The organism is Streptomyces sp. NPDC094034 (assembly GCF_040303865.1).
Lineage (GTDB): Bacteria > Actinomycetota > Actinomycetes > Streptomycetales > Streptomycetaceae > Streptomyces.
Genome location: NZ_JBEOUD010000008.1, coordinates 112,805 through 209,513, shown reverse-complemented (window position 1 = coordinate 209,513; position 96,709 = coordinate 112,805). Strand labels below are relative to the sequence as shown.

At 69.7% G+C, this 96,709-nt stretch carries 81 protein-coding genes (1 of these 81 only partly in view); 33 read left to right on the top strand and 48 right to left on the bottom strand.

Annotated elements, in window-relative coordinates:
• Positions 1 to 420: 420 nt before the first annotated feature.
• The 3 genes from ABTZ59_RS10880 to thyX form a co-directional block, all read right to left on the bottom strand.
• Positions 421 to 2,106, bottom strand: a complete 1,686-nt coding sequence (locus ABTZ59_RS10880; RefSeq protein WP_351393996.1) for a ribonuclease J — start codon at positions 2,104 to 2,106, stop codon at positions 421 to 423.
• A 161-nt stretch (positions 2,107 to 2,267) separates the two neighbouring features.
• Positions 2,268 to 3,167 (bottom strand): 4-hydroxy-tetrahydrodipicolinate synthase, encoded by a 900-nt coding sequence (gene dapA, locus ABTZ59_RS10875; RefSeq protein WP_351393993.1) that lies wholly within the window; start codon positions 3,165 to 3,167, stop codon positions 2,268 to 2,270.
• A gap of 199 nt (positions 3,168 to 3,366) precedes the next feature.
• Positions 3,367 to 4,104, bottom strand: a complete 738-nt coding sequence (gene thyX, locus ABTZ59_RS10870; RefSeq protein WP_249954193.1) for an FAD-dependent thymidylate synthase — start codon at positions 4,102 to 4,104, stop codon at positions 3,367 to 3,369.
• 212 nt (positions 4,105 to 4,316) lie between these two features.
• On the opposite strand from thyX, the gene ABTZ59_RS10865 reads away from it, so the two are divergent.
• Positions 4,317 to 4,556: a hypothetical protein gene (locus ABTZ59_RS10865; protein WP_351393988.1), complete on the top strand. Its 240-nt coding sequence runs from the start codon at positions 4,317 to 4,319 to the stop codon at positions 4,554 to 4,556.
• 96 nt (positions 4,557 to 4,652) lie between these two features.
• Complete coding sequence (locus tag ABTZ59_RS10860) at positions 4,653 to 5,198, top strand: SCO5741 family PH domain-containing membrane protein (protein WP_351393985.1); 546 nt, start codon at positions 4,653 to 4,655, stop codon at positions 5,196 to 5,198.
• A 122-nt stretch (positions 5,199 to 5,320) separates the two neighbouring features.
• Here the strand turns inward: ABTZ59_RS10860 and ABTZ59_RS10855 are convergent, their stop codons facing one another.
• The 6 genes from ABTZ59_RS10855 to eccD all read right to left on the bottom strand — a co-directional run bounded on the left by ABTZ59_RS10855 (position 5,321) and on the right by eccD (position 12,466).
• Positions 5,321 to 5,773 carry a tetratricopeptide repeat protein gene (locus ABTZ59_RS10855; RefSeq protein ID WP_351393982.1) on the bottom strand — a complete coding sequence of 151 codons (453 nt, stop codon included), beginning with the start codon at positions 5,771 to 5,773 and terminating at the stop codon, positions 5,321 to 5,323.
• Between the two features lie 4 nt (positions 5,774 to 5,777).
• On the bottom strand, positions 5,778 to 6,530 hold the full coding sequence (gene dapB, locus ABTZ59_RS10850; RefSeq protein WP_351393979.1) for a 4-hydroxy-tetrahydrodipicolinate reductase: 753 nt from the start codon (positions 6,528 to 6,530) through the stop codon (positions 5,778 to 5,780).
• A 39-nt stretch (positions 6,531 to 6,569) separates the two neighbouring features.
• On the bottom strand, positions 6,570 to 7,946 hold the full coding sequence (locus ABTZ59_RS10845; protein ID WP_351393977.1) for a M16 family metallopeptidase: 1,377 nt from the start codon (positions 7,944 to 7,946) through the stop codon (positions 6,570 to 6,572).
• Positions 7,943 to 10,168: a polyribonucleotide nucleotidyltransferase gene (locus tag ABTZ59_RS10840; RefSeq protein WP_351393974.1), complete on the bottom strand. Its 2,226-nt coding sequence runs from the start codon at positions 10,166 to 10,168 to the stop codon at positions 7,943 to 7,945. Before ABTZ59_RS10840 ends, ABTZ59_RS10845 begins: the two co-directional genes overlap by 4 nt.
• Positions 10,169 to 10,512: 344 nt before the next feature.
• Positions 10,513 to 10,803: a 30S ribosomal protein S15 gene (rpsO, locus tag ABTZ59_RS10835; protein WP_030351649.1), complete on the bottom strand. Its 291-nt coding sequence runs from the start codon at positions 10,801 to 10,803 to the stop codon at positions 10,513 to 10,515.
• Positions 10,804 to 10,957: 154 nt separating this feature from the next.
• On the bottom strand, positions 10,958 to 12,466 hold the full coding sequence (eccD, locus tag ABTZ59_RS10830; RefSeq protein WP_351394026.1) for a type VII secretion integral membrane protein EccD: 1,509 nt from the start codon (positions 12,464 to 12,466) through the stop codon (positions 10,958 to 10,960).
• A gap of 424 nt (positions 12,467 to 12,890) precedes the next feature.
• On the opposite strand from eccD, the gene eccCa reads away from it, so the two are divergent.
• From eccCa to ABTZ59_RS10800, 6 genes are all read left to right on the top strand, one after another.
• Positions 12,891 to 16,871, top strand: coding sequence for a type VII secretion protein EccCa (eccCa, locus tag ABTZ59_RS10825; protein ID WP_351393970.1), 3,981 nt, complete (start codon positions 12,891 to 12,893; stop codon positions 16,869 to 16,871).
• A complete protein-coding gene (locus ABTZ59_RS10820) occupies positions 16,868 to 17,101 on the top strand; it encodes a hypothetical protein (RefSeq protein ID WP_351393967.1) in 234 nt (77 codons plus the stop codon). The genes eccCa and ABTZ59_RS10820 overlap by 4 nt, the downstream gene beginning before the upstream one ends.
• Positions 17,102 to 17,388: 287 nt before the next feature.
• Positions 17,389 to 17,883, top strand: coding sequence for a hypothetical protein (locus tag ABTZ59_RS10815; RefSeq protein WP_351393964.1), 495 nt, complete (start codon positions 17,389 to 17,391; stop codon positions 17,881 to 17,883).
• A gap of 56 nt (positions 17,884 to 17,939) precedes the next feature.
• A complete protein-coding gene (locus ABTZ59_RS10810) occupies positions 17,940 to 20,219 on the top strand; it encodes a hypothetical protein (protein ID WP_503002567.1) in 2,280 nt (759 codons plus the stop codon).
• A 108-nt stretch (positions 20,220 to 20,327) separates the two neighbouring features.
• A complete protein-coding gene (locus tag ABTZ59_RS10805) occupies positions 20,328 to 20,888 on the top strand; it encodes a hypothetical protein (protein WP_351393959.1) in 561 nt (186 codons plus the stop codon).
• Positions 20,889 to 21,115: 227 nt separating this feature from the next.
• Complete coding sequence (locus tag ABTZ59_RS10800; protein ID WP_351393956.1) at positions 21,116 to 21,754, top strand: hypothetical protein; 639 nt, start codon at positions 21,116 to 21,118, stop codon at positions 21,752 to 21,754.
• Positions 21,755 to 21,956: 202 nt separating this feature from the next.
• On the opposite strand, the gene ABTZ59_RS10795 is transcribed toward ABTZ59_RS10800, so the two are convergent.
• The 7 genes from ABTZ59_RS10795 to eccB form a co-directional block, all read right to left on the bottom strand.
• On the bottom strand, positions 21,957 to 22,256 hold the full coding sequence (locus tag ABTZ59_RS10795) for a WXG100 family type VII secretion target (protein ID WP_249954207.1): 300 nt from the start codon (positions 22,254 to 22,256) through the stop codon (positions 21,957 to 21,959).
• 64 nt (positions 22,257 to 22,320) lie between these two features.
• On the bottom strand, positions 22,321 to 22,680 hold the full coding sequence (locus ABTZ59_RS10790; protein ID WP_249954208.1) for a WXG100 family type VII secretion target: 360 nt from the start codon (positions 22,678 to 22,680) through the stop codon (positions 22,321 to 22,323).
• Between the two features lie 114 nt (positions 22,681 to 22,794).
• The gene (locus tag ABTZ59_RS10785) at positions 22,795 to 24,099 is read right to left on the bottom strand and encodes a S8 family serine peptidase (protein WP_351393952.1); all 1,305 of its coding nucleotides are present in this window, start codon (positions 24,097 to 24,099) and stop codon (positions 22,795 to 22,797) included.
• A gap of 25 nt (positions 24,100 to 24,124) precedes the next feature.
• Positions 24,125 to 25,840 (bottom strand): mediator complex subunit 15 domain-containing protein, encoded by a 1,716-nt coding sequence (locus ABTZ59_RS10780; RefSeq protein WP_351393949.1) that lies wholly within the window; start codon positions 25,838 to 25,840, stop codon positions 24,125 to 24,127.
• 7 nt (positions 25,841 to 25,847) lie between these two features.
• Positions 25,848 to 26,327 (bottom strand): DUF2563 family protein, encoded by a 480-nt coding sequence (locus ABTZ59_RS10775; RefSeq protein WP_351393946.1) that lies wholly within the window; start codon positions 26,325 to 26,327, stop codon positions 25,848 to 25,850.
• A gap of 217 nt (positions 26,328 to 26,544) precedes the next feature.
• Complete coding sequence (gene mycP, locus ABTZ59_RS10770) at positions 26,545 to 27,825, bottom strand: type VII secretion-associated serine protease mycosin (protein ID WP_351393943.1); 1,281 nt, start codon at positions 27,823 to 27,825, stop codon at positions 26,545 to 26,547.
• A gap of 8 nt (positions 27,826 to 27,833) precedes the next feature.
• The gene (gene eccB / locus ABTZ59_RS10765) at positions 27,834 to 29,363 is read right to left on the bottom strand and encodes a type VII secretion protein EccB (protein WP_351393940.1); all 1,530 of its coding nucleotides are present in this window, start codon (positions 29,361 to 29,363) and stop codon (positions 27,834 to 27,836) included.
• A 183-nt stretch (positions 29,364 to 29,546) separates the two neighbouring features.
• Here eccB and eccE point away from each other — a divergent pair, with 183 nt between their 5' ends.
• The 9 genes from eccE to ABTZ59_RS10720 all read left to right on the top strand — a co-directional run bounded on the left by eccE (position 29,547) and on the right by ABTZ59_RS10720 (position 41,840).
• The gene (gene eccE / locus ABTZ59_RS10760) at positions 29,547 to 30,893 is read left to right on the top strand and encodes a type VII secretion protein EccE (protein ID WP_351393938.1); all 1,347 of its coding nucleotides are present in this window, start codon (positions 29,547 to 29,549) and stop codon (positions 30,891 to 30,893) included.
• Positions 30,890 to 31,609 carry a hypothetical protein gene (locus ABTZ59_RS10755; RefSeq protein WP_351393935.1) on the top strand — a complete coding sequence of 240 codons (720 nt, stop codon included), beginning with the start codon at positions 30,890 to 30,892 and terminating at the stop codon, positions 31,607 to 31,609. The genes eccE and ABTZ59_RS10755 overlap by 4 nt, the downstream gene beginning before the upstream one ends.
• A gap of 149 nt (positions 31,610 to 31,758) precedes the next feature.
• Entirely contained in the window at positions 31,759 to 31,992 is a 234-nt protein-coding gene (locus tag ABTZ59_RS10750; protein WP_030351665.1) for a DUF397 domain-containing protein, read from the top strand.
• Positions 31,993 to 32,625: 633 nt separating this feature from the next.
• A complete protein-coding gene (locus ABTZ59_RS10745; RefSeq protein WP_351393931.1) occupies positions 32,626 to 35,727 on the top strand; it encodes an SCO5717 family growth-regulating ATPase in 3,102 nt (1,033 codons plus the stop codon).
• Positions 35,728 to 35,924: 197 nt separating this feature from the next.
• Positions 35,925 to 37,832, top strand: coding sequence for an ABC transporter substrate-binding protein (locus tag ABTZ59_RS10740; RefSeq protein WP_351393929.1), 1,908 nt, complete (start codon positions 35,925 to 35,927; stop codon positions 37,830 to 37,832).
• A 3-nt stretch (positions 37,833 to 37,835) separates the two neighbouring features.
• On the top strand, positions 37,836 to 38,909 hold the full coding sequence (locus tag ABTZ59_RS10735; protein ID WP_351393926.1) for an ABC transporter permease: 1,074 nt from the start codon (positions 37,836 to 37,838) through the stop codon (positions 38,907 to 38,909).
• Positions 38,906 to 39,841 (top strand): ABC transporter permease, encoded by a 936-nt coding sequence (locus ABTZ59_RS10730; RefSeq protein WP_351393923.1) that lies wholly within the window; start codon positions 38,906 to 38,908, stop codon positions 39,839 to 39,841. Before ABTZ59_RS10735 ends, ABTZ59_RS10730 begins: the two co-directional genes overlap by 4 nt.
• Positions 39,838 to 40,830, top strand: coding sequence for an ABC transporter ATP-binding protein (locus ABTZ59_RS10725; RefSeq protein ID WP_351393920.1), 993 nt, complete (start codon positions 39,838 to 39,840; stop codon positions 40,828 to 40,830). The genes ABTZ59_RS10730 and ABTZ59_RS10725 overlap by 4 nt, the downstream gene beginning before the upstream one ends.
• Entirely contained in the window at positions 40,827 to 41,840 is a 1,014-nt protein-coding gene (locus tag ABTZ59_RS10720) for an ABC transporter ATP-binding protein (RefSeq protein WP_351393918.1), read from the top strand. Before ABTZ59_RS10725 ends, ABTZ59_RS10720 begins: the two co-directional genes overlap by 4 nt.
• A gap of 113 nt (positions 41,841 to 41,953) precedes the next feature.
• Here the strand turns inward: ABTZ59_RS10720 and ABTZ59_RS10715 are convergent, their stop codons facing one another.
• From ABTZ59_RS10715 to rimP, 8 genes are all read right to left on the bottom strand, one after another.
• Positions 41,954 to 42,895 carry a bifunctional riboflavin kinase/FAD synthetase gene (locus ABTZ59_RS10715; RefSeq protein ID WP_351393915.1) on the bottom strand — a complete coding sequence of 314 codons (942 nt, stop codon included), beginning with the start codon at positions 42,893 to 42,895 and terminating at the stop codon, positions 41,954 to 41,956.
• A gap of 202 nt (positions 42,896 to 43,097) precedes the next feature.
• A complete protein-coding gene (truB, locus tag ABTZ59_RS10710; RefSeq protein ID WP_351393912.1) occupies positions 43,098 to 43,997 on the bottom strand; it encodes a tRNA pseudouridine(55) synthase TruB in 900 nt (299 codons plus the stop codon).
• Positions 43,994 to 44,443 carry a 30S ribosome-binding factor RbfA gene (gene rbfA, locus ABTZ59_RS10705; RefSeq protein ID WP_351393910.1) on the bottom strand — a complete coding sequence of 150 codons (450 nt, stop codon included), beginning with the start codon at positions 44,441 to 44,443 and terminating at the stop codon, positions 43,994 to 43,996. The genes truB and rbfA overlap by 4 nt, the downstream gene beginning before the upstream one ends.
• Before the next feature lie 40 nt (positions 44,444 to 44,483).
• The gene (locus ABTZ59_RS10700; RefSeq protein ID WP_249954225.1) at positions 44,484 to 44,777 is read right to left on the bottom strand and encodes a DUF503 domain-containing protein; all 294 of its coding nucleotides are present in this window, start codon (positions 44,775 to 44,777) and stop codon (positions 44,484 to 44,486) included.
• 139 nt (positions 44,778 to 44,916) lie between these two features.
• Positions 44,917 to 48,042 carry a translation initiation factor IF-2 gene (infB, locus tag ABTZ59_RS10695; RefSeq protein ID WP_351393905.1) on the bottom strand — a complete coding sequence of 1,042 codons (3,126 nt, stop codon included), beginning with the start codon at positions 48,040 to 48,042 and terminating at the stop codon, positions 44,917 to 44,919.
• Between the two features lie 149 nt (positions 48,043 to 48,191).
• Complete coding sequence (locus ABTZ59_RS10690) at positions 48,192 to 48,482, bottom strand: YlxR family protein (RefSeq protein ID WP_351394023.1); 291 nt, start codon at positions 48,480 to 48,482, stop codon at positions 48,192 to 48,194.
• 185 nt (positions 48,483 to 48,667) lie between these two features.
• Positions 48,668 to 49,711 (bottom strand): transcription termination factor NusA, encoded by a 1,044-nt coding sequence (nusA, locus tag ABTZ59_RS10685; RefSeq protein WP_351393902.1) that lies wholly within the window; start codon positions 49,709 to 49,711, stop codon positions 48,668 to 48,670.
• Between the two features lie 2 nt (positions 49,712 to 49,713).
• Entirely contained in the window at positions 49,714 to 50,211 is a 498-nt protein-coding gene (gene rimP, locus ABTZ59_RS10680) for a ribosome maturation factor RimP (RefSeq protein WP_249953666.1), read from the bottom strand.
• 121 nt (positions 50,212 to 50,332) lie between these two features.
• On the opposite strand from rimP, the gene ABTZ59_RS10675 reads away from it, so the two are divergent.
• From ABTZ59_RS10675 to ABTZ59_RS10665, 3 genes are read left to right on the top strand one after another with little or no spacing between them, the layout of a single operon-like run.
• A complete protein-coding gene (locus ABTZ59_RS10675) occupies positions 50,333 to 50,914 on the top strand; it encodes a hypothetical protein (RefSeq protein ID WP_351393899.1) in 582 nt (193 codons plus the stop codon).
• The gene (locus ABTZ59_RS10670; protein ID WP_351393897.1) at positions 50,911 to 51,387 is read left to right on the top strand and encodes a ferritin-like domain-containing protein; all 477 of its coding nucleotides are present in this window, start codon (positions 50,911 to 50,913) and stop codon (positions 51,385 to 51,387) included. The genes ABTZ59_RS10675 and ABTZ59_RS10670 overlap by 4 nt, the downstream gene beginning before the upstream one ends.
• Before the next feature lie 32 nt (positions 51,388 to 51,419).
• Positions 51,420 to 52,346: an aminoglycoside phosphotransferase family protein gene (locus ABTZ59_RS10665; protein ID WP_351393894.1), complete on the top strand. Its 927-nt coding sequence runs from the start codon at positions 51,420 to 51,422 to the stop codon at positions 52,344 to 52,346.
• Between the two features lie 90 nt (positions 52,347 to 52,436).
• Here the strand turns inward: ABTZ59_RS10665 and ABTZ59_RS10660 are convergent, their stop codons facing one another.
• The 8 genes from ABTZ59_RS10660 to ABTZ59_RS10625 all read right to left on the bottom strand — a co-directional run bounded on the left by ABTZ59_RS10660 (position 52,437) and on the right by ABTZ59_RS10625 (position 61,273).
• Entirely contained in the window at positions 52,437 to 54,128 is a 1,692-nt protein-coding gene (locus ABTZ59_RS10660; protein ID WP_351393891.1) for a proline--tRNA ligase, read from the bottom strand.
• 67 nt (positions 54,129 to 54,195) lie between these two features.
• Complete coding sequence (locus ABTZ59_RS10655; RefSeq protein WP_351393887.1) at positions 54,196 to 54,777, bottom strand: GNAT family N-acetyltransferase; 582 nt, start codon at positions 54,775 to 54,777, stop codon at positions 54,196 to 54,198.
• A gap of 16 nt (positions 54,778 to 54,793) precedes the next feature.
• A complete protein-coding gene (locus ABTZ59_RS10650; protein ID WP_351393884.1) occupies positions 54,794 to 55,639 on the bottom strand; it encodes a GNAT family N-acetyltransferase in 846 nt (281 codons plus the stop codon).
• Between the two features lie 196 nt (positions 55,640 to 55,835).
• Positions 55,836 to 56,990, bottom strand: a complete 1,155-nt coding sequence (ispG, locus tag ABTZ59_RS10645) for a flavodoxin-dependent (E)-4-hydroxy-3-methylbut-2-enyl-diphosphate synthase (protein WP_249953673.1) — start codon at positions 56,988 to 56,990, stop codon at positions 55,836 to 55,838.
• Positions 56,991 to 57,153: 163 nt separating this feature from the next.
• Entirely contained in the window at positions 57,154 to 58,455 is a 1,302-nt protein-coding gene (locus tag ABTZ59_RS10640; protein WP_351393880.1) for a M50 family metallopeptidase, read from the bottom strand.
• Entirely contained in the window at positions 58,452 to 59,717 is a 1,266-nt protein-coding gene (gene dxr, locus ABTZ59_RS10635) for a 1-deoxy-D-xylulose-5-phosphate reductoisomerase (protein ID WP_351393877.1), read from the bottom strand. The genes ABTZ59_RS10640 and dxr overlap by 4 nt, the downstream gene beginning before the upstream one ends.
• A gap of 82 nt (positions 59,718 to 59,799) precedes the next feature.
• A complete protein-coding gene (locus ABTZ59_RS10630) occupies positions 59,800 to 60,555 on the bottom strand; it encodes a hypothetical protein (RefSeq protein ID WP_351393874.1) in 756 nt (251 codons plus the stop codon).
• Positions 60,556 to 60,781: 226 nt separating this feature from the next.
• On the bottom strand, positions 60,782 to 61,273 hold the full coding sequence (locus ABTZ59_RS10625; RefSeq protein ID WP_351393871.1) for a nucleotidyltransferase domain-containing protein: 492 nt from the start codon (positions 61,271 to 61,273) through the stop codon (positions 60,782 to 60,784).
• Positions 61,274 to 61,461: 188 nt separating this feature from the next.
• Between ABTZ59_RS10625 and ABTZ59_RS10620 the strand changes: the two genes are divergently transcribed.
• Positions 61,462 to 62,667 carry a glycoside hydrolase family 64 protein gene (locus ABTZ59_RS10620; RefSeq protein ID WP_503002547.1) on the top strand — a complete coding sequence of 402 codons (1,206 nt, stop codon included), beginning with the start codon at positions 61,462 to 61,464 and terminating at the stop codon, positions 62,665 to 62,667.
• A gap of 85 nt (positions 62,668 to 62,752) precedes the next feature.
• Here ABTZ59_RS10620 and ABTZ59_RS10615 read toward each other — a convergent pair whose 3' ends face one another.
• From ABTZ59_RS10615 to ABTZ59_RS10595, 5 genes are all read right to left on the bottom strand, one after another.
• Positions 62,753 to 62,935, bottom strand: a complete 183-nt coding sequence (locus tag ABTZ59_RS10615; protein ID WP_351393868.1) for a hypothetical protein — start codon at positions 62,933 to 62,935, stop codon at positions 62,753 to 62,755.
• 137 nt (positions 62,936 to 63,072) lie between these two features.
• Positions 63,073 to 65,046: an acyl-CoA dehydrogenase family protein gene (locus tag ABTZ59_RS10610; protein WP_351393865.1), complete on the bottom strand. Its 1,974-nt coding sequence runs from the start codon at positions 65,044 to 65,046 to the stop codon at positions 63,073 to 63,075.
• Between the two features lie 153 nt (positions 65,047 to 65,199).
• A complete protein-coding gene (locus ABTZ59_RS10605) occupies positions 65,200 to 66,645 on the bottom strand; it encodes an aldehyde dehydrogenase family protein (protein ID WP_351393862.1) in 1,446 nt (481 codons plus the stop codon).
• 222 nt (positions 66,646 to 66,867) lie between these two features.
• Positions 66,868 to 68,496: a PucR family transcriptional regulator gene (locus ABTZ59_RS10600; RefSeq protein ID WP_351393859.1), complete on the bottom strand. Its 1,629-nt coding sequence runs from the start codon at positions 68,494 to 68,496 to the stop codon at positions 66,868 to 66,870.
• A gap of 168 nt (positions 68,497 to 68,664) precedes the next feature.
• Positions 68,665 to 70,866 carry a type IV secretory system conjugative DNA transfer family protein gene (locus tag ABTZ59_RS10595; protein ID WP_351393856.1) on the bottom strand — a complete coding sequence of 734 codons (2,202 nt, stop codon included), beginning with the start codon at positions 70,864 to 70,866 and terminating at the stop codon, positions 68,665 to 68,667.
• Positions 70,867 to 71,160: 294 nt separating this feature from the next.
• Here ABTZ59_RS10595 and gabT point away from each other — a divergent pair, with 294 nt between their 5' ends.
• Complete coding sequence (gene gabT, locus ABTZ59_RS10590) at positions 71,161 to 72,495, top strand: 4-aminobutyrate--2-oxoglutarate transaminase (protein ID WP_351393853.1); 1,335 nt, start codon at positions 71,161 to 71,163, stop codon at positions 72,493 to 72,495.
• 143 nt (positions 72,496 to 72,638) lie between these two features.
• Positions 72,639 to 73,505: a phosphatase PAP2 family protein gene (locus ABTZ59_RS10585; RefSeq protein ID WP_351393850.1), complete on the top strand. Its 867-nt coding sequence runs from the start codon at positions 72,639 to 72,641 to the stop codon at positions 73,503 to 73,505.
• Here the strand turns inward: ABTZ59_RS10585 and ABTZ59_RS10580 are convergent.
• The 8 genes from ABTZ59_RS10580 to ABTZ59_RS10545 all read right to left on the bottom strand — a co-directional run bounded on the left by ABTZ59_RS10580 (position 73,459) and on the right by ABTZ59_RS10545 (position 83,330).
• A complete protein-coding gene (locus ABTZ59_RS10580) occupies positions 73,459 to 75,279 on the bottom strand; it encodes a chitinase (RefSeq protein WP_351393847.1) in 1,821 nt (606 codons plus the stop codon). The two genes, ABTZ59_RS10585 and ABTZ59_RS10580, sit on opposite strands and share 47 nt — an antisense overlap.
• A gap of 123 nt (positions 75,280 to 75,402) precedes the next feature.
• Complete coding sequence (locus ABTZ59_RS10575) at positions 75,403 to 75,891, bottom strand: hypothetical protein (protein ID WP_351393844.1); 489 nt, start codon at positions 75,889 to 75,891, stop codon at positions 75,403 to 75,405.
• A gap of 142 nt (positions 75,892 to 76,033) precedes the next feature.
• Positions 76,034 to 77,500, bottom strand: a complete 1,467-nt coding sequence (locus tag ABTZ59_RS10570) for an NAD(P)/FAD-dependent oxidoreductase (protein WP_351393841.1) — start codon at positions 77,498 to 77,500, stop codon at positions 76,034 to 76,036.
• Positions 77,501 to 77,536: 36 nt separating this feature from the next.
• On the bottom strand, positions 77,537 to 78,331 hold the full coding sequence (locus ABTZ59_RS10565; RefSeq protein ID WP_351393837.1) for an ABC transporter permease: 795 nt from the start codon (positions 78,329 to 78,331) through the stop codon (positions 77,537 to 77,539).
• Positions 78,331 to 79,263 (bottom strand): ABC transporter permease, encoded by a 933-nt coding sequence (locus ABTZ59_RS10560; protein ID WP_351393834.1) that lies wholly within the window; start codon positions 79,261 to 79,263, stop codon positions 78,331 to 78,333. The genes ABTZ59_RS10565 and ABTZ59_RS10560 overlap by 1 nt, the downstream gene beginning before the upstream one ends.
• Positions 79,260 to 80,444 carry an ABC transporter ATP-binding protein gene (locus ABTZ59_RS10555; protein ID WP_351393831.1) on the bottom strand — a complete coding sequence of 395 codons (1,185 nt, stop codon included), beginning with the start codon at positions 80,442 to 80,444 and terminating at the stop codon, positions 79,260 to 79,262. The genes ABTZ59_RS10560 and ABTZ59_RS10555 overlap by 4 nt, the downstream gene beginning before the upstream one ends.
• A 75-nt stretch (positions 80,445 to 80,519) precedes the next feature.
• Positions 80,520 to 81,767: an ABC transporter substrate-binding protein gene (locus ABTZ59_RS10550; RefSeq protein WP_351393828.1), complete on the bottom strand. Its 1,248-nt coding sequence runs from the start codon at positions 81,765 to 81,767 to the stop codon at positions 80,520 to 80,522.
• Positions 81,768 to 81,812: 45 nt separating this feature from the next.
• Positions 81,813 to 83,330: a gamma-aminobutyraldehyde dehydrogenase gene (locus ABTZ59_RS10545; RefSeq protein ID WP_351393825.1), complete on the bottom strand. Its 1,518-nt coding sequence runs from the start codon at positions 83,328 to 83,330 to the stop codon at positions 81,813 to 81,815.
• Positions 83,331 to 83,511: 181 nt separating this feature from the next.
• On the opposite strand from ABTZ59_RS10545, the gene ybiA reads away from it, so the two are divergent.
• On the top strand, positions 83,512 to 84,126 hold the full coding sequence (gene ybiA / locus ABTZ59_RS10540) for a riboflavin biosynthesis intermediates N-glycosidase (protein WP_503002541.1): 615 nt from the start codon (positions 83,512 to 83,514) through the stop codon (positions 84,124 to 84,126).
• Between the two features lie 55 nt (positions 84,127 to 84,181).
• Here the strand turns inward: ybiA and ABTZ59_RS10535 are convergent, their stop codons facing one another.
• Entirely contained in the window at positions 84,182 to 84,973 is a 792-nt protein-coding gene (locus tag ABTZ59_RS10535) for a DUF4190 domain-containing protein (protein WP_351393817.1), read from the bottom strand.
• Positions 84,974 to 85,140: 167 nt separating this feature from the next.
• Between ABTZ59_RS10535 and ABTZ59_RS10530 the strand changes: the two genes are divergently transcribed.
• The 6 genes from ABTZ59_RS10530 to ABTZ59_RS10505 all read left to right on the top strand — a co-directional run bounded on the left by ABTZ59_RS10530 (position 85,141) and on the right by ABTZ59_RS10505 (position 91,260).
• A complete protein-coding gene (locus tag ABTZ59_RS10530; RefSeq protein ID WP_351393814.1) occupies positions 85,141 to 86,166 on the top strand; it encodes an adenosine deaminase in 1,026 nt (341 codons plus the stop codon).
• A gap of 2 nt (positions 86,167 to 86,168) precedes the next feature.
• Positions 86,169 to 86,927, top strand: a complete 759-nt coding sequence (locus tag ABTZ59_RS10525) for a glycerophosphodiester phosphodiesterase (RefSeq protein ID WP_351393811.1) — start codon at positions 86,169 to 86,171, stop codon at positions 86,925 to 86,927.
• Positions 86,928 to 87,020: 93 nt separating this feature from the next.
• Complete coding sequence (locus tag ABTZ59_RS10520; protein ID WP_351393808.1) at positions 87,021 to 87,836, top strand: SAM-dependent methyltransferase; 816 nt, start codon at positions 87,021 to 87,023, stop codon at positions 87,834 to 87,836.
• A gap of 1 nt (position 87,837) precedes the next feature.
• Positions 87,838 to 89,205, top strand: coding sequence for a sensor histidine kinase (locus ABTZ59_RS10515; protein ID WP_503002538.1), 1,368 nt, complete (start codon positions 87,838 to 87,840; stop codon positions 89,203 to 89,205).
• A complete protein-coding gene (locus ABTZ59_RS10510; RefSeq protein ID WP_351393805.1) occupies positions 89,202 to 89,912 on the top strand; it encodes a response regulator in 711 nt (236 codons plus the stop codon). The genes ABTZ59_RS10515 and ABTZ59_RS10510 overlap by 4 nt, the downstream gene beginning before the upstream one ends.
• Positions 89,913 to 90,012: 100 nt before the next feature.
• On the top strand, positions 90,013 to 91,260 hold the full coding sequence (locus ABTZ59_RS10505; RefSeq protein WP_351393803.1) for a serine hydrolase domain-containing protein: 1,248 nt from the start codon (positions 90,013 to 90,015) through the stop codon (positions 91,258 to 91,260).
• Between the two features lie 31 nt (positions 91,261 to 91,291).
• Here ABTZ59_RS10505 and ABTZ59_RS10500 read toward each other — a convergent pair whose 3' ends face one another.
• Complete coding sequence (locus tag ABTZ59_RS10500) at positions 91,292 to 92,164, bottom strand: MIP/aquaporin family protein (RefSeq protein WP_351394012.1); 873 nt, start codon at positions 92,162 to 92,164, stop codon at positions 91,292 to 91,294.
• A gap of 367 nt (positions 92,165 to 92,531) precedes the next feature.
• The gene (locus tag ABTZ59_RS10495) at positions 92,532 to 93,971 is read right to left on the bottom strand and encodes a gamma-aminobutyraldehyde dehydrogenase (RefSeq protein ID WP_351393800.1); all 1,440 of its coding nucleotides are present in this window, start codon (positions 93,969 to 93,971) and stop codon (positions 92,532 to 92,534) included.
• A 193-nt stretch (positions 93,972 to 94,164) separates the two neighbouring features.
• Between ABTZ59_RS10495 and ABTZ59_RS10490 the strand changes: the two genes are divergently transcribed.
• From ABTZ59_RS10490 to ABTZ59_RS10480, 3 genes are all read left to right on the top strand, one after another.
• On the top strand, positions 94,165 to 94,680 hold the full coding sequence (locus ABTZ59_RS10490; RefSeq protein ID WP_351393797.1) for an Lrp/AsnC family transcriptional regulator: 516 nt from the start codon (positions 94,165 to 94,167) through the stop codon (positions 94,678 to 94,680).
• Positions 94,665 to 96,044, top strand: a complete 1,380-nt coding sequence (locus tag ABTZ59_RS10485; RefSeq protein ID WP_351393794.1) for an aspartate aminotransferase family protein — start codon at positions 94,665 to 94,667, stop codon at positions 96,042 to 96,044. Before ABTZ59_RS10490 ends, ABTZ59_RS10485 begins: the two co-directional genes overlap by 16 nt.
• 229 nt (positions 96,045 to 96,273) lie before the next feature.
• Positions 96,274 to 96,709 carry the 5' portion of an ABC transporter ATP-binding protein gene (locus ABTZ59_RS10480; RefSeq protein WP_351393791.1) on the top strand. It continues 293 nt past the right edge of the window, so 436 of the gene's 729 nt are visible here — the first part of the coding sequence; its start codon is at positions 96,274 to 96,276; the stop codon falls past the right edge of the window.

Here is a 96,709-nt window from a genome sequence, read left to right as displayed (position 1 = left end):
CAACCCACCGGTCATCCGGCAGGTCGGGGTATCAACATATCTGGCGTTGACTTTTGGCACGCTGTTGAGTTCTCAAGGAACGGACGCTTCCTTTGTACTCACCCTCTCGGGCTTTCCTCCGGGCTTTTCCCTTCGGTCTTGCGTTTCCGACTCTATCAGACTCTTTCGTGTCCGATTCCCCGTCGGAGCGGGGCCGCTTTCCAGGTTCCCGCTTTCGCGTTTCCCTTTCCAGCGATTCCGACTTTATCAGAGTGATTCGAGTCGGATTCCCACCCCGCTTCGGAAGGCTCCAGGCATATGATTAACCCGGGTTCCCGTCGAGGTGGAGCCGTAAACGTACTGGAGCGGGGGGCCTCGAAGCAAATCGGGCCCCCCGCTCCAGGTGACGCATCGGACGATGCGTCAGATACGCCTGATACGTCAGACCTCGACCACCACGGGCAGGATCATCGGGCGCCTGCGGTACGTGTCCGAGACCCACTTGCCCACCGTGCGGCGCACGAGCTGCTGGAGTTGGTGCGGTTCCGCGACACCGTCCGAGGCCGCCTTGCCGATGGCCTCTTCGACCTTGGGCAGTACGGCGGAGAACGCGGCGTCCTCGATACCCGAGCCCCGGGCCTGGAAGTGCGGGCCGCCGACGACCTTGCCCGTGGTGGAGTCGACCACCACGAAGACCGAGATGATGCCCTCGTCGCCGAGGATGCGGCGGTCCTTGAGGGAGGTCTCGGTGACATCGCCGACCGACAGACCGTCCACGTACACGTAACCGGCCTGGACCTTGCCCACGATCCTGGCCCTGCCGTCGACCAGGTCGACCACCACGCCGTCCTCCGCGATGACGATGTGGTCCTTGGGGACCCCGGTCAGCGCGCCCAGTTCGGCGTTGGCACGCAGATGGCGCCATTCGCCGTGGACCGGCATCAGGTTCTTGGGCTTGCAGATGTTGTAGAAGTACAGGAGCTCGCCGGCCGAGGCATGGCCCGAGACATGGACCTTGGCGTTGCCCTTGTGGACGACGTTCGCGCCCCATCGGGTCAGGCCGTTGATCACGCGATAGACCGCGTTCTCGTTGCCCGGGATGAGGGACGACGCCAGGATGACCGTGTCGCCCTGGACGATCCGGATCTGGTGATCGCGGTTGGCCATGCGCGAGAGCGCGGCCATCGGCTCGCCCTGAGAGCCCGTGCAGACCAGGACGACCTCGTGGTCGGGAAGGTCATCGAGTGTCTTGACGTCGACGACCAGACCGGCCGGGACCCTGAGATAGCCCAGGTCTCGGGCGATGCCCATGTTGCGGACCATCGACCGGCCGACGAAGGCGACCCTGCGCCCGTACTCGTCGGCGGCGTCGAGGATCTGCTGGATACGGTGCACATGGCTGGCGAAGCTCGCCACGATGATCCGCTTCTGCGCGCTCCCGAAGACCTGTCGCAGGACGTTCGAGATGTCGCGCTCGGGCGGGACGAAGCCCGGGACCTCCGCGTTGGTGGAGTCCGAGAGCAACAGGTCGATGCCCTCCTCGCCGAGCTTGGCGAAGGTGGGCAGGTCGGTGAGTCGGCGGTCCAGCGGGAGCTGGTCCATCTTGAAGTCGCCGGTGTGCACCGCCATGCCCGCGGGTGTGCGGATGGCGACGGCCAGGGCGTCCGGGATGGAGTGGTTCACCGCGACGAACTCGCAGTCGAACGGGCCGATGCGCTCGCGGTGACCCTCGGTGACCTCAAGGGTGTACGGGCGGATGCGATGCTCCTGGAGCTTCGCCTCGATCAGCGCGAGGGTCAGCTTGGAGCCGATCAGCGGGATGTCCGGCTTCAGCCGGAGCAGGAACGGGACACCACCGATGTGGTCTTCGTGGCCGTGCGTGAGCACGACCCCGTCGATGTCGTCGAGGCGGTCCCGGATGGTGGTGAAGTCCGGCAGGATCAGGTCGATACCGGGCTGCTCCTCCTCGGGGAAGAGGACGCCGCAGTCGACGATGAGCAGACGGCCGTTGTACTCGAAGACCGTCATGTTGCGGCCGATCTCGCCCAGACCTCCGAGCGGGGTGACACGCAGGCCGTTCTTGGGCAGCTTCGGCGGCGCGCCGAGTTCAGGATGCGGATGACTCAAAAGACTCTCCTCACCACACGCGCCACGTGCCGCGGGGGCACGTGGCGCGCATGACATTCGTGCACTTGCTGTTGTCTGTGTGGACCGCTGTCGGTGTGGACCGACATGTCGGTTTGTGTCGATGGATCATGTCTTCGCGTATTCAGTTGTGAAGTCTGTGATTAGAGCTGTACCCCGCCGGCCGCCAGATCGATCTTGAGCTGAGCGGTTTCATGGTCCGACAGCTCGACGAGCGGGAGGCGCAGCGGGCCGGCCGGCAGCTTTTGCAGGGTGAGCGCGGCCTTGGTGGTGATGACGCCCTGGGTTCGGAACATGCCGGTGAAGACCGGGAGCAGCTTCTGGTGGATCTCGGTGGCCTTCTGGACGTCACCGGTGAGGTAGGCGTCGAGGAGTTCACGCAGCTCGGGCGTGACCACATGGCCGACCACGGAGACGAAACCGACCGCGCCGACCGAGAGGAGCGGGAGGTTGAGCATGTCGTCGCCGGAGTACCAGGCGAGGCCGGACTGGGCGATGGCCCAGCTGGCGCGGCCGAGGTCGCCCTTGGCGTCCTTGTTGGCGACGATGCGCGGGTGCTGGGCGAGCCGGACGATCGTCTCGGTGTCGATGGGGACGCCGCTGCGGCCCGGGATGTCGTAGAGCATGACCGGCAGCTCTGTCGCGTCCGCGATGGCGGAGAAGTGCCGGAAAAGGCCTTCCTGCGGCGGCTTGTTGTAGTACGGGGTCACCGCGAGCAGTCCGTGCGCTCCGGCGCGTTCGGCCGTGCGGGCCAGCTCCAGGCTGTGCCGGGTGTCGTTGGTGCCGACGCCGGCGACGATATGGGCCCGGTCTCCGACGGCCTCCAGGACGGCCCGTACCAGCTGCTCTTTCTCCGCGTCACTGGTGGTCGGCGACTCACCGGTGGTGCCGTTCAGGACCAGCCCGTCGTTGCCCGCGTCCACGAGGTGGAGGGCGAGTCGCTGGGCACCGTCGAGGTCGAGTGCGCCGTCCGTCGTGAAGGGCGTGACCATCGCGGTGAGGACCCGCCCGAAGGGGGTCTGCGGAGTGGAGATCGGAGCCATGGGTAACACGCTACTCGCTGCTCAGCTCACCGTGTCCCTTTGGGGGACGGGACAGGAGGAGCCCGGCACTGCCTGCTCGGGGGTTCAAGCAGTGCCGGGTCCGTTTGATCAGCCTAGATGAAGTTCTCGAAACGCCGCAATCCGGACACTTCACTCGGCCGACCGCGCATCTGTGCTCCGGACACGCCCGGAGGGCGCCCTAGGGCGCGACCCGGCCGTTCGCGTTGAAGGCCGCATGGGTCAGCGGCATGAGCTTCGCCCAGTGCTGCTCCATCCGCTCTCCGACCATCTCGATCTCCCGCTGGGGGAAAGACGGGGTCTTCGCCTGTTCGTGCTGGGTGCGCAGGCCGAGGAAGTGCATCAGCGAGCGTGCGTTGCAGGTGGCGTACATCGACGAGAAGAGCCCGACGGGCAGCACGGCGCGGGCCACCTCGCGGGCCACCCCCGCCGCCAGCATCTCCTGGTATGCCTCGTACGCCCGTACGTAGGAGTCCTCCATGACGCCGCTGGTCAGCTCCCGCTGCTCGCGGGTGCCGTCGACGAACACGTACTTCCCCGGACGGCCCTCCTGGACGAGCTTCCGCGACGCGTCGGGCACGTAGAAGACCGGCTGGAGCTCGCGGTAGCGGCCGGACTCCTCGTTGTACGACCAGCCCACGCGGTGCCGCATGAACTCGCGGAAGACGAAGATCGGGGCGCTGATGAAGAAGGTCATCGAGTTGTGCTCGAAGGGGCTGCCATGGCGGTCCCGCATCAGGAAATTGATGAGCCCCTTCGACCGCTCGGGGTCCTTCGAGAGCTCTTCCAGGGACTGCTCGCCCGCGGTGGAGACGCGCGCGGCCCACAGCACATCGGAGTCTCCGGCGGCGTGCTTGACCAGCTCGACGGTGACATCGCTGCGGAAGCTCGGTTTGGTCTCGGTGGGGGTGTCGCTCACCGGCGGGTCCTTCCATTCGCGTCGCACGGGCGGCGCCCACTCTACGGCTCGCCACTGACAGCGATGGACGGGCCGCCTTCCACCACGTTCATTGGTCAATTCGGGGAATTCGGGCACCGAATGGCGCGATTGTTCGTCTCACTCAGTAGCGGCTGAGCATCAGCCGGCACACCAGCGTCGTTCCATCACAAGATCGCAAGGAGAGTCCCTCCATGTTCCGCCGGCGAGAGGCCGTCCCGTTCGCATTCGTCGCCGAGGCCGACAGCTTCCGCAGTAACGTCACGCCCCCGCCCAAACAGCGGGCCAGCACATCCGAGCTCGTCAGCCGTACGCTGATCGGGCTGACCGTCGTCGCCGGATTCACCGGCGCGCTGCTCTTCGGGCTCCCGTCCCTGGAGACGAATCAGTCGTCCGGGCATGCGCAGCAGTCCGAGGCCTCACAGGGCCGCTGAGACCCGACCGGACCCCCTGGGGTGGTCCGGTCGGGTCGGTGATCGGTAGCCTCACCGGGCATAGCAATCGAGCGTGCTTGTGAGTGAGGATCAGTCGTGCCCCTGCCCTTCTTGACGGCCGACCGGGCTTTTGACGCGACCGATGACGTCGCCCTGCCCTTCGACGATCATGATCATTGGCGGCGTCCGTACCGCCCAGGCCCCTGGCGCGTGGTGGCGGCGGCGCTGCTTCTGCTGCTCGCCTCCTTCGTTCTGCTCGCGGCGATGATCATCGCGTTCGCGGGCGCTCTCTCGGGTGCGACCGTCTGTTTGGTGGTCGCCGCGGTGGGAATCGCCGTCGCCCTGCGTCTGCTGCGCATGGGCGCGTGGGTGAGCCGCCACGGCGTACGCCGGGTGGGGCTGCCGCTGACGAAGACCGTGCCCTGGAACCAGATCACGGCCGTACGCACCGTCCAGCAGCCGGTGCGCTGGCTCGGGCTGCCACGCACTGTCCAGGGGCAGGCGCTCGTCGTCACACGCCGACAGGGTGAGCCGATTCAGCTGCTCACCGACCACAACGCGGACTTTCTGTCGCGTGGTGAGGCGTTCGACCGGGCCGCCGACACCGTGGAGGCCTGGGGCGACGAGTACCGCGGCGTCTGACGCCGCCGTACGGGCGGGAGAGCGGTTCGAGCGGGGTCCGGCCATGGCAGGCCGGGCCCCGCTCCGCTGTGCCCGCTCGTCCTGGACTCCTGGACGGGACTTCGGACCTGCTCGTCCAGGGGTCAGGCCCGTACGGGTTTGCCGTCACGGAGTGCGATGGCCCGCTGCATGGCTTTGCGGGCGCGGGGGGTGTCCCGGGCGTCGTGGTAGGCGATCGCGAGCCGGAACCAGCAGCGCCAGTCGTCGGGCGAGTCCTCGGTCTCGGCGCGGCGCTCGGCGAAGACCGCGTCCGCGGAGTCCCGGTCGATCCGGCCGCCGGCCGTACGGACCAGTGTGTCGACCGGCAGGCCGCCCTCGGCGTCGAGCTCCGCCGCGAGCCGGTTGGCCCGGGCGACGAACTGGGTGTTCTTCCAGAGGAACCAGATACCGATGAGCGGCAGGACCAGCACGGCGATACCGAAGGTGATGGTGAGCGCCGTGCCCTGCTCGATCAGCAGCAGGCCCCGGCTGCCGACGAGGACGAAGTAGACGACCAGAACGGCGGCCGTGACGCAGTAGGTGATCTTCGCACGCATGGGGTCAGCTCAGGTCGAGGAAGTGTTCGAGGCCGAAGGTGAGGCCGGGGGCGGAGACCACGCGCCGTACTCCGAGCAGGATGCCCGGCATGAAGCTGCTGTGGTGCAGGGAGTCGTGCCGCACGGTGAGGGTCTCGCCCTCGCCACCGAGGATGACCTCCTGGTGGGCGAGGAGGCCGCGCAGCCGTACGGAGTGCACCGGCACCCCGTCGACATCGGCGCCACGCGCGCCGTCCAGCGCCGTGACCGTGGCATCGGGCTGGGGGGCGCTGCCCGCCGCCGCACGGGCCGCGGCGATCAGCTGGGCCGTACGCACGGCGGTGCCGGAGGGCGCGTCGACCTTGTTCGGGTGGTGCAGCTCGACGATCTCGACCGACTCGAAGTAGCGGGCCGCCGTCTCGGCGAACTTCATGGTGAGGACGGCGCCGATGGAGAAGTTCGGCGCGATCAGCACGCCCGTCTCCGGGGAGGCGGCCAGCGAGGTGTTCAGCTGCGCGAGCCGCTCCTCGGTCCAGCCCGTGGTGCCGACGACCGCGTGGATTCCATGCCGTACACAGAAGTCGAGGTTGCCCATCACCGACGCCGGGGTGGTGAGTTCCACGGCGACCTGGGCGCCGCTCTCCACCAGGCTCTCCAGCTTGTCGCCCCGGCCGAGGGCCCCGACCAGTTCCAGGTCGTCGGCGGCCTCGACGGCCCGTACCGCCTCGGCGCCGATCCGGCCCCTGGCTCCGAGAACGGCCACGCGCAGCTTGCTCATTGCTCTGCTTCCTTCAGCGTCGGGGTGCGGCCCGGTCGGTCAGGAGACCACGTCGTCGAGGCGGTCCGCCTGCTTGTCCTTGAGGGGTCCGATGACGGACAGCGAGGGACGGTGTCCCAGTACGTCGCGGGCGACCGCGCGTACGTCGTCGGGGGTGACGGCGGATATCCGCCCCAGCATGTCGTCCACGGACATCTGGGCGCCCCAGCACAGCTCGCTCTTGCCGATCCGGTTCATCAGCGCGCCGGTGTCCTCCAGACCGAGGACGGTGGAGCCGGAGAGCTGGCCGATGGCACGGCCGATCTCCTCGTCGCTGAGCCCTTCCTCGGCGGCCCGGTCGAGCTCGTCGCGGCAGATCTTCAGGACGTCGTGGACCTGGCTGGGCCGGCAGCCCGCGTAGACCCCGAAGAGACCGCAGTCGGCGAAGCCCGAGGTGTACGAGTAGACGCTGTAGGCGAGCCCGCGCTTCTCCCGTACCTCCTGGAAGAGCCGTGAGCTCATCCCGCCGCCGAGGGCGGTGTTCAGGACGCCGAGGGCCCAGCGGCGCTCGTCGGTGCGCGCCAGGCCCGGCATGCCGAGCACGACATGGGCCTGCTCGGTCTTGCGCTTCAGCAGGTCGACCCGGCCCGCGGTGCGCACGGAGCGGCTGCCGTCGCGGGGCGCCAGGGGCACGGCGTCCGTACGGGACAGGGCGCCGGCCTTCTCGAACGCCTTGCGGACCTGCCGTACCACCGTGGCGTGGTCGATGTTGCCCGCGGCGGCGACGATGAGACGCGTCGGGTCGTAGTGCTTCTTGTAGAAGCGCGCGATCCGGTCGCGGTCGAGGTCATTGATGGTGTCGACGGTACCGAGCACCGGCCGGCCGAGGGGGGAGTCACCGAACATGGTCTTCGCGAACAGGTCGTGTACGCAGTCGCCCGGGTCGTCCTCGGTCATGGCGATCTCTTCGAGGATCACCCCGCGCTCGGCGTCGACGTCGGTGGCCTCGATGAGCGAGCCGGTGAGCATGTCGCAGACGACATCGATGGCCAGCGGCAGATCCGTGTCGAGGACCCGCGCGTAGTAGCAGGTGTACTCCTTCGCCGTGAAGGCGTTCATCTCGCCGCCGACCGCGTCGATGGCGGAGGAGATGTCGAGGGCGCTGCGCCGGCTCGTGCCCTTGAAGAGGAGGTGCTCCAGATAGTGCGTGGCGCCGTTGAGCGCCGGGGTCTCGTCGCGGGAACCGACCTGGGCCCAGATCCCGAAGGTCGCGGACCGTACCGACGGGAGGGTTTCGGTGACGACGCGCAGGCCGCCGGGGAGGGTCGTACGCCGGACCGTACCGATGCCGTTCTCGCCCTTGAGCAGGGTTTGGGTACGGGCGACGGCCCGCGCCTCCGAGGAGGTGCGGGCCGTCGCCCTGGTGCTGGCTGTCACTTCGCGGCTTCGTCCTTCGCCTCTTCGGACTCTCCGGCCTCTTCACCCTCGATGACGGGGATCAGGGAGAGCTTGCCGCGCTGGTCGATCTCGGCGATCTCGACCTGGACCTTCTGGCCCACGCCGAGGACGTCCTCGACGTTCTCCACGCGCTTGCCGCCGGCGAGCTTGCGGATCTGCGAGATGTGCAGCAGACCGTCCTTGCCCGGGAGCAGCGACACGAACGCACCGAAGGTGGTGGTCTTGACGACCGTGCCCAGGTAGCGCTCGCCGACCTCCGGCATGGTCGGGTTGGCGATGCCGTTGATCGTGGCGCGGGCGGCCTCGGCGGCCGGTCCGTCGGCGGCACCGATGTAGATCGTGCCGTCGTCCTCGATCGTGATGTCGGCGCCGGTGTCCTCCTGGATCTGGTTGATCATCTTGCCCTTGGGGCCGATGACCTCACCGATCTTGTCCACCGGGATCTTGACGGTGATGATCCGCGGGGCGTTCGGGGACATCTCGTCCGGGACGTCGATGGCCTCGTTCATCACATCGAGGATGTGGAGGCGGGCGTCGCGGGCCTGCTTCAGCGCGGCGGCCAGGACCGAGGCGGGGATGCCGTCGAGCTTGGTGTCGAGCTGGAGCGCGGTGACGAAGGTCTTCGTACCGGCGACCTTGAAGTCCATGTCGCCGTAGGCGTCCTCCGCACCGAGGATGTCGGTGAGGGCGACGTAGTGCGTCTTGCCGTCGATCTCCTGCGAGATCAGACCCATGGCGATACCGGCGACGGGGGCCTTGAGCGGCACACCGGCGTTCAGCAGCGACATGGTGGAGGCGCAGACCGAGCCCATGGACGTCGAGCCGTTGGAGCCCAGCGCCTCGGAGACCTGGCGGATCGCGTACGGGAACTCCTCGCGCGTCGGCAGCACCGGCATGATCGCGCGCTCGGCGAGCGCGCCATGGCCGATCTCGCGGCGCTTCGGGGAGCCGACGCGGCCGGTCTCACCGACGGAGTAGGGCGGGAAGTTGTAGTTGTGCATGTAGCGCTTGCGGGTCACCGGGGAGAGGGTGTCCAGCTGCTGCTCCATGCGGAGCATGTTGAGGGTGGTGACGCCCAGGATCTGGGTCTCGCCGCGCTCGAAGAGCGCCGAGCCGTGCACCCGCGGGATGGCCTCGACCTCGGCGGCGAGCGTACGGATGTCCGTGACGCCGCGGCCGTCGATACGGACCTTGTCCTTGATGACGCGCTCGCGCACCAGGGACTTGGTCAGCGCGCGGTAGGCGCCGGAGATCTCCTTCTCGCGGCCTTCGAACTGCGGGAGCAGCTTCTCGGCGGCGAGCTCCTTGACGCGGTCGAGCTCGGCCTCGCGGTCCTGCTTGCCGGCGATGGTGAGCGCCTGGGACAGCTCGCTCTTGACGGCGGCGGTCAGGGCCTCCAGGACGTCGTCCTGGTAGTCGAGGAAGACCTGGAACTCGCCGGTGGGCTTGGCGGCCTTGGCGGCGAGGTCGGACTGGGCCTTGCACAGCGCCTTGATGAAGGGCTTCGCGGCTTCCAGACCAGCGGCGACGATCTCCTCGGTGGGAGCCTCGGCGCCGTCCTTGACGAGCTGGATCGTCTTCTCGGTGGCTTCCGCCTCGACCATCATGATCGCGACATCGCCGTCGTCCAGGACACGGCCGGCGACGACCATGTCGAAGACGGCGTCCTCCAGCTCGGTGTGGGTCGGGAAGGCGACCCACTGGCCCTTGATCAGGGCGACACGCGTGCCGCCGACCGGGCCGGAGAAGGGCAGGCCGGCCAGCTGCGTGGAGCAGGAGGCGGCGTTGATGGCGACCACGTCGTACAGGTGGTCGGGGTTGAGCGCCATGATCGTCTCGACGATCTGGATCTCGTTGCGCAGGCCCTTCTTGAAGGACGGGCGCAGCGGGCGGTCGATCAGGCGGCAGGTGAGGATCGCGTCCTCGGACGGCCGGCCCTCCCGGCGGAAGAAGGAGCCGGGGATCTTGCCGGCCGCGTACATCCGCTCCTCGACATCCACCGTCAGGGGGAAGAAGTCGAGCTGGTCCTTGGGCTTCTTGGAAGCGGTGGTGGCCGACAGCACCATGGTGTCGTCGTCCAGGTAGGCCACGGCGGAACCGGCGGCCTGCTTGGCGAGCCGTCCCGTCTCGAAGCGGATGGTGCGGGTGCCGAAGGTTCCGTTGTCGATAACGGCCTCGGCGTAGTGGGTCTCGTTCTCCACTAGTGCTTTCTCCTCGTGTTCGTCCGGTGCCCGTGTGGCAGGGGACGTGGCGGAGAAGCGCTCCTCGGTGCGGGCCGGTCTTCGATCGAAGCACCCGGGGCCGCGGCATGGGCCGCGCTCCGTCCGGGAGCCACTACCGAGGACCGGCGGCGGCGGAGTTCGCTCCTCCTCTTCAGTTGTGCTCGTGCGACCAGATTACTGAGCTTCGCCGCGGGATGACATTCCGGTTGTCCCGGGCGGGGCGCTCGTGGGCCCGGTACGGGGGCGGTCAGCCCTCCCGTACGTACGCACATACGCGAAAGGAGCGGCCCCCTGGAAGTGGGAACCGCTCCCTTCACGGTGTCTTACTTGGCACCGCCGGCCGCACCGCGGCGGATGCCCAGGCGGTCGACCAGCGTACGGAAGCGCTGGATGTCCTTCTTGGCCAGGTACTGCAGCAGCCGGCGGCGCTGACCGACCAGGATGAGCAGACCACGACGGGAGTGGTGGTCGTGCTTGTGGGTCTTGAGGTGCTCGGTGAGGTCCGAGATCCGGCGCGACAGCATGGCGACCTGGACCTCGGGGGAGCCGGTGTCACCTTCCTTGGTGCCGAACTCGGTCATGATCTGCTTCTTCGTAGCGGCGTCGAGCGACACGCGTACTCCTCGTGGGTCTTCATGGCCACCGAGTGCCCCAGGTCGAATTCTCTGGGGAGCTTCCGTTACTCGGGAGGCGGGGATCCGTTGGGCGCTGTTCCGGACGGTCCCGGAACGCGTACACAAACGGCCGCTACGTAGCGTACCAGCCCGTTCAGGAGGTCAGCGCCCGGATGGAGTGGTAGACGTCGAAGACCGCCAGACAGAGCGGTACGAGCGTCAGCAGGACGAAGGCCTCCGCGATCTCCAGGAAGCGGCCCCAGAAGGGGGTCACCCCCTTGCTCGGCACGATCAGGCCGATGGCGGTGATCAGGGCGGCGACGGCCGCGACCGCGGTGGTGAGCCAGACCGTACGGATGTCGAGCGCCGTGCCGTCACCGCGCAGGGCCTCGTACATCAGATTCGACGGCGGGTTGAGGCAGAGCCCGAGCACCAGCAGCGCCAGGGCGCCGAGGCCCGCGGCCAGGGCGCAGCCGACCTGGGCGGTGTAACGGAAGAGATGGGCGCGCATCAGCATGGCGATGCCGGTGGCGAGCGCGAGCAGCTGTCCCCAGACATTGTCGGAGAAGCCGAGCACCGCGGTGGCGCCCACGGCCACCAGCGCGCAGCCGCCGACCAGTCCGACCAGCAGTTCATGACCCCGGCGGGCCTGGGCCGCGATGCGTTCCGCGTCGACCGGGCCCTGGGGTACGGGGTCGGCGCCGTAGTCGCCGACGGACGAACGGGGCGGCTCGAAGCCGATGGGGAGCCGGGCGAAGCGGGTGGAGAGGCCGGGCAGGAACGCCAGGGCCCCGACAGCGAGCGGGGCACAGACCGAGGCGCTCTCGACCGGGGTCATCTCGGTCATGATCGCGGCGAAGGTCACCAGCAGGCCGACGGCGGCGGCGAACACGAACGCGACGAAGGCACCGTCCCCGCTCGGTGTGACGATCATCAGGATCACCGCGGCGACGAGCACGGCCGCGCAGGCGAGCAGGAACTGTAGCCTGCCGGTGCCCTGGCCCTGTGCGAGGGACAGCAGCCCGGAACCGGCGACACCCGCGTTCGCCAGTGATCCGATGCCCAGTGCGATGGACGAGCCCCGGTCGTCGTAGACCCGGGCCCGTACGCCGGCGAGCGCGAGCAGCAGGACGGCCGTGATGGCGGCGAGGATGCCGGGCAGGCCGTGCATGTCGTGGCGGGGGTCGGCGGTCCACAGCACGAAGGAGAGCAGGACCAGCAGGACCGAGCCGCCGAAGAGCCCGGCGCCACGCATCAGACCGTCGGTCCAGAGCGTGCTGTCCCGGGCCACGGCGGTGGCGACGGCGTCGGAGACATCGTCGAAGACCGCCGGCGGCAGGGACTCGGCGAAGGGCCTCATCGAGAGCAGTTCGCCGTCGAGGATGCGCTGGGCCGCCAGGGAGCGCGCGCTGTCGAGTACGGTGCCGTCCCGGCGTACCAGGTGGTACCCGACCGGGGCGCCCTCCGCGGGGCTCTGTCCCGACAGCCTGAGGATCTCCGGGTAGAGATCGGCGACGGGGATGTCCTCGGGCAGTGCCACATCGACGCGTCCGTCCGGCGCGACGACCGTGATCCGGCAGAAGCCGGTCCCGCCGCCGGCCGGGGCCGCGGGACCGGGGTGACCGGTTCCGGCGGCCGCCGCTTGGGCCGTCTGGGCCGTCATACTCACCTGCTGCTCCCCCTTGTGGTTCTGATGGATCGTGTACCCACTGGGTACCTGTGACGGATCATGTACATGGATCGTGTACATGGTCCGCACGCGTGGATCCGACGCGTGAATCCAATGCGCGGATCCGGTGCGTGAATCCAATGCGCGGATCCTGTGCGTGAATCCGATGCGCGGATCCTGTGAGTGGATCCTGTGAGTGGATCGTGTGGAACGTGGGCCGCGTGCTGATACCGGGCCTCGCACTACGACCCGAATCACCCTGTTTTTTGCAGTAGTTCACGGATGCGCGAACGCGTCGCGCCACCCTACCGCCAAGCCTCCGTCCGCCACGCAAGTAGGATCCCTGACCGCGGATGGAACCCGTCGCCACGGGGGCGCCGATAGGAAACATTCCGTCCGGCAAGGGAATTGGTGAGCTGTGAGCCAGATCGTCGTCAAGCGCCCACCACGGGTCCTGCCTGCCGAAGTACCGGGCGAGCAGGTGCAAGTGCAACCTCCGCCCGAGCTGCCGCGAGGACAGCAGGAGGGCGCGCTGATGCAGCTGCTGCCGATGCTGGGCATGGGCGGTTCGGTCGTCTTCTTCTTCATGACCCCCAACCCGATCATGCGGATCATGGGCATGGTGATGATCGCGTCGACGGTCGCCATGGCCATCGCGATGCTGGTCCGTTACCGGCGCGGCACCCAGGGCCAGCTCGCCGACATGCGGCGCGATTACCTCAAATACCTGACACAGACCAGGCGCGCGGTACTGCGCACCGCGCGCCTCCAGCGTGACGCGCAGTACTACCTCCATCCGTCGCCCGAGCAGCTGTGGGCGCTGGTCGCCGAGGGCAGCCGGGTGTGGGAACGGCGCGTGGGCGACGTCGACTTCGGGCAGGTGCGCATCGGGCTGGGCAACCAGCAGCTCGCGACCCCGCTCATCGCGCCCGAGACGGCGCCGGTGGACGATCTGGAACCGCTCACCGCGGGAGCGATGCAGCAGTTCCTGAACGCTCACAGCACGCTGGGCGGGCTGCCGATGGCCGTCTCGCTGCGTGCCTTCTACCATCTGACGGTCAGCGGTGAGCCGGAGTGCGTACGCTCAACGGCCCGCGCCATGGTCTGCTCGCTCGCCTCGCTGCACTCCCCCGACGACCTGGTCATCGCCGTCGCCGCCGGGCGTGAAGCGGCCCCTCGGTGGGAGTGGGCGAAGTGGCTTCCGCATGTGCAGATCACGGGCAGCACGGACGGCGCGGGCAGCAGGCGTCTGATCACCACCGACGCGCGGGAGCTGGAAGAGCTGCTCGCGAGCCGTCTGGAGGGTCGTCCGCGCTTCCAGCCCGGCGGTCAGCCGCTGCTCGACCAGCCGCACATCGTCGTCGTACTCGACGGCCAGTCGGTACCCGCCATGTCGGCGCTCGCCGCGGCGGAGGGCCTCCAGGGTGTGACGGTCATCGAGGTCGTCCCTGGTGAGGTCACCGGCGCGCGCGGCGGGCTCTCCGTGGCCGTACACCCCGACTCGCTGCAACTGGAGTCGGGACACGGACTGGTGTACGACGGCGCGCCCGACCAGCTGAGCGCCGAGGCGGCCGAGGCGCTCGCCCGCCAGCTGGCGCCGCTCACGGTGGCCTCGGGCGGGGACGACGACGAACCGCTGCTCGCCAACCTCGACTTCACCGATCTGCTGAATCTGGGCGACGCGGCGTCCGTCGACGTCACCCGCACCTGGCGGCCACGCTCGCAGGCCGAGCGGCTGCGGGTCCCGATCGGTGTCGGCGAGGACGGCACACCCGTGATGCTGGACCTGAAGGAGGCCGCGCAGGAGGGCATGGGTCCGCACGGCCTGTGTGTGGGCGCGACCGGCTCCGGCAAGTCCGAGCTGCTGCGTACGCTCGTACTGGGCCTGGCCGTCACCCACTCCTCCGAGACCCTCAACTTCGTCCTCGCGGACTTCAAGGGCGGCGCGACCTTCGCCGGGATGTCGCAGATGCCGCATGTCGCCGCGGTGATCACCAACCTCGCGGACGATCTGACGCTGGTCGACCGGATGGGCGACTCCATCCGCGGTGAGCTCAACCGTCGCCAGGAGATGCTGCGCGACGCGGGCAACTACGCGAACATCCACGACTACGAGAAGGCACGGGCCGCGGGCGCGCCGCTCCAGCCCATCCCCTCCCTCGTGCTGGTCATCGACGAGTTCAGCGAACTCCTCACCGCCATGCCGGACTTCATCGAGATGTTCGTGCAGATCGGACGCATCGGGCGGTCGCTGGGCGTCCATCTGCTGCTGGCCTCGCAGCGGCTGGAGGAAGGTCGGCTGCGCGGTCTGGAGACCTATCTGTCCTACCGGATCGGTCTGCGGACGTTCTCCGCGGCCGAGTCCCGCGCGGCGATCGGTGTGCCCGATGCCTACCAGCTGCCCAATGTGCCCGGCTCCGGGTATCTGAAGTTCGGTACGGACGAGATGGTGCGGTTCAAGGCCGCCTATGTCTCCGGGGTGTACCGCACGAACCAGCAGCGCGCGACGGCCCCCGGTGGGCCGCTCCCGGTGGACCGCAGGCCCGTGGCGTTCACGGCGGCTCCGGTGCCCGTACGGTACGTCGAGCCGAGCACCACCCGGCCCGACGTGCCCGAGCCGCGTTCGGGTGAGGACGACGCGCTGGCCGACTCCGTACTCGATGTGATCGTGCGGCGGCTGGAGGGCCGGGGCGCGGAGGCCCACCAGGTGTGGCTGCCCCCGCTGGACAACCCGCCGGCGCTGGACGAGCTGCTTCCGGGACTCGCGGGGGTGGAGGGACGCGGGCTGACGCAGCCCGGGTTCGAGGGCGCGGGCCGTCTCGTCGTACCGCTCGGTGTGGTCGACAAGCCGTACGAGCAGCGCCGCGACACGCTCTACCGGGACTTCTCGGGGGCCGCGGGACATATGCAGATCGTCGGTGGACCCCAGTCGGGCAAGTCGACGCTGCTGCGGACGATCATCTCGGCGTTCGCGCTGACCCATACGCCGCAGGAGGTCCAGTTCTACGGACTCGACTTCGGTGGTGGCGGTATGTCGTCGATCGCGGGCCTGCCGCATGTCGGCGGGGTCGCGTCGCGTCTCGACCCGGAGCGGGTGCGGCGTGCGGTCGCCGAGGTGTACGGGATCCTGTCGCGGCGCGAGGAGTACTTCCGCGGCGCGGGCATCGACTCCATCGCCACCTACCGCAGGCTGCGGGCGCGCGGCGACATCTCGCCGACGGACCAGCCGTGGGGTGATGTGTTCCTGGTCATCGACGGCTGGGGCAACTTCCGTTCGGACTACGAGGGTCTGGAGCAGGCCGTCCTGGACATCGCGGCGCGCGGGCTCGGCTATGGCATCCATGTGATCCTCACGGCCTCGCGCTCGATGGAGGTCCGGGCGAATCTCAAGGACCATCTGATGAACCGCCTGGAGCTGCGGCTCGGTGACACCATGGACTCCGAGCTGGACCGCAAGTCCGCGGTCAATGTCCCCACGGGCGTGCCGGGACGCGGTCTGACACCGGAGAAGCTGCACTTCATGGCGGCGGTCCCGAGGATCGACGGGATCAACTCCGACAGCGATCTGTCCGAGGCCACGGCCGCGATGACCCAGGAGGTCTCCCGGCACTGGACCGCACCGGGCGCCCCGGCCGTACGGCTGCTGCCGCGCGAACTGCCGATGGCGGACCTCCCGGCGGGCTTCGCCCACCCGGAGCGCGGGGTCGCCTTCGCCATCGACGAGAACAACCTGGAACCGGTCTTCGTCAACTTCGAACAGGACCCGTTCTTCCTGGTGTTCGGCGAGAGCGAGGCCGGCAAGTCCAACATCCTGCGACTGCTCATCAAGCAGCTGACCGAGCGGTACGACGGCGACTCGTGCAAGCTCTTCGTGATCGACAACCGGCGCGCCCTGCTGGACGCCACCCCGGCCACTCACCTGGCCGAGTACGTCCCCATGTCCAACAACATGGAGCACCATGTGGACGCGCTGGTCGATCTGATGCGGCGCCGCACACCGTCCGCGGATGTCACGGCGCAGCAACTGCGGGACCGCAGCTGGTGGCGCGGCCCGGACGTGTACGTGGTCGTCGACGACTACGACCTGGTCTCCACGTCGAGCGGCAACCCCCTGGCGAAGCTGACGGAACTCCTCCCCTTCGCGCGCGACGTGGGCGTCCGCTTCATCATCGCCCGCAACGCGGCGGGCGCGAGCAGGGCCTCGTACGAGCCGTTCATGCAGCGGATGACGGAGCTGGGCGCACAGGGTGTGCTGCTCTCCGGCGACCCGCAGGAAGGTGACGTGCTCGGCAACGTCAGGATGCGCCCGATGCCGGTCGGACGGGGAATCTTCGTCTCGCGGCGCCGCGGGAACCCGCTGGTGCAGACCGGACTGATGCCCTCGCAGGAGGAGCGGTGATCGGCGCGGGGGTCTTCGCGGCCTTCTTCGCGGTCCTTTTCCTGGGCCTGGCGTTCGTGGACCAGCGCAAGGCGTGGTGGCGCTTCCAGGCGAGACGCTTCGAGAACCCGGAGGCGCACGAGCCGTCGGACGGGCTGATCCGGGGGCGGAAGCTGGCGCTGATCGGGGTGGCGCTGCTCCTCGGGTGGCAGGCGGTGGAGATGTTCCGGCTGGCGGGGATGGCGTCGTGAGCTGTCGTGGGGTGTTTGCGCAGGGCGCGCGTGGGGCGGGCGTGGGGTGTGCGTGGAGCTTTCGTGCGGACATCCGTGCGGCCGGTCCTCATGGGTGAACGGGGGCGCGTTGACGGGTTGAGTGGCTTGATGACTTGATGGCTTGACCGGTCGTCGGGTCGGTCCGGGCATGAAGGGATCCCAGCGTGGCGCGACCCGAGCACGGCGCGACCCGAGCACGGCGCGACCCGAGCACGGCGCGATCCGATCAAGCGGCGATTCAGCAGTGAACACGGGGAGATGTACAGATGGCATGGGACGAGTGGGAACAGCTCAAGGCCTCGGCGGCGGCCAACCAGCCGACGCAGATGCGGCTCAACGGGATCCCGGAGGAGGACCGGCCCAACGCGGGCAGTCCGACCGGCGATCTCAAGGTGACGCAGAAGGACTTGGCGGCGATCGGTGACGAGGCGTTCAAGCTGTACAACCGGCTGTGGGAGGAAGCGCGGGTCACCAGCACCGACACCGCCGCGACCGACCTGAAAGGCCAGGGGTTCGCGCTCGGCGGTGCGCTGAGTCATGTATCGGTGCGCTGGGACCGGCAGCTCGGCACTCTCATGGACGCTTGCGCGCTCATCTCGAACCACATGGACTTCACGGACAAGGCACATCAGGGCGACGAGATCTTTATCGAGCGCCATGTGAGCAGCATCGCCACCCTCGACGCCGGCTTCGACGAGTCGTGGGCGCCGCCGGGCAAGAAGAACGAGGTCTACGGCGAGAACAAGAAGAAGGACGAGTAGGGCTGGGCGGACTGAGAGGGACTGGAAGAACCAGAGGGACTAACGGGGAGAGACGCATGGATTTCGAGGCCCTTCATTCTGCCAACTTCAAGTCGCTCGACGACGTCGTCGACGACTGGACGAAGATGCTCGGCAAGCTCGCCGACCTGAAGAAAGACGCGAAGGACGGATTGCACGGCAAGGCCAACAAGGCGAACTGGGCCGGCTACAACGCCACGGTCTCCCGAGAATTCATCGGCAAGACCGCCGGGGAGTTCGGCGACGCCCACACCCAGGCCGAGTCCATCCGCAACATCCTTCGTGACACCCAGGGCGAGTTGAAGACCCAGCAGCGGCTGCTCAAGGAAGCCATCGAGCGCGGTCGGGGCAACCACATGTCCGTCAAGCCGACGGGCAGCGGCTTCACCGTCACCCCGAATCCCGACCCCGCACCCGCGAACGGGCAGAAGGACGTCGACGCCCTGCGGGACGAGCTTGAGGGAATCCTCAAAACCGCGACGGAGATAGACAGCACGGCGTCCACATCGCTCAAGGCGCTCGTCGATCTCACCGACTACGGATTCTCGGGTCAGAAGTACGCCGACCGCGATGCGGCCGCCAAGGCGATCAAGGAAGCGGAGAACCTGGCCCGTATCGCGAAGAAGAATCCGGAAGACCTGACGGTCAAGGAGTTCGACGCGCTCAACGCGGGCCTGAAGAAGTACTCCGGCGACGAACTCTTCGCGGAGCGTTTCGCCGAACAGCTGGGCCCCAAGGGGACACTGGAGTTCTGGGCGGGCGTCACTGATCCCAACAAGAACAGGGACGTGTACCCCGCCCGGCACGAAGAGCTCGGCGATCTGCAGAAGAACCTCAGTCTCACACTCGCCACCGCGACCCAGGCGGACACGCCTGAAATGCAGCGGTGGAAGTGGGAGATGACGGATCTCGGAAGCCAGCCCCTACACAAGAACAGCGCCACTCAGGGTTTCCAGGTCATGAGCAACCTGATGCGCTGGGGCAACTTCGACGACCAGTTCCTCAAGAGCTACGGCACCGAACTCATGGAGACCGAGAAAGCGGCCACCAGCAACGGCCGCCACGGGGCCACGATCTGGACCCACATGGGAATGGATCCCAACCTCAACCGCACCGGCGAGGACTCCGGCTCGGACCCCATGATCGGCTATCTGAAGGCGCTGTCGAACAGTCCCGATGCCGCGACGGACTTCTTCAACGACCCGTTCCTGTCGAAGGACGAGGACCACGACTTCGAGCAGGACAAAGACGGCGACGGCAACATGGCCAAGCGCAGTCTCAGCAACTTCGACTACCTCTTCGAAGAGCGGGACTGGCCGCCGGAGCGTGACAAGGACGGCGAGGACAGCATCTCGGGCCGGAACAACCTGGCCCTGGCCCTGGAAGCGGCCACGACGGGGCACCCGGCGGGCGAGCTGCCGACGGCCGACACTCCGCCGCACAACGCGGAGCAGGCGGAACTCATGGAGAATCTGGTCGCCTCGATCTCAGAGGATCCGAACCGTCTGAAGGACCATGGCTACATGTCGGACAGCGTGGGCCAGATAGCCTCCGAGTATTTGCCGGACATCAACCGTGCCACCGCGGACGGTGGCGCGAACAACGACAGCGTGCCGAAGCTCTTCCCGATCGTCGGCTCGGCGGCGGACATGCAGCACACGGATGTGACGCGCTTCCTGGCGACAGTGGGCCAGAACCCGGAGGGCTACGCCGCCATCGAGGTCGGCCAGAAGGCGTACATGGCCGGCCTGATGGACTACCACCTCAATCCCGATCTACCCGCCGACAGCCGCTATCCGCACACCACGGAAGAAACGATCAAAGAGATCGCCCGCAGGTCGGGAGAGATCGAGGGAACCCTCGCCATCGGCCGTCAAGAAGCGGTTCTCGGCGAGGCAAAGGCAGCCGACGGCGACTTCGAGCACGCGACGAATCAGAAGAAGAACACCATCTCCGGCCTTGTCGGCCTCGGTGTCGGTGTCGGTACATCGTTCATCGCCAGCCCCGTCGTGGGCGCGGCTGTGGGTGGCGCCGCGGGCACGGTGACCGGGGTCGTTCTCGAACAGTTCTTCAAGGACACCGATCCCCATAATCTTTCGGACGTCGGCCACGACGTGGGGCTGCGCTGGGAGGCCAGCAAAGACGCCCAGACCGACATGAGCCGGGTCGCCGGGGAAGCGGCCGCGAAGGCCCACAACTCCCCCGACGCCGAGCGCATTCAGGAATGGACTCGCATCGGCACCACGGACGGCTTCAACGACGCTTCCACGGCCGCGCGCAGGATGGCGGACGATCTGGAGACCGAGATTCCCACCTAAGGTCCTGTCCGGTCGATCTTCGCAGGCCCGCGAAGATCGACCGGACAGTGCCCCGTGGGCACCACTACGGCTGACCGCCACTCAGACCAAGGGAAGACAAGGGAACGTATGAAAAGCCGTGAGAACCGCCCGCGCGCCGCATGCCGTCGGCTCACCGTGGGCATGGGGGCCCTCTCGTTCGTCCTGCTCGTCTCCGCGTGCTCGGAGCCGGCACAGCCGTACGAGACCCCCAAGGCGCTGTGCGGCGTCGACGTGTCGGCGGACGTGCTGGATCCTCTGCTTCCTGACGGGGAGAAAGTCTCTGAGCGCGCGCAGACGGCCAGTGGCGTCAAGCGCTGCTACGTGTCGGTGGACGACAAGGTCGCACTGTCGACGTCCGTCGAGTGGTACGAGGCCGGGACCCCGGTAGCGGAGATCGCCTCGAAGACGATCGGCGCGGATCCCAGTGACAAGGTCACCGCCGACAAGCGGTACAGCTATTCGGGCAAGGGCGGGGCCGGGCTGATGCGGTGCGAGGACTCGTCCACGATCGACAAGGACGTCGACGGTGACCTCTACACGACCGTACGGGTCGGCGGCGACCCCGCGGACGCTTCCGCGGTGCTCAAGATGATCGAGGCGTACACGTCCGCCGCTCCCGCGGCGGGTGAATGTGAAGTCGATCTCTGAAGTGCCCTGTGCGGCGTCCTGGTGAACTGCCCTTCCAGCACGTGACATTGAGCGCTGGGGGAAGAACCTGAACTTCCACCGCGCCCCAACCGTGCGTATGGGCTTCGCAATCGCCGCACGTGTGGCGTCCGTCCGCATGCGCGCGGCTCGACTGACTGCCGACCGGGTGTCCCCCGCGTCTCGAACCCCTCGATCCAATCCAGTCACATCGACCAGAAGGCACCCCTATGTCAAAACTGACCGACAGTCGAGGCAGGCGTGTCGCCACCGCTTGTGTTGCCCTGGTCCTCCTCGCCGGCTGCGGCGGGAACTCGGAATCGAAGGCGGGAGAGAGCGACGGCAAACCCCTCAACGCGCAGGAGACACAGGCGATACTGCCGGACGCGAAGGCTATGCCCGGATGGCGGGTTTCGATTGCTCCCACGGCGTATCCCCTCAAGGAGGCCCTGGCAAAGGGTGTGACGCGATGCTACGGAGAGGACGGGAACTCCTGCGACAGCGTTCAATTCACCGGCGCTTCAGCCTTCCTGGCCGACAGGAAACCCCTTGTGTCGTTCCTCGCCTACGCGTACAAGGACACCGCGTCCGCTGAATCGGCGTACGAATCGGTTTGGGAGGCGTGGAAGGAGAGGGCCCCCGAGGCGAGGAAGCTGGACCTCGGTGCGATCGGCGAGCGCCGAGACGCCGTGCAGGGACTGAACGCGGCCATGGACGAAGGGTCAAAGGGGATGATCGCTCAGGTACGCGTCGGCACCGTCATCCTGCTGGTCACGGGAGAAGCCGCTCCCACAATGGACATGGCCGACACCTTGATCACGGAGTTCGCCACCACCTTCTCCGAACGCGCGCAGGAGGCACAGAAGTAGGCGGGCGATGCCGGATCCCGTCCGTGTTCGCTGCACGCGCGCAGGAAACGCAGGACGGCAGGACACCGAAGGGCAAGTTCGGCGCCTGGAGCTCAGCGTGAGACGGCCGCACATGAACAGGCCAGGGTGGGCACCTCCCGTGCGTGCCCACCCTGGCCTGTGATGACTGCTGGTTACCGGCTACCGGCTACCGGCTGTCTGACTACTGGAAGTTCGCGGCGGACCTCTTGTCACCGCTCTGGTAGGCGGGGGCCGCCTCGCGGACCGCCGCCGAGATCTTCAGCAGGCTGGTGTGGATCTCGGTGGCCCTACGGTCCCAGTCGGCCTGGGCGACGTTGTACGCCTCCCGGGCCTCGCCTTCCCACAGCTCGGACACCGACTTGATCTTCGCCTGAATGGCCTTGAGGCTCTGGTCGAGCTTGTCCGCCTGCTTCTTGATGTCGCCGGCGGCGGCCTCAAGAGAAGCGTAAGTGACGATCATCGTGCCGTCGTCATATGCCATGGTGTCCTCCAACTACTGCCTGGGTGTGGTGCGATGGCCGAATTCGCGGAACGGCCATCAGGAATCAGAACTTGCTGAGGTTCGAGGTCCGGGCCTCGGCGCCGGCGTCGCCCGAGTAGCCCTCGACCACGTCGATGCCCTTCAGGGCCGCCTCGACCTCGTCTTCGGTGTTGCCGGAGATCGTGCGAGCCGCCTCGATCGCTTCCTGGAACTTGAGCAGCAGCTTGCCGATGCCCACCATGTTGTTGTTGATCTGCGTCTGCTTGGCGTTGAACGCGCCGGCGCCGATGCCGCGCCAGGCGCCTTCGAGGCTGTCGATCGTCGCCTGCAGCGCGTGCAGCTGCCCCTTGACGTCGTCAAAGCTGTTGGTGAGCTCGCCTTGCAGCGACTTGAGGGCAACGCCATTGACCTTCTGGACTGCCATTGGTCTTCCTTTCTCGAAGATCCCGGTGGGTGTGTGTCTCCCCGGGCCGTGCGTGGGCCTTGACGGCGGATGGATGCCCGGGCGGTGTGAAGTACGTGCGGGTGAGTCGTACGGTCAGGCGGTGCGGCGCTTGCGGAGGAAGAAGAAGGCTCCGCCCGCGAGAACCACGACGACCGCGGCCCCACCGAGGATCAGGCCCAACTGGCTGTCGTCCTCGGCGCTCTTGCTCGCGCCTGCGGCGACGGCCTTGTCACCCTCGGCGCCGGCCTCTGAAGCCCCCGAGGGCGACTCCGAAGCCGCCCCGGAAGGCGCGGACGAGGCGGAGGACTCGGACGAGCCGGGTGCGTCGGCAGAGCCGGGCGTGCGCTCGTTGGTCAGGGGGTTGAGGTTCGGGTCGCCGGGCTTGCCCACACCGCGGTTGATGTGCGCGCCGGGACGCACTATGCCGTGACCGATGTAGTTGCTGACCGTGCCCGGCTTGGAGTCCTCGCTCCGGCCAGCGGACTCGAACATGACGCGGAGGACCTGATTCGCCGTCCAGTCAGGGTTGGCGGACCAGATAAGGGCGGCGGAGGCGGAGGCGATCGCGGTGGCCGCGCTGGTTCCGCCGTCGCCGTCGCAGTAGCTCGCAAAGGTCTTGTCGCACCAGCGTGGGATTCCGTTACCAGGGGCGGCGATGTCGACAAAGTCCCCATGCTGGGAGTAGTCGGCTACACGGCCCTCTGAGTCTGTGGCTGCGACACCAACGACTTGCGGATAACTGGCGGGATATTCCTTTTTATTGCCTTTCGCTCCGCTATTCCCAACGGACGCAAAGAGCAGCTTTCCCTTACTTTCAGCGTATTTTACTGCTTCCCGCTCTTCCGGAGCGGAGAATTCGCTACCGAACGACATGCTGATGATCTGTGCATCGCTGTCGGCTGCTGCCCGGATGGCGTCCTCTGCGTCAGAGGCATTCACCGAGGCATTGTCCTGCATCTCCGTATTAGTGATGCGCATCGGAATGATCTTTGCGTCGGGGGCCAAGCCTCGCAGCCCACCCCCCTTTCCTGTGCCTGCGATCAGTTCGGCCATGGTTGTCCCATGACCGTTGTAGTCATCCGTGGCGTCACCAGCGAGCCCCGTGGCGTCAAGCCCCTTGAGGACCTGTCCTTTCAGCGATGGTGTGGCCGGGTTGACGCCGGTGTCGATAACCGCGACCTTAATACCTTCCCCCGTGGCGGATTCCCAGATTTCCTCAGCGTTCATCGCGTCCAGATACCACTGCTTCGACTGGACACCATCTGCGGCAACGGCTGCCGGAGCCGTGCCGGTTACGCCCAACGTCAACGCACCGACCACAGCCAGAGTGCAGAGCAGCCCGCGCCGCGATGCATGAGGCCCTCCGCGCTTCCGGGTCCGGCTCATTCCTGCCGTCATCCTGACTTCCGCACCTTCCCTGTGCTTATTCGATGACCGGCGGCACGGCACCACGCCGTCGAGCCGCCCACGTCTCTTCGTCTTCTGTCAGATAGTCAGGACGCTCCGATCCCGTGCGCTCCTGCTCCTCGTCCTTGGGCTGATTCCGGCCGGGACCACGCACGAGACCGCTGCCGCCTTGGGTGAAGCCGCCTGCGCCAGGCCGTGAGCCGGGAGCGCCTCCGCGCGGGGTGCCCACCACGCCGTTGGAACTGGCTGTGCCTCGGCCTCCCGGCCGGGGCGCTCCGTTCGAATTCGCGCCGATGACCCCCGGCTGACCGATTCGCCCGGCGGGAGGGCGTCCCGTCGACGTCCCACCGCCACCGATGACGGTCCCACGCGGAACACGTGAGCCCGAGGAACCCGAGGTGGGGCGCTGCTGAGGCGTACCGCCGACGATGCCGCTCGTACGGCCTGCTCGTGGGCCGGTCCCTCCACTCGTACCCGCTCGTCCTGCGGCAGGCTGGCCCGACATGCCCGGTCTACCGGCAGTGGTCTGGCCAGGGCCGCCGGCGCGCCCGGCCGGGGGACCACCGCCCGTCACTCCGGGACGCCCGGTCGTCGGTGCGGGGCGTCCGGCAGACGAAGAGCGATCTCCAGTGGCGCCTGGCTGTCCCACCCTCCCCGCAGGCGGTCCGCCTGCTCTGGACGCTCCGGTCGGGCCCGACGGTCGCGACGTACCGCTTCGCGGGGTGTTGACCAGTCCGGGAGCCACCGGGGGGACAGGACCACCACTGGGGCTTGGCGTCCCGGTGGGAGGGGCTACAGGCGTGGGGCTGGGGCTTGTCGTGGGCGGCGGAGGTGCCATGACGCTGTCGATCTGCATCGACGTGTCCGGAGCCGGAATGGGCGTGACGGCACCAATGGTCTCCGCCCGAGGCACGTTGCTTCCAGTCTCGGGATCCGCATGGCTCAACGACGACCGCTGAACGGTGGTGCCCTCCGGCCCGGCTTCCGTCCCGGTCCCGCCTTCGTCCGATCCTACGCCGCGCACGTTCCTTGGCCGCGGCACAGCCGCATCCAGCATTCCTGGGAACTTCGGCGGTTGCTGCGAGGCCAGCGACTCCTCGGAGACCGCATAGAACGAGGCCAGGCGATTCATCTGGTTGATGGCCTCCTGGCGGTCCTTCTCCACCTGCAGGGCCTTGGCGTACTCCGGGTTGTCATCCGTTCGCTCCGGCAGAGAAAAGTCCTCGGCCTTCTTCGGGAACGGCCGTTCGTCACGCGGGGGCGTGGAGTTGCGCACCGAGGCCAGGCCAGTGCTCGCGACCTTCATCTGCGTACCGGCCGCGTTGGCGAACGTAGCGAGGGCCGAGGCGTGAGTGGCGAGCTCTCCCCCGAACCTGCGGAACTCGTTGCCGGACTCGCCCTTCCACTCGACCGAATCGACATAGTCGCGCAATTCTGTCGCGGCATCGTTGAGGGCGTCCTTGGCGGCCACCAGGGCCTCGCCGGCAAGCTCAAGATCCGACGGCTTCGAGTTCTCGACGAGGTCGATCATCGCGTTGAGCTGGGCGCCCTCGAAGCTCGTCTTCCCGAAGAACCCTCCGGGGCCGCTTCCCCCGAACCCGATCCCGAAGCCGTCCACCATCGCCGCCACGCGCTCGAAGGCGTCGGTCGCGGTGAACTGGCCCTGGATCAGGGCGGAGTCCTGCGCCTGCTGCTGCTCGGGGGTCAGCTCTGGCTGCTTCTCGCCACTCATCAGTTCATCACCCCAGGTCCTTCGTACCGGTCTTGGCGTTGTCGCGCGGCTGCCCAGGCACACCGCTCTCCTCACGGCGAGCCACGTCCTGCTTCTCCTGCTCCTCGTCGATACGAGTGCGGATCGTGTGGAAGCGCTGCCGCAGCTCGTCCTCCACGTTGTTGAAGCCGACCTCCGCCGCGTGCACCCCGATGCTCAGCATCTCGATCTGATCGCCGAGAGACTTGGAGAGCTTGACGATCTCCGCATGGACACGGTTGTACTGGGTGAAGAACCCGTCCGCCTCCGCGAACGGCAGATTGCCGCCGCTGAAGGAACTCCTCGAAATCCGGTGCTCGGCCACTTTCTTGTTGCCGGCCGCTCCGTTCTCCAGCTCCGTCAGCAGTGCGTTCACACGCGTCTGGAAGCGCTTGAGCGCTCCGACGCCCTTCTCCAGGTCGCTCCTCGCGCCGGTTCCGCCCCCGCCACCACTATCTGCATCGAGCACGATGCCGTACCTCCCCGTTTGCTCACTCCCCCGCACATCGCGATCGCGGTGACGTGAACATCACTGATCACATGAAAGCCACTCTATCGACTGCGTCTGACAGCCCCAAGTGTCTTATCCATGACGTGACTTCCTCCTACGACGATCCTCACAACCCACACGGTTGCGTTCCGCGTCGCAGCCTTTCGGCGATATTTCGCACCGAGTTGACGATCCGCTAGCCGCCCGCCCCGCCCAACCGGCGCGTTCGCCGTCGCGCGTCGCGGAGTGCCACCGCGCCGCCCGCGATCGCCGCGACCAGGACGCCGCCGCCCACGACCACATAGGTCGCCAGACGGGCGTTGCGCTCCTCCGCCGTTTCTCCCAGGTGCAGTTGGGCCGGAGTGGGCGCTTCCGCCTTGTCGACGCCCTCCTGCGCGACCGGCTTCTCGATGGGCTTGTCGTCCTCGGTCAGGGCTCGTACCGGGTCGACGACTCCCCAGCCCACCAGTCTGTCCGGGCCGGCGATCGACCGTTCGGCCGTCTGCTGGATCTGCGCGACGATCTGCTCCCGCGTCCAGTCCTCGTGCTTGCTCTTGATGAGAGCGGCGACGCCCGCGACGTATGGCGCCGAGAAGCTGGTGCCGTTGTCGGCGCAGTGGCCGCCGCCCGGGACCGTGGAGATCATGTCGACGCCGGGGGCCGCTATGCCGACGAACTCGCCGGACTGGGAGAAGGCGGCACGTTCGTTGTTGCGGTCGGAGGAGGCCACGGCCAGCACCCCGCGGTACGACGCAGGAAAGGTCGGCTTGACATTGCCGCCCAGGCCGTCGTTGCCCGCCGAGGCGACGACCACCACCTCCTGGTCGAGCGCGTTGTTCACCGCCTGCTCCAGCAGGGGGGTGGGCTTCACCGCGTCCGCCGTGTCCTGGGAGATGTTGATGACGTCGGCGTCCGCCTCGTTGACCGCGTAGTCGATGGCCTCGGCGAGGGTCTTGGCGGTGCCGTTCCCGTCGGCGTCGTTCTGCTGGATCGGGATGATCGTCGCTTCGGGCGCGAGGCCGACGAAACCTGTGCCCGCCGCGGGACGGGCTGCGATGATGCCCGCGATCTTGGTGCCGTGTCCCACCGTGTCCGTGGTGCCGTCCTCTTTGCCGCGTTCGAGCTTGTCGCCGTTGTCGTCCGTGAGGCCCGGGTCCATCATGTTCCTGCCGCTCTTGGTGTCCACCGCGTCCTTCAGCTGCGGGTTCTTGACGTCGACACCGGTGTCGATGACCGCGACGCGTACCCCCTTGCCGGTGGACTGCGACCACAGCTCGTCCAGCAGGAGGCGCTGTAGCGACCAGGGGCGGCCCGCGTACTTCTTCGACGGGAACGTGCACTGAGTGGTCGAGTCCGCGGCGGCGGGCGACACGGGCAGGCCGATCAGCGCGACCGCCGTGGCGGCCGATATGGCCAAGAGGCGCCGAGAGGCATACGGGTGCGTGGGAGCGTGTGTGCGAGTGTGCGTGTGCGGCATGGTCACCCTCACGAGCCCTGCGGCTGACGGGCGGCCCCCGTCGACAGACGCGGTCCGGTCGGCAGGAACGCCGACCACGCGGCGGGAATCGGCGCCGGATCGACGTCCTTGTACCCGAGCCGGTTCTGCGCCTGCTGGGCTTCCTGCTGCGCCGCCTGCTTCTGCTCCGCCGAACCGGACGAGCCGATACCGGAGTCGTCCGTGGCGCTGTCACCGTTCGACTGCATGGCATAGCGCAGTCCGGTGTCGGTGACCAGGAAGACGAAACCCGATTCCGTCGTTGAGCCCTTGAACTGGCGGAAGAGCTGGCCGGATCCGGGGGTGACATAGCCGCTGCTCGACCCGGTCGGCAGCGTCGCGGGGAAGTCGGTGCCCGCCCACGTGCTGAGCGTGGTGGTGCCGTTGTCCTCGTCCACCTCGTGCAGCACGTTGCACACCGTGTTACGGCTGTCCTCGCCGGTGCCCGCCGAGTTGACGGACTCGGGAGCGTTCTCGGGCCAGTCCCGGTCCTGCCCGAACGCCTCACCCGGCTGAATCGCGGCCCGGCTGACCGGCCTCGCCTTTCCCGCCTGGCCGACGTCGATCAGGTCCTTGCTGTTGAGCAGCAGCTTCGCGGTGAAGTCCGAGACGGGGGCGACCCGGCCCTCCAGAACCAGATAGTGCTGGTTCCTGGTGCCGTCGGTGGCGGTGAGGACCGTGCCCACCGTGTTGGCCTCGGCATCCAGTTCACCGGGGGCGTCGGCGTCATCGCCAGGGGTTCCCTCGATCTCCGGGAAGGTGATCCGGTCGCCCTTGTGCAGGGTGTCCAGCCAGCCGGTGGACACCCGCTGCGGCTTGGTGCCCGTGCCCACCAGTTGGCTCACCAGCAGGTTGTCCTTCTCCACCTCGTACGCCTTGCCCTCGGCGTCCACGACGTAACGGGTCTTCGTCGCCGAATCCTCCACGTACAGCAGCTGACCGCCGCGCAGCTGGTTCGCGCCCTCAGTCTTCTTCTGCTCCCGTTCGGCGAAGACGAAGGACGCCTTCTGGATGGCCCTGCCGCCCTCGCCGGGCCGCTCGCAGACCGCCCAGCGCTTCGTGGCCCCGGCCTCCTTGGCGTCGGGCAGCCGGTCGGGGGCATAGGGGATGCCGAGCGTGGCGCCGTGCGGGATCTTGCCGTTGTCGAGCACCGACTCGTCGACGTTGATGACCTTGCCCTTGTCGGGGGCGAGGAGGAGCTTGGCGGAGGACATGTTCAGGACGGGGTGGAGCTGGGTCCTGTCGCCGGTCTTCAGCACCACGTAACGAGTGGTGGACTTGCTGGCGATGATGACGTTCTCCTCGGGTTTCGCCCAGTCCTTGGGCGCCACCGGCTTGAACATCCCCCAGGCGCCGAACACCGCGAGCACCACCACACCGACGATGGCACCGGGCACCACCGCGCGCAGCGGCCGGGGCGCGCCCTCCTCGGAGCCGGTCGGGCTCGGCTGTACGAACTGCGCGATCAGCCTTCGCTTCGCGAAGGTGTAGGCGTTGAGTTCGTCCCGTCGTGATGCCATCTGTCCGCTGTCCCTCTCCCCCACCGGGCGACCAGGCTCCCACACTCGCCGAGCGGGCCTGCTGTCGTACCAGCCCCCTACTATGCATGCTGGCGCTTCCGTCGCACTGCTCAGGTAGGGTGATCGGCCGGTCAACGCCCGTAGGAAATTTGGTAATTACGGACACGAGGGGGCAACGCGGCGATGGGTACGGCGACGCGCGAGCGCAATGGGCGGACCACCGGACAACCCCCTGACCAGTCCCGGGCCAATTCCCGACGGCAACGCAGCAACGCGCGACCGGTGACGCCTCCGCCGGCCGCCCCCGCGGCCACCACACCGAGGGCCCTGTCGCGCACCAGCCGCGTCGGCCCCCTCCAGCTGCGTCAACTGGTGCTGATCGAGGCGGCGGTGGCGCTGGCCCTGATCGGTGGGGCGCTCGGCGGGCTCTGGATGGTGCCCACCCTCGTCGTCGCCGCCGCGCTGGTGCTGTTCGCGGTGATCCGGCGCCGCGGTCACGCCGTGCAGGACTGGGTGTCCACGGCCCTCGCCCTCCGCTCCCGCCGACGGGCCGCGGAGCCCTGCGGCTGGGAGGTCGACCCGTCGCTCGTCCCGGTCGCGGAGAGCGTGCCGGGGTTCCGTCCGTTCACCTATGTCGACCGGGATCGCCGTACGGTCGGCATGCTCGGTGACGGTACGTTCCTGACGGCGGTGGTACGGGTCGAGGCGAGCAGCGACGCGCTGCGCCCGGTCTTCGGCGCGCGCTCGCTCCCGCTCTCGCTCCTGGGCGATGCCCTTGAGGTCGACGACATCGTGCTGGAGTCGGTGCAGTTGGTGCAGCAGGTGCGGGCCGCTCCGGCGCCGCATCTTCCCGAGCAGTCGGTGGCCCGGCTCTCGTACGCCCCGCTCCAGGACCGGACGGGAGCGCCCGCGCTGCGGCTGAGCTGGGTGGCGGTGAAGCTGGATCCGGAGCTGTGCCGGGAGGCCGTCGAGGCCCGTGGCGGCGGCATCGAGGGCGCCCAGCGCTGCCTGGTGCGGGTGGCGGATCATGTGGCGAGCCGGATCACCGGAGCGGGTTTCCGCGCGGTGGTGCTCGACCAGGACGAGCTGAACTCCACCATGGCGACCTCGGCGTGCGCGAGTCCCGCGCTGTCCGCCCGCACGGGCCGGCCGGAGGCCGCGCCCCGGCGGCGTACGGCCGAGACACCGCGCGTGTGGCGGTGCGACAACCGCTGGCACACCACGTACGCGGTGGCCCGCTGGCCGGAGTTGGGCCGGGCCGCGACTCCGCTCCCCAAGCTGGCGGCGCTGCTGACCGCGGCGCCTGCGTACGCGACGACCTTCAGCCTCACCCTGCGGTCCGGTTCGCACCGCGGCTCGATGACCATGTCGGGGCATGTGCGGATCACCGGCGGCACGGACACCGGACTAGTGCGGGTACGGCGGTCGTTGGAGCAGGCGGCGCGGGCGGCGAAGGTAGGTCTCGTACGGCTGGACCGCGAACAGCTGCCCGGCGTGCTCGCGACGCTGCCCCTGGGAGGTGCGCGATGAGCGCCGGAAGCGCGACGGCGCGTGGACTGCGGGGGCTGCGCGGCCCCCGCCACGCGGGACACACACTGCCCATCGAGGATCTGGGCGCGCTCTCGCTGCCCGTCGGGGACGACGGTGTGGTGATCGGTGACGACGCGGAGGGGCGCCCCCAGTTGGTGGGGTTCCACCGTTCGACACCGTACGACGTGCTGCTGATCGGCGGGCTGTGGACGGCGCAGGTGCTGGCGCTGCGCGCGGCGGGCACGGGCGCGCGGGTGGCGGTCGAGACCGGGCGCGCCCAGGCGTGGACCCTGCTGGCACAGGCCGCGGGCGCGGGACTGGACTGCATCACGCTCCATGAGGTCGGCCGTGTTCCGCCGATGGGAGCGACGGTGGGCAGCCCGGTCGTGGTGATCCGGGACTGCGGAATGCGGCCGCCGCGAGGGCGTGTGGTGTCGTCGCCGTGGCAGTCGGTGCTGACGCTCCTGCCGTATCTGAGCCCGGTCGCGCCCCGGTTGATGCGGGCCGCCACGCTGGTGGGTATCCAGCGGGTGTCGCCGCAGGAGGCGCAGCAGATCGGCAGGATCCTGGGGCTGTCCCGTGTCGAGTGCGACGCCCTGCCCACACTGGCGGACGGTGTGACGCTCTGGTGCGCCGGGCGTGAGCGCCACTGGGTGATGACGGGTGCCACGGACGCCGAGACCGGACTGCTCGGTGTCGCACGCCGGATGGACTGATCCGGTGAGCGGATTCGACACCGGATCTTCACGTGGTGTGCGCACCGCGCGAACAGGCGTCGAACTTACCCGAGCGCCCTGCCGGCTTGAGGGGGCTGTCCTAAGATGTCCGAAGTGACGTCGGCCGTTACCGAAGGGAAGCTTGACTGATGGGGAGCGCACAGGAGAAGGAAGAGCTGTACGCCCTCGACATCTCGGGTGTCGAGTGGATCGGCGCCCCCGGCACGAGCGCGGACGAGGAGCGGGTCGAGATCGCCTATCTGCCCGAGGGAGCCGTCGCGATGCGGTCGTCCATCGATCCGGACACCGTGCTGCGCTACACGGAGGCGGAGTGGCGGGCGTTCGTACTCGGCGCGCGTGACGGCGAGTTCGATCTGCGCTGAGGCCGCCGAGGCCGGTGAGGCCGGTGAGGCGACTGCGGCGGGTGAGACGACCGCTGCCGCGGCGGCCGCGGAGGCTGCCGCGGCACGAGACGTATATGTAGGGGGCGCGCTTCGGACGGAGCGCGCCCCCTCACCTGTTCCGGACGCGGCCTGTGCCAGACGCGGCCTGTGCCGGACGCGCGTTCCGAGTGCCTCGTTCCGGATTCGTGTCCCGTACTCGTGTGTCACCGGGGCGCGGGGCATCGACAACGAGACCGGATTGTTGGGCAGCGCACAGCGGACGGCCGGGACCGGGCCATGGGCGGCCCCCGCATCCGCCTGGTGCGGATTTCGCCACGATCTCGTACGGAGATGTACGGATTTGACCGTGCGCCCCGTTCACTCTCCGCCCTGGGCTGTTCACTTGTGGGCAACGGGAGGGCGGTACCTGTTGTACGGGAAGGCCGTTGACGTACCGGTCCGGCCTGACGTGTCGGCGCCGTTGACGATTAGGGTGGGTGTGGGCGCGGCAGCGTTGAAATTGTGGAGGGGCCGACCGCGTCGTCAGGGGAAGAGCCGGGTGGACCGGACGTACAGATTCGGTCGCCCCAACCCACCACGGCACAAGGGTGCTCGACCACACCAGGAGGCAAAGTGAAGGGCGATCGGGACGAGATCCGCGGAGGCTGGAACCGGCCTGCCGCAGACGATCAGTCCGAAGCGGAGCCCGAGATGACGGGTGAGTTCACCATCGACTACACCCCGCCGGCCTGGTACACGCAGAACGCGCCGGGGGACACGTCCGGTGGTGGCGCGGCGAGCACACCGCCACCCGCGTCGTTCACGACCCCTCCCCCGCCGCCCGACGGCGCGCCCGTCGCCGTACCCGGGCTGCCCTCGGGCAGCGGCTTCGAACCCAACTGGGCCCCGGCGCAGCCGCCGGTGTCCCCGGCGCAGCCACCCGTGCACATGCCGCCGCCCGAGCCCATGCAGGGGTCGGCTCAGGCCCCGTCCGCGGCTGCCTTTCCGACACCGGCCCCGGCCCCGACACCGGCACCGACTCCTGCACCGGCATCGGCCGCTGCCCCGCTTTCGGCCTCGGCTTCGGAGCCCGCTTCCGCCGCACCGGAGCCGATCGGCGGCGGTGACATCGAAAGCGGATCGACCATGCGGTTCTCCGCGGCGTCGCTCAAGCGGGAGATCGCCGAGCGGGACGCGGCGAGGAACAGGGCGGAGCAGAGCCCCGGATCCGGTGCCCCCGAGGCACCCGACAGCGCCGTCGCCGAGGGGGTGAGCGACCCCGAGACCAAACCCGACGCCGATTCCGCGCCCGAGCCCGCGCTCGCGCCCGCGCTGGTTGCCGACGCTACGGAGGGAGCCGAAGCGCCGGACGTACCGACGTCCTCGGCCGCCCCGGTCGCGGCACCTCCGACTTCGGTGGAGCCCGAGGCTCCGGAAGAGGCCGAGGGCTCCCGCGAGCGCCTGGACGACGAGCGCGTCGGCGGCGAGATCGCCGACGCCAACGCGCCGGCCGCTTCCGAGCCCGTGGACACGATCGCGGACGCCGCTCCCCAGGCAGCCGCACCCGCCGACGAGCCCCAGGACGCTCCCCCGGCCCCCGCACCGGCCCAGCACTGGGCCCCTCAGTCGGGCGTCGCCCCGAGCCAGGGACTGCCTCCGCTGCCGCCCGCGTACCAGCCCGCCGCGCCGACGGCCGCGCCGCAGTGGCCCGTACAGGCCCCGGAACAGGCACAGCCGCAAGCGCAGCCCGTGCCCGAGCCCCAGCCGGGGCCCCAGGGCCCCGCGCAGGCTCCGAACGCCTGGCACGGACAGCCGCCGCAGAGCGGATACGGCTTCCCCCACCAGGCATACCCCGGCCAGGCCGGACACCCCGCCCCCGCCCCCGCCGCGTCGCCGCCTGCCGCGTCGCCGCCCGCCGTACCCGGTCCCGACGCCCCCGTCCCACCGGCCGGTTACGGCTTCCCGCACCAGCAGGGGCAGCCGGGCCCGTATCAGTCGGCCCCGCAGGGCGGTTACGGATTCCCGCAGCAGGGCCAGCAGGGGGCGCCGGGCGGTTACGGATTCCCCCAACAGGGCCAGCCGGGTCAGCCAGGGCAGCCGGGCCCCGGTGCTCCCACGCCGGGGCCTCCGCAGGCGCCCCATCTGCCCGTGCCGGCCAACCCGAACCTCCCTGCCCAGCAGGCACAGCAGGCCCCACACACACCTCAGCCCCATCAGGACCAGCCACAGCCACACCAGCAGCCACAACCGCAGCCACACCAGCAATCACATCAGCAGCCCGCGCCCGGGGCCCCTCCGGTGGATCCCCGCACCGGCGCCGCCTGGCCCTCCGCCGTCTCGCACGACCACCGCGAGCGGTCCGTGCCCGGCGCCCCGCTCGGCTACACGGCCGCCGTGGAACTCTCCTCCGACCGGCTGCTGCGCAACACCAAGCCGAAGGCAAAGAGCAGCCGCAACCCGTCCGGTGGTTCGCGGTTCAAGATCGGCGGGAAGGCCGCGGAGGCGGAGCGACTGCGCAAGCTCGAACTGATCCGTACGCCGGTCCTCTCCTGCTACCGGATCGCGGTCATCAGCCTCAAGGGCGGCGTCGGCAAGACCACGACGACCACCGCGCTGGGCTCCACCCTGGCCACCGAGCGGCAGGACAAGATCCTGGCGATCGACGCCAACCCGGACGCCGGCACGCTCGGCCGCCGCGTCCGGCGTGAGACGGGCGCGACCATCCGTGACCTGGTGCAGGCGATCCCGCATCTGCACAGCTATATGGACATCCGGAGGTTCACCTCGCAGGCGCCCTCCGGTCTGGAGATCATCGCCAACGACGTCGACCCGGCGGTCTCCACGGCGTTCAACGACGAGGACTACCGGCGCGCGATCGAGGTCCTGGGCAAGCAGTACCCGATCATCCTCACCGACTCGGGCACCGGTCTGCTCTACAGCGCGATGCGCGGGGTGCTGGACCTGGCCGACCAGTTGATCATCATCTCGACGCCGTCCGTCGACGGCGCGAGCAGCGCGTCGACCACGCTCGACTGGCTGTCCGCGCACGGCTACGCCGAGCTGGTGCAGCGCTCCCTCACGGTGATCTCCGGGGTCCGCGAGACCGGCAAGATGATCAAGGTCGATGACATCGTGCAGCACTTCGAGACCCGCTGCCGCGGGGTGATCGTGGTGCCCTTCGACGAGCATCTGGCGGCCGGTGCCGAGGTGGACCTCGACATGATGCGCCCCAAGACACGTGAGGCGTACTTCAATCTCTCCGCGATGGTCGCGGAGGACTTCGTACGGGCCCAGCAGGCGCAGGGGCTGTGGACCGCGGACGGGCAGCCGCCGACGCATCTCGCCCCGCCGATGCCGGGCCCCGGCCAGCCGCCGACGCAGGGTCAGCCCCCGTACGGTCAGCCGGTGCAGGGCCAGCCGTACGCGCCCCAGCAGCATCCGCAGCATCCGCAGCACTACCCGTATCAGCAGCCGCAGCATCAGCAGCAGACGCCGTACCCGTACCCGCCCCAGCAGCAGGCGGGGCCGCACCCGGGACCCGGCGGTCAGCAGGGCTGGCAACAGCCGCAGCCCTCCCCCGCCGCACAGCAGCCGGTCCACCCCGACCAGCCGGCCCTGCCCGGTCAGCCCGGTCATCCCAACCTGCCGGGCCGGCCGGACTTGCAGGGGCCCGTCCCGCCCGGTGGCTGGCCGCAGCAGCAGCCCCCACCAGCACCGCCAGCGCCTCAGCAGTAGGGCGACAGAGGTAGAGACCAATGAGGGGCCGCACCGGCTGCACGGTGCGGCCCCTCGCCGTATTCCCGCAGACCACACGGGGTGTGGGCGGCCGTTGACTCAGCCGGACAGCCGCTGATAAACCTTCGCTTCACCAGATGGCGAATCAGCAGCAACCCGGCTTCTCCGTGCGAGTGATAACACGAGGTCACCGTCCCATGGTCGAAAGAGTCTTCCCGCGCACGCCACGGCGGCCCGCCCGGCCGACTGCCCGGCGGCGCGCCCAGCAGCCCGTCAGGCAACGCCCCCGTCTCCGTCTGCTCCTGGCCTCCGGTGCCGCCTCCGCCGCGCTCGTGGCCGGGACCGTGCTCCCCCTCAACCCGCTGCTCCCCGCGCCCCAGCAGGCCGAGGCCGCCGACGACGGCAAGAAGGTCCTCACCGTCGCGGTCAGCCAGAGTGTCGACTCCCTCAGCCCGTTCCTGGCGCAGTCACTGGTGAGCACCAGCATCCACCGGCTGGCCTATGAGTATCTGACCAACTACGACCCCAAGGACGCGCACACGGTCCCCGGCTTCGCCACCGCCTGGGAGCCCTCCGCGGACAAGCTGACGTGGACGTTCACCATCCGCGAGGACTCGAAGTGGTCCGACGGTGTCCGGGCGACCGCCGAGGACGCCGCCTGGACGTTCAACAAGATGATGACGGACGAGAACGCGGCCACCGCCAATGGCAGCTTCACGTCCAACTTCAAGAAGGTCACCGCCCCCGACCCGCGGACGCTCGTCGTCGAACTGAACAAGCCTCAGGCCACCATGACGGCGCTCGATGTGCCGATCGTGCCGAAGCACATCTGGGAGAAGGTCGGCGACTTCTCCACGTTCAACAACGACAAGCGGTTCCCGATCGTCGGCAACGGGCCTTTCATCATCACGGACTTCAAGGTCGACCAGTACATCAAGCTCAAGCCGAACAAGGACTTCTGGCGCGGTGCGCCCAAGTTCGACGAGCTGGTCCTCAAGTACTACAAGGACGGGGACGCTGCCGTCGCGGCGCTCCAGAAGGGGGAGGTGTCCTTCGCCTCGGGCCTCACCCCCGCGCAGGCAGCGGCGCTGAAGAGCGCCGACAACATCAAGGTCAATGACGCACCTGGGCGCCGTTTCTACGCGCTCGCCACCAACCCGGGTGCCCGCTCGAAGGACGGCAAGACGTTCGGCAACGGGCACGCCGCGCTGCTCGACCAGGCGGTCCGCAAGGCGCTGTTCCAGGCGGTCGACCGCAAGACCGTCATCGACAAGGTCTTCCAGGGGCACGCCATCGAGGGCAAGGGCTATGTCCCGCCGCGCTTCAGCGCGTACTTCTGGGAGCCCTCGGCCGATCAGACGATCGCGTACGACCCCGCCGCCGCGGCCCGGACCCTCGACGCGGCCGGCTACCGGAAGAACGGCGCGGGCAAGCGCGTGGGCAAGGACGGCAAACCGCTCGACTTCCGGATCCTGTGTCATGCGACGGACCCGAACGACAAGGCCATCGGCAAGTATCTCCAGGAGTGGTGGGGGCAGCTCGGTATCGGGCTGAAGGTCGAGTGTCTCGACAATGTCTCCGACCCATGGCTCGCGGGCGACTACGACCTGGCGTTCGACGGCTGGTCGGTCAACCCCGATCCCGACTTCGTCCTCTCCATTCACACGTGCGGCGCGCTTCCCGCCACGCCCAAGGACAGCGGCGCGACGGACAACTTCATCTGCGACAAGCGGTACGACGACCTGTACGCGCGGCAGTCGGCGGAGTACGACCCCGCCAAGCGGGCGGAACTCGTCAAGCAGATGGAATCGTGGCTGTACGACTCCGGGTATATGAATGTCATGGCCTACCCCAACGCGGTCGAGGCGTACCGTACCGACCAGATCAAGTCGATCACGACGATGCCGGAGGCCGCCGGCAATATCTGGGGCCAGGACGGCTACTGGAGCTGGTGGTCCGCGGTGCCGGCCGAGGACGGCGGCGGTTCCGGCGGCTCTTCCTCGACCGGTGTGGTGATCGGGATCGGGGCGGCCGTCGTGGTCGTCGTCGCCCTCGGTCTCTTCGTCGCGATGCGACGCCGTTCCACCGCGGAAGACCGTGAATGACCGATGAGCACCGCAAGCACCCCCGGTGTGGTGCGGGACACCGTCGACGGCCCGGTGAAGACCGGGCCGTCCGGCCCCGCCCCCACCACCTCGGGCACCAGGACCGCGTATCCGCTCTATGTGGCGGGCAAGCTGGGCGGCGCCGTCGTCTCGCTGCTCGCCGTCCTCGTCACCAGCTTCTTCCTCTTCCGGATCATCCCCGGCGACCCGGTCAAGGCCATGACCCATGGCGTGCCGACCTCCGCCGAGCAACTGGCCACGCTGCGCAAGCAGTTCGGACTCGATCTGCCGCTGTGGCAGCAGTTCACCGACTACTGCGGCCGGGCGCTGACCGGCGATCTCGGCACCTCGTACCAGTTCCACGCGCCGGTCGGTGAGCTGATCGCCGCGAAGCTGCCCGCGACGCTGCTGCTCACGGGTGTCGCCGTGGTGATCTACTCGGCGCTCGGCCTCTGGCTCGGCACCCGCTCCGCCTGGCGCAACGGCAGCCTGAGCGACCGCCTCAACACCGGTGTGGCGCTGACGCTCTGGTCCGTCCCGTCCTTCTGGCTCGGGCTGCTGCTGATCATCGTCTTCTCGGTGGGCATCGGTCCGATCCCCGGCATGTTCCCGACCGGTGGCATGGAGTCGGGCGATACGTCCGGCTTCGGTTACGTCCTCGATGTGGCCCACCACATGGTGCTGCCGGTGGCCACGCTGGTCGCGGTCGGATACGCGCAGACGCTGCTCGTCATGCGGTCCTCCCTGCTGGACGAGATGGGCGGCGACTATCTGACGACGGCGCGGGCGAAGGGGCTGCGGGACGATCTCGTACGCCGTCGGCACGCGGTGCCGAACGCCCTGCTGCCCACCGTCACCATGGTCTTCATCAATCTGGGCCATGTGGCGGCGGGTTCGATCCTCGTCGAGACGGTCTTCTCCTGGCCCGGTCTCGGCGGACTCTTCTACCAGGCGCTGAGCGTGCCCGATCTGCCCCTCGTCCAGGGGCTGTTCGTCGTCTTCGCCGGGGCGATGATCCTGATGAACCTCCTCGCCGATCTGCTCTATCCGCTTCTCGATCCCCGGGTGGGCCGATGACCCTGGAGAAGACCCCGCCGGCCTCCGAGGGAGACGCGCCGCCGTCGGCCTCCTCGCTCGCCCGTGCCCGTCGGCGCGGCTCGGTGACCCGCTTCTGGAAGGAGTACCGGACACACCGCGCCGGACTTCTGGGCCTCGCCGGGCTCGCGTTCATCGCGCTGATCGCCGTCCTCGCACCGCTGCTCGTCGGCGACGACGTGCGGAGTGTGACCAACGCTCCCGGTACGGCCCTGGAGAAGCCGAGCGGTGAATTCCCGCTCGGTACGGACCAGTTCGGGCGTTCACTGCTCGGTCTGCTCGTCTGGGGTGCCCGGATCTCGCTGACCGTGGGACTGCTGGCCGCCGCGCTGTCGGTGGCCATCGGCACACTCGTCGGGGTCATCGCCGGGCACTACGGCGGCTGGTTCGCGACGGTGGTCATGCGGATCACCGACTGGTTCCTGGTGATGCCGGCGCTCGTGCTGGCGATCGTCCTCGCGACGGTCATGTCACGGTCCATCTGGACGGTGATCCTCGCGATCGGTGTCACCAGCTGGCCGACGACGGCACGGCTGGTACGGGCCCAGACCATCGCCGTCGAGTCCCGTCCGTACATCGAGCGCGCCCGTGCGCTCGGCGGCGGCCACGGCCACATCATGACGCGCCATGTGCTGCCCAATGTCATGCCCTTGGTGCTCGCCCAGACCACGCTCGGCATCTCCAGCGCCATCCTGACGGAGGCGACTCTCGCCTTCCTGGGCCTCGGCGATCCCCTCGTCATCTCCTGGGGCGGCATGCTCCAGGACGCGCGCGAGGCGGGCGCGGTCTCCTCGGGGCACTGGTGGTATCTGGCGCCGCCCGGTATCGCCATCGCGTTCGTCGCGCTCGCCTTCACACTCTGCGGGCGGGCGGTCGAGACCGTGCTCAACCCGAAGCTGGGGGTGTCCCGTTGACCGACACGACGCTGCTGGAGATCAAGGACCTCCAGGTGACATACGGCTCAGGTCCCGGCGCCGTGCCCGCCGTACGGGGTGTCGATCTCACCGTCGAATCCGGCCGCAAGCTGGGCATCGCCGGTGAGTCGGGGTGCGGCAAGTCCACCCTCGCACTCGCGCTGCTGCGGCTGCTGCCCGCCTCCGCGCGGCTGTCCGGGGAGATCCTGCTCGACGGCGAGGACATCCTCACCATGAGGTGGGGGCGGCTGCGCGCGGTTCGGTGGGCGGGGGCGTCGATCGTCTTCCAGGGCGCGATGCACTCGCTCAACGCGGTGCACCGGATCGGCGACCAGATCGCCGAACCGGTACTGCTGCACCGGCGCACGACCCCCGCCGCGGCCCGCTCGCGCACCGGCGAACTGCTGGAACAGGTCGGACTGCCGGCCGTCCGCGCGGACGCCTATCCACACGAACTCTCCGGCGGGCAGCGCCAGCGCGTGATGATCGCGATGGCGCTCGCCTGCGATCCACGGCTCATCGTCGCGGACGAGCCGACCACCGCGCTCGATGTGATGATCCAGGCGCAGATCCTGCGGCTGATCGAACAGCTCGTCGCGGACCAGGGCATCAGCCTGCTGATGATCAGCCATGACCTGGCGGTCCTCTCGGACACCTGCGACCGGCTCGCCGTGATGTACGCGGGCCGGATCGTCGAGGAGGGACCGGCGCGTACGGTCTACGACGCCGCCGAGCACCCGTACGGCCGAGCGCTCTCCGCCGCCTTCCCGCGCATCGGCGACCTCGCGTCCCGGCGCGCCCCGCGCGGGCTGCCCGGCGACCCGCCGGACCCGTCGTCGCTGCCGCCCGGCTGTACGTTCCACCCGCGCTGCCCGGCCGCGCTGGCCTCCTGCGCCACCGACGACCAGAAGCTACGGGACGCGGGTCCCGGCCGGCGCGCGGCCTGCGTACGGGTGGGCTCGACGGCACCCACGGAGGTACGGCCATGACGGCGCCCGCGACCACCCCTCAGGAGCCCCCCTTGACCAGCGCGCCCCTGCTCTCGGCCGCCGGGCTGAACGTCACCTTCCCGGGCCGACGCGGCGCCGCGCCCGCCCGCGCCGTCGACGGCGTCGACCTCGACATCGGCCCCGGGGAGATCGTCGCGCTGGTCGGCGAGTCCGGCTGCGGCAAGACCACGCTGGCCCGCGCCCTCCTCGGTCTGGTACCGCCCACCGGCGGCGGGGTCAGCTTCGCCGGGGAACCGCTGGGGTACGGCTCCCGCACCCTCAAGGCGTATCGCAAGCGGGTCCAACTGGTACTCCAGGACCCGAGCGGCTCCCTCAACCCGCGCCATACGGTGTACGACGCGGTGGCGGAGGGCCTCCGGATCCACGGCTACCGCGGCGACGAACGCGAAGCCGTCGCCGAGGCGCTGTCCCGCGCCGGTCTGCGCCCGCCCGAGCGCTTCTTCCTGCGCTACCCGCACGAGCTGTCCGGGGGCCAGCGCCAGCGCGTCGTCATCGCCGGCGCGCTGGTACTGAAGCCCGAACTGATCGTCGCGGACGAGCCGGTGGCGTCCCTGGACGCGTCGGTACGGGGCGAGATCCTGGCGCTCCTGCTGTCCCTGCGCGATGAACTCGGCCTCTCCGCGCTGGTCGTGACGCACGACCTGGGCCTCGCGTGGAACATCGCGGACCGGGTGGCGGTGATGTACCTGGGCCGGATCGTGGAGACGGGACCGGTCGAGGAGGTACTGACGAGCCCTCAGCATCCTTACACGCGGGCGCTGTTGTCCGTCCTCCCCGAGTCGGACGGCCCCCCGGTGATCCTCACGGGCGAGCCCCCGGACCCGTCCCGCATTCCGACGGGCTGCCGCTTCCACGCGCGGTGCCAGGTGCTGGCGTCGGGCGAGGCGGAGCGGGCGGGGGTGGCGGAGAGGTGCCGGACGGCGGAGCTGCCGGTGCTGGGGGGCGGGGCGGCTACGCAGGTGGCGTGCCACTGGGCGGGAGCGGTTTAGCCCCGGAGCGCGCCCCGGCGACAACCCGCACCGCACCCCGGCCCCAGCCGAATCGCACCCTGGCGACAACCGGCACCCGGCCGCCGCGGCCCCCGCCGGAGACGAACCCCCGGCTACATTCCGAGCAGCGCGCGCGATGTCTTCACGTCGTCCCCCATCGCTTCCAGCAGCGCCTCGATCGACTCGAACTTCCGCTGCCCCCGCACATACGACAAGAAGTCCACAGTCACATGCAGCCCGTACAGATCCAGGCCCACCCGATCGATCGCATACGCCTCGACCGTCCGCTCCGTGCCGTCGAACTGCGGGTTCGTGCCCACCGAGATCGCCGCCGGCATCCGTTCCCCGTCCGCCGTCAGCCAGCCCGCGTACACCCCGTCCGCCGGGATCGCGGTGTGCGGCAGGGTCTCCACGTTGGCCGTCGGGAAGCCGAGCTCGCGGCCGCGCTGCGCGCCGCGTACGACCACGCCCTCCACCCGGTGCGGGCGGCCCAGGATCTCCGCCGCGCCCGCGACGTCCCCGTCGGCGACCAGCTTGCGGGTGAGGGTCGACGAGAAGGGCTCACCGCCGCCCGCCTCGCCGGTGACGTAGAGATCGACGACCTCGACCTCGTAGTCGTACGTCACACCCAGATCGGCGAGGACGGCGACATCGCCGGCTGCCTTGTGGCCGAAGCGGAAGTTCGGGCCCTCGATGACCGCCCGGGCGTGCAACTTGTCGACCAGGACCTTCACGATGAAGTCGGCGGGCGACAGCTTCGAGAACTCGACGGTGAAGGGGAGGATCAGCAGCGCGTCCACCCCCAGGTCGCCCATCAGCTCGGCGCGCCGGTGATGGGGCGCGAGCAGGGGCGGGTGGCTCCCGGGGCGTACGACCTCGCTGGGGTGCGGGTCGAAGGTCACGACGACCGACGGCACCCCCAGCTCGCGCGCCCGTTCCACGGCCCGTCCGATGATCAGCTGGTGACCGCGGTGCACCCCGTCGTAGGAGCCGATGGTGACGACGCTGCGCCCCCAGTCCTGGGGGATGTCCTCCAAGCCACGCCAGCGCTGCACTGTGACCGCTCCTCGCCCGAAACTGTGTACGTCATTACCGATTACGCAGCTCTAAGACTGCCATGCCGAACACGCCCCTCGTACACCGGTGGTGCACTCCGAGCGCCCGGCCGGTGGGGTGAGCGGCGGGCGTGGGGTGGACAGACACCAGTGGGAGGGGGACCGTGGGGCGGGCGTGCCCGTCCGCCCCACGGTGGAGGGTTCAGCCGAAGACCGCGAGGCTCTTGGCCTTGCCGTGCTGCTCCTCGACCAGCGCCACGAAACGCCCCTGGGGGTCGAACGCGGCCACGGGACCCGTCGGGTACGAGGGCATGTCCAGCCGTACGCCATTGATCAGCAGCTTGGCCCGTTTGTCGTCCACGTCCCAGCGCGCGAACGCCGCGGCGGCGGCCTCGGCGACCGGCATGACGGTCAGCTCCTCCTGGAGCTGGTCGAGCGTCTTCGCCGCGTCCAGCGCGTAGGGGCCCACCCGGGTCCTGCGCAGCGCGGTGAGATGGCCGCCGACCCCGAGGCCGGCGCCGAGGTCGCGGGCGAGGGCGCGGATGTACGTGCCGGAGGAACAGACGACGGAGACGACCAGGTCGAGGACGGGAGTGCCGTCCTCCGCGACCGCCTCGCGGACGTCGTAGAGCCGGAACGAGGAGACGGTCACCGGGCGGGCCGGGATCTCGAACTCCTCGCCGCCCCGTACCCGCGCGTAGGACCGCTTGCCGTCGATCTTGATGGCGCTGACCTTGGACGGCACCTGCATGAGGGCGCCGGTCAGCGCCGCGATCCCGGCGTCGATGGCGTCGCGCTTCACCCCGGAGGCGTCGGCGCAGGAGGTGATCTCCCCTTCCGCGTCGTCCGTGACGGTGTTCTGCCCCAGCCGGATCGTGCCGAGGTATTCCTTCTCGGTCAGCGCGAGATGTCCGAGGAGCTTCGTGGCCCGCTCCACGCCGAGGACGAGGACGCCCGTCGCCATGGGGTCGAGGGTGCCGGCGTGGCCGACGCGGCGGGTTCTGGCGATCCCGCGCATCTTGGCGACGACGTCGTGCGAAGTGAAGCCCGACGGCTTGTCCACGATGACAAGCCCGTCGGGCGTCGTGTTCTGCTGAGTCATTCCGCGGCGGCGCCGTCCGTGTCGTCCTCGTCGTCCTTGCGGTACGGGTCGGCCCCGGCCGCGTAGGTCTTGCCGGTCGACACCTCCCGTACCTCCGCGTCCTTGGCGCGCGCCTTGTCGAGGAGGTCCTCGATGGTGCGGGCGTTGTCCGGCAGGGCGTCGGGCACGAACGCCAGCGTCGGCGTGAAGCGGACACCCGTCTGACGGCCCACCTCGGAGCGGAGGACGCCCTTGGCGCTCTCCAGGGCCGCCGCGGAGGCCGCGCGCTCCTCGTCGTCGCCGTAGACCGTGTAGAAGACCGTGGCCTCCCGCAGGTCGCCGGTGACACGGGCGTCCGTGATGGTCACGAAGCCCAGTCGCGGGTCCTTGATACGGCGGTCCAGGGTCTCCGCGACCACGACCTGGATGCGATCGGCCAGCTTGCGGGCCCGCGCGTTGTCGGTCACCGGTCCGTCACTCTTCCTTCTGGGATTTCTGGTGTACTGGTCAGTCTTCATCGCCGTGCAGCCGCCGTCGTACCGACAGCAGCTCCACCTCGGGGTGGCCGGCGACCATGCGCTCGCACCGGTCCAGCACGTCCGTGAGGTGCGCCCAGTCCCCGGACACCACCGCGAGACCGATCTCGGCCCTGCGGTGGAGGTCCTGGCCGCCGGTTTCCGCCACGCTCACCGCGAATTTCCGCTGGAGCTCGGCGACGATGGGCCGGACGACGGAGCGTTTCTCCTTCAACGACCGTACGTCGCCGAGGAGCAGATCGAAGGACAGCGTCCCCACATACATGCGTTTCCGGATCCCCGCCGGTACGGGTTCAGATGCCCTGCCAGCGCTTGGCAGGGGCACAAGAACCGTACACGGAACGGCCGGGGCCGATCGACGGAATATGCGTCCCGTCGACCGGCCCCGGACCGGTTGCCGTGCGTCAGCCGCGCGGCTTCTCGCGCATCTCGTACGTCGCGATGACGTCGTCGATCTTGATGTCGTTGAAGTTTCCGAGGTTGATACCGCCCTCGAAGCCTTCGCGGATCTCGGTGACGTCGTCCTTGAAGCGGCGCAGACCCTGGATGTTGAGATCCTCCGCGATGACCTTGCCATCGCGGACGAGCCGGGCCTTGGTGTTCCGCTTGACCTCGCCGGAGCGGATGAGAACACCCGCGATGTTGCCCAGCTTGGACGAGCGGAAGACCTCGCGGATCTCCGCCGTACCGAGCTCGACCTCTTCGTACTCCGGCTTGAGCATGCCCTTGAGGGCGGACTCGATCTCCTCGATCGCCTGGTAGATGACCGAGTAGTAGCGGACGTCCACGCCCTCGCGCTCGGCCATCTGCGCGGCACGCCCGGCGGCGCGCACGTTGAAGCCGATCACGATGGCGTCGGAGCCCATGGCCAGGTCGATGTCCGACTCGGTGACCGCACCCACACCGCGGTGCAGGACCCGGATGTCGACCTCGTCGCCGACATCGAGCTGGAGCAGCGAGGACTCCAGGGCCTCGACCGAACCGGACGCGTCGCCCTTGATGATGAGGTTGAGTTCCTGCACCAGACCGGCCTTGAGGGCCTCGTCCAGGTTCTCCAGGGAGAACCTGACGCCCCTGCGGGCGAAGGCCGCGTTCCGCTCACGAGCGGCGCGCTTCTCGGCGATCTGCCGGGCGGTGCGGTCCTCGTCGACCACGAGGAAGTTGTCGCCGGCGCCGGGGACGTTGGTGAGACCCAGGACCAGGACCGGCGTCGACGGCGCCGCTTCCTCGACGTTGTTGCCGTTGTCGTCGAGCATCGCCCGGACTCGGCCGTACGCGTCACCCGCGACCATCGTGTCACCGACGCGCAGCGTGCCGCGCTGGACGAGCACGGTGGCGACGGCACCGCGACCGCGGTCGAGGTGGGCCTCGATGGCGATACCCTGCGCGTCCTGTTCCGGGTTGGCCCGCAGGTCGAGCGAGGCGTCCGCGGTGAGGACCACGGCCTCCAGCAGGCTGTCGATGTGCAGGCCCTGCTTGGCGGAGATGTCGACGAACATCGTGTCGCCGCCGTACTCCTCGGCCACCAGACCGAACTCGGTGAGCTGACCGCGCACCTTCGTCGGGTCGGCGCCCTCGACGTCGATCTTGTTGACCGCGACCACGATCGGCACGTCGGCCGCCTTGGCGTGGTTCAGCGCCTCGATCGTCTGGGGCATCACACCGTCGTTGGCCGCGACCACCAGGATCGCGATGTCGGTGGACTTGGCACCACGGGCACGCATGGCGGTGAACGCCTCGTGACCCGGGGTGTCGATGAAGGTGATCTTGCGCTCTTCACCGTTGACGTCCGTGGCGACCTGGTACGCGCCGATGTGCTGCGTGATACCGCCGGCCTCGCCCGCGACGACGTTCGTCTTGCGGATCGCGTCCAGCAGCCTGGTCTTACCGTGGTCGACGTGACCCATGACGGTCACGACCGGCGGACGGGACACGAGGGCTTCCTCGCCGCCCTCGTCCTCGCCGAACTCGATGTCGAAGGACTCCAGCAGCTCGCGGTCCTCCTCCTCGGGGCTGACGATCTCGACGACGTAGTTCATCTCGCCGGCGAGGAGCTGAAGCGTCTCGTCGGAGACGGACTGCGTGGCGGTGACCATCTCGCCGAGGTTCATCATCACGGCGACGAGCGACGCCGGGTTGGCGTTGATCTTCTCCGCGAAGTCGGTGAGCGACGCACCGCGCGACAGCCGGACCGTCTGGCCCTGGCCGCGCGGCAGCATCACGCCGCCTACCGACGGGGCCTGCATGGCCTCGTACTCCTGGCGCCTCTGCCGCTTCGACTTACGGCCACGACGGGCGGGCCCGCCGGGACGGCCGAACGCGCCCTGTGTGCCACCACGGCCGCCGGGACCACCCGGACGTCCGCCGAAGCCGGGACGGCCACCGCCGCCACCGCCGCCGAAGCCGCCGCCACCACCGGGACGACCCGGAGCGCCGCCTCCGCCGCCGCCACCCGGGCGACCGGCGAAACCGCCACCGCCGCCGCCACCGGGACGACCGGCGAAGCCGCCGCCGCCACCGGGACGACCGCCGCCGCCACCGGCACCGCCGGGACGACCGCCGCCACCGGGACCACGGCCACCGCCGGGGCCACCACCGGGACGCGGACCGGCAGCGGGACGCTGCGGCATCATGCCCGGGTTGGGACGGTTACCACCGGGGCCACCGCCGGGACCCGCGGCGCGGGGCGCCTGCGGACGCGGCATACCGCCGGGGGTGGGACGTCCGCTCCCGCCACCGGGACCGGCCTGCGGACGGGGACCGCCCTGACCGGAGCCCTGCGGGCGCGGAGCACCACCGGGGGCACCGGGGCCGCCGGGACGCGGGGCGCCGCCGGGACGGGGCGCCTGCGGGCGCGCCATTCCGGTGGAGCCACCCGAGGTGAAGGGGTTGTTGCCCGGACGCGGGCCCGCGGGGCGGGCACCGGGACGCGGGGCCTGGCCGGGACGCGCGCCGCCGGAGCGGCCGCCCTGGCGCTGGTCACCCTGACGCTGATCGCTCTGTCGCTCGCCCTGGCGCTGGTCGCCCTGGCCGCCCGTCGGGCGGTTGGACGGACGCGGGCCGGGGGTGGCACCGGGCCGGGGACCGGCGGCCGGGGCCGACGGGGGCGCGGTGAACTCCGGGGCCGCCGGTGCGGCGGGCGCCGGCTTCGGCGCGGCGGCCGCGGGGCGCGGGGCCGGACGCGGGCCGGGCGTCGGCGCGGGGGAAGGAGTGCTCCTGGGGGCCTCGGCGACGGCCGGCTTGGGGGCCGGGACACCGGGCTTGGGGGCAGCGGGACGTGCCGCCTGCGCCGGAGAGGGCGCGGCGGGCCTGGCGGGGGTCGCCTTGCGGGGCGCCCCGGGCTTCGCGGTGGTCTTGCCGGCGTTGCCGCCGGGACCCTGCAAAGCGTCGGTCAGTTTGCGTACGACCGGCGCCTCGATCGTCGACGACGCCGAACGGACGAATTCACCGAGTTCTTGGAGCTTGGCCATGACGACCTTGCTCTCCACGCCGAACTCCTTGGCGAGTTCGTATACCCGGACCTTAGCCACTTCGCTCCTTTTAGGTCCGGGTTACCGCCGGACCGTCGCTACTTCATGGGCGTACTCATCGCGTACTCATCGAGTGCTCATCGCAATCTCGACCTACTTCCAACTCGCGAGGTACCTGAACCGCACGGGGTTCCGTGCCGTACTTCTTCCTACAGTGCTGCCTGCACTGTGATCGCCTCGACAACCCGGCGCAGGTCCGCGCTGTCGAGCGGTCCCTGGACCCGGAAGGCCCGGGGGAACGCCCGGCGGCGGACCGCCAGATCGAGACAGATCAAGACGGGGTGCAGATACGCACCCCGGCCGGGCAGCGTACCGCGTTGATCGGGAACACATTGTTCTCCGGCCACCACGATGCGCAACAGATCGTTCTTGGCCGCTCGCTCCCGGCAGCCCACACAGGTTCGTTCAGGGCATGCACGGTCGACCGTCCGGCCAGACACGTTCAAGTCTACCTCCCCGCGCCGACCCCACCCCTTTGGGGCAAGGTTCGAACGCCTGCCGCCGGAAAGATCACGCCGGTGTCCGGCGCGGCCTCGTCGCGGCGTACCGCGAGGGGCCCCCACCGCCGGTCATTCCTTGATCATTCGAACCGGACGATCAGCCACCGGACGTTCAGCCGTGGTCGCTACCGCGGTCCCCGGTCGTCACGACCGCGGTCCCGGTCGTCGCCGCGGTCGCGGTCGTCGTCCGTGGGCTCCGTGTCCGGCCGGATATCGATGCGCCAGCCGGTCAGCCGGGCGGCGAGCCGGGCGTTCTGCCCTTCCTTGCCGATCGCCAGCGACAGCTGGTAGTCGGGCACGGTCACCCGCGCGGAGCGGGCGCCCAGATCGACCACCTCGACCTTGCTGACCCGGGCCGGTGACAGCGCGTTCGCGACCATCTCGGCCGGGTCGTCCGACCAGTCCACGATGTCGATCTTCTCGCCCAGCAGTTCGGCCATGACATTGCGCACCCGCGCGCCCATCGGGCCGATGCAGGCGCCCTTGGCGTTGAGACCGGAACGCGTCGACCGTACGGCGATCTTGGTGCGGTGGCCGGCCTCGCGGGCGATCGCGGTGATCTCGACGGAGCCGTCCGCGATCTCCGGGACCTCCAGCGCGAAGAGCTTCTTCACCAGATTGGGGTGGGTACGCGACAGCGTCACCGACGGTCCGCGCACCCCTCTGGCCACCCTGACCACATACGTACGCAGCCGAAGACCGTGGGTGTACTCCTCGCCCGGCACCTGTTCCTGCACCGGAAGGATGGCCTCAAGCTTGTCGTCCAGCTTGACCAGGACGTTCTTCGGGTCCTTGCCCTGCTGGACCAGACCGGCGACGATATCGCCCTCCCGGCGGGCGTACTCGCCGAAGGTCACGTCGTTCTCGGCGTCCCGCAGCCGCTGCTGGATGACCTGGCGGGCGGTGGTCGCGGCGATCCGGCCGAAGTCCGACGGGGTGTCGTCGAACTCCTTGGGCTCCTGGCCCTCCTCCAGATCGGCCGGGTCCTCCTTCGCCCAGACCGTGACATGACCGGTGTCCCGGCTCAGTACGACCCGGGCGCGCCGGTGGCTGCCCTCGGTGCGGTGATAGGCGATGAGGAGCGCCGATTCGATCGCCTCGACCAGCAGGTCGAAGGGAATCTCCTTCTCTTGTGCCAAGCCCTTCAGGAGCTTCACATCGATGTCCACGGCTACGCCTCCTCTTCCTTCTTGTCCTTGCGGCTGAACTCGATCTCCACGCGCGCCTTGTCGATCCCCGGGAACTCGATCCGGCGGGCGGTGGGCTTGCGCCCCTTCACACCCGGCACTTCGAGGTCGAGCCCCTCGTCGTCGACGGTGAGGATGCGGGCCACCAGTTCGCCGTCGTCGTGCAGCTGGAACCTGGCCAGCCGGCCCACGGCGCGCACGTAGTGGCGGTGTTCTGTCAGCGGGCGCTCCGCGCCGGGGGAGGTCACTTCGAGCTGGTACTCGTCCTCGCCCATCGCGTCCGTCTCGTCGAGCTTGTCGGAGATGGAGCGGCTCAGCTCGGCACACTCGTCGAGGTCCACGCCCTCGTCGGAATCGACCACGACCCTCAGCACACGACGCCTGCCCGCCCGGGACACCTCGATCTCTTCCAGATCCAGGTCCTTCGCGCTGACGAGTGGTTCCAGCAGTCCGCGCAGCCTTTCGCTCTGGGTGGTGCTCATCCGGGTGACTCCTCGGCCGCGTGTGCTGTTGTGGGATCGTCGCGTGTCAGAACAAAGGGTATCCGGTCCCCAGGGGTGTTGCCGTCCACCTGGGAGTGACCCGCGGGTACGCTCGCCTGCGGTGATCATCGCGAAGCCCGAGGAGAGACGCGTGGGGCGCACGGGGACGACACGGAGGCATGCGCTGATGGCCGCGGGCGCCGCGACGGCCGGTCTGGTGACCGGCTGTTCCCCGGACTCCCCGGCCGCGGACAGCCCGGCGGGAATCGCGCGGGCGGCCGAGCTGGAGCGCGCGCTGCGGGCCCGCGCGGCCGGCGCCAACCGGAAGTTGCTGGGCCAGTACGACGCCGTGCTGAAGCGCCACCCCGGTCGGCGTGAGCTGCTGGCTCCGCTGCGGGCCGCGGTGGCACAGCAGCTGGCGGCGCTGGCCCCGGAGCCTTCCGGGTCCGCGAGCCCGTCCGCGCGGCCCTCCCCCACTCCGTCCGTTTCCGTCACGGCCGCCGGCCCGGCGCCTGGCTCGACCGCGATCCCGGCGGCACCGGCCGAGGCCCTCAGGGCACTGGCCGGGACCGAGCGCCGTACCAGCGACGCGCACACCACGGCGCTCATGGAGGCGCCCCCGGAGCTGGCCCGGCTGCTGGCCTCTCTCGCGGCGGCGAGCGCCGCCCACGCCTATCTGCTGATGGAAGGATCCCGCTCATGAGCACGGCGTGGACGGTGCGGACCGCGCGGACCGCCGACTCGGAGGCCGCGCCGGGCAACGGCGCGCTGGACGCCGCGCAGGCCGCGCTCGCCGCCGAGCACGCGGCGGTGTACGGGTACGGGGTCGTCGGCGGTCGCGTCGGGAGCGCACGCCGGAGCGAGGCCACCGGCGCGCACGCGGCGCACCGCGCCCGGCGTGACGCACTGGCGCGGACCGTACGGGACCTGGGCGGCACACCCGCCGCCGCTGCCCCCGCGTACGACCTGCCCTTCCCCGTACCGGACTCCGCCGCGGCCGTACGGCTGGCCGCCGAACTGGAGGACCGGGTCGCGGGCGTCTACTCGGATCTCGTACGGGCCTCGGAGGGCCCCCTGCGGCGGGAGGCGGCGGGCGCGCTGCGCGAGGCCGCCGTGCGCGCGGTGCGCTGGCGCGGGACCGGCGTAGCCTTTCCTGGGCTCGCCGAGCGCGCGTGAGCCCGTGAGCTCGGAAAGGGAACAACGCACGTATGGGTTTCGAACCGCCGCAGCGTCTGGTGCGCACGCTCGGCGAGAGGTACGGGGAGACCGCCGCGGCCGAATGGCTCGGCCGGCTGCCCGCCATCGCGGGTGAGGCGGTCGCCCGGCGGGGTCTTGAGGTCGAGCGGGTGATCGCGCCCGGCGGCCGGAGCGGCCTGGTGCTGCTCGTACGGCGGTCCGACGGCTCCCCCGCGACGCTCAAGATCGTCCCGCCGTTCGCGGCTCCCTCGCTGGAGCGGGCGGCGCTGGCGCACTGGAAGGGCTGGGGAGCGGTGGAACCGCTCGACGCAGGGAACGAGGACGACGCGGACGCCCCGGATACCGCGGGTCGCGCCCTGCTGCTGGAGCGGCTGCATCCCGAGGTGTCGCTGCGCTCCCTGCCGGAGGCGAAGTCGCTGCTCGAAGCGGCGGGTACGGTGCGTCGGCTGTGGGTCGACCCGCCCGGGGGCCATGGCTTCGAGACGGTGGCCGAGCGGACCGCGCGAGAGGCGGCGGCGCTGCGGACGAACGCCGACGACTCGCTCGCGCCGCTGGTGTCGGCCGCGCTGGCGGCTCGGGACGAACTCTGCGCCTCCGCCGCGGAGGTACAGCTCCTGCACGGCGCCTTCGGTCAGGGCAAGGTGCTCGCAGGCGACCGCGCGCCCTGGCTCGCGGTCGGGCCGGAACCGCTGGTCGGTGAGCGCGCCTACGATCTGGCCCGGCTGGTGCGCGACCGGGTCGAGGACCTGGTGGCGGCCTCGTCGGGACCGTCCTCGGCCCGTCGGCGCGTCAACAGACTGGCCGATTCGCTGGATCTGGACCGGGAACGGGTCCGTGGGTGGACGCTGTTCCGGGCGGTGGAGTCGGGCGTGCGCACGCTTCGGGCGGGACGTCGGCAGAGCGGGGAGATGCTGCTGGAGTTCGCGGGCTGGCTCTAGGTGTATTGATCCGCACATCTAGGGCCATTCGTCTGGATCAGGCCGGACGGGACGGGCTCGGCGCGAGCCCGTCCCGCGAGGGGTCCCGGGTCAGGCGGTGAGGCGGGCGATCGCCTCCGCGACGGTCAGCTCCTCGCGCTCGCCCGTACGGCGGTCCTTCAGCTCCAGGACGCCTTCGGCCGCGCGGCGGCCCGCCACCAGGATCTTGGGGACACCGATCAGTTCGGCGTCGGTGAACTTCACGCCCGGCGAGACCCCGGGACGCTCGTCCACCAGCACCCGCAGACCGGCCGCCGACAGCTGATCTGAGACATCCAGCGCCAGTTCCGTCTGGAGCGCCTTGCCCGCCGCGACGACATGGACGTCGGCCGGGGCGATCTCCCGGGGCCAGCACAGCCCCTGCTCGTCGGCGCTCTGCTCGGCCAGGGCCGCCACCGCGCGCGAGACACCGATGCCGTACGAGCCCATGGTCACGCGGACCGGCTTGCCCTGCTGACCGAGGACATCGAGCTGGAAGGTGTCGGCGTACTTGCGGCCGAGCTGGAAGATATGGCCGATCTCGATCGCGCGGTCGAGCTTGAGGCCAGTGCCGCAGACCGGGCAGGGGTCGCCCTCCTCGACCACGACGACGTCCAGATAGTCGTCGACCTCGAAGTCCCGGCCGCAGACCACATCGCGCGCATGGGTGTCGGGCTTGTTGGCTCCGGTGATCCAGGCGGTGCCGGCCGCGACGCGCGGGTCGGCGATGTAGCGGATCTTGAGGCCTTGCGGGCCGACATAGCCCCGTACCAGCTCGGGGCGGTCCTCGAAGTCCTCGGCCGTCACCAGCTCCACCACGGCGGGGGCGAGGTGCTCGCCCAGCTTGCCGAGGTCCACCTCGCGGTCGCCGGGGACGCCGACCGCGGTGATCTCGCCGTCCACCTTGACGAGGAGGTTCTTCAGGGTCGCCGAGGCAGGCACCCCGAGGTACGCGGCGAGCGATTCGATGGTCGGGGTGTCGGGGGTGTCCAGCTCCTCGATCGGGCCGGGCTCGGCCGCCGGGGGCACGGACGCGGCGAATGTGACGGCCTCCGTGTTGGCCGCGTAGTCGCACGCCGGGCAGTCCACGAAGGTGTCCTCACCGGCCGCGGCGGGCGCCAGGAACTCCTCGGAGGCGGAGCCGCCCATCGCGCCGGAGACCGCGGAGACGATTCGGAAGTCGAGACCGATGCGCGCGAAGATCTTCTGGTAGGCGGCGCGGTGCAGCGCGTACGACTCGGCCAGGCCTTCGTCGGTGGTGTCGAAGGAGTAGGAGTCCTTCATCTGGAACTCGCGCCCGCGCAGTACACCGGAGCGCGGCCTCGCCTCGTCGCGGTACTTCGTCTGGATCTGGTAGAGCATCACCGGCAGGTCCTTGTAGGACGTGCACTGGTCCTTGACGACCTGGGTGAAGATCTCCTCGTGCGTGGGGCCGAGCAGATAGTCGGCGCCCTTGCGGTCCTTGAGGCGGAACAGCAGATCGCCGTACTCCTCCCACCGGCCGCTCGCCTCGTACGGCTCCCTGGGCAGCAACGCGGGCAGCAGCACCTCCTGCGCGCCGATCGCGTCCATCTCCTCGCGGACGACGCGCGAGATGTTGTCGAGGACCTTCTTGCCCAGCGGCAGCCAGCTCCAGATGCCGGCGGACGTACGGCGGACATACCCCGCGCGGACGAGCAGCTTGTGGCTGAGCGTCTCGGCGTCCGCCGGGTCGTCGCGCAATGTCTTGACCATCAAACGGGACATGCGCTGGACCTGGGACATGGGGAGCACTCCTGCGTTCTCTCGGCTGATGCCAGGAGGTTAGCCGGGGCACGCCCGCGGGCGGAAATCAGTTCTCCGCGCCGTCCGACCGGCGCAGCGGGAGCGGGGCGCCCATCACGGCGTACGGCTTGGGGGCGCTGGGGAAGTGGACCTGGCGCGCCAGGTCGGTGTAGCCGAGCGCGCGGTAGAGACGGCGGGCCGGGCTCTCGATGTCGATCGCGGACAGGATCGACTTGGGTTCACCGGCACCGTCGGTGATCGTGGTGATCAGCGCGCGGCCGATGCCGCGGGCCTGGAACTCCGGGTGGACATGCAGTTCGGTGATCACGAAGGAGTCGGTGAGCCAGTCCTCGGAGCCGGTGGCGCGCAGATACGGCTCGACGACGGTGGACCACCAGTGACCGCGGTCGTTCGGCAGTCCGTATACGAAGCCGACGAGCCGGCCGGCCGCGGTGGTCGCGCCGAGGGCTCGGGAGCCGCGCAGCAGCAGATGCCGGAGCACGATATGGCGGCGTACCTCGATCTCGTCGGCACTGAGCCCGAAGGCGAGGGCCTGTACGGCGAGCGCCTCGTCGACGCGTGCGGCGAGATCGACCGGCCCAACCTGGACGTCGGGGGTGCGGGGGCCCCGCCCGGGAATGCTCAGCATGGGCCGAACCCTACTTTCAGAACAGCACGCTCATGAAGGCACCCACTTCACGGAAACCCACCCGGCGGTACGCGGCTCTGGCAGGGGTGTTGTAGTCGTTCACGTACAGGCTCACGACGGGCGCGACATCGGCCAGCGCGTACCGCACGACCGCCGCCATGCCCGCCTCGGACAGCCCGCGACCGCGGAATTCGGGGTCGACCCAGACCCCCTGGATCTGGCAGGCCCGAGTGGTGGCGGCACCGATCTCGGCCTTGAAGATGACCCTGCCGTCGTCGATTCGGGCGAACGAGCGTCCCGCTCCGACGAGTTCGGCGACACGCGCCTGGTAGAGCAGTCCGCCGTCCCCGGCGAGCGGCGAGACACCGACCTCCTCGGTGAACATCGCCACGCAGGCGGGCATGATCACTTCGAGTTCGGTCTTGCGGATTCGGCGTACGAGCGGGTCGGGCGCGATCGCGGTGGGAATCCGCTCGGTGACCATCAGCGGCTGGTGGGCGCGGATCTCGCGGGCCGGTCCCCAGTTCGGTTCGAGCAGCCGCCACAGCTGGGCGGTGGGCCCGGCGGGGCCGACGATCGAGGAGCAGCGGCGGCCGGCTCTGCGCGCCCGGTCGGCGAAGGCGCGCACGGCCTCGGGGGTGGCGCAGATGGGGACGAGATTGGCACCGGAGTAGCAGAGGGAGCGCAGCCGCCCGTCCGCGTACCATCCCCACATCTCGCCACCGAGACGCCAGGGATCGAGCCCCGCGACCTGCACGCGGGACGTCACGAAGGCGTTTTCGACGGGCTCACTCTCCAGGATGGCGAGCGCGGCGTCGAGTTCGCTGGGTTCGAGGACCCGGGTGGTGGTCTGCGTCAACACGAGGGGGCCTCACCATACGTATGCCGATCCCCGCACTGTACCCGGACCCTTCCCGGTATGCCGCTCATCGGAGCGGGGTCCGGTATCGCCGCAGGTCAAAGACGCGAAAGAGCCCGCAACCGATGCCCGGGGGCGGTGGCTGCGGGATCCGTCGCGAACATATGTCCATGGCCGGACAGGTCTTTGGGTGTCCCGGTCAGCTGACGGAGACCTCGGGCTCGCCCGAGGCGACGCCGTCCTTCTCCATCTGCTCCGCGATCTTCATGGCCTCGTCGATCAAGGTCTCCACGATCTTCGATTCCGGGACGGTCTTGATGACCTCGCCCTTCACGAAGATCTGGCCCTTGCCATTGCCGGACGCGACGCCGAGGTCGGCCTCACGGGCCTCGCCAGGACCGTTCACGACACAGCCCATGACGGCCACGCGCAGCGGGACCTCCATGCCCTCCAGACCGGCCGTCACCTCGTCGGCCAGCTTGTAGACATCGACCTGGGCCCGGCCGCAGGAGGGGCAGGAGACGATCTCCAGCCGGCGCTGACGCAGGTTCAGCGACTCCAGGATCTGGATGCCGACCTTGACCTCCTCCGCGGGCGGGGCGGAGAGCGAGACGCGGATCGTGTCGCCGATGCCTTCGCTGAGGAGGGCGCCGAAGGCCACCGCGGACTTGATGGTGCCCTGGAACGCGGGTCCCGCCTCGGTGACGCCGAGGTGCAGCGGATAGTCGCACTGCGCCGCCAGCTGGCGGTACGCGTTGACCATGATCACCGGGTCGTTGTGCTTCACGGAGATCTTGATGTCCCGGAAGCCGTGCTCCTCGAACAGCGACGCCTCCCACAGCGCCGACTCGACAAGCGCCTCCGGGGTGGCCTTGCCGTACTTCGCCAGCAGACGCGCGTCCAGCGAACCGGCGTTCACGCCGATCCGGATCGGCGTGCCGGTCTCACCGGCCGCCTTCGCGATCTCCTTGACCTTGTCGTCGAACTGCTTGATGTTCCCCGGATTCACCCGCACCGCCGCGCAGCCCGCGTCGATCGCCGCGAACACATACTTCGGCTGGAAATGGATGTCCGCGATCACCGGGATCTGCGACTTCCGCGCGATCGTCGCCAGCGCGTCCGCGTCGTCCTGGGTCGGGCACGCCACCCGTACGATCTGGCAGCCGGACGCCGTCAACTCCGCGATCTGCTGCAACGTGGCGCCGATGTCCGACGTACGCGTCGTCGTCATCGACTGCACCGAGACCGGCGCGTCCCCGCCGACCGCCACCGACCCCACCTGGATCTGACGGCTGACCCGTCGGTCGGCGAGCTTCGTCGGAACGGACGGCATTCCGAGAGAAATTGCAGTCATCTGCTGTGCAACCCCAAGGTGTGGATCGAGGTCCCGAGATCGGCGGGCTCCAGCCCCCGAGATTACGCCACCGCGTGCGGCCCGAGCACATCCTCGCGAAAACTGCACCCAAAGGTAAGCGGCCGGACACGAATGGTGCCCGGCCGCCGCGAAACGGTTTCAATCAGCTGATCTTGACGGGGTTGAAGACATCGGCGACCAGGACGAGCAGGGTGAAGCAGATGAAGATCCCCGCCACGACATAGGCGACGGGCATCAGCTTCGCCACATCGAACGGGCCCGGGTCGGGCCGCTTGAACAGCCGTGCGAGCCTGCGCCGCAGCGATTCCCAGAGCGCGCCCGCGATATGCCCGCCGTCGAGGGGCAGCAGAGGCAGCATGTTGAAGAGGAAGAGCGAGAGATTGAAGCCCGCGAGCAGGAACAGCATCATCGCGATCTGGTTCTGCGCCGGGATGTCCAGCGTCATCACCTCGCCGCCGATGCGCGCCGCGCCGATCACACCGACCGGGGAGTCGTCCTTGCGGGGGCCGTCGCCGAAGGCCGCGCTCCAGAGGTCGGGGATCTTGGAGGGCAGGGCCAGGATCGACTCGACACCGTCGCCGATCATGGTGCCCATCCGGTCCACGGACTGGGGGAAGGAGAGCGGGACGATCTCGGTGGAGGCGGCGAAGCCGAGGTAGCCGGCCGGTACGTACTTGTCCGGGACGACCTCTCCGTTGGAGTCCTTCTCGGCCACCATGTTCTTGCGGAGCGTGGCGTGCAGGACCTGCTCGGTGCCGTCGCGGTCGACGGTGATGGTGGCGGGGCCGATCGTCTTGCGGATGAGGCCGGAGAGGGTCGCCCAGTCCTCGACGCGCTGCCCGTTGAAGGCGACGATCTTGTCGCCCTTCTGGAGACCGGCCGCGCGCGCGGGCGAGACGGGGTCCTTCTTCTCGCAGGTGTCACGCTTCTCGCTCTGCGAGATCACACACTGCTGGACGCCGGCGACCTGGGTGGTCTGGGTCTGGAAGCCGAAGCTCATCGCCACACCGATGAAGATCACGGCGGCGAGGACGAGGTTCATGAACGGGCCCGCGAACATCACGATCACGCGCTTCCACGGCTTGCGCGTGTAGAAGAGGCGCTTCTCGTCGCCCGGCCCCAGCTCCTCGAAGGCGGCGGAGCGCGCGTCCTCTATCATCCCGCGCCACGGCGAGGTGGAGCGTGCCTCGATCTTGCCGTCGGGGCCCGGCGGGAACATTCCGATCATCCGGATGTAGCCGCCCATCGGGATCGCCTTGATCCCGTACTCCGTTTCGCCCCTCGTGCGCGACCAGATGGTCGGCCCGAAGCCGACCATGTACTGGGGCACGCGGATGCCGAAGAGTTTGGCCGTGGACAGATGCCCCAGTTCGTGCCAGGCGATGGAGAAGAGCAGCCCCACGACAAAGACGAGAATGCCGAGGACCGTCAACAGGATCGTCATGCGCGAGCCTCCGCTGGCTGTTCTGCACTGAATTTCGCTGCCGTTTCACGGGCCCGGGCGCGGGCCCAGGTCTCCGCTTCGAGGACGTCCGCCACGGTGAGCGAGGTTCCCGTACGGGGGGTGCCATGCTCCGCGACGACCTCCGTGACCGTATCCATGATGCCGTTGAACGGCAGCCGTCCCGCCAAAAACGCGTCCACGCACTCCTCGTTCGCGGCATTGAACACCGCGGGGGCCGTGCCACCCAGGGCACCGACGTGCCGGGCGAGTCCCACGGAAGGGAACGCCTCGGTGTCGAGCGGGAAGAACTGCCAGGTCGAGGCCGTGGTCCAGTCGAAGGCGGGCGCGGCGTCCGGCACCCGCCGCGGCCAGCCGAGACCCAGGGCGATCGGCCCGCGCATATCGGGCGGGGTCGCCTGGGCCAGGGTCGAACCGTCGTTGAACTCCACCATCGAGTGGACATACGACTGGGGGTGTACGACGACCTCGATGCGTTCGAAGGGAATGTCGTACAGCAGATGCGCCTCGATCACTTCCAGGCCCTTGTTGACGAGGGTCGCGGAGTTGACCGTGATCACCGGCCCCATGGCCCAGGTGGGGTGCGCGAGGGCGTCCTTGGGGGTGACATGCGCCAGTTCGGCCCTCGTACGGCCCCGGAAGGGCCCGCCGGAGGCCGTCACCACGAGCTTGCGCACCTCGGCGCGGGTGCCGGCGGCCAGCGCCTGGAAGAGCGCGGCGTGCTCGGAGTCGACGGGGATGATCTGACCGGGTCCGGCGAGGGCCTTCACCAGCGGTCCGCCGACGATCAGCGATTCCTTGTTGGCGAGCGCGAGCGTACGGCCCGCCGTGAGGGCGGCGAGGGTGGGCGCGAGTCCGATGGAGCCGGTGATGCCGTTGAGCACGGTGTGACAGTCCGACGCCGCCAGCTCCGCGGCGGCGTCGGGCCCCGCGAGGATCTCGGGGAGGGGTTCACCCGTCCCGTACCGCCCGGCGAGCGCCTCCCGGAGCGCGGGCACGGCCTCCTCGCGCGCGACCGCGACGGTACGGACCCGCAGTTGCCACGCCTGCTCGGCGAGCAGCTCCACACGACCGCCGGCGGCGGAGAGCGCGGTGACACGGAAGCGGTCGGGGTGGCGCAGGACCAGGTCGATGGCCTGGGTGCCAATGGATCCGGTGGAGCCGAGGACGACGATGTCCCGGCGGCCTTCGATCGGATCGAAGGTGGTGTGCGGATCGGCGAGAGGGGCTGGGCAGTCGCTCATGCCCCCATTCTTGCCTCATCCCCGCGCCGGGAGGACAGCGCGCCCCCGTAGGTGTTCCCGTGCGCCGGTCCTGCCGACCGGTTCACGGCTTCTTCACGGCTTCCCCGGCCACCGAGCGGAACTTCTGCCACTGGGCCCGGATGATCTCGTCGGGCACTCCCCCGACATCCTTCGTGCCGGTGATCTCGGCGCGGAAGGAGAGCGTGGTGGAGCCTGACCGTACGACGGTCAGATACTCGTACAGCTTCAGCGTGCCCTTCACGTCGAGGAGGGTGAAGCGGTACGCCCTCGCCTCGTCCCCCACGTCCGGGGCGGTGGCGGGCTCCACCTTCAGATAGGTCGCCCGCGCCAGCGCCCGGTTCTCGGTGAGGCCGCCCGCGCACTCCCGCCCGGCCGTGGCAAGGGCCTTCATCACACCGGTCGCGTCCGCCGCGGTGTACGAACGCAGCTGTACGGAGACGGTGAGGCCGAGCATCTCGTCGGGGATGTCGGCCTTGCGCTGGACCTCCGCGACGGGGTCGAAGGCGGTGGCGCCCTTGGCGAGGCTGACGAGCGGCTGGCAGACGGTTGGCTCGGCGGTGTAGTCGTCGCCGAGAGGCGCACCGAGGGCGTACTCGGAGGCGGTGTACGGGCCGACGCGCTCGCCGTCGGTCAGGGACGCGGCGGTGAGCCGGTCCACGGTGAGCGGCGCGGGCCCGGTGGCGGAGGTGGAGGCGGAGGGCCTGCCTGCCGGATTCCCGCTCGCCTCGCCGCTCGCCTTCCCGCCCTTGCCGTCGTCGGTGCTCTGGCCGTCACCACCGCACGCGGCCACCCCGACCAGTACGAGCCCTGAGGCCACCGCCCCAAGACCCCGCGCCCACCGCTTCCCGGCCCCGAACATCCTTGCCCCCGTTGTGAGTCGATCGCGCCGCGTCGACGGCGCGCCTCCCCGATTGTGGGGCATGGGGGGCTGTTCCACACGAGCGGCCGTCATCCTTCGGTCGCACCGCGAAATCGGCCAGCCGGTGGGGCCGCCCGACCGTCGGTCGCGTACGGGAAGCACCGGCACAAGGCCCCTCGGGCGCTCAGAAATGGGTCGTGATGCCGAACTTCTCGCGGAGCCTGGCCATGTCGTGGCGGTCCCGGTCGGTCGGCTCGTATCCCTGGTGGAAGAGGACCTGTTGGCCGGCCGAGATGCACCGGACCGTCGTATCCCCGATGGTGCCCGTGGTGAAGCACTCCGCCGGGTACACATAGGGCTCCTCCGGGTCCAGTGAGGACTGGAGCGCGGAGCCGTCCGGAGCGAAGGAGAGGGGGTGGAGATCGATCTCCTCGCCCGTCGGGCGGGCGAGGACGAAGCGCGCCGGGCGCCAGTCCAGGGTCTCGGCGAAGCCCGCCGCGGAGAGCGCCTCGATGACACGGGGTTCCTGTTCGGCGCGGTGCAGGAGGTCCAGATCACGGTGGGGGCGGGTCTGGGTGCCGAGCAGGGCGTCGATGCCCCAGCCTCCGGCGATCCAGACGTCGGCACCGGCCTTCCGCAGCAGGGCCAGCACGGACAGTACATCGTCGGCGTTCATCACGCGGCGGCACGTTACGTCGTCAACTCCGGTCGTCGCCAGTCGTTTTCCCGGACCTCCGGCCGGTTCCGGGAACGCACCGGCCGCTGGGGCGAGTTGGGTCGGGCGCATTGACACGCCTCACCCGCGGCCCGATTCTGAGAGCGCTCTCAACCCGCTCCTCAACCCCACACAGCAGGAGGTAGAGCGTGCTTGGCACCAGAAAGTTGCTCGCGGCGCTGGCCGCCGCGGTGATCTTGGCAACGGGGTTCACCGCCGCCGGCCCCGGGGCTCCCGCCGAGGCCGCCGAGGCCGCGGTTCCCACGACCATTCCGCTCACCATCACGAACAACTCCGGCCGCACGGACCCGGTCTACATCTACAATCTCGGCACCCTGCTCACGACGGGCCAGCAGGGCTGGGCCGATGCGAACGGTACGTTCCACGCCTGGCCCGCCGGCGGCAATCCCCCCACCCCGGCGCCCGACGCGTCGATCGCCGGACCCGCCAACGGGCAGTCCACGACGATCCGGATGCCGAAGTTCTCCGGCCGGGTCTACTTCTCGTACGGTCAGAAGCTCGACTTCCGGCTGACGACCGGCGGGCTGGTGCAGCCCGCCGTGCAGAACCCGTCCGACCCGAACCGGAACATCCTGTTCAACTGGACCGAGTACACACTCAATGACGCCGGGCTGTGGATCAACAGCACACAGGTAGATATGTTCTCGGCGCCCTACGCCGTCGGCGTGCGGGCCTCCAACGGCACCACCAAGACCACCGGCCATCTCAAGGCGGGCGGCTACAAGGGTTTCTTCGACTCCCTCAGGAGCCAGCAGGGCGGCTGGGCCAACCTGATCCAGACCCGGTCCGACGGCACGATCCTGCGCGCTCTCTCGCCCGGTCACGGCATCGGGGCCGGCAATCTGCCCGCCTCCGTGATGGACGACTACATCAACCGGGTGTGGAGCAGGTACACCACATCCACGCTGACGGTGACACCGTTCGCGGACCAGCCGAACACCAAGTACTTCGGCCGGGTCTCGGGCAACACCATGAACTTCACCAACAGCGCGGGAGCGGTCGTCACGTCCTTCCAGAAGCCCGACTCCGACTCGATCTTCGGCTGCTACAAGCTGCTGGACGCCCCGAACGACCTCGTCCGCGGGCCGATCTCGCGCACGCTCTGCGCGGGGTTCAACCGCTCCACGCTCCTGGTCAACCCCAACCAGCCGGACACGAGCCCGGCCAACTTCTACCAGGACGCGGTGACCAACCACTACGCCAAGAAGATCCACGAACAGATGGCCGACGGCAAGGCGTACGCCTTCGCCTTCGACGATGTCGGCAACTACGAGTCGCTGGTGCACGACGGTGACCCGCAGCAGGCCTCCATCACGCTCGACCCGTTCAACTGATCGCGGCCCGTCACACATGACCGTCCCATGACCGGTCGGTTGACTCCGGTCATGGGGCGGGGTCGATGGGTGGGCCGAGCGGCCCTCACGGGAACAGCAGGATTCCCGCCAGGACGATCACGATGATCGCGATGACGATGGCCATGACCTTCCAGGCCGTGCTGTGGACCGGGGGCGGCCCCTTCGGCCCGCCTCCGCGCGGCCGGTCCTCGGGGAGCCGTGGGTTCTCCGGCCGCCCATGTGCGTAGAAGTCGGCGTCGCCGGCCATGACAACCCCCTCACAGAGGTCTACGAGGGCCCCGCCCGGCTCGGACGGGTCGGACGGGAGCCTCGGTGGGCATCTCTACCATTCCTCTACATTTTACCCACAAAGCGGGCAAAATGGAGAGGAAAATGTGCCACGTTTCAGTGGATCGGACGGTGCACGTTCTCGCGCTGGGACGGTCCCGGAGTCGCGTCCGCGATCCAGGGGCCCTCGCCGCTCGGGTCGATGATCCCGGCCTCCAGCCAGGTGTACGTACCGGCCAGGACACCGTTCACGACCTTGCGGTCCAGGTCGTCCGTATTGGACCAGAGCCGGGTGAACAGCTCCTCGACCCGGATACGGGCCTGCCGGCAGAAGACGTCCGCCAGCTGGTACGCCTCACGGCCGTGGTCGCCGCTCGTCCGCATCAGCTCGGCCCGTACACAGGCCGCGCTCATCGCGAACAGTTCGGCGCCAATGTCCACGATCCGGCCGAGGAAGCCCTGCTTGGTCTCCATCCGGCCCTGCCAGCGCGACATGGCGTAGAAGGTGGAGCGGGCGAGCTTGCGGGCGTTGCGCTCGACATAGCGCAGATGCGTCGCCAGGTCCCGGTGTCCCGCCGGGTGGAACTCCGCGTACGAGCCGGGCAGCCGCCCAGGTCCCGTGACCAGCTGCGGCAGCCAGCGGGCGTAGAACCGGCCCGCCTGCGCACCGGCCCGCGCCTTGTCCGAGAGCGACTTCTCCGGATCGATGATGTCGCCCGCGACGGACAGATGGGCGTCGACCGCCTCGCGCGCGATCAGCAGATGCATGATCTCCGTGGAGCCCTCGAAGATCCGGTTGATGCGCAGATCGCGGAGCATCTGTTCGGCGGGTACGGCACGTTCGCCGCGCGCGGCCAGCGAGTCCGCGGTCTCGAAGCCGCGGCCGCCCCGGATCTGGACCAGCTCGTCGGCCATCAGACAGCTCATCTCGGAGCCGTACAGCTTGGCCAGGGCCGCTTCGATCCTGATGTCGTTGCGGTCCTCGTCCGCCATCTGGGAGGCCAGGTCCACGACCGCCTCCAGCGCGAACGTGGTGGCGGCGATGAACGAGATCTTCGCGCCCACGGCCTCGTGACGGCCGACCGGCCTGCCCCACTGCTCACGGGCGGCCGACCATTCGCGGGCGATCTTCAGACACCACTTGCCGGCGCCCACGCACATCGCGGGCAGCGAGAGCCGGCCGGTGTTGAGGGTGGTGAGGGCGATCTTGAGGCCCGCGCCCTCGGGGCCGATGCGGTTCGCGGCCGGCACCCGGACCTGGTGGAAGCGGGTGACCCCGTTCTCCAGACCGCGCAGGCCCATGAAGGCGTTGCGGTTCTCGACCGTGATGCCCGGGGAGCCCGCCTCGACGACGAACGCCGTGATGCCGCCCTTCCCGCCCGCCGTCTTCGGTACGCGCGCCATCACGACGAGCAGATCGGCGACGACTCCATTGGTCGTCCACAGCTTCACACCGTCGAGGACGTACGAGTCGCCGTCGGGCACGGCGGTGGTGGCGAGGCGGGCGGGGTCGGAGCCCACGTCCGGCTCGGTGAGGAGAAAGGCCGAGATGTCGGTGCGGGCCAGGCGCGGCAGGAACGTGTCCTTCTGCTCCTGGGTGCCGAAAAGCTTCAGCGGCTGCGGTACGCCGATCGACTGATGGGCGGAGAGCAGCGCGCCGATCGCCGGACTGGCGGAGCCGACCAGGGCCAGGGCCTTGTTGTAGTACACCTGGGTGAGGCCGAGCCCACCGTACTTGGTCTCGATCTTCATACCGAGCGCGCCCAGCTCCTTGAGGCCGTTGATCACCTCGTCGGGGATCCGGGCCTCGCGCTCGATCCGCGCGCCGTCGATCCTCGTCTCGCAGAACTCGCGGAGCTTGGTCAGGAACTGCTCGCCGCGCTTGACGTCCTCGGACGCCGGCATCGGGTGCGGATGGATGAGATCGAGACGGAAGCGGCCGAGGAACATCTCCTTGGCGAAGCTCGGCTTGCGCCAGCCCTGCTCCCGGGCCGCTTCGGCGACCTGGCGCGCTTCCCGCTCGGAGACCTTGGGCTTGCCCTGGGGTTCCTGCGGTGCGGATGCTGCTGAGGGTGCGGATGGGGCGGACATGAGGAACTCACCTCGCCGCGGAGTCGGGTCCAGTGACGGTTCAACCGGCCTGGTACTACTCGTCCGTATCTACCCGATTCCCGCGACCCGCACCAGTCGTGGCGCGGGCCGCGGAACACCCGGAGCCGCTAGGTCCTGTCCGGTCGACAGGACCTAGAGGGCGAGGCCCGTGAGCACCATGACGCGCTCGTACGTGTAGTCGTCCATCGCGAACCGGACGCCCTCACGGCCGACGCCGGACTGCTTGGCACCGCCGTACGGCATCTGGTCGGCGCGGTACGAGGGGACGTCGCCGATGATCACGCCGCCGACCTCCAGCGCGCGGTGGGCGCGGAAGGCCGCCTGCACGTCATGGGTGAACACCCCGGCCTGGAGGCCGTACTTCGAGTCGTTGACCCTCTCGAACGCCTCGGTCTCGCTCTCGACCCGGCGCAGGGTGAGAACGGGCCCGAAGACCTCCTCGCGGGAGATCGTGACGTCCTCGGGGACCTCGGCGAGGACGGTCGGGGCATAGCCGGCACCGTCCCGCTTACCGCCCGTGAGCAGCTGGGCGCCGGCCCGTACCGCCTCGTCGACCCACGACTCGACGCGCTTGGCCGCGTCCTCGCTGACGAGCGGCCCGACATCGGTGGCGTCGTCGCCGGGGTCGCCGGTGACCTGGGCCTCGACCGCGGCGATGACCTTGGGGACGAGACGTTCGTACACCGAGGCGTCCGCGATCACGCGCTGGACGGAGATACAGGACTGGCCGCCCTGGTAGTTCGAGAACGTGGCGATCCGGGTCGCCGCCCAGTCCAGGTCCTTCTCGCTCGCGTAGTCGGCGAGGACGACGGCCGCGCCGTTGCCGCCGAGTTCGAGCGTGCAGTGTTTGCGCGGGACCGAGTCCATGATCGCGAAGCCGACCTTGTCCGAGCCGGTGAAGGAGATCACCGGCAGCCGTTCGTCCTGGACGAGGGCGGGCATCCGGTCGTTCGGCACGGGCAGTACGGACCAGGCGCCGGCCGGCAGATCGGTCTCGGCCAGCAGCTCGCCGAGGAGGAGGCCGGAGAGCGGGGTCGCCGGGGCGGGCTTGAGGATGATCGGGGCGCCGACGGCGATGGCTGGGGCGATCTTGTGGGCGCAGAGGTTGAGCGGGAAGTTGAACGGCGCGATGCCCAGGACGACGCCACGGGGGAAGCGGCGGGTCAGGGCGAGGCGGCCGGCGCCGCCCGCGTCGGTGTCGAGACGCTGGGCGTCCCCGCCGTTGAAGCGGCGGGCCTCCTCGGCGGCGAAGCGGAAGACGGAGACGGCGCGGCCGACTTCGCCTCGGGCCCACTTGAGGGGCTTGCCGTTCTCGGCGGAGATCAGCCGGGCGATCTCCTCGGTGCGCTCGACGAGCCTGCGCGAGACATGGTCGAGCGCGGCGGCCCGTACGTGCGCGGGCGTCGCGGCGAACTCGTCCAGGACGGCGTGCGCGGCGGCCACGGCCTCCTCGACCTGGTCCTCGGTCGGCACCGCCACGGTGCCGACGAGCCGGCCGTCCCAGGGGGAGGTGACGTCGAAGGTGTCCTCGCCGGTGGCCTGGCGGCCGGCGAGCCAGAAAGCGTGGGTGGAAGTCATTGTGAGTCCGGGCCCTTCCGAAGAGATGGAGGTGTCTGGTTCCACGGTAGGGGTGCGGGCGGGGGTGGTCGTTTGTCCGGGGTGGAGTGATGTGGTGGAGGGTGTGCTACGCAATGTCGTAAGCGGAGGCGCCGCGGCGCGGGTGGTCCACCACTCGGCTGCCCGACTGCTCGGCTGCTCGACTGCCCGGCTGCTCGGCTGCTCGACTGCCCGGTTGTTCGGCTACTCGGTCGCGGGACCGGGCGACGCCGTCGTCTTCAGGGCCAGCCACAGCTCCATCCGTACGTCCGGATCGTCCAGCGAGCGGCCGAGGATCTCCTCCACCCGGCGCATGCGGTAGCGCAGCGTATGGCGGTGGACCCCGAGGTCGGCCGCCGCCGCGTCCCACTGGCCATGGCGCGAGAGCCAGGCACGCAGCGAGGCCACCAGATCGCCGCGGCCCTTGGCGTCGTGTTCGTACAGGGCGCGCAGCATGCCGTCGGCGAAGGCGCGCACCGCGTCGTCCGCGAGCAGCGGAAGGATCGATCCCGCCGCCAGTTCCTCGTGCTCGACCAGCGCACGGCCGCGCCGCCGTGCCACCGAGAGTGCCTGCTCAGCCTGTTTGTACGCGCCCGCCGCCGCGATCGGGCCGGTCGGCGCGGAGAGCCCGATGACGACCCCGGCCTCTTCGGCCTCGCGTCGCGCGTATCCCTCGCAGGCCGTGACCACCGCCCCGCCGTCCACCGCGAGCACCATGAGCCGTTCCTCGCCGTCCGGGACCGCCAGCACCGCCTCGCCCGCCCGTGCCGCCGCGGCCTCCAGCGCCTCCGCGAGCCGCTGGAGCGGATGGCCGGTCTCGGGGTCCTGCGCCGGCTTCGTCGACTTCGCCGGATTCGCCGATTCGGCCGATTCGGCGACCAGGAGCCGGAACGGGGCGTCGAGCAGCCCTCCGTAGAGATCCCCGGCCACGGCCCGCGCGTGGTCGGGCTGGCCGGAGAGCAGCATCCGCAGCACGGCCGAGCCGAGCCGCTGTTCGGCGGCCTGAAGGGCGCGCGACCGTTCCGTCGTCAGCGTCAGCAGGGCGATCGCCGAGTGGACCGCGTACCGCTCCGCGGTACCCAGCGCGGCTCCTGTGCCGACGGCGAGCACGCCGCGCACCCGCCGACCCGTGCCGAGGGACTGGAGCTCGACCCGGTCCTCGGCGCCACCGGACGCCTCGTCCAGCGCGTCGCCCGAGGCCCCGACCACCGCGCTCGCGGGCGCGGGCCGCTCCCGCAGCCGTTCCACCTCGCCGGTCAGCCGGGCGGCCCGGCGCGCGGCCCACTCGGGCGCGGCGGCGACCACGGCGCCCGACGCGTCGTACAGCGCCGCCCAGCCGTCCACATGCGCGGCGAGCCGGGCCAGCAGCGCCGCCGGCCCCTCGGCGAGCGCGGCGCGGGTCAGCTCCCGCTGGGCCTCGAACCCCGCGGTGACCGCGCGGTACTGATCGGCGGCGAGCGCCGCCGAGACGGCCTTGCTGATGGCGAGGAACGGGGTACGCCGGGGAACGCCCAGCAGCGGCAGCCCGGCCTCCCGCGCCGCCTCGACCAGCGCCTCGGGGATGTCCTCGTAGTTCACGCCGACGGCGAAGCCGAGCCCGACGACCCCGGCGCCGACCAGCCTGCGCACATAGCGCCGCATGGCCTCCGGATCCTCGGCGTCCAGCGTTGTCGCCGTGATGAGAAGCAGCTCCCCGCCCTCCATGTACGGCACGGGGTCGGCCAGCTCGCTCGCGTGGACCCAGCGCACGGGCGTCCGCAGCCGGTCCTCGCCCGCACGCACGGTCAGATTGAGCGCCGAGTGCTGGACGAGCGAGGCGAGGGTGGGCGGCATGGTGGAACCGTAGGGCCTTCGGCGATCGAGGGGCAGGGGCGGCGGCCGGAAGACGCCGCCTCGGACGATTACGCCGCTCCGTACGAACGGCGTCCGTCAATTCTGCCAGCTTGTACGAGCCGACGGCCGGTGGCCGGGCGCCGTGGCCGGGTGGCGGGGGCTCCGGGGTCAGCTCCGCAGATCCACCAGCAGGGGCGGCGCGTGGTCGCCCCCCACCGTCCGCAGCGACAGCACCGCGTGCCCGGCGGGGACCGAGTGCGCCAGCTCGGAGGCCGACCACCGCTCGCGCTCGACCTTCCGCACGGTCACCGCGTCGGTCGTCACGGCCTTGCCGGTGACCAGCTTCCGGAACGCGTGGATGGCCCGGGTCAGTGGCTGGTCGGCGAAGACCGTGCGCTGGGTGACGTCCCGAGTCTCCACCCACTCCGTGCCCCAGGCCTCCGCGAAGCGCTTGCCGTCCCAGGTGGTGATCCCGGAGAAGGCCATCCGGCAGCCGACGGCCCCGAGGAGCGCGGTGTGCAGTGCCTCCGGCACATCGTCGAGCGTGCGCAGGGTGAGCAGCGCGCCCGCGTTGACCGACCGCAGCCGCTGCACCCCGCGCAGCGTCTCGCCGGTGAGGGCGCGGGTCGCGTCGTCCAGGACGAGGCAGGCGAAGAGCGAACGGTCGGCGCGTACGGCGGCGTTCGCCGTGAACTGGGCGAGCACGAGCCTGGCCAGCATCCGCGAGGCCTCGGCGTGTCCGCGTTCCGGCAGGTCGATACGGACCCGGAGCGGATGCTGGAGGGTGCGCAGCGAGAACGGCCGGGTTCTGCCGTTGGTGTCGAAGAAGCCCGCGAACGCCGGGCGGTCGAGCAGCGCGATCCGGTCGGCGAGCGCGCTCCCGGCGTCCCCCGGGGCTCCGGACTGCCGTTCCCTGGTGTCGAGTTCACGCCGCATCGCGTGGTGGCCCCCGGCGTCGAGCGCCTCGCGCAGCGCAGCCAGCGCGGCGGGCGTGCCGTCGAGCAGTTCGCGCAGCTCCGGGACGGCGGGCAGCCGGCCGTGGGCCGCGTGGAACGGGCCGAGCAGCTGCGCGAGCGCGGTGGTGGCGCGCCTGCCGTCGGTGTCCGTGAGATCGCCGACCAGACCTTCGGCGAGTACGGCGGCTGCCTCGTCCGGGTCGTTCGTCCCCCCGTACAGATCGAGGTCGTACACCGACGCCGGGTCGCCGAGCCGGACCACGACGTCATAGGCGCTGTCAGGGCCGAGCTGGGTTCCGGCGGCGCAGACGGCGATGACGACGGCCTGTCCGGCGAGCGCCTGGAGGGAGAGCGATTCGACGACCGGCCGGACGAGCGCGTGTGTCTTGCCGGCGCCCGGCGGCCCCACGGCCAGCAGCGAGGTCCCCAGCAGGCCGGGATCCAGCGCGAGCCCCGTCCCGCGCCGGGGGTAGGGGTTGCGCTCCCCGTCGTGGACCGTGCCGAGCCTGACCTGTTGCACGAGCAGATCGTGCCGGGCCGCGCGGACGGGCAGGTCGCGCTTGCCCGACGGGTGGACGCAGGCCCCGGCGCCCTGGCCGCGCACGGCCTCCGCGAACGCCGTGAGCCGGGAGGGATCGGCCCGCACGGACTGCCAGGCGCGCCGGATCCGGGCGTAGTCGACTTCGTTCATCCGCCCGTTCCGCACCTCGGCGGCGAGCCGCGCGGCGGTCTCGCCCTGGCCGGAGGAGCGGAGCTGGGGCCACTCGGCCAGATCGTCCTCGGGCTCCGGGGGCGGGGGCGGGGTCTCCTCCGGGGCGACGCCGGGGACCCGGCGCAGAACCCGGCGGGCGAGCTCGGGCCAGCGGCCGAGCCGACCGAAGAGGAAGAGAAGCCCGCCGACGACCAGCACGTTGTAGATGCCCTGGGCGACTGCTCCTTCCCGCGTACCGATCCACCAGCGGTCCGGAGTGAGGAGGAAGAGCGGCCAGAGCCAGAAACTGCCCAGATAGCCGTTCCACAACAGCGACCAGAGCAACAGGCCCGCGAGGAGCGAGATCAGCGCGCCGCTGACCAGTTGCCGCGTCGGCGTGCGCTCCGGCTCCTCCGGGGGGCGGGGCCTGTGTCCGTACGCCCAGGTCCCGGGCGCGTCCGCGACCCTGGGCACCCGTAGCCACTCGCCCAGCGTCGGGCCGCTGTCCGGGGCGCGCTCCGGCGCGGGGGGTGGCGCCGTCTCGAAGGCACCGGTTTTGTGGGCACCGGACGGCGGTCCCGCCGGGGACGGCGAGGACGTTGGCATCGGCGGTGGAGTGGAGTGCGCCGTGGGCGGCATGGGCGGCTCGGGTGGTGGCCCCGCCGGCCGCGGCACAGGGGTGGCGCGCGTGCCCTGCGAGTCGTGCGTGCCGTCGGTGTCCATGAACCCCTGCCCCCTACCAGTCGGGCCCGCGCCGCGCGCTCCGCCCTGTGCAAGCGTCGATCTCGTGTGCAAGCGTCAATCTAGTGCCCGCGCACGGGTAGTTCACCGTTCCGGGCGCACAGGGTGTCGCCCGCCCCTGCGTACCTTCCGGCTCCGGCGCGTGGGCCACCTGTCCGTCACGGACAACGACGCGCCCCGGTTACTACCGAACGGCGCATGCCCGCACCCCTCCCCCACCCCTAGCCTGCGAGGAAAGCCGAAGAAAGACCCCGGAAACACCCCCAGGAGCCCCTCATGACCGCCATTCCGCAGGAGCGCCGCCTCGTCACCGCCGTCCCCGGTCCGAAGTCGCGGGAGTTGCAGGCCCGCCGTACCGCCGCGGTCGCCGCCGGCGTCGGGTCCGTGCTGCCCGTGTTCGCCGCCCGCGCCGACGGCGGCATCCTTGAGGACGTGGACGGCAACCGGCTGATCGACTTCGGTTCCGGGATCGCCGTGACCTCGGTCGGTGCCAGCGCCGAGGCCGTCGTACGCCGCGCCTCCGCCCAGCTCGCGGACTTCACCCACACCTGTTTCATGGTCACGCCGTACGAGGGGTACGTCGAGGTCTGTGAGCGGCTCGCCGAGCTGACCCCGGGTGATCACGCGAAGAAGTCCGCGCTGTTCAACTCGGGCGCCGAGGCCGTCGAGAACGCCGTGAAGATCGCCCGTTCGTACACCAAGCGCCAGGCAGTGGTCGTGTTCGACCACGGCTACCACGGCCGTACGAACCTCACCATGGCGCTGACCTCGAAGAACATGCCGTACAAGAACGGCTTCGGGCCGTTCGCCCCGGAGATCTACCGGGTGCCGGTCGCCTATGGCTACCGCTGGCCGACCGGTCCCGAGAACTGCGGCCCCGAGGCGTCCGCCCAGGCCATCGACCAGATCAGCAAGCAGATCGGCGCCGACAACGTCGCGGCGATCGTCATCGAGCCGGTGCTCGGCGAGGGCGGCTTCATCGAGCCGGCCAAGGGCTTCCTGCCCGCGCTGGCGAAGTTCGCCAAGGACAACGGGATCGTGTTCGTGGCGGACGAGATCCAGTCCGGCTTCTGCCGTACCGGCCAGTGGTTCGCCTGCGAGGACGAGGGCGTCGTCCCCGACCTGATCACCACCGCGAAGGGCATCGCGGGCGGTCTGCCGCTCGCCGCCGTCACCGGTCGCGCCGAGATCATGGACGCCGCGCACTCGGGCGGCCTCGGCGGTACGTACGGCGGCAACCCGGTGGCCTGCGCGGCCGCGCTCGGCTCGATCGAGACGATGCGGGAGCAGGACCTCGCCGGGAAGGCCCGCCGTATCGAGACGGTCATGAAGGGGCGGCTCTCCGCGCTGCGCGAGAAGTACGACCTCATCGGTGATGTCCGTGGCCGGGGCGCGATGATCGCGATCGAGCTGGTGAAGAACCGCGAGACCAAGGAGCCGGCCCCGGAGGCGACCGCCGCGCTCGCCAAGGCCTGCCATGCCGCGGGGCTACTGGTCCTGACCTGTGGCACTTACGGCAATGTGCTGCGCTTCCTGCCGCCGCTGGTGATCGGCGAGGACCTGCTGAACGAGGGCCTGGACATCGTCGAGCAGGCTTTCGCCACCCTCTGAGCTGCCGGAACGGCGGACCGTGGACGGCACGCCGCCCCCGGTCCGCCACACCCGTCAGGGCCTGTGAAGAAGGTGTGCGAGGCCGATGGCGGGATGCGTTTCGCACTGTTGGTGGCCGCGCGCCTGACGTACCGTTTCCGCAGATGAGAGAAACACCCCGCTCGCAGGGGACTGCGGGCGACACCGGAGCGGGGCATCCCCAGCACCGCTTTGGTCGTGCCTTCGCGCACACCACTGGAGCCTTCGGCTCTGGAACACCTCACCGATCGGACGGCCGCCCGCCCCAAACCCCCCGGGGCGTGCGGCACACCGGTCCGTACGGCCGCCCCGGAACCACCCCCCCTGTTCCCGGGCGGCCGGCTTTTTTCTCCTTCTTCTCCCGCCCCGGTTGGCGGTTCTGGATTCCCTTCGCGCTGTGCGCCGCCGTCTTCGCGCTCGTGACCTGGCAGGTTTCCGCCGACGGGCCGCTGCGCTCGGCCGACGAGCGGGTCGGTCAGGCGCTCGCGGGCCAGGGGCCCAGACCAATGACGGAACTCCTCGCCGATCTGGGCAGCATGCTCGTCGCCGTGCCCGTACTGGCCCTGGCGATCGGATACGGCCTGTGGCGCGGGCAGCGCGCGCGACCGCTGATGGCGGCGCTCGCGATGGCCGCCGTCCCTCTCCTGGTCGTACCGCTCAAGATCTGGATCGACCGGCAGGGCCCGCTGACCGACGCCACCGGGTACTACCCGTCCGGGCATACGGCGACGGCGATGGTCGCGTACGGCGCCGCCGCTCTTCTCCTCGCGCCTCGCGGGCGGACGTGGGCGATGCCCGCCGCCGTGCTGCTCACCCTGGCGACGGGCATCGGTCTCGTGCTGCGTGGCTACCACTGGCCGCTGGACGTCCTCGGCAGCCTGGCGCTCTGCGGAATGCCGCTGCTGGCTCTGGAGCGGGCACTCCGCGCGGCCGGATCGCGCGATCTCAGCCGAAGTACGCGTCGAAGTTCTTCGAGAACTCCCACTGGTTGAAGCGGTCCCAGTTGATCGACCAGGTCATCAGCCCGCGCAGGGCGGGCCAGGTGCCATGGGTCTGGTACGAGCCGCAGTCGGTCTTCTTGGTCAGGCAGTTCAGCGCCTTGTTCACCTCGGCCGGTGTCGTATGGCCGTTGCCTGCCTGGGGCGAGGCCGGCAGGCCGATGGCCACCTGCTCGGGGCGGAGCGCCGGGAAGACCTTCGTGGTGTCACCGGCGACCGGGAAGCCGGTGAGCAGCATGTCGGTCATGGCGATATGGAAATCGGCGCCGCCCATCGAGTGGTACTGGTTGTCCAGGCCCATGATCGGGCCGGAGTTGTAGTCCTGGACGTGCAGCAGGGTGAGATCGTCGCGCAGGGCGTGGATCACCGGGAGATACGATCCGGCGCGCGGGTCCTGGCCGCCCCAGGGACCGGATCCGTAGAACTGGTAGCCGAGCTGTACGAAGAAGGTCTCGGGGGCCATGGTGAGGACGAAGTCCGCGCCGTACTTGGCCTTGAGGGTCTTGATCGCGGAGATCAGATTGACGACGACCGGTGTCGTGGGGTTGCGGAAGTCGGTGTCTCCGGTGTTCAGCGAGAGCGAGTGGCCCTCGAAGTCGATGTCCAGGCCGTCCAGACCGTACTCGTCGATGATCTTGGAGACCGAGGAGACGAAGGCGTCGCGGGCGGCGGTGGTGGAGAGCTGGACCTGGCCGTTCGCGCCGCCGATGGAGATCAGGACCTTCTTGCCCGCGGCCTGCTTGGCCTTGATCGCCGCCTTGAACTCGGCGACGGATTCGACGTTCGGGCACTCGGCGACCGGGCAGAGGCTGAAGCGGATGTCGCCCGAGGTGACCGAGGTGGGTTCGCCGAAGGCGAGGTTGATGACGTCCCACGAGGCGGGCACATCGGCCATGCGGGTGTAGCCGGAGCCGTTGGCGAAGCTGGAGTGCAGATAGCCGACCAGCGCGTGGGCGGGCAGGTCACCGCCTGTGCCGCCGCCCGAGGTGGCGGTGGTCGCGGTGACGGCGGACGAGAGCGCGGACGTGCCGATGGCGTTGGTCGCGGCGACCTGGAAGCTGTAGGCCGTGGCGGGGCTGAGCCCGGTGACGGTCGCCGAGGTGCCGCTGACGTCCAGGGCCTTCGCGCCGCCCCGGTAGACGGTGTAGCCGGTGGCTCCGGTGACCGGCGTCCAGGACAGCGTCACGGAGGACGAGGTGACGCTGTCCGCCTTCAGGCCGGTGGGGACGGCCGGGGCCTGCTCGGGCGCGCCGCCGGGACCGACGAGGGTGAGGTCGTCGGCGTAGTAGGCGGGCGTGCCGTACCACCCATGGGTGTAGATGGTCACCGAGGTGGTGCTCGGGCCGGTGCGGAAGGTCGTGGTCAGCTTCTGCCAGTCGGCCGCGGACTGCGTCCAGGTCGAGACATCGGTGGTGCCGGTGCCGGAGGCGCCGAGATAGACATAGCCGCCGCGGACCCAGGAGCTGAGTGTGTACGCGGAGTCGGGCTTGACGGTGACGGTCTGCGAGCACTTGGCGTTGTCGTTGCCCGCGGGGGTCCCCTTGAGCGCGCCGCCGCCGCCGTGCACCGGGGTGGTGACGACGGAGCCGCTGCCCGCCGTACAGCTCCAGCCGGTCAGGCCGGACTCGAAGCCGCCGTTACGGGCGATGTCCGCGTCGGCGGCCCGTGCCGTCTGGGCGGCGGCGACGAGTCCGCCCGCGCTGAGCACGGCGGCCGCGAGGGCGGCCACCAGTCTTGGGTACAGAGCAGGACGTCTGGTGCGTTCCACAACTGCCTCCGGGCATGGGGGAAATGAGGTGGCGGAGCGCGCACAGCATGGTCCAGACCAATTGGTTGGTCAAGACCTGTGACAGCGCCGCCCCGGAACGCCCCGGCGCCCCGCCCGCCGCCGTCACACGGCGCCGCTCCGCCCACCCCCGCCCCCCTCGCCTTTTCCCGCCGCGAGGTTCGCCGCCGCCTCGTGCATCGCCAGCTCCAGCAGCGACGCGTCGCTGAGTGTGCCCGAGCCGTCCGGCGGAACCAGCCAGCGCAGACCGCCGCTCGCCCGCCCCGGGTACGGCACGACGATCCAGGTGCCGGAGCCCGCGCCGCGTACGCCCGTACCGAGCCAGCGCGCGACCGTGCCCGGCGGCACGAAGAACCCCATGCGGGAGTCGCCGAGGTCGGCGAGCACGGGCCCCGGCCGGTCGACGAGCCTGGTCAGCACGTCGAGGGTCGGATAGCCGAGCTCGCCGGGGAGGATCAGCACGTCCCAGAGCCGGCCGGCGGGCAGCAGAGCCACCCCCAGGGGGCTGCGCTCCCACTCCCACCGGCAGGCTTCGGGATCCGGTGCCACCGAAGTCAGCCACTCCACCGCGTTGTTCGCCCCTGAGCCGGTCATCTGCCCGGCCTCCCCTCCGTATTGTTGGACAATCTGTCCACAAGGAGGGAGACATGAAGGGGGCCGGGCGATTACGCGAGTTCACCCCGCGGTCTCGTGGTGATCTGGGTCACAAGGAACTCGGCGGCCGGCTCGGCGGTGCTCAGCTGTCGAAACCGAGGCCCAGCCGGTCCATGGCCCGCAGCCAGAGATTGCGCCGACCGCCCCGGGCGTCCGCGCGGGCCAGCGACCATTTGGTGAGGCCGATCCCCGCCCACGCGGCCGGTTCCGGCGGGAACGGCAGCGGCTTGCTCCTGACCATCTCCAGCGCGGTGCGCTCGGTCCGTTCGCCCGCCAGGAGATCGAGCATCACCTCCCCGCCGAAACGGGTCGCGCCGACACCGAGCCCGGTGTACCCGGCGGCGTACGCGACCCGGCCGTCGTAGGCCGTGCCGAAGAAGGCCGAGAAACGCGAACAGGTGTCGATCGCGCCGCCCCAGGCGTGGCTGAAGCGCACCCCCTCCAGCTGCGGGAAGCAGCGGAAGAAGTGGCCGGCGAGCTTGAGATAGGTCTCCGGACGGTGGTTGAGCGCCGTGTCGAGACGACCGCCGTACGGATAGATCGCGTCGTAGCCGCCCCACAGGACGCGGTGGTCGTCGGTGATCCGGAAGTAGTGGAACTGATTGGCGCTGTCGCCGAGCCCCTGACGGTTCCGCCAGCCGATCGCGGCGCACTGCGCCTCGGTCAGCGGCTCGGTCATCAGCGCGTAGTCGTAGACCGGGACGGTGTACGGCCGAACCCGTCGGACCAGCGAGGGGAACACATTGGTGCCGAGCGCGACCTCGCGCGCGAAGACCCGGCCGTACGGCGTACGCACCGCCATCCCGGCACCGGCACACGACCCAGCTGGGCTCCTGGCTCCTGCTCCGGCACGCGCCAGCTCCAGCGCGCGGGTGTTCTCGTAGACGCGTACCCCCAGCTCCGCGCAGACGCGCTTGAGGCCCCAGACGAGCTTGGCCGGGTGCAGCATGGCGACGCCGCGCCGGTCCCACAGCCCGCCCAGGAACGTCGGCGAGTCGACCTCGGCGCGCACCGCGTCCCGGTCGAGCGGCTCAAGACCGGTGCGACCGAGCCGCGTCGCCTCCTCGTACAGCTCATGGAGGTCGTCCAGTTGGTACGGCTCGGTGGCGACATCGATCTCACCGGTGCGTTCGAACGAGCAGTCGATCGCGTAGCGGGCGACGGTCGCCTCGATGGCGTCGAGATTGCGCTCGCCCAGTTCCTCCAGCTTCCGCAGCTCACCCGGCCAGCGCGCGAGCCCATTGCCGAAGCCGTGGGTGAGGGAGGCGGCGCAGAAGCCGCCGTTGCGGCCGGAGGCGGCCCAGCCCACCTCGCGGCCCTCGATCAGTACGACGTCCCGCTCCGGGTCGCGTTCCTTGGCGAGCAGCGCGGTCCACAGCCCGCTGTAGCCGCCGCCGATGACCAGGAGATCGCAGTGTTCGTCGCCGGTGAGGGCCGGCAGGGCCCCGGGCCTGGCGGGGTCGTCCAGCCAGTACGGGACCGGCCGCGCGTCGGCGAGTGATGCGGCGGAGAGCGCCGCGGTGGCGGTACGCATGGCGCTTGGGGCCATGACTTCCAACTCCTTCAGGGGGGTGGTGAGACCCGTTCAGGCGGTGGCGGTCTTCTTCCGTCGGTTGCTGACCAGTTGGCCGCCGACCACCAGCAGTACGGCGACGATGAACATCGCCGTCCCGATGACATTGATCTGAACCGGCGTGCCGCGCTGCGCGGAGCCCCAGACGAACATGGGGAAGGTGACGGTCGAGCCGGCGTTGAAGTTGGTGATGATGAAGTCGTCGAAGGAGAGCGCGAAGGCGAGCAGGGCGCCCGCCGCGATCCCGGGGGCGGCGATCGGCAGCGTGACCCGTAGGAAGGTCTGTACGGGCCCCGCGTAGAGATCCCGCGCCGCCTCCTCCAGTCTCGGGTCCATCGACATGACGCGCGCCTTGACGGCGGTCACCACGAAGCTGAGGCAGAACATGATGTGTGCGATGAGCACGGTCCAGAAGCCGAGCTGCGCGCCGAGGTTGAGGAAGAGCGTCAGCAGCGAGGCGGCCATCACGACCTCGGGCATCGCCATCGGCAGGAAGATCAGCGAGTTGATCGCGCCACGCGCCCGGAAGCGGTAGCGGACCAGCGCGAACGCGATCATCGTGCCCAGGACGGTGGCGCCGAGCGTCGCCCAGGCGGCGATCTGGAGCGAGAGCGTCAACGAGCCGCACAGATCGGCGACCCCGCAGGGGTCCTTCCAGGCGTCCAGCGAGAAGCGCTGCCAGGAGTAGTTGAAGCGTCCGTTCGGCTTGTTGAAGGAGAAGACCATCACGACCAGATTGGGCACGATCAGATAGCCGAGCGTCAGCACGCCCGCGATGACGACGATGTTGCGTCGGAGCCAGCGCATCAGACCAGGTCCTCCGTCCCTGCTCGGCGGATGTAGAAGGTGACCATCAGCAGGACGATCGCCATGAGGATGAACGAGAGCGCGGCGGCCGTCGGATAGTCCAGGACTCGCAGGAACTGCGTCTGGATGACGCTGCCCACCATCTTGGTGTCGGTGGAGCCGAGCAGTTCGGCGTTGACGTAATCCCCGCTCGCCGGGATGAAGGTGAGCAGCGTGCCGGAGACGACCCCCGGCATGGAGAGCGGGAAGGTCACCTTCCGGAACGTGGTCAGCGGCCTGGCGTACAGATCGCCCGCGGCCTCGTGCAGCCGCCCGTCGATGCGCTCCAGCGAGGTGTAGAGGGGCAGGATCATGAAGGGCAGGAAGTTGTAGGTGAGCCCGCAGACCACCGCCATGGGCGTGGCGAGTACGCGGTTGCCCTCGGTCCAGCCGAGCCAGCTGGTCACATCGAGCACATGCAGGGAGTCCAGGATGCCGACGACCGTGCCGCCGTCCGCGAGGATCGTCTTCCAGGCGAGCGTACGGATCAGGAAGCTGGTGAAGAACGGCGCGATGACCAGGACCAGCAGCAGATTGCGCCAGCGTCCGGCCTTGAAGGCGATGAGATACGCGAGCGGATAGCCGAGCAGCAGACACAGGACCGTGGCGGTGCCCGCGTACAGCAGGGAGCGCACGAACTGCGGGTAGTACTCCTGGAGCGCGTCCCAGTAGGTCGAGAAGTGCCAGGTGACCTGGAAGCCCTCCTCCAGGGAGCCGGTCTGTACCGAGGTCGACGCCTGATAGACCATCGGCAGCGCGAAGAAGACCAGCAGCCAGAGGATGCCGGGCAGCAGCAGCCAGTACGGGACGAGCCGCTTGCGCGTGGACGCCTTGCGCACCGGGGGCCGCGGCGGGGTGGCGGGCGCGGCGGGCGGCGCCTCGGTGATCGTCACGAGACCTCCTCGTCCACCGTCGCGATGCCCGCGGAGCCCACTGTCCCGGCGAGCGGGGATTGGGCCGCGTCCAGCCCGAAGCTGTGCGCCGGGTTCCAGTGCAGGACCACCTCGGCGCCGGGGGAGAGCCGGCTGTCCCGCTCGATGTTCTGCGCGTAGACCTCGAACTCCGGGCAGACCGGGCTGTCGATCACATACTGCGTGGAGACCCCGATGAAGCTGGAGTAGGCGATCCGTCCGGTGATGCGGTTGCGGCCGTCGGGGATGGTGCCCGCGTCGTCCGCGTGCACCAGCGAGATCTTCTCGGGCCGTATGCCGACCAGCAGCTTGCCGCCCCTCGTGGTCGGGGCGGAGCACCGTCCGGCGGGCAGCCGCAGTGTGGCGCCGCCCGCCGTGACCACCACGTCGTCGCCGTGGATCTCGGCGACCTCGGCCTCGATGAGGTTGGAGGTGCCGAGGAAGTTGGCGACGAAGGTGGTCCGCGGGTTCTCGTAGAGATCGGCGGGGCTGCCCAGCTGCTCGACCACGCCCCCGTTCATCACCGCGACCGTGTCGGCCATGGTCATGGCCTCCTCCTGGTCGTGGGTGACATGGATGAAGGTGATACCGACCTCGGTCTGGATGCGCTTCAGCTCCAGCTGCATCTGCCGGCGCAGCTTGAGGTCGAGGGCGCCGAGCGGTTCGTCGAGCAGCAGCACCTGCGGGTGGTTGATCAGTGCGCGGGCGACGGCGACCCGCTGCTGCTGGCCGCCGGAGAGCTGGTGCGGCTTGCGCGTGGCGAAGTCACCGAGCTGGACGAGATCGAGCATCTGGCCGACCTGCCCGCGTACGGACTTGATGCCGCGGCGGCGCAGTCCGAAGGCGACGTTCTCGTAGATGTCGAGATGCGGGAAGAGCGCGTAGCTCTGGAAGACGGTGTTGACCGGCCGCTTGTAGGGAGGCAGGCCGGTGACGTCCTTGTCACCCAGGTGGACCGTGCCGGTGGTCGGCTCCTCCAGGCCCGCGATCATCCGCAGGGTGGTGGTCTTGCCGCACCCCGACGCGCCGAGGAGAGCGAAGAAGGAGCCCTGCGGCACGGTGAGATCGAGCGGTTTGACGGCGCGGAAGGAGCCGTACGTCTTGCTGATCCCGGACAGGCGGACGTCGTCGCCGCCCCGGCTGGTGGATGCAGTCTCTGTCATGGGTAACGGTCCCGGGGATGAGAGAGGTGGACGGGCTGAGACCAGGCCGTCCCCGGCGATGGAGGAGGAGCGGCGTCAGGCGCCGATGAGCTTGGCGAACTTCTGCTCGTACGCCGTCTCTTCCTCGGCGCTGAGGGAACGGAAGGCGTGCGAGGCGGCGGCCATCGCCGCGTCCGGGAGGATCAGGGTGTTGTCGGCCATCGACTTGTCGATCTTGGCGAGTTCGGCGCGTACCCCATCGACCGGGCAGACGTAGTTGATGTACGCGGCGAGCTGGGCGGCGATCTGAGGCCGGTAGTAGTGGTCGATGAGCAGCTCGGCGTTGGTCTTGTGCCGTGCCTTGGCCGGGACCAGCAGATTGTCGCTGGAGATGAGGTAGCCGCTGCGGGGGATGGCGAACTTGATGTCCGGGTTGTCGGTCTGGAGCTGGACGACGTCACCGGCCCACGCGACACAGGCCGCGATATCGCCTTTGTCGAGGTCCGCGGTGTAGTCGTTGCCGGTGAAGCGGCGGATCTGCTTCTTGTCGACGGCCTTCTGGATACGGGCGACGGCGGCGTCGAAGTCGTCGTCCGTGAAGCTGCCCGGGTCCTTGCCCAGATCGAGCAGGGTCATCCCGATGGAGTCGCGCATCTCGGAGAGGAACGAGACGCGCCCTTTCAGCTGGGGGTCGTCGAGCAGCTGGGAGACGGAGTCGACCTTGCGTCCGCCGGTGGCCTTCGCGTTGTACGCGATGACGGTGGGGATACCGGTCCACGGATAGCTGTGGGCGCGGCCCGGGTCCCAGTCGGGTGAGCGGAACTGGTCGGAGAGGTTCGCGAACGCGTGGGGCAGCCGCGAGGGGTCGAGCTTCTGCGCGTAACCGAGCCTGATCATGCGGGCGGCGAGCCAGTCGGTGACACATATGAGATCGCGGCCGATGTCCTGGCCGGCCGCCAGCTGCGGCTGGATCTTGCCGAAGAACTCGACGTTGTCGTTGATGTCCGCCGTGTACTTGACGCTGATGCCGGTGCGCTCGGTGAACGCGCGAAGCGTCGGGTAGTCCTTCTCGTCCTCGCTGACGTCCATGTACTCGGTCCAGTTGGAGAAGACGACCCGCTTCTCGTCCGCCGAGTGGTCGGTGGACGCGGGCCCGTCGCCCTCCCGCTTGGCGGGCGGGATCCCGCAGCCGCTCAGACCGGCGAGAGCGCCGATCGTGAGCGCGCCGGCACCGGTGGCGCGCAGCATGGAACGGCGGGTGAGGGCGCCCCTGCCGCTGGTCAGGCTGCGCCGCATCGCGGCCAGTTGGGCCCCGGAGAGACGGTCGGGCTCGTACTGCTCCATGCGCTGTGCCCTTTCGGGTGGGTGGTCACTGCGGACGGACGGTCCCTAGGGACGGTCACCGAAGATCGTGCGGTGCCAGTCCTTCCTGGCCACCGCGGTGTTGTCGTACATCACATGCTTGACCTGCGTGTACTCCTCGAAGGAGTACGTGGACATGTCCTTGCCGAACCCGCTGGCCTTGTACCCGCCGTGCGGCATCTCGCTGATGATCGGGATGTGGTCGTTGACCCAGACACAGCCGGCCTTGATCTCACGGGTGGCCCGGCCCGCGCGGTGCACGTCGCGGGTCCAGGCGGAGGCGGCGAGGCCGTACGGGGTGTCGTTGGCGAGCCGGATGCCCTCGTCGTCGGAGTCGAAGGGCAGGACGACCAGGACCGGGCCGAAGATCTCGGACTGGACGATCTCGCTGTCCTGGGCGGCGTTCGCGACAAGGGTGGGGCGGTAGTACGCGCCGTCCTTCCACATCCCGCCGGGCGCCTCGCCACCCGTGACGATCCGGGCGTGGCCGCGGGCCCGTTCCACGAAGCCGGCCACGCGGTCGCGGTGGGTGTGCGAGATCAGCGGGCCGAGGTCCGTGGCCGGATCGAACGGGTCGCCGAGGCGCACGGTCTCCATCAGGTCGGCGACACCGCTGACAAAGGCGTCGTAGAGCGGCCGTTGCACATAGGCGCGGGTGGCGGCCGTGCAGTCCTGGCCGCCGTTGATGAGGGAGCCCGCCACCGCTCCGTGGACGGCGGCCTCCAGGTCCGCGTCGTCGAAGACCAGGAAGGGCGCCTTGCCGCCGAGTTCGAGATGGAGGCGTTTGACGGTGGCGGTGGCGATCTCGGCGACACGCTTTCCGACGGCGGTGGAGCCGGTGAAGGAGGTCATCACGACATCGGGGTGGCCGACGAGATGTTCCCCGGCGTCGGGCCCCGCGCCGCTGACGATATTGATGACACCGTCGGGCAGTCCGGCCCGCTGGGCGGCGTGCGCGAACATCAGCGAGGTGAAGGGGGTGATCTCGGCGGGCTTCAGGACGATGGTGTTGCCCGCGGCGACGGCCGGCAGGATCTTCCAGGCGGCCATCTGGAGCGGGTAGTTCCAGGGCGCGATGGAGCCGACGACCCCGATCGGTTCGCGGCGCAGGTACGAGGTGTGATCGGCGCTGTACTCACCGGCCGAGGCGCCCTGGAGATGGCGCGCGGCGCCCGCGAAGAACGCGGCGTTGTCGATGGTGCCGGGGACATCGAACTCGGTGGACAGCTTGATCGGTTTGCCGCACTGGAGCGATTCCGCGTACGCGAGGTCCTCGGCCTGTTCGGCGAGGACGTCCGCGAACCGGTGCAGGGCGTCGGACCGCTCCCCCGGGGTGGTGCCCGACCAGCCGGGGAACGCCTCGCGCGCGGCGGTCACGGCGGCGTCGACATCATCGGCGCCCGCCAGTTCGTACGCGTACAGTTCCTCGCCGGTCGCCGGGTTGACGACGGCGTGCGTACGTCCCGAGGTGCCCGGGCGGGGCCGTCCGCCGATGAACTGCGCACCGTCCGCGAAGCGGTCCCGCACCTGGAAGCGGTTGGCCATGACGCTCTCCGATGTTCCAGCTGGTTGGTCAGCTGTTGTTCCGGCTGTTGTTCCGGCTTCAATTGAGTGCCGATCCTGACAGAGCACCGCCACCTCAACAAGGGATTCCGTTGTTGCCTTTTGGTTACGCGACGGAATCGGTCGACCATGTGTCGCGTCAGCGCCCTGATCGGCGGACGGGATGTCAGTGGTGGCTGCCAGACTCGCATGCATGGGGAAGAACTCGGGGCGGGAGAAATACCTGCTCTTCTGGGGGCACGCGGCCCAGCGGGACGGCACGCTCGGCGCGGGCTGTCTGAGTCAGTGGTGGCCGTCGCCGTTCACGGTGGACGGGGTGGAGTACGCGACGGCCGAGCACTGGATGATGGCGGGCAAGGCGCGGCTCTTCGGGGACGAGGAGGCCGAGCGCGCCGCGCTGGAGGCGGCACATCCCGCGCTCGCCAAGAAGGCGGGGCGGCTGGTGCGCGATTTCGACGAGACCGTCTGGGAGCGCGAGCGCTTCGGCATCGTGGTGGAGGGCAGCGTCCACAAGTTCGGGCGGAATGCGGCGCTGCGCGGATTCCTGATGGCCACGGGCGACCGGATACTCGTGGAGGCCAGCCCGATGGACCGGATCTGGGGCATCGGGCTGGCCTCGGACGACGAGCGGGCGCGGGATCCCGAGCGCTGGCGCGGGCTGAATCTGCTGGGTCTGGCGCTGATGGAGGCGCGTGAGCGGCTCCGGGCCGAGGCCGCGTCCGAGGCCGCGGGCGCAGATGCGGGCGCGGCCTCGGACGACGGAGGATCCGCGGGCTGAGGACCGGTCGGCTCAGAGCCTGGCGGGCCCCCGGATCTCGCGGGTCCTCCCGGGTCTACCGAGTGACGTCGACCACCAGCGAGGTGCTGTAGTCGTCGTAGGTGCTGTCGTAGACGTTGTCGTCGTTTCTCTCCTCGTTGATCGCCTGGGTGATGCCCCAGATGATGAAGCCGAGGAAGATGACGCCGAGGGCGATGCCGATCGAGCCGAGGATGACACCGGCCCTGGCCTGTCCCTCGTTGGTGGCCTCGCCTCGCTGTACCCGCTTCCTGCCGACGATGCCGAAGATCAGCGCGAGTACGCCGAGGATGATGCCGCCGATGCCGTACAGACAGAACAGACAGACGGACAGGATGCCGAGCACCATCGCGGCGACGCCCATACCGTTCGCCGGGGGCGCCCAGCCGGGCTGGCCGTACCCCGGCACGCCCGGATACGGCTGGGGAGCCGCCGGGTAGCCGGGATAGCCGTAGCCGGGGGCCGCTCCCGGTCCCGCGCCGGCGCCGTACGGAGCGGCGGGGTGCGGGGCGGGCGGGGCGCTCGGGTATCCATAAGGACCGGGGGCGGGCTGAGCCGGTCCCCCGGGAGCGGTGGGCGGCGGCGGTACGGCGCCGGACTCGGGCCCTCCGGTCGGCATGCCGATGACCGTCGGCATGTTGTGCACCGATCCGGGCGACGGCTCCCCGGGGGACCCCGGGACCCCGGGGGACGGCTGTCCCGCAAGCTCGGGTGATATCGGTGGCGGCGGCAGCGACGCCGGCTTGTCCAGCGGGATCCGCTGCTCGGGCGGAGCCCAGGGATCACTCGGCTCGGAGCCGCCCGGCGGCTGCTCGCTCTTGTCTGACATGGGCCTCCCCCATCGTAATTCCGTCATGCTACGGCCTCCGCTCCACGCGGAACCGGCCCGGCCTACGATGATCCCTGACCCGAACGGCCCATGGCAGAGTGCGGACGTGCCGCCCCTGCCGACGCCGTGAATTCTTGGCGAACCGCCCCAGCATCCGGAGGACCCCGATGACCGATCTGCACCCCTTCATCGCGGGGCTGCCCAAGGCCGAACTGCATGTCCACCATGTCGGATCGGCGTCGCCCCGTATCGTCGCCGAACTGGCCGGCCGGCACGCGGACTCCAAGGTGCCCACCGACCCCGAGGCGCTCGCCGCGTACTTCACCTTCACGGACTTCGCGCACTTCATCGACGTCTATCTCTCCGTCGTCGATCTGATCCGTACGCCCGAGGACGTCCGGCTGCTGACCTTCGAGATCGCACGTGACATGGCCCGGCAGAACATCCGCTACGCCGAGCTGACGGTCACGCCGTACAGCTCGACCAGCCGCGGCATCCCCGAGCAGGGCTTCATGGAGGCGATCGAGGACGCCAGGAAGAGCGCCGAGGCCGAGTTCGGTGTCGTGCTGCGCTGGTGCTTCGACATCCCCGGCGAGGCAGGGCTGCCCGCGGCCGAGGAGACGGTCAGGCTCGCGGTGGACCTGCGGCCCGAGGGGCTGATCTCCTTCGGTCTCGGCGGTCCCGAGATCGGGGTGCCCCGGCCGCAGTTCAAGCCGTACTTCGACCGCGCGATCGCCGCGGGCCTGCGTTCCGTGCCGCACGCCGGTGAGACGACCGGCCCCGAAACGATCTGGGACGCGCTGCGCGAGCTGGGCGCGGAGCGCATCGGCCATGGCACGAGCGCGGCCCAGGACCCGGGACTGCTGGCGTACCTCGCCCAGCACCGCATCCCGCTGGAGGTGTGCCCGACCTCCAATATCGCCACCCGCGCCGTCCTCGATCTCGAAGAGCACCCGATCAAGGCGATGGTCGCGGCGGGTGTGCTGGTCACCATCAACAGCGACGACCCGCCGATGTTCGGCACGGACCTCAACCAGGAGTACGGGGTGGCCGCCCGGCTGCTCGGCCTGGACGAGCGCGGGCTGGCCGATCTCGCGAAGAACGGTGTCGAGGCCTCGTTCCTCGACAGCGACGGAAAGAAGCGGCTCACCGCCGAGATCGACGCGTACACCGCCCAGTGGCTGGCGCGCTGACCATGTCCGGCGACCGGACGGACCGGGACCCCGCCGCGCGGACCGTCGTCGCGGTCGGCCACCGCGGCGACCCCTACCGCGTACGGGAGAACACCCTCCCGTCCGTGCACTCCGCGCGGCGGCGGGGCGCGGACGCGGTGGAGATCGACGTCAGGCTCACCCGCGACGGTGAGCCCGTGCTGCTGCACGACGCCACGCTGGAGCGGCTCTGGGGTCATGAGCGGCGGCTGGCGGAGCTGACGTACGAGGAGCTGCGCGAGCTGACGGACGGCGGGGTCCCGACGCTGCGTGAGGCGCTCACCGCGAAGGACCCGGCCGGGGCCGGAAGCGGACACCCGGGTGCGGACGGGTCCCGCTTCATGCTGGACCTTCCCGGCGCGACCGAGGAGGCGGTACGCACCATCGTCGGGACGGTGCGCGAGTGCGGCGCCACCGAGCGCGTGTACTACTGCGCGGGCCCGAGTGCGATGCTCGCCGTGCGCGCCGCCGACGCGCGCGCCGAGATCGCCCTGACATGGACGACGCTCGCGCCACCGCGTCCGGCCCTGCTGGCGGCGGTGCGGCCACGCTGGCTCAACTACCAGTTCGGGCTGGTCAGTCGGGAGCTGGCGGACCGCAACCACCGGGACGGGCTGCTGGTCTCCGCCTGGACCGTGGACACCCGGCGCAGCATGCGCCGGCTGATCGCCCACGGCGTCGACTCCGTCACCACCAACCGGATCGATGTGCTGTCCGGGCTGCTCGGGACTCGTCGTTCATGAACCCCCGGGCATACGGTCGGGCATGATGAGCCGACGGTCCCTCCCGTGATCATGGCGAGCGCGGCAGGTGCGGAAGCGAGCAGAGGAGAAGATATGGCCGACGACCACAGCGATCCGCGCGCGACGGGACGTATCCGCTCCGACATCGCCCACAACGCGCGCGTATGGAATTACTGGTTGGGCGGCAAAGACAATTATCTGGTGGACCGCGAGGTCGGCGACCGGATCACCGGCCTCTATCCGAGCATCGGTGAAGTGGCGCGCGCGGACCGGGCGTTCCTCGGCCGTGTGGTCCGTCACCTCACCGCTGACCTGGGCGTACGGCAGTTCCTTGACATCGGCACGGGCCTGCCCACCGTCGACAACACCCATGAGGTGGCGCAGCGGATCGCGCCCGAGTCCCGGATCGTCTACGTCGACAACGACCCGATCGTGCTGGCGCACGCCCGCGCGCTGCTGACGGGTTCCGCCGAGGGCGCCACCGAGTACATCGACGCGGACGCCCACGACCCGGACGGGATCCTGGCCGCCGTCGAGCCGACGCTCGACCTGGGGCAGCCGGTGGCGGTGATAATGCTGGGCATCCTGAACTTCGTCCTCGACACCGACGACGCGGGGGCGATCGTACGAAAGCTGCTGGCCGCCGTACCGTCCGGCAGCTATCTCGTACTGACCCACCCCACGCTGGAACTGGGCGGCGACGGCAATGCCGAGGCCATGCGGTTCTGGAACGAGAACGCGACGCCGCCGATCACCGCCCGCGGCCGGGCGGACATCGAGTCCTTCGTGGCCGGTCTTGAGCTGTTGGAGCCGGGCATCGTCTCCTGCGCGCGCTGGCGCCCCGACCCCCGCCGGGACGACGGCGCGGCGGAAGTGGCCCAGTTCGGCGCGGTGGCCCGCAAGCCCTGACGTGCCTGGAATCGGGACAGCGGGACCAGCGGGACCGCCGCAGGCCGACACGGCGGAAGCCAACACCCCGCAAGCCGACACGGCGGAAGCCGGCAAGGCCGGGACCGGAACGCCGTCCGGTGCCGGTCCGTGGGCCGTCGACATCGGGGTGGCCCTGCTCATCCAGGCCGCGGTGACCATTCCGTTCGTCGTGCCGCGCGGACCGGGGCTGCCGCCCGCCGACTGGCCGTCGTACGGACTGACCACGCTGGCCGTGCTGCCGCTGGTCTGGCGCCGCCGGGCGCCCATGACCGTACTGCTGGCCGTGCTGACGGCGCAGATCCTCTACAAGTTCACGCTCGACGGTCCGGGCCAGAGCCTGCCGTACACCAGCCTGATGGCGCTCTACACGGTCGCCGCGCTGTCCCCGGCGCGCCGCCGCGTCCCGGCCGCCGTGGGGACCTTCGCGCTCGTGCCCCCGGGGGTCGCGTTGAACTCCGGCGACGCCAGGGAACTGCTGTTCTCGCTCTTCGTGTTCGGCGCGGCGTACGCGTTCGGCCGGCTGACCCATACCCGCCGGGCCTATACGGCGGCGATCGAGGACCGCGCGGCCCAGCTGGAGCGGGCGAACCGGATCGAGGCCGAGCGGGCGACGGCGCGTGAACGGGCCCGCATCGCCCGGGAGATGCACGACATCCTGTCGCACGCGGTCAGCGTGATGGTGGTCCAGGCGGAGGCCGGTCCGGTCGCCGTACGCACGGCGCCCGAGCGCGCCGAGGCGGCCTTCGAGGCCATCTCGGAGACCGGCCGGGACGCGATGGTCCAGTTGCGCAGGATGCTCGGGCTGCTCCGCGAGGACACCGAAGCGTCCGCGGAAGCCGGGGCCAGCGGGACATCCGGAACATCCAGGACATCCGGCACCGCCGCCGCCACCGAACCGCCGCCGCGCCGTCCCCAGCCGTCCCTGACCGCGCTCCCCGGGCTGATCGAACGGGTCGCCTCGGGCGGGCTCGCCATCGACTACGTGACCGAGGGCCGGCCCCGCCCGCTGTCGCTCGGCACGGAGACGACCGTCTACCGCGTCGTCCAGGAAGCGCTGACCAATGTGGTCAGACATGCCGCCGCGCGCTCCGTGCGCATACGGCTCGCGTACGGCGCGGACGCCCTGGAGATCACGGTCACCGACGACGGCCGGGGTCCCGCCGACCCCACCGGCCCCACCCCCGACACCGTCGCCGGTCATGGGCTGACCGGCATCCGGGAACGCGCCGCCGCCCACGGCGGCACGGTACGGACAGGACCGGGCCCCGACGGTCTGGGCTTCCGGCTCGCCGTACGGGTGCCCCTGCCGCTGCCGCCCGCGCGTTCCCGTGCGGAGGTGGGGAGTTGACGATCCGTGTGGTGGTGGCCGACGACCAGGAGCTGGTACGCAGCGGATTCTCGATGATCCTGGACGCACAGCCGGACTTCGAGGTGGTCGCCGAGGCGGGCGACGGCGCGCGGGCGGTCGAGGCGGTACGCCACCACCGCCCCGAGGTGGCGCTGCTCGACATCCGGATGCCGGTGCTCGACGGGATCGAGGCGTGCCGCGCCATCACGGGCACGACCGGCTGCCGCGCGGTCATGCTCACCACCTTCGACCGCGACGAGTACGTGTACGAGGCGCTGCACGCGGGCGCGAGCGGCTTCCTGCTCAAGGACGTCCGGCGCGACGATCTGGTGCACGCGGTACGGGTGGTGGCGGCCGGGGACTCCCTGCTCGCCCCCTCGGTGGCCCGCCGGCTCATCGAGGAGTACACCCGGCGACCGGCCAGGCCCACCGCCGCGGGCGCCGCGCGGCTCGACGTCCTGACCGCGAGGGAGCGCGAGACACTGCTGCATCTCGCGCGCGGTCTGTCCAACGCGGAGATCGCGGCGGCGCTCACCGTCAGCGAACACACCGTCAAAACACATGTGGGCCATGTGCTCGCCAAGCTCGGTCTGCGCGACCGCGTCCAGGCGGTCATCTGCGCGTACGAAACCGGTCTGGTCACCGCCGGACATCCTCCCCACGGAGGAGACGCGGTGCTCGACTCCCCCGTACCGGCGAGGGAATGAGGCCGCGAAGACCGCTCGCTCCGGCGATCCGCCGGTGCGCGGTGCTCAGCAGGATGGGACGGGTCGGCACCACCCGCCTCTGACACCTGGAGACCCAGAGATGCCTGTCCGCACACGCACCGCCGCGCTGGCCGCCGCCCTCGTTCTGGGGATCATGGCCGGCCCCACGGCTCCGGCCGCCGTCGCCACGACGGCTCCGTACGGCGGCGCGCACCGCACCGCTCCCATGGACGATCCCGACGCGCGGCACGACGCGCCCGACACCGAGGCCCTGCGTGCCGCCCTCGCCGGTCTGCCCGACGCCGACTCGACCGCCGCGCTGGCCCGGGTCGGCGGCAGCGGCGGCGGCTGGCGCGGCAGCGCGGGCGTCCACGATCTGCGCGATGGCCGCCCCGCCGACGAGGAGGGTCGCTTCCGGGCCGGATCGGTGACCAAGGTGTTCACCGCCGCCGTTGTGCTCCAGCTCGCCGCCGAGAAGAAGGTGGACCTCGACCGCCCGGCCAGGGCCTATCTGCCGGCGCTGATCCCGGCGGCGTACGGCGCGGTCACCGTACGGCAACTGCTCAACCACACCAGCGGGATCCCGGCGGCCGATCTGCCCGGGGACACCGTCGAGGAGTCGTACGCCCATCGCTTCGACCGCCACGATCCCCGGGACATGGTCGCGTCGGCGACCGCGAAGGACCGGGAGTTCGCCCCCGGCGCCGCGCAGCACTATCTCAACATCAACTACACCGTGCTGGGGCTGCTGATCGAACAGGTCACAGGCGAGGGGTACGCCGACGAGGTCCAGCGCCGTGTGCTGGCACCGCTCGGTCTGCGCGACACGTACTTCCCCGGGGACGATCCGCGTATCAAGGGGCCGCACAACCACGGCTACCAGTCCTTCCCCCGGCCCGGCGATGGCTCCGACGGGGGCTTCGAACTGCGCGATGTGACCGTGTGGGGGGCCACGGATGCCTGGGCGGCGGGCGACATCATCTCCACCACCGCCGATCTCGAACGGTTCGTCCAGGCCCTGTTCCGGGGCCGGTTGGTGCCGCAGCCGCAGTTGGAGGAGATGTTCACCCTGCCGGACCCGTCCGTGCGCGACCATGAATCCGGCGACCCCGCCGCATACAGCGCCGGTCTGTCGGTCGCGACGCTCGGTGGCCGTCAGGTGTGGGGCAAGACGGGCGGACGGTGGGGCTACAACACGGCGGTCGCCGCCACCCGGGATCTCTCCCGGACTCTGGTGTACAGCGTCAACGCGACGGATGCGAAGGGCCCTGACATGAACCCGACCGCGCTGAAGCTGATGGTCGCCGCGTTCGGCGCGCCGTCCGGCGGTCCGGCCCCGGCCGCGTAGACCGGTCTCCTGACCGGTCCCGACCGCGCCGTCACAGGTCCGCGCCCGGGTCCTCCCTCGACGGTCCTGGCTCCTCCGCCCTGAGCGTCTCCGGCGGCTTCACCTCCTTGGCGCGCTCCGTCAGCACCTTCCCGATGAACAGGTCGTAGACGAAGACGCCGATGAGCCCGCCGACCAGCGGTCCGATGATCGGGATCCAGAAGTAGCCGCTGAACCACTGGAAGGTGCCCGGCAGCGCGATGTCCCCCCAGCCGACGAAGTACGTCCACAGCCGTGGCCCGAAGTCGCGCGCGGGGTTGATCGCGTATCCGGCGTTCGTCCCGAATGTCAGTCCGATCGCGAAGACGACCAGGCCGATCAGGAACGGTGCGAGATTGGACAGAGGTCCGCTGTTGCGTGTGTCGATGAGCGCGCAGATCAGGATGAGGAGAATCGCGGTGCCGATGAGCTGGTCCAGGAAAGGTCCCCACCAGGAACTACCGAAGTACTCGGCCGGGAAGGTGGCGAAAATCGAGAAGGTGGAGAGCGACTGGTCCCTGGCGATTCCGGCCTTCCCATTGAAATCGTCGATGGCCCAGCTGTAAGCGGAAAAGACCACGGCGGCGGCGAGGAAGGCGCCCAGGAGTTGTGCGCCCCAGTACGGAAGGACCTTCTTCCAGGGGAATCCGCGGCGCGCGGCGAAGGCGAGCGTGACGGCGGGGTTGATATGCCCTCCGCTGATACCTCCGGAGACATACACGCCGAAGACCACACCGAGTCCCCAGCCCCACGAGATGATCAGCCAGTTCGCCGCGCCGAAGGCGACCGTCTGGCGGCCCGATCCAGGAAGTCCGGCGACGGCCACGGCGACCGACCCGCAGCCCAGCAGGATCAGTACGAACGTTCCCAGGAATTCCGCGAGCAGCTCGCCATTGAGGCCTTCATGGTAGCCGCGACGCTTTGTACTGGTGGTCGCCGTAGGGGTAGTCGCCATTGCTCCTCCTGACTCCTGACGGTCTTCGGGAGGTCTTCGGGCGGCCTTTGGACAGCGTTTGGACAGCCTTCGGACGACCCGAGCGGACCTTGGTAGAAGCGACTGTAGGACCGTCCGGCGGAATGCGCCCGGCGAGCCCGGCGCGCAGCTGAGGGGATGTCACACAGGCAGGAGAGCCATTCGGGTGAGGGTTTTTCGCCCTGCGCAAAAGAAAGGGGCGGGCGGTGGACAAGAAGTCCACCGCCCGCCCCTTCGGCGGAAATTCCGCGCCCTGAGGAGACGCGCTCCCGTGGCCGTGTCAGCCGTCGAGGGAGGTCATCACGTGCTTGATACGCGTGTAGTCGTCGAAGCCGTACGCCGAGAGGTCCTTGCCATAGCCGGACTTCTTGAAGCCGCCGTGGGGCATCTCCGCGACCAGCGGAATGTGGGTGTTGATCCATACACAGCCGAAGTCCAGCGACTTCGACATCCGCATCGCCCGCCCGTGGTCCTTGGTCCACACCGAGGAGGCGAGGGCGTACTCGACACCGTTGGCATATTCCAGCGCCTGCGCCTCGTCCGTGAAGGACTGGACGGTGATGACCGGGCCGAAGACCTCGTTCTGGATGATCTCGTCGTCCTGCTTGAGGCCCGAGACGACGGTCGGGGCGTAGAAGTAGCCCTTGTCGCCGACCTGGTGGCCGCCGGCCTCGACCTTGGCGTGGGCGGGCAGCCGCTCGATGAAGCCGGAGACCTGCTTCAGCTGGTTGGCGTTGTTGAGCGGGCCGTACAGCACGTCCTCGTCGTCCGCGGCGCCGGTCTTCGTGTCGGCGGCGGCCTTCGCGAGCGCCGTCACGAACTCGTCGTGGATCGACTCGTGGACGAGGACGCGGGTGGCGGCCGTACAGTCCTGTCCGGCGTTGAAGTAGCCCGCCACCGCGATGTCCTCGACGGCCTTGGCGATGTCGACGTCCTCGAAGACGACGACCGGCGCCTTGCCGCCCAGCTCCAGATGGACGCGCTTGACGTCCTTGGCCGCCGACTCGGCGACCTGCATGCCGGCCCGCACGGAACCGGTGATCGAGGCCATCGCCGGGATCGGGTGCTCGACCATCGCACGGCCAGTGTCGCGGTCGCCGCAGATGACGTTGAAGACGCCCTTGGGGACGATCGCGCCGATGATCTCGGCCATCAGCGTGGTCGAGGCCGGAGTGGTGTCCGACGGCTTGAGCACCACGGTGTTGCCTGCGGCGAGGGCCGGCGCGAACTTCCACACGGCCATCATCATCGGGTAGTTCCACGGCGCGACCTGCGCGCAGACACCAACCGGCTCGCGGCGGACGATGGAGGTGAGCCCCTCCATGTACTCCCCGGCCGAGCGGCCTTCGAGCATCCGGGCGGCGCCCGCGAAGAAGCGGATCTGGTCCACCATCGGCGGGAGCTCTTCGGTACGGGTCAGCTCCAGCGGCTTGCCGGTGTTCTCGGACTCGGCGGCGATCAGATCCTCCGCCCGCTCCTCGAAGGCGTCCGCGATCTTGAGCAGTACCTTCTGGCGTTCCGCCGGAGTGGTGTCGCGCCAGGCCGGGAACGCCGCCGCGGCGGCCTCCATGGCGGCGTCGACGTCGGCCTGCCCCGAGAGTGGGGAGGTGGCGTACACCTCGCCCGTGGCCGGGTTGACCACCTCGATGGTCCGCCCGTCCGCGGCGTCCCGGAACTCTCCGTTGATGTAGTTACGCAGCCGGCGCAGCTCGGTGGTCACTGCCACCCCTCCTGTCGGAAGTTACGTATCGGAATGTCCGATGGGTGAGACACCCACCTTAATCGGTCGGTCGACGCTTTCGACAGGCCGACCCCTCCACAACTTCGGATTCGGTAAGATTCGGTCGCCTCAACAACGAATTTCATCGCTACAGGGTTGCGGGACGGGCGAGTCGCAGTGCACAGTGAGGCGCGTGGCCAGCCGTAGCGCGGACTCCAGACCAGAGTCCAGGACAGATTCCAGGACCGGGAACGGATCATCGCCGTCCATCGATGCCGTGTCCCTCGCCATCATCGAGCAGCTCCAGGAGGACGGGCGGCGCCCGTACGCCGCGATCGGCAAGGCCGTGGGCCTCTCCGAGGCGGCCGTGCGCCAGCGCGTCCAGAAACTGCTCGATCAGGGCGTGATGCAGATCGTCGCCGTGACCGACCCGCTCACCGTGGGTTTCCGGCGCCAGGCGATGGTCGGCATCCATGTCGAGGGCGATCTGGATCCCGTCGCGGACGCGCTGTCGGCCATGGACGAGTGCGAGTACGTGGTGATGACCGCGGGCTCGTTCGACCTGATGGTGGAGGTCGTCTGCGAGGACGACGACCACCTGCTGGACGTGATCAACAAACGGATCCGCGCGCTCCCCGGCGTGCGATCCACCGAGAGCTTCGTCTACCTCAAGTTGAAGAAGCAGACCTACATGTGGGGAACCCGATAGCCGTGAGCAAGGACCTCTCCAAGACCGCGTACGACCACCTGTGGATGCACTTCACCCGCATGTCGTCGTACGAGAACGCACCCGTGCCCACCATCGTGCGTGGTGAGGGCACCTACATCTACGACGACCAGGGCAAGCGCTATCTGGACGGTCTTTCGGGACTGTTCGTGGTCAACGCCGGGCACGGCCGCCACGAACTGGCCGAGACCGCCTACAAGCAGGCGCAGGAGCTGGCCTTCTTCCCGGTCTGGTCGTACGCGCACCCCAAGGCCGTCGAGCTGGCCGAGCGGCTTGCCCACTACGCGCCGGGCGACCTCAACAAGGTCTTCTTCACCACGGGCGGCGGCGAGGCGGTCGAGACCGCCTGGAAGCTCGCCAAGCAGTACTTCAAGCTGACCGGGAAGCCGACCAAGCACAAGGTCATCTCGCGCGCCGTCGCCTACCACGGCACACCGCAGGGAGCCCTGTCCATCACCGGTCTGCCGGCCCTGAAGGCGCCGTTCGAGCCGCTGGTCCCGGGCGCGCACAAGGTCCCGAACACCAACATCTACCGCGCCCCGATCCACGGCGACGACCCCGAGGCCTTCGGCCGCTGGGCCGCCGAACAGATCGAGCAGCAGATCCTCTTCGAGGGCCCCGAGACGGTCGCGGCGGTCTTCCTGGAGCCGGTGCAGAACGCGGGCGGCTGTTTCCCCCCGCCGCCCGGGTACTTCCAGCGGGTCCGCGAGATCTGCGACCAGTACGACGTCCTGCTCGTCTCCGACGAGGTCATCTGCGCCTTCGGCCGGCTCGGCACGATGTTCGCGTGCGACAAGTTCGGCTACGTACCGGACATGATCACCTGCGCCAAGGGCATGACCTCGGGCTACTCCCCGATCGGCGCGTGCGTCGTCTCCGACCGGATCGCCGAGCCGTTCTACGAGGGTGACAACACCTTCCTGCACGGCTACACCTTCGGCGGCCATCCGGTCTCGGCGGCGGTCGGTCTCGCCAACCTCGACATCTTCGAGCGCGAGGGCCTGAACCAGCACGTCCTGGACAACGAGTCCGCCTTCTTCGACACGCTCAGCAAGCTGCACGATCTGCCGATCGTCGGCGACGTGCGCGGCAACGGCTTCTTCTACGGCATCGAGCTGGTGAAGGACAAGGCCACCAAGGAGACGTTCACGGACGAGGAGACCGAACGCGTCCTGTACGGCTTCCTCTCCAAGAAGCTGTACGAGAGCGGTCTGTACTGCCGGGCCGACGACCGCGGCGACCCGGTCGTACAGCTGGCGCCGCCGCTGATCTCCGACCAGTCGACGTTCAACGAGATCGAGGGAATCCTGCGGTCCGTGCTGACGGAGGCATGGACCAAGCTCTGAGAGTGACGATCTCTCACAGGTGCCTCCGGGTGGTCCCGTCACCGGATCGACCGTACGGCACCCACCCCGCAGGACGGCCCGGGTGCCGCCTTTCGAGTGAGAAGGGCGGCACCCGGGCCGTGTGCTGTCCGTACTCCCGGCTTCGAATACCTACCGTGCCCTGTGACCGATCGTCGCAGCCTTCGTTCCCCCGAACGGGGGAGGTAAATCCGAACCGAGGTGTACGCCAATGGTGGCCCCACCCGACAACGACGTGCTCTGGGCGCGTTCACTGAACTACTCCCACAACGGCTCCCCCGCACTCGACAGCGTCTCGCTCGGTGTGCGCGAAGGGGAGATCCTCGCCGTGAGCGGCCCGCGCGGCAGCGGCAAGACGACTCTGCTGCAGTGCCTGTCGGGCCAGTTGGTGCCCCAGGAGGGCGAGGTCTGGTTCAACGACTCGCCGGTCCACACCATGAGCCCTCCGCTCCGCGAACAGCTGCGCCGCGACCGCTTCAGCTGGATCGGCCCGGAGCCGTCCCTCGTCCCCGAGCTCAACGCCTGGGAGAACGCGGCCCTGCCACTGCTGATGCTCGGCGCGCCCCAGCGCGCCGCCAAGACGGCGGCGATGGAGTGGCTGGAGCGCCTCGACATCGCCGACTGCGCCCGAAAGCGTCCCTACGCCC

What these genes read in the sequence shown, in the direction of transcription:
- dapA (WP_351393993.1), bottom strand. Translation starts at nt 3,167, where the DNA reads ATGGCTCCGATCTCCACTCCGCAGACCCCCTTCGGGCGGGTCCTCACC.
- ABTZ59_RS10865 (WP_351393988.1), top strand. Translation starts at nt 4,317, where the DNA reads ATGTTCCGCCGGCGAGAGGCCGTCCCGTTCGCATTCGTCGCCGAGGCC.
- ABTZ59_RS10855 (WP_351393982.1), bottom strand. Translation starts at nt 5,773, where the DNA reads ATGCGTGCGAAGATCACCTACTGCGTCACGGCCGCCGTTCTGGTCGTC.
- dapB (WP_351393979.1), bottom strand. Translation starts at nt 6,530, where the DNA reads ATGAGCAAGCTGCGCGTGGCCGTTCTCGGAGCCAGGGGCCGGATCGGC.
- eccD (WP_351394026.1), bottom strand. Translation starts at nt 12,466, where the DNA reads ATGACGGCCCAGACGGCCCAAGCGGCGGCCGCCGGAACCGGTCACCCC.
- ABTZ59_RS10815 (WP_351393964.1), top strand. Translation starts at nt 17,389, where the DNA reads ATGGCATGGGACGAGTGGGAACAGCTCAAGGCCTCGGCGGCGGCCAAC.
- ABTZ59_RS10810 (WP_503002567.1), top strand. Translation starts at nt 17,940, where the DNA reads ATGGATTTCGAGGCCCTTCATTCTGCCAACTTCAAGTCGCTCGACGAC.
- ABTZ59_RS10805 (WP_351393959.1), top strand. Translation starts at nt 20,328, where the DNA reads ATGAAAAGCCGTGAGAACCGCCCGCGCGCCGCATGCCGTCGGCTCACC.
- ABTZ59_RS10800 (WP_351393956.1), top strand. Translation starts at nt 21,116, where the DNA reads ATGTCAAAACTGACCGACAGTCGAGGCAGGCGTGTCGCCACCGCTTGT.
- ABTZ59_RS10795 (WP_249954207.1), bottom strand. Translation starts at nt 22,256, where the DNA reads ATGGCATATGACGACGGCACGATGATCGTCACTTACGCTTCTCTTGAG.
- ABTZ59_RS10790 (WP_249954208.1), bottom strand. Translation starts at nt 22,680, where the DNA reads ATGGCAGTCCAGAAGGTCAATGGCGTTGCCCTCAAGTCGCTGCAAGGC.
- ABTZ59_RS10785 (WP_351393952.1), bottom strand. Translation starts at nt 24,099, where the DNA reads ATGACGGCAGGAATGAGCCGGACCCGGAAGCGCGGAGGGCCTCATGCA.
- ABTZ59_RS10780 (WP_351393949.1), bottom strand. Translation starts at nt 25,840, where the DNA reads ATGAGTGGCGAGAAGCAGCCAGAGCTGACCCCCGAGCAGCAGCAGGCG.
- mycP (WP_351393943.1), bottom strand. Translation starts at nt 27,825, where the DNA reads ATGCCGCACACGCACACTCGCACACACGCTCCCACGCACCCGTATGCC.
- eccB (WP_351393940.1), bottom strand. Translation starts at nt 29,363, where the DNA reads ATGGCATCACGACGGGACGAACTCAACGCCTACACCTTCGCGAAGCGA.
- eccE (WP_351393938.1), top strand. Translation starts at nt 29,547, where the DNA reads ATGGGTACGGCGACGCGCGAGCGCAATGGGCGGACCACCGGACAACCC.
- ABTZ59_RS10755 (WP_351393935.1), top strand. Translation starts at nt 30,890, where the DNA reads ATGAGCGCCGGAAGCGCGACGGCGCGTGGACTGCGGGGGCTGCGCGGC.
- ABTZ59_RS10750 (WP_030351665.1), top strand. Translation starts at nt 31,759, where the DNA reads ATGGGGAGCGCACAGGAGAAGGAAGAGCTGTACGCCCTCGACATCTCG.
- ABTZ59_RS10740 (WP_351393929.1), top strand. Translation starts at nt 35,925, where the DNA reads ATGGTCGAAAGAGTCTTCCCGCGCACGCCACGGCGGCCCGCCCGGCCG.
- ABTZ59_RS10735 (WP_351393926.1), top strand. Translation starts at nt 37,836, where the DNA reads ATGAGCACCGCAAGCACCCCCGGTGTGGTGCGGGACACCGTCGACGGC.
- ABTZ59_RS10730 (WP_351393923.1), top strand. Translation starts at nt 38,906, where the DNA reads ATGACCCTGGAGAAGACCCCGCCGGCCTCCGAGGGAGACGCGCCGCCG.
- ABTZ59_RS10720 (WP_351393918.1), top strand. Translation starts at nt 40,827, where the DNA reads ATGACGGCGCCCGCGACCACCCCTCAGGAGCCCCCCTTGACCAGCGCG.
- truB (WP_351393912.1), bottom strand. Translation starts at nt 43,997, where the DNA reads ATGACTCAGCAGAACACGACGCCCGACGGGCTTGTCATCGTGGACAAG.
- ABTZ59_RS10700 (WP_249954225.1), bottom strand. Translation starts at nt 44,777, where the DNA reads ATGTATGTGGGGACGCTGTCCTTCGATCTGCTCCTCGGCGACGTACGG.
- rimP (WP_249953666.1), bottom strand. Translation starts at nt 50,211, where the DNA reads ATGAGCACCACCCAGAGCGAAAGGCTGCGCGGACTGCTGGAACCACTC.
- ABTZ59_RS10670 (WP_351393897.1), top strand. Translation starts at nt 50,911, where the DNA reads ATGAGCACGGCGTGGACGGTGCGGACCGCGCGGACCGCCGACTCGGAG.
- ABTZ59_RS10665 (WP_351393894.1), top strand. Translation starts at nt 51,420, where the DNA reads ATGGGTTTCGAACCGCCGCAGCGTCTGGTGCGCACGCTCGGCGAGAGG.
- ABTZ59_RS10660 (WP_351393891.1), bottom strand. Translation starts at nt 54,128, where the DNA reads ATGTCCCAGGTCCAGCGCATGTCCCGTTTGATGGTCAAGACATTGCGC.
- ABTZ59_RS10655 (WP_351393887.1), bottom strand. Translation starts at nt 54,777, where the DNA reads ATGCTGAGCATTCCCGGGCGGGGCCCCCGCACCCCCGACGTCCAGGTT.
- ispG (WP_249953673.1), bottom strand. Translation starts at nt 56,990, where the DNA reads ATGACTGCAATTTCTCTCGGAATGCCGTCCGTTCCGACGAAGCTCGCC.
- ABTZ59_RS10640 (WP_351393880.1), bottom strand. Translation starts at nt 58,455, where the DNA reads ATGACGATCCTGTTGACGGTCCTCGGCATTCTCGTCTTTGTCGTGGGG.
- dxr (WP_351393877.1), bottom strand. Translation starts at nt 59,717, where the DNA reads ATGAGCGACTGCCCAGCCCCTCTCGCCGATCCGCACACCACCTTCGAT.
- ABTZ59_RS10625 (WP_351393871.1), bottom strand. Translation starts at nt 61,273, where the DNA reads ATGAACGCCGACGATGTACTGTCCGTGCTGGCCCTGCTGCGGAAGGCC.
- ABTZ59_RS10615 (WP_351393868.1), bottom strand. Translation starts at nt 62,935, where the DNA reads ATGGCCGGCGACGCCGACTTCTACGCACATGGGCGGCCGGAGAACCCA.
- ABTZ59_RS10610 (WP_351393865.1), bottom strand. Translation starts at nt 65,046, where the DNA reads ATGTCCGCCCCATCCGCACCCTCAGCAGCATCCGCACCGCAGGAACCC.
- ABTZ59_RS10605 (WP_351393862.1), bottom strand. Translation starts at nt 66,645, where the DNA reads ATGACTTCCACCCACGCTTTCTGGCTCGCCGGCCGCCAGGCCACCGGC.
- ABTZ59_RS10600 (WP_351393859.1), bottom strand. Translation starts at nt 68,496, where the DNA reads ATGCCGCCCACCCTCGCCTCGCTCGTCCAGCACTCGGCGCTCAATCTG.
- ABTZ59_RS10595 (WP_351393856.1), bottom strand. Translation starts at nt 70,866, where the DNA reads ATGGACACCGACGGCACGCACGACTCGCAGGGCACGCGCGCCACCCCT.
- gabT (WP_351393853.1), top strand. Translation starts at nt 71,161, where the DNA reads ATGACCGCCATTCCGCAGGAGCGCCGCCTCGTCACCGCCGTCCCCGGT.
- ABTZ59_RS10585 (WP_351393850.1), top strand. Translation starts at nt 72,639, where the DNA reads ATGAGAGAAACACCCCGCTCGCAGGGGACTGCGGGCGACACCGGAGCG.
- ABTZ59_RS10575 (WP_351393844.1), bottom strand. Translation starts at nt 75,891, where the DNA reads ATGACCGGCTCAGGGGCGAACAACGCGGTGGAGTGGCTGACTTCGGTG.
- ABTZ59_RS10570 (WP_351393841.1), bottom strand. Translation starts at nt 77,500, where the DNA reads ATGGCCCCAAGCGCCATGCGTACCGCCACCGCGGCGCTCTCCGCCGCA.
- ABTZ59_RS10565 (WP_351393837.1), bottom strand. Translation starts at nt 78,331, where the DNA reads ATGCGCTGGCTCCGACGCAACATCGTCGTCATCGCGGGCGTGCTGACG.
- ABTZ59_RS10555 (WP_351393831.1), bottom strand. Translation starts at nt 80,444, where the DNA reads ATGACAGAGACTGCATCCACCAGCCGGGGCGGCGACGACGTCCGCCTG.
- ABTZ59_RS10550 (WP_351393828.1), bottom strand. Translation starts at nt 81,767, where the DNA reads ATGGAGCAGTACGAGCCCGACCGTCTCTCCGGGGCCCAACTGGCCGCG.
- ABTZ59_RS10545 (WP_351393825.1), bottom strand. Translation starts at nt 83,330, where the DNA reads ATGGCCAACCGCTTCCAGGTGCGGGACCGCTTCGCGGACGGTGCGCAG.
- ybiA (WP_503002541.1), top strand. Translation starts at nt 83,512, where the DNA reads ATGTCAGTGGTGGCTGCCAGACTCGCATGCATGGGGAAGAACTCGGGG.
- ABTZ59_RS10535 (WP_351393817.1), bottom strand. Translation starts at nt 84,973, where the DNA reads ATGTCAGACAAGAGCGAGCAGCCGCCGGGCGGCTCCGAGCCGAGTGAT.
- ABTZ59_RS10530 (WP_351393814.1), top strand. Translation starts at nt 85,141, where the DNA reads ATGACCGATCTGCACCCCTTCATCGCGGGGCTGCCCAAGGCCGAACTG.
- ABTZ59_RS10525 (WP_351393811.1), top strand. Translation starts at nt 86,169, where the DNA reads ATGTCCGGCGACCGGACGGACCGGGACCCCGCCGCGCGGACCGTCGTC.
- ABTZ59_RS10520 (WP_351393808.1), top strand. Translation starts at nt 87,021, where the DNA reads ATGGCCGACGACCACAGCGATCCGCGCGCGACGGGACGTATCCGCTCC.
- ABTZ59_RS10505 (WP_351393803.1), top strand. Translation starts at nt 90,013, where the DNA reads ATGCCTGTCCGCACACGCACCGCCGCGCTGGCCGCCGCCCTCGTTCTG.